The sequence below is a fragment of the Rhodococcus sp. IEGM 27 genome (assembly GCF_033142305.1).
Lineage (GTDB): Bacteria > Actinomycetota > Actinomycetes > Mycobacteriales > Mycobacteriaceae > Rhodococcus_F > Rhodococcus_F oxybenzonivorans.
The window spans coordinates 230,687-314,331 of sequence record NZ_JAWLSG010000007.1; the positions used below are offsets into that span (position 1 = coordinate 230,687).

Annotated in this window: 76 protein-coding genes, 2 tRNA genes and 1 riboswitch (1 of these 79 cut by a window edge); of the genes, 30 read left to right on the forward strand and 48 right to left on the reverse strand. The window is 66.4% G+C overall.

Going from position 1 to position 83,645, the window contains the following annotated elements; genetic code table 11:
- On the reverse strand, positions 1 to 1,021 hold the 5' portion of the coding sequence (gene arc / locus R4P95_RS24220; protein ID WP_159922025.1) for a proteasome ATPase. 755 nt of this gene lie to the left of the window's left edge; only the first 1,021 of its 1,776 coding nucleotides appear in the window; the start codon lies at positions 1,019 to 1,021; its stop codon lies beyond the left edge, outside the window.
- 182 nt (positions 1,022 to 1,203) lie between these two features.
- Here arc and R4P95_RS24225 point away from each other — a divergent pair, with 182 nt between their 5' ends.
- The gene (locus R4P95_RS24225) at positions 1,204 to 1,719 is read left to right on the forward strand and encodes a hypothetical protein (protein WP_317744684.1); all 516 of its coding nucleotides are present in this window, start codon (positions 1,204 to 1,206) and stop codon (positions 1,717 to 1,719) included.
- A 62-nt stretch (positions 1,720 to 1,781) separates the two neighbouring features.
- Here the strand turns inward: R4P95_RS24225 and R4P95_RS24230 are convergent, their stop codons facing one another.
- Entirely contained in the window at positions 1,782 to 2,636 is an 855-nt protein-coding gene (locus R4P95_RS24230; RefSeq protein ID WP_317744683.1) for a tRNA (adenine-N1)-methyltransferase, read from the reverse strand.
- 92 nt (positions 2,637 to 2,728) lie between these two features.
- Between R4P95_RS24230 and R4P95_RS24235 the strand changes: the two genes are divergently transcribed.
- A complete protein-coding gene (locus R4P95_RS24235) occupies positions 2,729 to 3,655 on the forward strand; it encodes a RecB family exonuclease (RefSeq protein WP_213572274.1) in 927 nt (308 codons plus the stop codon).
- Positions 3,652 to 4,494: a thioesterase family protein gene (locus R4P95_RS24240; protein WP_213572275.1), complete on the forward strand. Its 843-nt coding sequence runs from the start codon at positions 3,652 to 3,654 to the stop codon at positions 4,492 to 4,494. Before R4P95_RS24235 ends, R4P95_RS24240 begins: the two co-directional genes overlap by 4 nt.
- Before the next feature lie 36 nt (positions 4,495 to 4,530).
- On the opposite strand, the gene hisG is transcribed toward R4P95_RS24240, so the two are convergent.
- From hisG to metH, 6 genes are read right to left on the reverse strand one after another with little or no spacing between them, the layout of a single operon-like run.
- Entirely contained in the window at positions 4,531 to 5,382 is an 852-nt protein-coding gene (gene hisG, locus R4P95_RS24245; protein WP_213572276.1) for an ATP phosphoribosyltransferase, read from the reverse strand.
- A 53-nt stretch (positions 5,383 to 5,435) separates the two neighbouring features.
- Positions 5,436 to 5,717, reverse strand: coding sequence for a phosphoribosyl-ATP diphosphatase (locus R4P95_RS24250; RefSeq protein ID WP_201453570.1), 282 nt, complete (start codon positions 5,715 to 5,717; stop codon positions 5,436 to 5,438).
- A 25-nt stretch (positions 5,718 to 5,742) separates the two neighbouring features.
- On the reverse strand, positions 5,743 to 6,636 hold the full coding sequence (locus tag R4P95_RS24255; RefSeq protein WP_213578043.1) for a pseudouridine synthase: 894 nt from the start codon (positions 6,634 to 6,636) through the stop codon (positions 5,743 to 5,745).
- A 1-nt stretch (position 6,637) separates the two neighbouring features.
- Positions 6,638 to 7,498 carry a rhodanese-related sulfurtransferase gene (locus R4P95_RS24260; protein ID WP_317744682.1) on the reverse strand — a complete coding sequence of 287 codons (861 nt, stop codon included), beginning with the start codon at positions 7,496 to 7,498 and terminating at the stop codon, positions 6,638 to 6,640.
- Between the two features lie 15 nt (positions 7,499 to 7,513).
- Positions 7,514 to 8,218, reverse strand: coding sequence for an HAD family hydrolase (locus R4P95_RS24265; RefSeq protein ID WP_213572278.1), 705 nt, complete (start codon positions 8,216 to 8,218; stop codon positions 7,514 to 7,516).
- Positions 8,211 to 11,780, reverse strand: coding sequence for a methionine synthase (gene metH / locus R4P95_RS24270; RefSeq protein WP_317744681.1), 3,570 nt, complete (start codon positions 11,778 to 11,780; stop codon positions 8,211 to 8,213). The genes R4P95_RS24265 and metH overlap by 8 nt, the downstream gene beginning before the upstream one ends.
- A 51-nt stretch (positions 11,781 to 11,831) precedes the next feature.
- Here metH and R4P95_RS24275 point away from each other — a divergent pair, with 51 nt between their 5' ends.
- The 4 genes from R4P95_RS24275 (at position 11,832) to R4P95_RS24290 (ending at position 16,830) form a co-directional block, all read left to right on the forward strand.
- A complete protein-coding gene (locus R4P95_RS24275) occupies positions 11,832 to 12,773 on the forward strand; it encodes a PAC2 family protein (protein ID WP_159922007.1) in 942 nt (313 codons plus the stop codon).
- The gene (locus R4P95_RS24280) at positions 12,770 to 13,921 is read left to right on the forward strand and encodes an MFS transporter (RefSeq protein ID WP_317744679.1); all 1,152 of its coding nucleotides are present in this window, start codon (positions 12,770 to 12,772) and stop codon (positions 13,919 to 13,921) included. Before R4P95_RS24275 ends, R4P95_RS24280 begins: the two co-directional genes overlap by 4 nt.
- 90 nt (positions 13,922 to 14,011) lie before the next feature.
- On the forward strand, positions 14,012 to 16,507 hold the full coding sequence (gene nirB, locus R4P95_RS24285) for a nitrite reductase large subunit NirB (RefSeq protein WP_317744677.1): 2,496 nt from the start codon (positions 14,012 to 14,014) through the stop codon (positions 16,505 to 16,507).
- Positions 16,504 to 16,830 (forward strand): Rieske (2Fe-2S) protein, encoded by a 327-nt coding sequence (locus R4P95_RS24290; protein ID WP_159922001.1) that lies wholly within the window; start codon positions 16,504 to 16,506, stop codon positions 16,828 to 16,830. The genes nirB and R4P95_RS24290 overlap by 4 nt, the downstream gene beginning before the upstream one ends.
- Here R4P95_RS24290 and R4P95_RS24295 read toward each other — a convergent pair.
- The gene (locus R4P95_RS24295) at positions 16,827 to 17,444 is read right to left on the reverse strand and encodes a class I SAM-dependent methyltransferase (RefSeq protein ID WP_250768496.1); all 618 of its coding nucleotides are present in this window, start codon (positions 17,442 to 17,444) and stop codon (positions 16,827 to 16,829) included. The genes R4P95_RS24290 and R4P95_RS24295 overlap by 4 nt on opposite strands.
- A 607-nt stretch (positions 17,445 to 18,051) precedes the next feature.
- On the opposite strand from R4P95_RS24295, the gene R4P95_RS24300 reads away from it, so the two are divergent.
- From R4P95_RS24300 to R4P95_RS24320, 5 genes are all read left to right on the forward strand, one after another.
- Positions 18,052 to 19,173 carry a helix-turn-helix domain-containing protein gene (locus R4P95_RS24300; protein ID WP_317744676.1) on the forward strand — a complete coding sequence of 374 codons (1,122 nt, stop codon included), beginning with the start codon at positions 18,052 to 18,054 and terminating at the stop codon, positions 19,171 to 19,173.
- Between the two features lie 182 nt (positions 19,174 to 19,355).
- Entirely contained in the window at positions 19,356 to 20,513 is a 1,158-nt protein-coding gene (locus tag R4P95_RS24305) for a hypothetical protein (protein WP_213572285.1), read from the forward strand.
- A 294-nt stretch (positions 20,514 to 20,807) separates the two neighbouring features.
- Positions 20,808 to 22,259: a TIGR02677 family protein gene (locus R4P95_RS24310; protein WP_213578044.1), complete on the forward strand. Its 1,452-nt coding sequence runs from the start codon at positions 20,808 to 20,810 to the stop codon at positions 22,257 to 22,259.
- Positions 22,256 to 23,641, forward strand: coding sequence for a DUF2398 family protein (locus R4P95_RS24315; protein ID WP_317744675.1), 1,386 nt, complete (start codon positions 22,256 to 22,258; stop codon positions 23,639 to 23,641). The genes R4P95_RS24310 and R4P95_RS24315 overlap by 4 nt, the downstream gene beginning before the upstream one ends.
- Positions 23,638 to 27,810 carry a TIGR02680 family protein gene (locus tag R4P95_RS24320; RefSeq protein ID WP_317744674.1) on the forward strand — a complete coding sequence of 1,391 codons (4,173 nt, stop codon included), beginning with the start codon at positions 23,638 to 23,640 and terminating at the stop codon, positions 27,808 to 27,810. The genes R4P95_RS24315 and R4P95_RS24320 overlap by 4 nt, the downstream gene beginning before the upstream one ends.
- 64 nt (positions 27,811 to 27,874) lie before the next feature.
- On the opposite strand, the gene mshC is transcribed toward R4P95_RS24320, so the two are convergent.
- From mshC to R4P95_RS24345, 5 genes are all read right to left on the reverse strand, one after another.
- Positions 27,875 to 29,119, reverse strand: a complete 1,245-nt coding sequence (gene mshC, locus R4P95_RS24325; RefSeq protein ID WP_317744673.1) for a cysteine--1-D-myo-inosityl 2-amino-2-deoxy-alpha-D-glucopyranoside ligase — start codon at positions 29,117 to 29,119, stop codon at positions 27,875 to 27,877.
- Positions 29,120 to 29,211: 92 nt separating this feature from the next.
- On the reverse strand, positions 29,212 to 30,015 hold the full coding sequence (locus tag R4P95_RS24330) for an SCO1664 family protein (protein ID WP_109329529.1): 804 nt from the start codon (positions 30,013 to 30,015) through the stop codon (positions 29,212 to 29,214).
- Between the two features lie 3 nt (positions 30,016 to 30,018).
- On the reverse strand, positions 30,019 to 30,612 hold the full coding sequence (locus tag R4P95_RS24335; RefSeq protein WP_159921987.1) for a DUF3090 domain-containing protein: 594 nt from the start codon (positions 30,610 to 30,612) through the stop codon (positions 30,019 to 30,021).
- Positions 30,613 to 30,716: 104 nt separating this feature from the next.
- Entirely contained in the window at positions 30,717 to 31,415 is a 699-nt protein-coding gene (locus R4P95_RS24340; protein ID WP_159921985.1) for a histidine phosphatase family protein, read from the reverse strand.
- Positions 31,416 to 31,455: 40 nt separating this feature from the next.
- Positions 31,456 to 32,301, reverse strand: coding sequence for an undecaprenyl-diphosphate phosphatase (locus R4P95_RS24345; protein WP_213572290.1), 846 nt, complete (start codon positions 32,299 to 32,301; stop codon positions 31,456 to 31,458).
- Between the two features lie 241 nt (positions 32,302 to 32,542).
- On the opposite strand from R4P95_RS24345, the gene R4P95_RS24350 reads away from it, so the two are divergent.
- From R4P95_RS24350 to R4P95_RS24370, 5 genes are all read left to right on the forward strand, one after another.
- Positions 32,543 to 33,472 (forward strand): aldo/keto reductase, encoded by a 930-nt coding sequence (locus tag R4P95_RS24350; RefSeq protein WP_109329521.1) that lies wholly within the window; start codon positions 32,543 to 32,545, stop codon positions 33,470 to 33,472.
- A gap of 95 nt (positions 33,473 to 33,567) precedes the next feature.
- Positions 33,568 to 34,254 carry a biliverdin-producing heme oxygenase gene (locus tag R4P95_RS24355; RefSeq protein ID WP_317744672.1) on the forward strand — a complete coding sequence of 229 codons (687 nt, stop codon included), beginning with the start codon at positions 33,568 to 33,570 and terminating at the stop codon, positions 34,252 to 34,254.
- A complete protein-coding gene (locus R4P95_RS24360) occupies positions 34,251 to 35,291 on the forward strand; it encodes a hemin ABC transporter substrate-binding protein (protein ID WP_317744671.1) in 1,041 nt (346 codons plus the stop codon). The genes R4P95_RS24355 and R4P95_RS24360 overlap by 4 nt, the downstream gene beginning before the upstream one ends.
- On the forward strand, positions 35,288 to 36,358 hold the full coding sequence (locus R4P95_RS24365; protein ID WP_317744668.1) for an iron ABC transporter permease: 1,071 nt from the start codon (positions 35,288 to 35,290) through the stop codon (positions 36,356 to 36,358). The genes R4P95_RS24360 and R4P95_RS24365 overlap by 4 nt, the downstream gene beginning before the upstream one ends.
- Complete coding sequence (locus tag R4P95_RS24370; RefSeq protein ID WP_317744667.1) at positions 36,355 to 37,227, forward strand: heme ABC transporter ATP-binding protein; 873 nt, start codon at positions 36,355 to 36,357, stop codon at positions 37,225 to 37,227. Before R4P95_RS24365 ends, R4P95_RS24370 begins: the two co-directional genes overlap by 4 nt.
- Before the next feature lie 13 nt (positions 37,228 to 37,240).
- On the opposite strand, the gene R4P95_RS24375 is transcribed toward R4P95_RS24370, so the two are convergent.
- A complete protein-coding gene (locus R4P95_RS24375) occupies positions 37,241 to 37,594 on the reverse strand; it encodes a hypothetical protein (protein WP_317744665.1) in 354 nt (117 codons plus the stop codon).
- 182 nt (positions 37,595 to 37,776) lie between these two features.
- Here R4P95_RS24375 and R4P95_RS24380 point away from each other — a divergent pair, with 182 nt between their 5' ends.
- The 3 genes from R4P95_RS24380 to R4P95_RS24390 are packed head-to-tail and all read left to right on the forward strand — an operon-like array spanning position 37,777 to position 40,108.
- Positions 37,777 to 38,787 carry a hypothetical protein gene (locus R4P95_RS24380; RefSeq protein ID WP_317744663.1) on the forward strand — a complete coding sequence of 337 codons (1,011 nt, stop codon included), beginning with the start codon at positions 37,777 to 37,779 and terminating at the stop codon, positions 38,785 to 38,787.
- Complete coding sequence (locus R4P95_RS24385; protein WP_109329507.1) at positions 38,788 to 39,027, forward strand: DUF5703 family protein; 240 nt, start codon at positions 38,788 to 38,790, stop codon at positions 39,025 to 39,027.
- A gap of 10 nt (positions 39,028 to 39,037) precedes the next feature.
- A complete protein-coding gene (locus R4P95_RS24390) occupies positions 39,038 to 40,108 on the forward strand; it encodes a quinone-dependent dihydroorotate dehydrogenase (protein WP_213572296.1) in 1,071 nt (356 codons plus the stop codon).
- 82 nt (positions 40,109 to 40,190) lie between these two features.
- Here R4P95_RS24390 and R4P95_RS24395 read toward each other — a convergent pair whose 3' ends face one another.
- Positions 40,191 to 40,721: a YbhB/YbcL family Raf kinase inhibitor-like protein gene (locus R4P95_RS24395; protein WP_213572297.1), complete on the reverse strand. Its 531-nt coding sequence runs from the start codon at positions 40,719 to 40,721 to the stop codon at positions 40,191 to 40,193.
- Between the two features lie 33 nt (positions 40,722 to 40,754).
- The gene (locus R4P95_RS24400) at positions 40,755 to 42,107 is read right to left on the reverse strand and encodes a M20/M25/M40 family metallo-hydrolase (protein ID WP_213572298.1); all 1,353 of its coding nucleotides are present in this window, start codon (positions 42,105 to 42,107) and stop codon (positions 40,755 to 40,757) included.
- A gap of 107 nt (positions 42,108 to 42,214) precedes the next feature.
- Here R4P95_RS24400 and R4P95_RS24405 point away from each other — a divergent pair.
- The 9 genes from R4P95_RS24405 (at position 42,215) to R4P95_RS24445 (ending at position 52,873) form a co-directional block, all read left to right on the forward strand.
- Positions 42,215 to 42,300, forward strand: a tRNA-Leu gene (locus R4P95_RS24405).
- A gap of 72 nt (positions 42,301 to 42,372) precedes the next feature.
- Positions 42,373 to 43,827, forward strand: coding sequence for an SDR family NAD(P)-dependent oxidoreductase (locus R4P95_RS24410; RefSeq protein ID WP_213572299.1), 1,455 nt, complete (start codon positions 42,373 to 42,375; stop codon positions 43,825 to 43,827).
- Between the two features lie 105 nt (positions 43,828 to 43,932).
- A complete protein-coding gene (locus tag R4P95_RS24415; RefSeq protein ID WP_159921967.1) occupies positions 43,933 to 44,349 on the forward strand; it encodes a universal stress protein in 417 nt (138 codons plus the stop codon).
- A 72-nt stretch (positions 44,350 to 44,421) separates the two neighbouring features.
- Positions 44,422 to 44,832 (forward strand): DUF2784 domain-containing protein, encoded by a 411-nt coding sequence (locus R4P95_RS24420; protein WP_213572300.1) that lies wholly within the window; start codon positions 44,422 to 44,424, stop codon positions 44,830 to 44,832.
- Positions 44,833 to 44,869: 37 nt separating this feature from the next.
- A complete protein-coding gene (locus R4P95_RS24425; protein ID WP_317744661.1) occupies positions 44,870 to 46,114 on the forward strand; it encodes a saccharopine dehydrogenase family protein in 1,245 nt (414 codons plus the stop codon).
- A 262-nt stretch (positions 46,115 to 46,376) separates the two neighbouring features.
- Positions 46,377 to 47,342 carry a sulfite exporter TauE/SafE family protein gene (locus R4P95_RS24430; protein WP_213572302.1) on the forward strand — a complete coding sequence of 322 codons (966 nt, stop codon included), beginning with the start codon at positions 46,377 to 46,379 and terminating at the stop codon, positions 47,340 to 47,342.
- A 112-nt stretch (positions 47,343 to 47,454) separates the two neighbouring features.
- The gene (locus tag R4P95_RS24435; RefSeq protein WP_317744660.1) at positions 47,455 to 49,638 is read left to right on the forward strand and encodes a malate synthase G; all 2,184 of its coding nucleotides are present in this window, start codon (positions 47,455 to 47,457) and stop codon (positions 49,636 to 49,638) included.
- 130 nt (positions 49,639 to 49,768) lie between these two features.
- Positions 49,769 to 51,556 (forward strand): substrate-binding domain-containing protein, encoded by a 1,788-nt coding sequence (locus R4P95_RS24440; protein WP_317744658.1) that lies wholly within the window; start codon positions 49,769 to 49,771, stop codon positions 51,554 to 51,556.
- A gap of 159 nt (positions 51,557 to 51,715) precedes the next feature.
- A complete protein-coding gene (locus R4P95_RS24445; RefSeq protein WP_317744657.1) occupies positions 51,716 to 52,873 on the forward strand; it encodes a metallophosphoesterase in 1,158 nt (385 codons plus the stop codon).
- 43 nt (positions 52,874 to 52,916) lie between these two features.
- On the opposite strand, the gene gcvP is transcribed toward R4P95_RS24445, so the two are convergent.
- From gcvP to R4P95_RS24510, 13 genes are all read right to left on the reverse strand, one after another.
- Positions 52,917 to 55,769: an aminomethyl-transferring glycine dehydrogenase gene (gene gcvP, locus R4P95_RS24450; RefSeq protein ID WP_317744656.1), complete on the reverse strand. Its 2,853-nt coding sequence runs from the start codon at positions 55,767 to 55,769 to the stop codon at positions 52,917 to 52,919.
- A gap of 173 nt (positions 55,770 to 55,942) precedes the next feature.
- A riboswitch (glycine riboswitch) is annotated at positions 55,943 to 56,064 on the reverse strand.
- A gap of 112 nt (positions 56,065 to 56,176) precedes the next feature.
- Complete coding sequence (locus R4P95_RS24455; protein WP_109329483.1) at positions 56,177 to 56,797, reverse strand: MerR family transcriptional regulator; 621 nt, start codon at positions 56,795 to 56,797, stop codon at positions 56,177 to 56,179.
- A gap of 270 nt (positions 56,798 to 57,067) precedes the next feature.
- Positions 57,068 to 57,541, reverse strand: coding sequence for a bifunctional nuclease family protein (locus R4P95_RS24460; protein ID WP_109335061.1), 474 nt, complete (start codon positions 57,539 to 57,541; stop codon positions 57,068 to 57,070).
- 147 nt (positions 57,542 to 57,688) lie between these two features.
- Positions 57,689 to 58,429, reverse strand: coding sequence for a MerR family transcriptional regulator (locus tag R4P95_RS24465; RefSeq protein WP_159921951.1), 741 nt, complete (start codon positions 58,427 to 58,429; stop codon positions 57,689 to 57,691).
- Positions 58,426 to 58,926: a glycogen accumulation regulator GarA gene (garA, locus tag R4P95_RS24470; protein WP_109335060.1), complete on the reverse strand. Its 501-nt coding sequence runs from the start codon at positions 58,924 to 58,926 to the stop codon at positions 58,426 to 58,428. The genes R4P95_RS24465 and garA overlap by 4 nt, the downstream gene beginning before the upstream one ends.
- 313 nt (positions 58,927 to 59,239) lie before the next feature.
- Positions 59,240 to 59,644, reverse strand: coding sequence for a glycine cleavage system protein GcvH (gene gcvH, locus R4P95_RS24475; protein WP_159921949.1), 405 nt, complete (start codon positions 59,642 to 59,644; stop codon positions 59,240 to 59,242).
- A gap of 42 nt (positions 59,645 to 59,686) precedes the next feature.
- Positions 59,687 to 60,430 carry a DUF881 domain-containing protein gene (locus tag R4P95_RS24480; protein WP_213572307.1) on the reverse strand — a complete coding sequence of 248 codons (744 nt, stop codon included), beginning with the start codon at positions 60,428 to 60,430 and terminating at the stop codon, positions 59,687 to 59,689.
- 7 nt (positions 60,431 to 60,437) lie between these two features.
- A complete protein-coding gene (locus R4P95_RS24485) occupies positions 60,438 to 60,800 on the reverse strand; it encodes a small basic family protein (RefSeq protein WP_159921945.1) in 363 nt (120 codons plus the stop codon).
- 58 nt (positions 60,801 to 60,858) lie between these two features.
- Positions 60,859 to 61,722 (reverse strand): DUF881 domain-containing protein, encoded by an 864-nt coding sequence (locus R4P95_RS24490; protein WP_213572309.1) that lies wholly within the window; start codon positions 61,720 to 61,722, stop codon positions 60,859 to 60,861.
- Positions 61,722 to 62,345, reverse strand: coding sequence for a CDP-alcohol phosphatidyltransferase family protein (locus R4P95_RS24495; protein WP_213572310.1), 624 nt, complete (start codon positions 62,343 to 62,345; stop codon positions 61,722 to 61,724). The genes R4P95_RS24490 and R4P95_RS24495 overlap by 1 nt, the downstream gene beginning before the upstream one ends.
- 145 nt (positions 62,346 to 62,490) lie before the next feature.
- On the reverse strand, positions 62,491 to 63,525 hold the full coding sequence (locus tag R4P95_RS24500; protein WP_317744654.1) for an SMP-30/gluconolactonase/LRE family protein: 1,035 nt from the start codon (positions 63,523 to 63,525) through the stop codon (positions 62,491 to 62,493).
- Between the two features lie 40 nt (positions 63,526 to 63,565).
- Positions 63,566 to 64,183, reverse strand: a complete 618-nt coding sequence (locus tag R4P95_RS24505) for an NUDIX hydrolase (RefSeq protein ID WP_213572312.1) — start codon at positions 64,181 to 64,183, stop codon at positions 63,566 to 63,568.
- Positions 64,184 to 64,268: 85 nt separating this feature from the next.
- Positions 64,269 to 64,709 carry an SRPBCC family protein gene (locus R4P95_RS24510; protein ID WP_213578045.1) on the reverse strand — a complete coding sequence of 147 codons (441 nt, stop codon included), beginning with the start codon at positions 64,707 to 64,709 and terminating at the stop codon, positions 64,269 to 64,271.
- Positions 64,710 to 64,859: 150 nt separating this feature from the next.
- Between R4P95_RS24510 and R4P95_RS24515 the strand changes: the two genes are divergently transcribed.
- Positions 64,860 to 65,624, forward strand: a complete 765-nt coding sequence (locus R4P95_RS24515) for a L,D-transpeptidase family protein (RefSeq protein ID WP_213572313.1) — start codon at positions 64,860 to 64,862, stop codon at positions 65,622 to 65,624.
- Between the two features lie 122 nt (positions 65,625 to 65,746).
- Here R4P95_RS24515 and R4P95_RS24520 read toward each other — a convergent pair.
- The 18 genes from R4P95_RS24520 to R4P95_RS24605 all read right to left on the reverse strand — a co-directional run bounded on the left by R4P95_RS24520 (position 65,747) and on the right by R4P95_RS24605 (position 83,519).
- Positions 65,747 to 65,820: transfer RNA gene (locus R4P95_RS24520), tRNA-Pro, on the reverse strand.
- Positions 65,821 to 65,905: 85 nt separating this feature from the next.
- Positions 65,906 to 67,333, reverse strand: a complete 1,428-nt coding sequence (gene der / locus R4P95_RS24525; protein ID WP_109329462.1) for a ribosome biogenesis GTPase Der — start codon at positions 67,331 to 67,333, stop codon at positions 65,906 to 65,908.
- The gene (gene cmk, locus R4P95_RS24530; RefSeq protein ID WP_213572314.1) at positions 67,330 to 68,019 is read right to left on the reverse strand and encodes a (d)CMP kinase; all 690 of its coding nucleotides are present in this window, start codon (positions 68,017 to 68,019) and stop codon (positions 67,330 to 67,332) included. Before cmk ends, der begins: the two co-directional genes overlap by 4 nt.
- Positions 68,016 to 69,137: a pseudouridine synthase gene (locus R4P95_RS24535; protein WP_317744652.1), complete on the reverse strand. Its 1,122-nt coding sequence runs from the start codon at positions 69,135 to 69,137 to the stop codon at positions 68,016 to 68,018. Before R4P95_RS24535 ends, cmk begins: the two co-directional genes overlap by 4 nt.
- Positions 69,138 to 69,155: 18 nt before the next feature.
- Entirely contained in the window at positions 69,156 to 69,929 is a 774-nt protein-coding gene (scpB, locus tag R4P95_RS24540) for an SMC-Scp complex subunit ScpB (protein ID WP_317744651.1), read from the reverse strand.
- The gene (locus R4P95_RS24545) at positions 69,926 to 70,807 is read right to left on the reverse strand and encodes a segregation and condensation protein A (RefSeq protein ID WP_397517630.1); all 882 of its coding nucleotides are present in this window, start codon (positions 70,805 to 70,807) and stop codon (positions 69,926 to 69,928) included. Before R4P95_RS24545 ends, scpB begins: the two co-directional genes overlap by 4 nt.
- Complete coding sequence (locus R4P95_RS24550; RefSeq protein ID WP_397517629.1) at positions 70,808 to 71,707, reverse strand: ParA family protein; 900 nt, start codon at positions 71,705 to 71,707, stop codon at positions 70,808 to 70,810.
- A gap of 160 nt (positions 71,708 to 71,867) precedes the next feature.
- Positions 71,868 to 72,791, reverse strand: a complete 924-nt coding sequence (gene xerD, locus R4P95_RS24555) for a site-specific tyrosine recombinase XerD (protein ID WP_317744649.1) — start codon at positions 72,789 to 72,791, stop codon at positions 71,868 to 71,870.
- 4 nt (positions 72,792 to 72,795) lie between these two features.
- Positions 72,796 to 73,455, reverse strand: a complete 660-nt coding sequence (locus tag R4P95_RS24560; RefSeq protein ID WP_317744647.1) for an NUDIX hydrolase — start codon at positions 73,453 to 73,455, stop codon at positions 72,796 to 72,798.
- A 13-nt stretch (positions 73,456 to 73,468) separates the two neighbouring features.
- Positions 73,469 to 75,238: a CTP synthase gene (locus R4P95_RS24565; protein ID WP_208961752.1), complete on the reverse strand. Its 1,770-nt coding sequence runs from the start codon at positions 75,236 to 75,238 to the stop codon at positions 73,469 to 73,471.
- Between the two features lie 144 nt (positions 75,239 to 75,382).
- Positions 75,383 to 76,333: a copper transporter gene (locus R4P95_RS24570; protein ID WP_317744646.1), complete on the reverse strand. Its 951-nt coding sequence runs from the start codon at positions 76,331 to 76,333 to the stop codon at positions 75,383 to 75,385.
- Entirely contained in the window at positions 76,330 to 77,514 is a 1,185-nt protein-coding gene (steA, locus tag R4P95_RS24575) for a putative cytokinetic ring protein SteA (RefSeq protein ID WP_213572321.1), read from the reverse strand. Before steA ends, R4P95_RS24570 begins: the two co-directional genes overlap by 4 nt.
- Before the next feature lie 91 nt (positions 77,515 to 77,605).
- A complete protein-coding gene (gene recN / locus R4P95_RS24580) occupies positions 77,606 to 79,378 on the reverse strand; it encodes a DNA repair protein RecN (RefSeq protein WP_213572322.1) in 1,773 nt (590 codons plus the stop codon).
- Positions 79,379 to 79,380: 2 nt separating this feature from the next.
- The gene (locus tag R4P95_RS24585) at positions 79,381 to 80,334 is read right to left on the reverse strand and encodes an NAD kinase (RefSeq protein WP_213572323.1); all 954 of its coding nucleotides are present in this window, start codon (positions 80,332 to 80,334) and stop codon (positions 79,381 to 79,383) included.
- Positions 80,331 to 81,185, reverse strand: a complete 855-nt coding sequence (locus R4P95_RS24590; RefSeq protein WP_317744645.1) for a TlyA family RNA methyltransferase — start codon at positions 81,183 to 81,185, stop codon at positions 80,331 to 80,333. Before R4P95_RS24590 ends, R4P95_RS24585 begins: the two co-directional genes overlap by 4 nt.
- A 1-nt stretch (position 81,186) precedes the next feature.
- Positions 81,187 to 81,414 (reverse strand): hypothetical protein, encoded by a 228-nt coding sequence (locus R4P95_RS24595; protein WP_317744644.1) that lies wholly within the window; start codon positions 81,412 to 81,414, stop codon positions 81,187 to 81,189.
- A gap of 90 nt (positions 81,415 to 81,504) precedes the next feature.
- A complete protein-coding gene (locus R4P95_RS24600; protein ID WP_317744642.1) occupies positions 81,505 to 82,521 on the reverse strand; it encodes an HAD-IIA family hydrolase in 1,017 nt (338 codons plus the stop codon).
- The gene (locus R4P95_RS24605; protein ID WP_317744640.1) at positions 82,518 to 83,519 is read right to left on the reverse strand and encodes a hypothetical protein; all 1,002 of its coding nucleotides are present in this window, start codon (positions 83,517 to 83,519) and stop codon (positions 82,518 to 82,520) included. Before R4P95_RS24605 ends, R4P95_RS24600 begins: the two co-directional genes overlap by 4 nt.
- Positions 83,520 to 83,645: the final 126 nt, after the last annotated feature.

Consider the following 83,645-nt stretch of genomic DNA (forward strand, 5'->3'; position numbering starts at 1 on the left):
TCTCGCGAGCCCGCTGGAAGATGAGCCGGATGTGCCGTTCCGTCTCGCCGACGAACTTGTTGAGCAGCTCGGGACCCTTGATGTTGAGGAAGAACGACTTCGCTTCCTTGCTGTCCTCACCGCGGGCCTCGGCGATCTTCTTGGCCAGCGAGTTCGCGACAGCCTTCGCGATGAGTGTCTTACCGCAGCCGGGCGGGCCGTACAGGAGCACACCCTTGGGTGGGCGGAGCGCGTACTCGTGGAAGAGGTCCTTGTGCAGGAACGGCAACTCCACCGCGTCGCGGATCTGCTCGATCTGCCGTCCGAGCCCGCCGATGTCGTCGTAGTGCACGTCCGGGACCTCTTCGAGGACGAGATCCTCGACTTCGGCCTTCGGTATCCGCTCGAACGCGTATCCGGCCTTGGTGTCGACCAGCAGAGAATCGCCGGGCCGCAACTTGCGGGTGGGTGACTCCGCGTCGTACGCGACCGACTCTCGCTCACTGTCGGCGAAGACCGCGGCGAGGGGTTCGGCCAGCCAGACGATGCGTTCCTCGTCGGCGTGACCCACCACGAGGGCACGCTGGCCGTCGTCGAGGATCTCGCGCAGGGTGCTGATCTCGCCCACACGCTCGAAGGTGCCGGCCTCGACGATGGTGAGGGCCTCGTTGAGGCGCACGGTCTGACCGAGCTTGAGCGTCTCGGCCTCGACGTTCGGTGAGCACGTCAACCGCATCTTGCGACCGGAGGTGAACACGTCCACGGTCTGGTCGTCGTGCACTCCGAGGAGGACGCCGTATCCGCTCGGCGGCTGGCCGAGGCGATCGACTTCCTCTCGAAGAGCGATGAGCTGCTGGCGTGCTTCCTTGAGGGTGTCCATCAGCTTGGTGTTACGGATGGACAACGAGTCCACTCGCGATTCCATCTCACGGAGCTGTTCCGGCGACTCCGCGAGCTGCCTCCGCAATGCCGACGCCTCTGCGCGCAACGCCTCGAGCTCTCGTGCGGCCGCAACCGAATCGGGGTTCTCTGTCGAGCTCATGTGCGTCTCCTCCCAATGAAGATCTATCAACGCTACCGGCACCGCCCGAATTCTGCGCCGTGACACGGAATCTGCCGATTGCGAATCGGCCAACGAGAGACCCGAACCTCCAGTTCCATCATGTTAGCCTTGCCTACCTGCTGAGCAGTGTCTCTCTCTTCTGTGTAACGAAAGGGCTCGTCGTGATAATCCGCACATCGCTGATCGGCACTTCCCTCGTCGGCAGGACTGCAGTCGCCGCGGGTGCCGTCGTCCTCGCGCTCGGCCTGGCGTCGTGCTCGTCCGACGACACCGCGGACACCACAGCGGCCACCGCCACGACGGCCTCGGCGGCCGCGGCCGCGACGTCGACCGAGGACTCCGTGGCCGCGCCCAGCTCGGAGGAACTGCTCACCACACTGCAGGTTCTCGTCGATCCCGCACGACCGGTCGACGAGAAGACCGCCGTGGTGGTCAAGGGTGACGAGCGCCGCTCCAACATCGAGGCCATGACCGCCGCCACCGCCAACTACCCGGTGTCGTTCACTGTCACGGACGTGCAGGTAGACCGTGATATTGCCACCGCGAAGGTGGCGGTGACGAGCCCGCACGGCACCGCCGCTCCCACCCCGTGGACGTGGGAGAACGTCGACGGGACCTGGAAGGTGTCGGACGAGAGCACCTGCGCGTTGCTGGGCATGGCCCGCACCGGCTGCTAGAACAGACCCGCGAGACCGTTTCCGCGGCGGCGTCCCTTCGGGCGCCGCCGCTTTCGTCGGTGTCAGCCCTTGCCGGACCTGCGCTGCGGCTTGGGGGTGACGGTGCCCTCGGCGAGGCGCCGGGCACTGACGAGGAACGCGGTGTGGCCCTGCATCCGGTGCTCGGGGCGCACCGCCAGGCCGACCACGTGCCAACCCCGCACGATCGACTCCCACGACCGGGGCTCGGTCCAGCACTCCTGCTCCCGCATCGCCTCGACGACTTTCGAGAGCTGCGTCACAGTAGCGACGTAGACGACGAGAACGCCGCCCGGAACCAGCGCCTTCGACACGGCGGGCAGGGCGTCCCACGGCGCCAGCATGTCGAGAACGACCCGATCCACCTGTCCGCCGGCCGCCTCGGGGTCGAACTCGGCGACATCGGCGATGGTCAGATCCCAGTTGTCCGGTCGTTCCCCGAAGAAGGTTTCGACGTTGCGCACCGCGTGCTCGGCGTGGTCGTCCCGCACCTCGTAGGAGATGACCCGACCCTGCGGTCCCACCGCACGGAGAAGAGAGCAGGTCAGTGCCCCGGATCCGGCGCCCGCCTCGAGCACCCGCGCACCGGGGAACACGTCACCCTCGTGCACGATCTGCGCGGCGTCCTTCGGGTAGATCACCTGGGCGCCGCGCGGCATCGACAGGATGTAGTCGACCAGCAGCGGCCGCAACGCCAGGTAGGGGGTGCCGTTGGTGGACTTGACGACACTGCCCTCGTCGGTGCCGATCAGGTCGTCGTGCAGGATGCCGCCGCGGTGGGTGTGGAACTCCTTGCCCGCCTCCAGGTTGACCGTGTAATGCCGGCCCTTGGCGTCGGTCAGCTGGACGCGATCGCCCACCCGAAACGGTCCGCTCGGTCGCGTTTCGCGTCCTACCATGTGTCAACGACTCCTCAGCCTGTTCGTTCCGGCCGTCGTACTCGCCGGCGGCCGCGACGAGACTGTCGGACCAGGCGCCTACCCTGCCAGGTGTGAGCATCTCAGAGTCGGCAGCCCCTGTGACAGAGGGTCCCCCATCACAGACGAAGGGTTCCCCATTGCAGCTCGGAGCGGGAACGGCAACCCGCAGGCGCCCCGCGCTCTCCCCCTCCCGGGCCGGCGACTTCAAGCAGTGCCCGTTGCTCTACCGGTTCCGGGCCGTCGACCGACTCCCCGAGGCGCCCTCGCGGGCGCAGGTGAAGGGCACTGTGGTGCATGCGGCGCTGGAAACCCTGTTCGGGCTACCCGCCGCCGAGCGTGTGCCCGAGCGCGCCGTCGACCTCGTCCATCCCTCGTGGGAACGGATGCTCGCCGAGACACCCGAACTGATCGACTTGGTACCCGCCGAGGAGCGTCAAGGGTTCCTCGACGAGGCCCGCTCCCTGGTCACCGCCTACTACGGTCTGGAAGATCCGACGCGGTTCGAGGCCGAGTCGTGTGAGCTGCGGGTGGAGACCGAACTTGCCGACGGGGTGTTGCTGCGCGGCTTCGTCGACCGCATCGACGTCGCGCCCACCGGCGAGGTGCGGGTGGTCGACTACAAGACGGGTCGCGCCCCGCGGGAAATGAGCGAGTCCAAGGCCCTGTTCCAGATGAAGTTCTACGCCCTGGTGCTGCTCCGGACCCGGGGGATCGTGCCCGCCCAGTTGCGCCTGCTGTACCTGGCCTCCGGCATCGTGCTCACTTACGCGCCCGACGAGGACGAACTGCTGCGATTCGAACGCACGCTCTCGGCCATCTGGAAAGCGATTCTGACAGCGGGTGCGACCGGGGACTTCCGCCCCAAGCCCAGCCGACTGTGCGACTGGTGTGACCACAAGGCCCTGTGCCCGTCGTTCGGCGGAACACCGCCGCCCTATCCGGGATGGCCTGAGGGGCCGGCCGAGGAGACACCTGCGTTCGAGGAGATCGTCGAATGAGTGCGGAGTCCTACTACGTTCCGGTCGGTTCGAAGTCGCTGAGCGCTGCAGCGTCCGATCCGGATCGGAAGGTCACCATCGAGCGGTTCGCGAGTACCGACCTGACCGTCAGCGTGTGGGCCGACACCATGCAACACGGCGCGCCCCCGTCCGCCCTCCTCCTTCGCGCGCTCGAGCGCTGCGACGCCCGAAACGACGTGCGGGTCACCCGGGTCGCCGTCGACATCCTCGGCCCCATCCCGATCGCCGAACTCGAGGTCCGCTCCTGGGTACAGCGTCCCGGGCGGCGGGTGGAGTTGGTGGTCGCGGAACTGTGGAGCACCGATACCGCCGGCCGATCGCGCGCGGTGGCCAGGGCTACCGGGTGGCGAATGGAGACCGTTGATACCGCCGCCACGGTGCACACCGCCGACACGCCTCTCCCACCGCCGGAAGCAGGCCGCGACGGTGCCGTGTGGCGTTTCCCCGCATCGGGTTACCTCGACACCCTCGACTACCGGTGGATCACCGAGATCGGCGGCGAAGGTCCCGCCGCGATGTGGGCGAAGCCGAAGCCCGCCCTCGTCCGGGGCGAGCAGATGACTCCGCTCGAGCGGTTGTTCTCCGTGGCCGATATCGCCAACGGTGTCGGTTCCAAACTCGACCCGACGCAGTGGACGTTTCTGAACACGGACCTCACGGTTCACGTGTTCCGGGTGCCGTCGGGGAGCTGGGTTGGCGTCAGCGCGGAAACCTCGATCGGCCCCGACGGGGTGGGTATGTGCGCGGGCGTGCTCTACGACCACGCGGGTGCGGTCGGGCGCATCACCCAATCCGTACAGGTCCGCGCCCGCCCCTGAGTTCGGAACGAGCGCAGACCGAAGCGGAACGCGGACTCACAGAGCCCGGCACGACCGGATGTTCGAGGCCAGAATCGCCTTGGCACCGAGTTCGGCGAGCTCGTCCATCACACCGTTGTGCCCCTTGATCGGCACCATCGCCCGCACTGCCACCCAGTTCTCGTCGGCCAGCGGCGACAGTGTCGGGGATTCCAGACCCGGGGTGATCTTCAACGCGTCGTCGAGGATCGTCTTAGGGCAGTCGTAATCGAGCATGAGGTTCTGCTGCGCGAACACGATGCCCCGCACCCGCTCCACCAACTGGTTGCGGGCCGAATTGTCGGCGGGCGAACCCGCGCGTTCGATGAGCACACCCTCGGAGTCGCAGAGGGTGTCCCCGAAGGCCACCAGGTTGTGCTGGCGCAGTGTGCGTCCCGACCCCACCACGTCGGCGATCGCGTCCGCGACACCGAGCTGAATCGAGATTTCGACCGCGCCGTCGAGGCGGATCACCGAGGCATCGATGCCTCGGGCCGACAGGTCGTCGCGCACCAGGTTGGGGTAGGACGTGGCGATCCTCAGCCCCGCGAGGTCCTCCACGGACCAATCCTTCCCGGCAGGGGCGGCGTACCGGAAGGTGGACCGGCCGAAGCCGAGTGAGAGCCGTTCGGAGACAGGTGCGCCCGAATCGCGGGCGAGGTCGCGGCCGGTGATCCCGAGGTCGAGTTCACCCGAACCGACGTAGATGGCGATGTCCTTGGGCCGCAGGAAGAAGAATTCGACCTGGTTCGACGGGTCGAGAACGGTCAGATCGCGGGAGTCGGTGCGGCGCCGGTAACCGGCTTCGCTGAGGATTTCGGCGGCGGACTCGGACAGCGAGCCCTTGTTCGGGACTGCAACGCGCAGCATGGGAGGGGTCCTTTCGGAGAAGACGCGGGGTGAGGGAAGGCTCGATCGACCGATCACAGATGTCGGTAGACGTCCTCGAGTTTCAGCCCCTTACCCACCATCAGCACCTGAACCCAGTAGAGCAGCTGGGAGATTTCCTCGGAGAGCGCGTCGTCACTCTCGTGCTCGGCGGCAATCCACACCTCACCGGCCTCTTCGAGGATCTTCTTTCCCTGCGAATGGACGCCGGCGTCCAGGGCGGCAACGGTGCCGGAGCCCTCGGGACGGGTGGCGGCGCGTTCAGTCAGCTCGGCGAACAGGGATTCGAAGGTCTTCACGAGGACCCATTGTTTCACGCCACCGCGGTCCCCTCGGAACCGGTCACCACCCGAGAGTGCGGCGACTCTCGAACCGGCGGACCCCACCCGACACCGGGTCGATGAACTCGATGGCCCGCGCGAGCAACTGCAGGGGCGAAGAGAAGTCGCCGGGCACCGAGCGGCGGAAGGTCGGGTAGTAGTTGTCGCCCTCGATCGGCAATCCCAGCGACGACATGTGCAACCGCAGCTGGTGCGTGCGACCCGTCCTGGGCAGCAGGCGGTAACGTCCGCGACCATTCCTCGACTCGAGCAGGTCGATCACGGTTTCACTGTTCGGCTCCCCCGGTTCCTCCGTTGCCGTCATCACCCCGTGTTCCTTCACGATGCGGCTGCGAACGGTGCGCGGAAAGGTCAACGCCGAAGCGGTACCGGCAAGCGCCTCATACTCTTTCGTCACCTGCCGGGAGACGAACAACTCCTGATACGGTCGACGATCCTCACGCCGGACGAGGAACACGAGCACACCCGCCGTCATCCGGTCGAGCCGGTGCGCCGGCGTCAGTTCGGGGAGGTCGAGGGCCTTACGCAGTCGTACGACCGCAGTCTCGGTGATGTGGGCGCCACGCGGGATGGTCGCGAGAAAGTGCGGTTTGTCGACCACGACGAGCCGGTCGTCGTGGTGGAGGATGTCGATGTCGAAGGGCACCGGGATCTCGGGGGCAGGATCACGGTAGAAATACACGAACCGCGTGGGCGAGTACCGTGTTCGGCGATCGACCACCCGCCCGTGTTCGTCGACCACACCACCACTGTCGATCAGCGTGAGCCAGTGCGCACTGTCGTCCGGGTAGGTCCGCAGCAGAAAGTCGGCAACGGTCTTCGTGTCGAGGTCGGCGGGCATCCGGATGCGGTCCGGTCCGAGGCCGTTACGGACGGGCAGAGGGGCACCGGCCACGTCAGCCGACCCGACTGTCGGCGGTGCAGCCCTCACACACCAAGGCAAGCGCACGCCCCTGATTCTCGGGCAGATTTTCGTAACGGGACGTGGGATCCCCGCATACGGTGCAGGTTCCCAGAACGCTCGCCCGCTCGCTGAAGTTCACGGACATCCGCTTGTCGAAGACATACAGCGACCCTTCCCACAGGGCGCTGTCACCGAAGGCTTCGCCGTACCGGACGATGCCGCCGTCGAGTTGATACACCTCCCCGAAACCGCGCGAGCGCATCAGCGACGACAGCACCTCACAGCGCACCCCGCCTGTGCAGTACGTCACCACCGCCTTGTTCTTGAGGTGGTCGTACTTGCCGCTGTCGAGTTCGTGGACGAAGTCCCGGGTCGTCGACACTTCGGGGACGACGGCCCCGCGGAATCGGCCGATCTCCGCCTCGAAGGCGTTGCGGCCGTCGAAGAACACGACGTCCTCGCCCCTACCCTCGACCAGTTCGTGCACCTCGTGTGGCGCCAGGTGGGTGCCGCCGCCCACGACCCCGGTCGTGTCGACTTTCAGCTCGTCGGGCGCACCGAAGGACACGATCTCGGGCCGTACCCGGACGCTGAGCCGGGGAAAGTCGGCGCCGTGTCCATCGGACCATTTGATGTCGGCGTCGCGGAAGGGTGCGTAACTCCGGGTGCCCTTGACATACTTCTTGACGTCCCGGATGTCGCCGCCCACCGTGGCGTTGATGCCGTGCTCGGAGATCAGGATTCGGCCGGTGAGACCGTTGGCCTCGGCGAGGGTGTGCTGCCACAGCCGGATCGCTTCCGGGTCGGCGAGCGGTGTGAACACATAGAACAGCACAATCTTCTGCACAGCCACGGGAAACCAGGATACCTAAAGCTGCAGGCCGCTCAGCTGCGCTTGCGGCTGCGACCACAGCGCGCCGAGTTCTACGCCCGTGATCCCTTCGAGGCTGTCCCGGAACACTCTGCCCGGAGCCTGCGGTACGACGACCTCGCAGGGAATGACGAGCACGACGCATCCGGCGGCCTGCGCCGACGCGGCACCGGTGGGAGAGTCCTCGATGGCAAGGCACTGAGCAGGGTCCAGCCCCAGCAGTTCCGCACCTCGCAGATACGGGCCGGGGTGCGGCTTGCCGAACGGCACCTCGTCACCACACACCGAATGGTCGAAGTGCTGTCGCCCGAGGGTGTCGAGTGCGCGCTCGGTGAGACGACGCTCGGTGTTGGTCACCAGGGCTGTGCTCAGGCCGTGTTCACGCACCGCCTGCAATGCCCGAAGTGCGCCGGGACGCCACGGGATGCCGTCGGCGAACAACTCTTCGACGCGGGTGAACATCCACTCCTTGGCCTCGGCGAGCAAAACCGGGTCCTGCCCGAGGCCGAGAGCGTCGAAGATGACGCCGAGCGCATCGGCACTGGACGCACCGATCGTCTTCAGCCGTGTCTCCTCGGTCATGGGACCGCCGAGGTGCAGCGACAACTCCCGCACCGCGACGTCCCACATCTTCTCCGAGTCGAGCAGCGTTCCGTCCATGTCCCACAGAACACCTGCGAGTTTGTTGCCCGCCTCAGACATTGAAGTACTTCGCCTCGGGATGGTGCAGAACGAACGCATCCGTGGACTGTTCCGGATGCAACTGCAACTCCTCGGACAACTTCACACCGATCCGCTCGGGCTCGAGCAGAGCTACCATCTTGGCCCTGTCTTCCAGGTTGGGGCACGCGCCGTAGCCGAACGAGTAGCGGGCACCGCGATACGCCAGGTCGAAGAATCCGGACACCTCCGACGGGTCTTGTTCCGCCATATTGTGTCCGCCGGGCAGCACCAGTTCCTCCCGCACGCGGCGATGCCAGTACTCGGCCAACGATTCCGTCAACTGCACACCGATGCCGTGCACCTCGAGGTAGTCGCGATACGCGTTTGCAGCGAACAGCTCGTTCGCGAAGTCCGCAATGGGCTGCCCCATGGTGACCAACTGCATCGGGAACACGTCGACCTGGCCGGTTTCCTTCGCTTCGGTCCGCGAGCGGACGAAGTCGGCGACGCAGAGAAAGCGGTCACGGTGCTGACGCGGGAACGTGAACCGGAAACGCTCGTCCGCATCGGGCTTCGGTTCGGTGAGCACCACCACGTCGTCACCCTCGGACACGGCCGGGAAGTACCCGTACACCACCGCGGCGTGCGCAAGGATGCCTTCCGTGCTCAGGCGATCGAGCCAATACCGCAGCCGTGGGCGACCTTCGGTCTCCACCAGCTCCTCATAGGTAGGACCGTCGCCGGACCGCTGTCCGCGCAGGCCCCACTGTCCGAGGAACAGGGCACGCTCGTCGAGGAGTCCCGAATACTCGGACAGCGAGACGCCCTTGACGATCCGGTTACCCCAGAAGGGCGGATTCGGGACGTCGATGTCGGTGGCCACGTCGGACCGCTCGGGCACCTCGATCGGCGTTTCGGCGGCCTTGCGTTTCTCGGCGATCCTTTTCGATCGTTCGTGGCGGGCTTTGCGCTCCGCCGCCTTCTCGCGGGCCGCGATCGCCTCCGGGCTGTCCGGATCGGGTCCGCCGCCGCGCTTGACGGCCATGATCTCGTCCATCCGATGCAGGCCCTCGAAAGCGTCCCGCGCGTAACTGACCTCACCCTCGTACACCTCGGCGAGGTCGTTCTCCACATAAGACCGGGTAAGGGCCGCTCCCCCGAGCAGCACAGGGAACTTCTCCGCGACGCCCTTGGCGTTGAGCTCCTGCAGATTGTCCTTCATCACCACGGTCGACTTCACCAGCAGACCGGACATGCCGATCACATCGGCCCGCTGCTCGATCGCGGCATCGAGAATGGTGGCGATCGGCTGCTTGATGCCCAGGTTCACGACGTCGTATCCGTTGTTGCTCAGGATGATGTCGACCAGGTTCTTGCCGATGTCGTGGACGTCGCCTTTCACCGTGGCGATGACAATGCGACCCTTGCCGTCCTCGTCGGTGGCCTCCATGTGTGGTTCGAGGTACGCCACCGCCGCCTTCATCACCTCGGCGGATTGGAGGACGAACGGCAGCTGCATCTGACCGGAGCCGAAGAGTTCGCCGACGGTCTTCATGCCCGAGAGCAGCGTCTCGTTGATGATCTCGAGCGGCGGCTTCTGCGTCATGGCCTCGGTGAGGTCCTCGTCGAGGCCGTTGCGCTCCCCGTCCACGATGCGTCGCTCGAGTCGTTCGAACAGCGGCAGAGCAGCAAGTTCCTGGGCGCGCGATTCACGCGCCGACGCCGCCGAGACACCCTCGAAGAGTTGCATCAGCTTCTGCAGTGGGTCGTAACCCTCGCTGCGACGGTCGTAGACCAGGTCGAGGGCCGTTTCTCGCTGCTCGTCGGGGATGCGGGCCATCGGCAAGATCTTGGACGCGTGGACGATCGCCGTGTCGAGACCGGCCTCGGTGCACTCGTGCAGGAATACCGAGTTGAGCACCTGCCGCGCGGCCGGATTGAGACCGAACGAGATGTTCGACACACCGAGGGTGAAGTGCACCGCAGGATGTCGCTTCTTCAGCTCCCGGATCGCCTCGATGGTCTCGATGCCGTCCCGGCGCACCTCCTCCTGACCGGTGGAGATCGGGAAGGTGAGCGCGTCGATGATGATGTCGGACTCGTCGAGACCCCAGTTGGTGATGATGTCCTCGAGGAGTCGCTCGGCGATCCGGACCTTGTGCTCCGCGGTACGCGCCTGACCCTCCTCGTCGATGGTCAGGGCCACCACCGCGGCGCCATGTTCCTTCACCAGCCGCATGATCTTCTGGAACCGCGAATCCGGCCCGTCGCCGTCCTCGTAGTTCACGGAGTTGACGGCGCACCGACCACCGAGATGCTCGAGGCCCGCCTGCAGCACTGCTGGCTCGGTGGAGTCCAGCATGATCGGCAACGTCGACGCCGTCGCGAACCGGCTCGCCAGAGCGGCCATGTCTGCGGCACCGTCGCGGCCGACGTAGTCCACGTTGAGGTCCAGCATGTGAGCGCCGTCGCGGGTCTGGTCCTTGGCGATGTCGAGGCACTTCTGGTAGTCCTCGGCGATCATCGCCTCACGGAACGCCTTCGATCCGTTGGAGTTCGTGCGCTCGCCGATCATCAGGATGCTCGCATCCTGCTGGAACGGCACCGCGGTGTAGAGCGAGGACGTCCCCGACTCACGCACCGGGTTACGCTCGGCCTTCTCGACCAGGCGCACCGCCTCGGCCACCTGCCGGATGTGCTCCGGGGTGGTGCCGCAGCAACCACCCACCAGCGCGAGCCCGTACTCGCTGACGAACCCGCTGAGCGCCTCCGCCAGCTCCTCCGCCGTGAGCGGGTACTCGGCGCCATTGGCTCCCAGCGTCGGCAGACCGGCGTTGGGCATGACCGACACCGGCAGCGTCGAGTACTTCGACAGGTGCCGAAGGTGCTCGCTCATCTCGGCCGGACCGGTAGCGCAGTTGAGTCCGATCATGTCGATCCCGAGCGGCTCGAGGGCGGTCAGCGCGGCACCGATCTCACTGCCGAGAAGCATCGTTCCGGTGGTCTCCACGGTGACGTGCGTCATGATCGGCAGCCGGGAGCCGAGCTTGTCCATCGCCATGCGACTGCCGAGGATCGCGGCTTTCACCTGCAGAAGGTCCTGGCACGTCTCGACGAGGATCGCATCGGCGCCCCCGTCGATCATTCCCATCGCCGCCTCGGCGTACGCGTCCCGCAGGCTCGCGAACGATGCGTGACCGAGTGTCGGCAGCTTGGTTCCCGGGCCCATCGACCCCAGCACGAACCGGCCCATGCCGTCGCGTCCCGGCCCCATCTCGTCGGCGACCTCACGTGCCAGCCGAGTACCTTTCTCGGCCAGTTCACGGATTCGGTCCTGGATGTCGTAGTCCGCCAGGTTGGGCAGGTTGCAGCCGAACGTGTTGGTTTCGACGGCGTCGGCCCCGGCCTCGAAGTACGCGCGATGAATGTCTTTCAGCACGTCGGGGCGGGTGTGGTTGAGAATTTCGTTGCAGCCCTCGAGGCCCAGGAAGTCGTCCAAGGTGAGATCTGCGGCCTGCAACATGGTGCCCATGGCGCCGTCGCCGATGACAACGCGCTGGTTCAACGCATCGAGCAGGGCAGAGTGAAATGGCGCAGACATGCCGTCCAGACTAATGGGCGCGGGGGCGGATGCTGGCCGTAGGCTGGGTGGGTGAGTTCCAGTGAGTTCCCTGTCACGCCCGCGGGCCGCGACGATGACGCCTTCGACACCGCGGATGCCGGCGCCGAAGACAACGGCGTTCCCGTGCTGCGTGACCCTGTCATGGTCGCCGCCTTCGAAGGCTGGAACGACGCCGGCGACGCCGCGAGCGGGGCCGTCGAACACCTGGAGTTGACCTGGGACGCCCAGCCGCTGGCCGAGCTGGATTCCGAGGAATACTACGACTACCAGGTCAATCGCCCTACCGTCCGGCAGGTAGACGGCGTCACCCGGGAGATCGTGTGGCCGGCCACCCGCCTGTCCGTGTGCTCTCCACCCGGCAGTGAGCGTGACGTCGTTCTTCTTCGCGGTATCGAACCGAACATGCGCTGGCGTAGCTTCTGCGAGGACCTCCTCGAGCTGATCGACCAACTCGAGATCAGCACCGTCGTCATCCTGGGTGCGCTTCTCGCGGACACGCCGCACACCCGGCCGGTCCCCGTCACCGGCAGCGCGTACAGCAGTGAGGCCGCCGAGCGGTTCAAGCTCGAGCAGACGCGATACGAGGGGCCTACCGGCATCACCGGGGTGCTGCAGGACGCCTGCGTCCGCGCCGGTGTGCCCGCGGTGTCGTTCTGGGCGGCCGTGCCCCATTACGTGTCGCAGCCACCGAACCCGAAGGCCACCGTCGCTCTGCTCCAACGCGTCGAGGATGTTCTCGACATCGAGGTTCCGCTCGGTGAGCTGCCGAGCCAAGCCGACGACTGGCAGGAAGCCGTCACGGAGATGACCGCCGACGACGAAGAGATCGGCGACTACGTCCGCTCGCTCGAGGAACGCGGCGACGCCGAGACCGACATTTCCGAGGCGATCTCGAAGATCGACGGTGACGCATTGGCGGCCGAGTTCGAGCGGTACCTCCGCCGGCGTGGGCCCGGCAGCTTCGGGCTGTGACGGAGCGCTCCCCCGAGTCGCTTCGTTCTGCACTGCAACGCCTCGCCCTTTATGGTGGTGGCTTCCTCGGACCCTTCGGCGGCGGCATCGTCGTCTCGATCCTCCCCGAGATCGGCGACGACCTGGGTGTGGGCGCCGCAGCCGCCGCCAGTTCCCTGACGGCGTACCTGCTGCCCTTCGCACTGGTGATGCTCGTGTCGGGAACACTGGGGGCGCGCTGGGGTCGCACTCGGACGGTGCGGGCCGCCTACGCCGTCTACCTGGTGTCGTCGCTCGCGTGCTTCCTCGCGCCCACGCTGCCGTTGTTTCTCGGCGCGCGGGTGTTGCAGGGATGCTCCAACTCGTTCACCACGCCCCTGCTGCTGGCTGCGCTCGCCGCCTCCACGCCGAAGAAGCGTCTCGGACGTGCACTCGGGATCTTCGGCGCCTTCCAAGCTGCAGGTCAGTCGAGTGCGCCGCTCGTCGGCGGACTGGCCGCCGAGATCGACTGGCGGCTGTCGTTCCTCGTCATCGCCCTCGTCGCCGCGGCCTTCGGCCTCATCGGAATACCGGACGCTGCACGCGACGAGCCGGGGGCCGCGCGTCCACGCCTGCGCGACGCGCTGACACTGCCGGTGCTGCGAATGGGTGTTGTCGCACTCCTCGGCTGGGGCGCCCTGGGGGGACTCAGCTTTTTGGTGGCGTTCCGTGCCGAGGACGTCTTCGGCCTGAGCCCGACCCAGCGGGGCCTCCTGCTCACCGGCTTCGGAGTGGCCGGAATCCTCACTGCGCGCCTCGTCGGCGGAGTGATCGACAGGATCGGCGCACGGACGGCCGTCGTGATCGGTGCCGTTGCCGGTGCCGTGCTCATCACCGCCGCCGGCACCGTCTCACTCCTCGCCGTCGTGGCCGTGGCCTGGTTCGCGGCCGGAGCTGCGGGCCAGTTCATCCTGGTCGGCGTCAACGCTGCAGTTCTCGGGTCTTCCGGACCGAATCGGGGTGGGGCGGTATCGGTGGTCCAGGCATTGAGGTTCACGGGCAATGCGCTGGCACCCATTACTCTCACTCCCGTCTATGCGATCTCCCCGGCAGCGGGGTTTCTACTTCCTGCCGTGCTGCTCGCGGTGGCGGCTCCCCTGCTCATGCCGCGCGACAACTCCTCCGTCTGACGCAACTTCCGCGGACCCTGTGAGATGTTCCTGATTCCCATGTAACTTCCGCGCAGCCGTTACGACACGGCGGGGGCGGAGCCTCGTCCTATGGCCAACACACCGAGTTCGAGCAAGCTGCTGGTCGTCGGCAACGGTATGGCCGGCGCACGCACCGTCGAGGAGATCATCAACCGCGGCGGCCGCGAGCGATTCGAGATCACCATGATCGGCGACGAGCCTTACGGCAACTACAACCGCATCATGCTTTCGCACGTCTTGTCCGGCGAGGCGGCGGTCGACGACGAGGACCTGATCCTCAACCCGATGGGTTGGTACACCGCGAACGGCGTCACCCTCCACGCCGGCGATCGGGCGGTTGCCCTCGACCGCTTCGCGAAGACCGTCACGTGTGAGAGTGGCCGCGTCGTCGACTACGACGTGTTGATCATCGCCACCGGAAGCAACACGTTCTTCCCCAACATGGACGGTCTCAGGGAAGCCGACGGACGGCTCGCCCGCGGTGTGTTCGGGTTCCGGAACATCGCCGACACCAACGGCATGCTGCAGATGGCGCAGGCCCACGACGACGTGTCCGCCGTCGTCATCGGTGGCGGGCTCCTCGGACTCGAGGCTGCCTACGGGCTCCGCACCCAGGGCCTCGAGGTCAACGTAGTGCACTCCCCCGGCCACCTCATGAATCAGCAGCTCGACGAGCGCGGCGGCAGCATGCTCCGCTCCGAGATCGAGAAACTCGGTGTCGGGGTCCATACCTCGATGCGGACCACCGCGGTTCTGCGCGACGATGCGGGACGTGTCACGGGTGTCTCGTTCGTCGACGGCAGCACTTTGGACGCCGACATGGTCGTGGTCACCGCCGGTATTCGGCCCAACGTCGAAATGGCGCGGGCGGCCGGACTGGTGGTCGAGCGGGGCATCGTGGTCGATGACCAGATGCGGTGTGAAGACGAGGGTTCGGTGTACGCCGTCGGCGAGTGCGCACAGCACCGCGGCGAAACGTACGGTCTCGTCGCCCCGGTGTGGGAGCAGTCGGTCATTCTCGCGGAGGTTCTCACCGGCACGAATCCCGAAGCGGCATATGTCGGTTCGCGCACAACCACACAACTGAAGGTGGCGGGCGTCGACGTGGCGGCAATGGGTGTCAAAGGTCCGGAAACCGCCGACGACGAATTCGTCCAGTACTACGAACCCCGCAGCGGCACGTACAAGAGCCTCGTCGTCCGCGACGGAAAGTTGATCGGCGCCACCCTCATGGGCGACATCAGCAAGGCCGGCTACCTCACTCAGGCATTCGACGGGAAGGTCCCGCTGCCCGAAGAACGCATCAGTATGCTCTTCGACCTCGGCACACCCAGCGTCGCGGCCAGTGCCGCCGATCTGCCCGACGACCTGCAGGTATGTAATTGCAACGGAGTCAGCAAGGGCGATCTGGTCGCGTGTGTGCACTCCGGGGCCACAACACTGTCCGCAGTGTGCGCACAGACGCGGGCAGGTAAGGGCTGCGGGTCCTGCAAGGGACTCGTCGCCGACATCGTGGCGGCCGCAGCGGGTGGTGAACTGGAGGTCGACCCGGCCGCCGACTGGTATGTGCCCTGCATCCCGATGTCCAAGCCCGACTTGATCGCTACGATCCGCGAACGCGACCTGCGGGCCGTGTCGCAGGTGTTCGCGGAACTCGCGACCGACGGCAAGGAGGACGCGGCGGCGAAGATGCCGTTGGCTTCGCTGCTGCGGACCGTCTGGGGTCCGGACTGGGTGGACGAACGCGGCGCCTTGTTCATCAACGACCGGGTGCACGCGAACATTCAGCGTGACGGCACCTTCTCGGTGGTGCCACAGATGAAAGGCGGCGTCACCACCCCGGATCAGCTCCGCAAGATCGCTGATGTAGCCGACAAATACGGCGTGCCACTCGTGAAAGTGACGGGCGGACAGCGTATCGACCTGCTGGGCATCAAGAAGGAAGACCTCCCCAAGGTGTGGGGTGATCTGGACATGCCCTCCGGGTTCGCCTACGGGAAGAGCATGCGCACGGTGAAAACCTGTGTCGGTACCGACTTCTGCCGGTACGGCCTGGGCGATTCGACGAGTCTCGGCATTGCGATCGAAGAACGCTTCCAGGGCCTCGAAACGCCGGCAAAACTGAAACTGGCTGTGGCCGGCTGCCCGCGCAACTGCTCCGAGGCGTTGTGCAAAGACTTCGGCGTCGTCGCCGTGGGCGACGGCCGCTGGGAAATATATGTCGGCGGCGCAGCGGGCGCCCACGTGCGCAAGGGTGATCTCTTGGCGACCGTCGACTCACCCGAAGCCGTACTGGAACTGGGTGGACGGTTCATCCAGTACTACCGCGAGAACGCGAAATGGCTCGAGCGCACCTACGACTTCGTGCCGAGAGTCGGACTCGAGCACCTTCAGGCGGTATTGGTCCGAGACGAGGAGGGCATCGTGGCAGGGTTGGATCAGCGCATGCAGACGGCAGTCGACGGCTACCGTGATCCATGGAAGGAACGCAGCGCACCGAAATCACCGGCACAGTTCGCGCCGTCGCTTCCTCTCCTCCCACTCCCCCAGGTGCCGGTTCGATGACCGCGACCATCGAGGGTGCATCGGAGATTGCACTCGGCCCAGTCCACGACCTCACGCCCGGCGAGGGCCGCACGTACGTCGTGCAGGGCCGACAGGTCGCCGTATTCCTGCTGTCGGACGGCACCGTTCGCGCCATGGACGCCGTGTGCCCACACAAGGGCGGCCCCCTCGCCGACGGGCAGATCGACGACGCGGTCGTGATGTGCCCGCTGCATCAGTACGCGTTCTCCTTCGACACCGGAGCCTGCACGTCCGAGGGCGTCGAGTCGGTACGCACCTACCCCGCATCGGTGCGGGACGGGATACTCACCCTGTGTGTCTAGGCACCTGCTCGCGAGAACACCGCCACCAGAAACTGCGACTCGTCGGTGAACGGGCGCAGATCCCACGTCGAGAGTCGCAGATCCACGGCGAGACCAGCAGTCGCGGCGTCGGTCAGGAATTGTGAGAAGTCGTACCCGCGGTCGGCACCGAATCCCACCACCACCCGGCCTGCGGGGCCGAGATGGCGAGCGAACCCCGCCAACACCGCTTCCCGCGTGGACGGCGCGAGGAACGTCATGACGTTCCCGGCGCAGACGATGACATCGAAGTCTGCTTTCACCCCGCGGCCCGGCAGATCCAACTCGGCGAGATCACCGACCAGCCAGGTCGGGCCGGGATAGTCCTCCTCGGCAGCCGCAATCAGCACCGGATCGACATCGACACCGACCACGACGTGCCCGGCCTCGTGCAGATAGCCACCCAGGCGACCCGGCCCGCACCCGGCATCGAGAACCCGGCCGCCACGGCCGAGCATCGCGTCGACCAGCCGCGCCTCCCCGAAGATGTCTTTTCCCTCGGCCGCCATCGTCCGGAACCGCTCCACGTACCACGTGGAATGCGCTGGGTCGGCGGCTGCGAGTTCCTCCCATTGGCTGGGAGTGCGTTCACTCATCGTCGATCTCTCCTCGCTTCGGCCCGCATCCCGTACACCGTGCCACCCGAACTCGTCGTGTGAAGCCGAGGCTATCCCAGGTGACCGAATGCCGAATTGCACGCACCTTTTCCGGCCCGACACGTACGGCTCGGGCGGGCCGATGCCTCGGCGGTTGAGAGTGGTTCGAGTGGGAGGTGAGGTGCTGGGGTGAGCTGGCCAGTCGGTTGGGGGCTGACAGCACTACCGGATTTTTCGGTTAATTATGGAGTTCCGTCCTGGACAGATATAACACACTTTCACCTGTACGCCCTTTCCGGTAGCTGGGACGACCAGAATGGCGCACAAACGCTCCCCACCAGCGGTACCGGCGCCGGCCGGTAAAGCGCGCTCCCCCGCGGACTGACTCACCGTGCCAAGCCCCTCCCCGATGGAGCTCGACGCTCCCCTTGGGAAGCCCGGTCATCGAGATCCCGCACATATCGGCGACTCCCCCGCGGCTGTCGGATAGTCGTCGCCGTGGCGCGGTGAGATTCTTGCGAAAACCGACCCCTCAGCGGCACCGGAAACGCGGGCCCCATTCGGACTTTCCAGGCATTCCGTCTGTGACAGATGTTACTGTTGTGGCGTGCCGGGTCAGGAGAACACTGAATTCGCGGGTCGCGAGCAAAAGGTGCCATTCCCCAAGCCGGAGCGCGACATCGACCTCTACCGCCGGTCGATCGCGACGCTCCAGGCAGCGCTCCCCCACGGCTGGACGTTGACGTCCGGTAAGTCCCGCTCGCTCCCCGACGCTCCGGAACGCCTCCTCGTGGGTGCGCCGAACGGCGAGGTAGCCTCCTTCTCGGTCATCCCCGCTCGCGGTGTGCTTGCGGGGGACGCGGCCAGATTCGCAGACAGCCTTTCCGATTCTGATCGCGGATTCGTTTGTGCGCGTTATCTTTCCGAACCGGTTCGGCGTCAACTCGATGCGCGTGGCCTCTCCTACGCCGACGCCACGGGCAATACCTCGCTGTCTGCCGACCGGCCGGCAATCTGGGTACGTGATCGCGGTGCCGACGCCGACCCCTGGCGCGGTCCCGGCCGGCCTGCGGCCCAGTTGACCGGCGACCCGGCCGCCCGGGTGGTGCGGGCGCTCGCCGACCACTCCGGTCAACTCACCGTCCCTCAACTCGTCCGGCTCTCCGGGGCCTCGACTGGAGCCACCTATCGAGTCGTCGAAACGCTCGAAGAACGCGATCTACTGGAGCGACTCCCCCGGGGACCCGTGACGAGGGTGCGGTGGCAGCACATGTTGCGTGCCTGGAGCAGCGACGCCAGTTTCAAGGACTCCCCCACTGTCGGATATTTCGCCCCCGAAGGCGTCGCCGCCGTCCTCGCCGGTCTCGCGAAGCACGCAGATCAGCTGTATGCAGTCACGGGCTCGGTCGCTGCGGCAGCATTCGTCGACTACGCACCGGCGCACCAGGTGCAGATCTATGCCGACCACGGCGAGGCCCTCGCCAAGGCCCTCCACTTGCGCCCCGTCGACGAAGGCGCCAACGTCCTTATCGCCACTCCCCGGTCAGCGGCCGTGTTCGAGCGCACGCTGTTTCGCGAGAACGTTCGCTTGGTGGCCCCGACGCAGGCCTTCGCCGACTTGCTTGCCGGAACCGGGCGTCATCCCCAAGAGGCTGAGCATCTCCTCAGCTGGCTCTCCGACCACGAGAGCGAATGGCGAACCCCACTCGCCCCACACACTCCTCCGTGACTGCGATCGCTCAAATATCGAGGAAAGTGGTCGATACGAGCGACACGCCGCCGCCACGCCGCGCGTGATGGCGGGCACAGGCCCCTCCGAGTAGCAGGATGTACATCTTGTGGCCGCGACGAGCGCGTCGGAACGGCCAGGCGGAATTCACAATCCGTTCGCACACGAATAGGGGTACTTGCATGTCCATGGGAGTCGGGCTCAGGATCGGCAGTGTCGTGTCCACAGCGGTGGTCGCGTCGAACGACCCGGGGTCGCCGGATCCCGTCGTCATCGTCAGGGACACCGTCCTGCACATGTGCCCGGACGGCACCGCGATCCTCGGTGGTTCGGCACCACAGACCCTCGGTCGGACGCACACCGTGTCGGGATTTCTTCCTCGGGTCGGTGACCCTGCCGGCGTCGCGCTGGCTGACGGCACCCGTTACCGGGCCGAAGACCTGGTCGCGGGCGCCATGCGCTGCCTGCTCCGGGAGTGTGAACCACTGCCCGACCACGGTGGGCGGACCGGCGGCGCTCCCGACATCATGGCGTCGTACCCCACAAGGTGGGACTCGACTGCAGTTGCCGCCCTCCGCGACGCCTTGGACTACGCCGACATGTCGTACCTGTCCCTGGTATCGGACGCCGAAGCCGCGGCCGCCTGGTTCGAATCCGAAATTGCCGAACGTCCCGGACAATTGGTCGGTATTTATCATGTCGACGACACGGGCGCGACGGTTGCGTTGATCCGTTCAGGAGTCGAGGCGGGAAAGGCCTTCCGCTTCGCGTCGGGGGGAACGCCCTCCGCCCAGATCGCCACCGCACTGGGGGCGTTCGGATGGCTTCCGAGCAACCTCGACGCGGTCGTGGTCACCGGTGACGGGCTGATTGCGCGGGATGCGGCAGCGATTCGAGGCTTCGCGACCTCGGTGAGCGAGAAGTTCGACGTGCGGTGTGTGGTCGGCCCCGGCCCCGAACAGACAGCTGCCCTCGGCGCCGCCATTCGCGCGGCGGGCTTCAATCCGACGACTCACCGGGTGACCCCGATCGGGCTCCCACCCTCCTACGACGTCACCGAGGTGATCGACGCCGTTGTCGGCGAGCCTTTGCCCGCAGCGGCCGAGACGCCGAGAGGATCCGCGGCGCGCACGACAGAACCCACATCTGCCGCGGCAGTGGGTGCCGCCCCTGCGCGTGCCACGGGTGCAACGGCGGTCGCGACACCGCCGGAACCGCGCGCCGTCGCGCAGGACGCGCCCATTACCGGCGCCGACACCCGCAGTTCCTGGCTGGTCGCAGCGGTAGTCGGCTTGGCGCTCGTACTGGTCGCCATCGTCTTCGTCCTGTTCGTCCTGTGACATCCGACCTGCTCTCTGCGTAGAGGCCCTACGGACTGGGGTCTTCGGTCAGGACCTGCGCTGGGTGGCGGCGACGGCTGTTGTCGCCTACCCGCGCGGGATCGCTAGTTCGCGAAATTTCGGGATTCCGTCCCGGCCCGATTCATCGGCGACGGATAAAGGCGCAGGTCGGCACGGCGTTCGGCCACTGGGTACACGACCGCATAACCTGTTCCGGTGAGCGAATCAGGCAACTCCCGTGAGTGGTCGCGTCCCGAGGGGCCACTCCCCGATCTCCTAGTCCGCGACGATCGGTTGAAGCTGTTCTCCTTCGCCACCGCCGAGAAACGCGTCGAGTATCTGTGGGTGCTCCGGGCATTCGACCATGCCCGCGCCAATTACGTCGTGCTCCTGCATGCCGCAGAGGTGGCCACCATCCTCGGACGCATCGCCGCCGACGACGCGTCCGGGCAGCTCTCCCCTGCCGAGGTCACTCCCCTGCTCGAGCAACTCCACGTATGGGAGGTTCTCGAACGCAGCTACGACGGAACGCGGGCCGCCAGCCTCGCCGAGTACCGAAATCGGCACTTCGTCTACCAGTTCAGCCAGGCCGGTTACCAAGTGTTCCGGGCCGTCGAGGAGGTCCTCGCCGCCCGCCTCGACGACGCCTCACTTTCCCGGCTCGCTCTGCCCGAACTGCTGGCGGACATGAAGGAACTCGCTGCCGCCAACAGGGTCGCCGACAACGACGTGATCTTCCGAAAACTCAGTCGCCTCGACGCCACGCTGTCCGACATGGCCACCCGTGCCGCTCACTTCTATCTCACACTCGGCGATCTGGTGCGCACTACCGAAATCACGCCCGAAACATTCCTGTCCCACAAAGATGCGCTCCTCACCCACATGCGCGAGTTCAGTTCCGACTTGTCCCGCTACGCACCGAAACTGGCCGAAGCGATCAGAGAGGTCGAGGACACCGGGATCGACGACCTCCTCCGGAGGGCCGCGATGAGCGACGAGCGGGTATTCCTGCCGCCCGCCGAGCGGGAAGCCGACTGGCGGGCACGATGGAACGGCCTCACGCACTGGTTTCTGCCACCGGAGTCCGGGCCGAGTGAGTCGGAACGGCTCCGGGAAGGGACCATGAGCGCTATCGCCGCCGTGTTGTCGCTTCTACGCCGGGTCACCGAGACGCGGCGGGGAGGCGTCAGCCGGGAAAGCCAGCTGCGGCACCTCGCCGGTTGGTTCGCTGCCACACCTTCCGAGGAGGCGGCGCACGCGCTGTTCCGCGCCGTGTTCGACCTCGGCCGTCCCCGCCATCTGTCCATGGTGCACCCGGACGCCGACATCATTCCCGACTCACGGTCGTGGTGGGAGGCACCGCCCGTCGAGATCTCCCGCACGCTCGCCGAGACGGGACGTGCGCCCTCCCCCGGCGCCCCCGCCCGTGTCCAGCGGAACGACGCCGGCATCAGACGGTTACGAGAAGAGCAGCTGGCTGGTCAGCGGGCCCGAGCCTCGGCGGCGAAATCGCTCGCGTCGGGAGGAGTGCACGAACGGGTGCTCGACAACGCGGAAACCGATGTTCTTCTCAGCCTGCTCGACGCTGCGTTGACGGCTCGTGTCCCCGTGAGCGGGAAAGTCGGCGGCGCGTCCGGATCCGGTAACGGGGTGAAACTCACCCTGACTCCCCATTCGGAATCGACGGTGGTACACACGGCCCGCGGCCGGCTCCACCTCGACGGACTGCGGGTGACGGTCCAGTGAGGGCACGGGAGATACCGCCGCTCGCGCTCGACTCCTACCAGCGGGCGGCCCGCATCATTCTGTCCAATCATATGGTGACACCGACCTACCCGGATCGGATCGCGCTTCCGCTGCTCCGCCGGTGGGCCACCGAGTTACGCGATGACCTGCTCGATCTGTTCGGATATCGACTCGAGGTCACCGAAACCACCGCGCGGTTGTTCACCATTGCCGATCGACTCGACGCCGGGGCCCCGGCCAAGACCGCGACGGATCGAACGTTCGACCGTTACCGCTATGCATACCTTGCACTGGCACTGGCCGCCCTCGGGCGGGCGGGCAATCAGATCACCCTTTCCGAACTTGCAGACCACGTGGCCGCCTCCGCGGCGCAGGTCGAGGGCATCGAACTCGCCACCGAGCGGGCCGCCGACCGGGACGCCTTCGTCGACGCGGTCGGCTGGCTCGCGACCCGGGGCGCGATAGCGCTGGCCGACGGTGACGCGGGTAGCTGGGCAGCCAATCCTGATGCGGGTGAGGCGCTGTACGACATCGACCGCTCGGTGGTCATCGCCTTGTTCCGGCCGTCCCGCGCTCTCCAGCATCTCCGGTCGGTCCGTGAACTTCTTTCCGGGCGCGGAGGCGACTCCGATCCCGCCGCGTTCGACCGCGCTGTCGAAACCAAGGAAGTAGCTCGGCGCGTCCGACGCGCCCTCATCGAGCGTCCCGTCGTCTACGCGGCCGAACTCGAAGAGGACGAACAATTGCAGCTCGCCCTCCCTCGAACGGCAGCCGACGTCGAACTTCTCACCGGACTGGTCGCCGAAAGGCGGCGTGAGGGCGTCGCCCTGATCGACTCGTCGGGACGCCTGTCCGACATCCGGTTTCCGGGCACCGGCACCGTCGCGCAGGTCGCGTTGTTGTTGGCGGGCGAGCTCGCGGATCACCTGCTCGATCCCGACGGGGCCGAACCGGTGCAGCTGCCGGTGCCCGACCGACAGGCGACAGCTCTGATCGAGCAGCTGGACGGTGCCGTTCCACTGTCCGGAATCTTCGACAGCCTGGCCACAGATGCCCCCGCCAACGCGGCGACGCTGCCGGCCGCCGAACCGGTTGCGTATCCATTCGTCGAGGACAGCTGGATTCGACTGACCATGGCGTCACTGGTGGATCAATTCGGCAAGACGTTCGCTGCCGGGTGGCAGGCAGATCCCGAGGGTTTGGGACGTGCCGCAGTCGCACTGCTCGACCGCCTCAGCCTGGTCGCCGCCGTTCCCGGCGGGATTCTCGTACTACCGGCGCTGGCGCGATATCGCGGAGTCGTGGTCAACATTCGCGACCGCACCCCCGAAATCGATCTGTTCCCCCATTCCTCGAACGACAGCAAGGACACCTTCGCATGACCAGCGCGCGCTTCCGGCCCACCCGTGCCGGAATCATCAACCTCTGGGACTACCGCGACCAGGAGTTCTCCTTCGCCGACGGACGACTGGTGTTGCGGGGACCCAACGGGTCGGGCAAGACCAAGGCGCTCGAAGTCCTGTTCCCGTTCGTCCTCGACGGCCGCATCGAACCGCGGCGCCTCAATCCATTTGCGGGTGAGGAGCGGACAATGAAGTCGAACCTTCTCTACCGGGGCCAGGACAGCGCGTATTCGTATGTGTGGATGGAGTTCTGTCGAGGGCCGAAGGATGATCCCGAAGCCGTGACGGTCGGTATCGGCATGCGCGCGACGAGGTCCAACGACAAGGTCACCCGGTGGTATTTCGTCGCCGACGGTCGCGTCGGCGTCGACTTCTCCCTGCTCGGCGCAGACGATCGCCCGCTGACGAAGAAGCAGTTGGGCGAGCAGATCGGAACCGATTGTCTGACCGATCGGCCGGTGGACTATCGCGCTGCGATCGATGCACGCATGTTCGGCCTCGGCGCCGAGCGATACGACCAGTTGATCAATCTGATCCTCACCCTCCGACGTCCACAGCTTGCCAAGAACCTCGATCCCAAGGGGTTGTCCCAGGCCTTGACCGACGGTCTGCGCCCCCTCGACGAGCAACTGGTCCTCGAGGCTGCCCGTTCGTTCAGCGACATGGAAGAAGTCGGACGTGCCCTCGAAGGCCTCGCCGCGGCGGACGGGGCAACCCAACGATTCATCAGTGTGTACACCAAGTACCTGCGCCAACAGGCGCGTTCGGACGTCGACCAGCTGGCCGGGCGACTCGACGCCGTCGAGAACGGGATTGCCGCATTACGGGAGACTGCGGCCGAACAGACCCGCAGCCGGGAAGCACGCGAAGCGGCCGAGCAGGGCTTCATCGACGCCGAGCGGGCACTGGATCAGGCGACCGAAAATCTCGACGCCCTCAAGCGTTCCACCGCCTACGAGGGACGCACACAACTCGACGATCTCGCCCAAGCCGTGGCCACTCTCGAGAAGGCCACCGAGCAACAGGTCGACAAGGCGGCCAAAGCGCGGGCCACGCTGTCGCAGCGCACCGAGGAAGCCGAACGGGCCGACGCCGCTGTCGCGAAACTGGTGGAGGCGCTCGCGCGCGCCGAGGACGAATTGCACGTCGCTGCCGAGGACGCCGGCATCACGTGGACCCCACTGCCCGCCGGTGCCCGCTCCGCCCAGCTGACTGCGGCGCTGCACGGGCACGCCGAGGAGCGGGACGGCGACGTGCGGGCCGTGCGGGCTGCGTTGAGCACGGTCGAGAAAGCCGCCACCGAACGAACCCGCGCCGACGCCGCAGCACGTCGCAGTCGCGAGCAACTCGAGCAGGCCAGGGCCGCGGTCCTCGAAGCCGAAGCGGCTGTCGAGCTCGCACGCAGCGAAACCGCCGTCTCCCTGCGGTCCTGGTGGGTCGAACATGCGCCGCTCTACACCTCCCTCGGAGTGCCCGCATCGCTGTTCGACGCACTCGACGCCGCGCTGCACCGAGTCGGTGACGACGACGCACCCACCTTGGCCGAAGTGCTCACCGCACATACCGCCGACGCCGTCGAGTCGCTCCAATTCCGTCGTCGGCGCGCCGAATCGGACATTACGACCCTGACCGAGCGGATCAGCGACCTGCGGGCCACCCGTGCGGAGGTTGCCGCCGAGCACGACGACGCCCCGGCGCCCTTCGCGGCCCGAACGGGGTCGCGGAAGGACTTGCCCGGCGCACCACTGTGGCGTCTCGTCCGCTTCCGCGACAACGTGGAGGCCGCAGCGGCGACCGGCGTCGAGTCCGCGCTACAGGCCGCCAACCTCCTCGACGGGTGGATCTTCGGCGGCGACGGACCGCTGCCGGACACCGAGTCCGAGCAATTTCTGCTGCCACTGCCGACGGGCGATCGCCCGGACGGTCCCACCCTGGCCGACGTCCTCGAGGTCGAGCCCGACACCGGCGTCCCCGCTGATCGCGTGCAGGCCGTCCTCGAGTCCATCGCCGTCGTGCCCGACAGCGCCTCGGTGTCCGGCACGACGGTCGCCGTCGATGGTGCGGGCGGGTATAGGCAAGGCGTACAACAGGGTTCGCATGCCAAGGGCGACGCGGAGTATATCGGCGCGACGGCACGTGCGCGCAGACGTGCGGCCCGCATCGCCGAACTCGATCGGACCATCGACGAGTCCGAGGCAGCGCTGACCGACGCCCGCACCGCAGAGGCGGAGGCCGTGGCGCTGTTCGCTCAGGTCGCCACGACCAGCCGGTCACTGCCCCGCACCGCATCGGTTCTCCGCGCACTCAAATCGGTGACCGAGAATGCGGGGATGCTCCGCTCACGCACCGAGGCGTCCGCGGCGGCGGATCGCGATCTCGATCAGGCCATCGCCGACTTGTCGGCCAAAGAGAAGCAGCTGCGCACGGCGGCCGTCACCCACCGAACTCCACACGTGGCACGCGAGATCGACTCACTGGCCGCAGCCATCCGGCACTTCGAGAAGCAGGGCGAGCTGGTGTTGCGCTGTCGGCGTGAGCATCTCAAGGAACTCGAGCACACGCGGGAAACGCACGAGCGGCTCGCGGAGGCACGTGGCAACGCGGAGGAGTTCGCCGAGGAGGCGGCCATCGCCGAAGAGAGTCTCGCAACACAGGTCCAACGGCTGGACACCCTCCGTGAGAGCCTCGGCGCCAGCGCGGAGCACATCGATGCTCAGCTCGAGGAAGCGCATGCCCGGATCGAGGCGTGCAAGCAGCGGCAGCGGGAGGCCCGCAAAGCGGACAAGGATGCGGGAGAGGCGATCGGCAAAGCCGAGGGCGCCTACGCGGCGGCAGTTGCCACCCTGCGCATCGCGCTCACCGAAACCCACAACGATGCGGCGCGCCTGGCCCCGTACGCACGACGCGACCTCCTCGAACTACTCGGCGTCGACACCGAGCACGTGTGGCCGGCGAGTCCTGCGGCCTGGATGAACGCGGATCAGCTCGTCTACCGAATTCAGAACGCGGACAACACAGCACAGGTCTTGCCCGCCGAGGTGCTCGCCCTGTACAGCGCGCTGGACTCGGCCACCGACGCGGTGCGAGTCAGCGAGGCGGCACGCAAGTCCACCCGCACCGCGCTCACCACAGCCCTGCAGGACTTCGACGCCGGCCTCGCATCCGCGGGTCAGGACTACCGCGTGCACTGGGATGCACCCGACGGGCTCACCGTGGTACAGGTCCAAGACGATCAGGGTTACTCGTCGGTGGGTGCGTTCGCGTCCCGCATCGCCGCTGCCCGGGCCGATCAGGAACTCCTCCTCACCGACTCGGAACGACGCATACTCGAGGACGCCCTCCTCACCGGACTCGCGCAGCAGATCCACGAACGTACCGTCGACGCCCGCGACCTGATCGCGCGAATGGGTTCGGAGATGCGCGAGCGGCGGATGTCTTCCGGTAACACGATCGGCGTGCACTGGGTTCTCGCCGACAACCTCGACGACAACGCCCGCGCCATCTCGAAGCTGCTCGATCGCGACGCGTCCGCGCTGAGTCCGGACGATCTCGCCGCCATGCGTGCACATTTCGCGGCCCAGATTCGCACCGCCCGGGCCGCGCACCCCGAACGCTCGTACCCCGAGATCCTCGCCTCCGCACTCGACTACCGCAGGTGGCGGGTGTTCTCCTTCACCCTCGTCGGCGGAGACGGCAGCGAAGACCGCCTCACCGTCGCCCGGCACAGTGCACTCTCCGGCGGTGAACAATCGGTGTCGCTCCACCTGCCGCTGTTCGCGGCCGCCCACGTGATGCTCGACTCCGCTGATCCACACGCACCGCGACTTCTCGCCCTGGACGAGGCCTTCGCCGGCGTCGACGACAACGGTCGGGGTGAACTCCTCGGTTTGAGCGTCCAGTTCGACCTCGACCTGTTCATGACCGGGTACGACCTCTGGATCACGTATGCCGGGGTCCCGGGGTGTGCGCACTACGACCTCGCGCACTCGACGGCGGAACACAGCGTCAGCGCCGCACTGCTGGTATGGGCAGACGGCGAACTGCTCGCCGAACACGACGGAACCGATCTGGCGCGGGCACTCGGATCACCCCTGCGTCGACGAGTGCCCTCCCCCGTCGAGGGCGGGCTCGAATTCGCCGAGGTGTGAGGTGTGACTACCTGGGGCACTCCCCACCGTGAGTACTTCTCAACCTCGGTTTGTTAAGAAGTACTCACGGGTGGAGTCGGACGCCGAGCAGTGCGTCGACCGCTGCAGCGAACTGGCGCGGGGCATCGGTGTCGGAACCGGCGTGATCGAGCGCGCGGCGGGCCCATCCGTCGAGTGCGTCGAGGGCCTTCGGGGTGTCGAGGTCGTCGGCGAGATGCTGACGCAGCCGGGCGATCGTGTCCGTGGCCGACTGCGCCGACTCGAGGGCGGCCGCGTCCTTCCACAGCTTCAGCCGGGTGTGCGCGTCGGCGAGTACCTGCTCGGTCCACGGACGGTCCTGCCGGTAGTGCCCCGACAGCAGTCCGAGCCGGATGGCGGCGGGGTCGACGCCTTCGCCCCGCAGCTTCGACACGAACACGAGGTTGCCACGGCTCTTCGACATCTTCTCACCGTCGAGACCGATCATCCCGGTGTGCACGTAGTGGCGTGCGAAGCGACGGTCGCCGGTCACGGATTCGGCATGTGCAGCCGAGTACTCGTGGTGCGGGAAGATCAGGTCACTGCCTCCGCCCTGCACGTCGAAGCCCGAGCCGATGCGATTGAGGGCGATAGCCGAACACTCGATGTGCCAGCCGGGACGACCCTGCCCGAACGTTGCCGGCCACGACGGTTCGCCGGGGCGGGCGGCACGCCACACCAGGGCGTCGAGGGGGTCTTCCTTTCCAGGGCGGTCGGGGTCTCCCCCGCGCTCGGCGAAGAACTTCTCCATCGTCTCGCGGTCGTATCCGGACTCGTAGCCGAACTGCTCGGTGGCACCGGTGCGGAAGTACACATCGGGAAATTCGGCGTCGTCGACGATGTACGCGGCACCGGAGGCGAGGAATTTCTCGACGAGTTCGACCACTTCGTTGACGGATTCGACCGCGCCGATGTAGTCGCGGGGCGGGATGACCCGTAGGGCCTCCATGTCCTCGCGGAAGAGCGCCGTCTCCCGCATGCCGAGGACGACCCAGTCTTCGCCGTCACGGGCGGCGCGCTCGAACAGCGGGTCGTCGACATCGGTGACGTTCTGGACGTAATGCACCTCGTGGCCTGCGTCACGCCACAGCCGGTTGACCAGATCGAATGTCAGGTAGGTGGCGGCGTGGCCGAGGTGGGTGGCGTCGTAGGGGGTGATACCGCACACATACATGGTCGCCGTGCGCCCCGGGGTGACCGGTCGAACCTGCCGGTCAGCGGTATCGAACAACCGCAGAGGGGGACCCTGGCCAGGGACGGACGGGACAGCGGTATCGGACCAAGACTGCATGCATGCGAGCCTAGTGGACCGGCGTCACCGCCCTCGAGGGAGCCGCCGCCCGTCGCCGGGCAACCCGGATTCCTGGGTCGTGCACGCACGTCTCAGAATGCGGGCCACGGGATCGGCCGGTGCCCGTTGGGACGGGGCATCACGGGGGCGTCGAGCAGGTCGACCGCCCGTTCGTAGAGGGCCGCGACCTCGGCGGAGGTGATGTGCTCCGCGAGCCGCGCACCGAAGTCGCCCTCGAGCGCGGGAATCAGTTCGGCGATGTCGACCACCAGGGCACCCGGCACCTGCGTCCCCGCCCACCCCCACAGCACGGTCCGTAATTTGTTCTCCCTGTGCAGGCAGATGCCGTGGTCGACTCCGTACACGGAACCGTCGAGTCCTTCGAGCGCATGCCCACCCTTGCGGTCGGCGTTGTTGATGAGTACGTCGAGGACCGCCATACGCTGCAGCCTGGGGTCGTCGGCGTGGATGAGGGCCACCGGCTCGCCATCCATGTCGCTGGCGCGAAGAATTTCGAACCAACCGTCCGGCACTGCGCCGGGCGCGCAGATGTCGACCAGATCAAGTCCGGGCCGGTCGTCTCCGTGGCGGTCGGCCGTGTCCACCCATTGCTGCACCATCCCCCGTCCGAATGGACCGTCCCGAAGAAGAGTGCGCGGAATCACACCCCATCCGAGCTGTTCGGACACCAGATACGACGCGTACTCCCTGCCGGCGAGGGTTCCGTCGGGGAAGTCCCACAGCGGCCGCTCCCCGCGAATCGGTTTGTACACACACCGGACCGCGGTCTCACCGATTACCGCATCACAGACCAATGTCGCGTTACTGGCGTGGGTGATCTGGCCGATGAGGGTCAGTTCGCCGAACTCCAGAGGATCCGACTCCTCGGCGGGCAACTGTCAGTCCTCCTCGTCCGTTTCCGGGGTGAGGCCGAAGCTGTGGCCGCGGCGGTATCCGTTGGTGCGGATACAGATGTGACCCTCCGGCGCCAGCGGCTCCCCGCACAGCGGGCACGGCGCCCGGCCGGCGGCGATGACTCGTTCGGAACGCAGCGAGAAGTCCCTGGCCTGCAACGGGGTGAGAAAGACCCGTACGGCATCCGGGCCGTCCTCGGAGTCGTCGAGAACGACGGACTCGTCGAACTCGGTCTCGGTGACGGCCAGCAGCTCCACGACGACGGCTCCGGCGTCCGCGTCCCACCCCAGCCCCATGGTTCCGACCCGGAATTCGGCGTCGATGGGGGTGACGAGCGGGCTCGCGTCGTCGAGTTCGGCGCCCTGCGGTGGTACTTCCGTACCAAACCGGCGGTGTACTTCCTCGAGCAGGAGTCCCATCCGATCCGCGAGTACCTGAACCTGCTGCTTCTCCAACAACACGCTGACGACACGTGTCTCGTGAACCGCCTGGAGATAGAACGTCCTGTCGCCGGGCTCACCCACCGTTCCCGCAATGAACCGGTCAGGAGTGCGGAATACGTGAATTGCGCGTGACATTGCACCTCCTTCAGCTGGAGCCGGGCCCTTCTGCGGCGCTGCCCACTCGTTGATCCGTCTGGGACTCTTCCTAGCAGCGTGCCCCGTTCATTATCCGTCAATCGTTACAGGCGAACCTCCCCGCCGGGGACCGACCCCGAAACTTCGGCGGCGGCACCGTCCCCCGACGCCGGTGGAGTGTTGACCGCCGACAGGTCGTGGCCGGTGTCGTTCATCTTGAGCACGTACGGCCGGGTGGAGGTGTAGCGGACGACGCTGATCGACGCGGGTTCGGCGACGATCCGCTGGAAGCCGTCGAGATGGGAGCCGAGCGCATCCGCGAGCACCGCCTTGATCACGTCACCGTGCGAGCATGCCACCCACACCACGTCCCGGCCGTGCCGTTCCGCGAGCCGGGCATCGTGCTCACGGATGGCTGCGACTGCCCGTGCCTGCACCTGGGCGAGGCCCTCGCCGCCCGGGAACACCGCGGCGGACGCATGTTGCTGGACGACCTTCCACAGCGGCTCCTCCAGGAGGGCCTTCAGTTCACGGCCGGTCCAGTCGCCGTAGTCGACCTCGACGAGCCGGTGTTCGACCACCGGGGTGAGTCCCCGCGCCCGCGCGAGTGGCTGCACCGTCTGCTCACACCGCAACAACGGTGAGTGCACGATTTCCTCGATCACGACGTCCGCGAGCCTGGCGACAACCGCCTCTGCCTGTTCCCGGCCGTGGTCGTCGAGTTCGACTCCCGGCGACCGGCCGGCGAGCGTGCGTGCGGTGTTGGAGGTCGACCGCCCATGGCGCAGCAGGACAACAGTCATTGGCCCAGCCTAGTGTCGTGCACCCGCCGTCCGCCCGATCTCAGGTTGCCGACACGACACCGGTTGCCAGGAGTGACAGCATCACGACGCCGAGGATGATCCGGTAGCCGACGAACCAGTACATCGAGTGGTCGACGACGAAGCGGAGCAACCACGCGATCGAGGCGTACCCGATGGCGAAGGCGATCAGCGTCGCGACGAGCAACTGGGCACCGCTCGCGTTGAGGCCCTCCCCCGCGGGCTCGAAGGCGTCGGGGAGGCTGAACAGACCCGACGCGACCACGGCCGGAATGGCGAGCAGGAACGAATAGCGCGCCGCGGCTTCTCGGGTCAGTCCGAGGAACAGGCCCGCGCTGATCGTGCCGCCGGACCGCGAGACGCCGGGGATCAACGCGAGTGCCTGGGCCGAACCCATGATGATGCCGTCCTTGGCGCGAAGGTCCTCGACCGGACGGACCTTGCGTCCGTAGTACTCCGCCGCTGCGATGACGAGCGCGAAGACGATCAACATGGTGGCGATCAGCCAGAGATTACGTGCGCCGGTGCGGATCTGATCCTTGAAGAGGAAGCCGAGAATTCCGACCGGAAGGGTGCCGAGGATCACGTACCAGCCCATCCGGTAATCGAGGTCACCTCGATGCTCGGGATGCAGCAATCCGCGAAACCACGCGACGACGATCCGGCCGATGTCTCGTGCGAAGTAGATGAGAACGGCCGCCTCGGTGCCGAGCTGGGTGACGGCGGTGAAGGAGGCGCCTGCGTCGTCACCGAAGAAGACCTCGGACACGATCCGCAGATGGCCGGACGAGGAGATGGGCAGAAACTCCGTCAACCCCTGGACGACTCCGAGGACGATCGCCTGGAGCCACGACATCGCCTCCCCCATCACTCACCCGTCCCGAGGTGGAGCACACCGGCCCGCGAGGCCTCGAATCTGCTGTCAGGACGCCAATTTCCCATGTCGCGTTCGTCATTCACCGGCGCCACGGTACCGGGAGGCCCCGGTCGCAGCAGAATCCGGCGTGGCAGGACGGCCGGTTCCACGCGACACCACTACTCTGCTCCTGTGGTGGCCCGTCCCGGGTGGCAGTCGCCGTCCGGGGAAACAGCACGAGACGCAGGCGGTTATGGAACAGAGATCGGTCGGAGCAAGTGGTCTGCGGGTGTCACGCCTCGGCCTGGGCACACTCACCTGGGGACGCGACACCGACGGCGACGAAGCCGCCGCGCAGATCGCGGCCTTCGTCGATGCCGGCGGCACCCTCGTAGACACCTCGCCCGCCTACGGTGACGGTGCAGCGCAGCGCATTCTGGCGGAACTGCTCGACGACGTGGTACCCCGAACCGAACTCGTCCTGAGTTCGAGTGCCGGCATCAACCCGCACGGCCCCTTGCGGGTCGACTGCTCGCGCCGAGGGCTGCTCGCTCAACTCGATGCCACCCTCCGCGAACTCGGAACCGACTACCTCGACATGTGGCAGGTCGCCACCTGGGATCCGTTCACCCCGGTCGACGAGGTGGCCGCGACACTGGATTTCGCGGTTTCGAGTGGCCGCGTCCGTTATGTCGGCGCCCGCGGCTACCTCGGGTGGCAGCTGGCCACCGCTGCGGGAGCCTCTCGCGGTACCACCCTCGTCGCCACGCAGGTGGAGTACTCCCTGCTCGCGCGCGGGGTCGAAGAGGAACTCCTCCCTGCCGCCGCACATCACGGGATCGGGGTGTTCGCGGCGGTGCCCCTTGCGGGCGGCGTCCTGACCGGTAAATACCGGAACGGGATTCCCGTCGACTCCCGCGGGGCCGACGACGCGCACTCCCAGGACGTGCAGAACTACCTCACCGACTCCTCGGTCGGTGTCGTCGATGCCGTTGTCACCGCCGCGGACGGGCTCGGGACCTCACCGCTGGCGGTCGCGCTCGCGTGGGCACGGGACCGTCCCGGTGTCGCGAGCGCGGTGGTCGGCGCCCGGGACATCGCCCAGCTGACCGGTGTCCTCGTCGCCGAGGAACTCGAATTGCCGCCCGCCATCTCGGCGGCCCTCGACGACGTCAGCGCCTGAGGGGCCCGTGGGACGCCCTCCGTGCGAATGCCGCGACAAAGCAGGCCAGGCTAACCTGGTGCTCAACGGTCGACGTCGTAGATGCAGGAGAGCTCATGACCACGCTGAACGAGGCCGACGCGGCCGATCGCCGAGCGGTCGGTTTCGCCGAGCGCATCAAGGACGGCACGGACGCCGCTCACCGCGAGACCGAACAGTCCCGGTTCGTCGGAGCGTTACTCGCCGGAGAGTTGAGTTCGGACGGCTACGCCGAACTGCTTGCCCAGACCTATCTCGTCTACCGCGAATTGGAAGAGGCCGGACGCACCCACACGGATGATCCGGTGGCCTCACCGTTTCTGTCCGAGAAGCTGATACGCGTGCCGGCCCTGGAAGCGGATTTGGCCTACCTGCGCGGTTCGTCGTGGCGCGACACCGTGTCCCCGCTCGCCGCCACCACCCGGTACCTCGAGCGGCTGCGTGAGGTGGCGTACGACTGGCCCGCCGGTTTCGTTGCGCACCATTACATTCGGTACATGGGCGATCTGTCCGGTGGCCAGATCATTCGCCGGATGCTCGAACGAGCATATGGATACACCGAGAACGGCCTGCGGTTCTACATCTTCGACGAGATCCCGAAACCGAAACTGTTCAAGGATGCGTACCGCGCGAAACTCGACGCCGCCCCGTTGTCCGCGGCCGATCAGCAACGGGTGATCGACGAGGTGAACCTCGCGTATCGACTCAACGGTGACCTGTTCGCCGATCTCGAAGCCGACATCGACAACTACCTCGCGCGGTGAGGCCCGTGGTCCGCACGCGCACTCCCCGATCAGTTCTCGCAGTACTGGCAGTGGTGCTCGTCGCCACCGTCGGCGCTTCCGCGTGCACATCCGCAACCGGTGACGGTGGGACGGTCCCACACGGCGCGCACACCGCGGTGCTGGACGATCTCGATCCGCAACCTGTCGCGTCGACGGCCGCACCGGTGCTGCCCACTACGGTCCGCAGCTTCGACGGCGTGGACGTCACGATCGACGACGTGAGCCGTATCGTGACCGCCGACCGCTACGGCACCCTGACAGAAACGGTCTTCGCTCTCGGACTCGGGGACAACGTGGTCGGCCGCGACATCGCAGCCGAGTTCCCCGCCGCCGCCGATGTGCCGGTGGTGACGCCGGGCGGCCAGTCACTCAGCGCCGAGGCAGTACTCGACCTTGCGCCGACGGTCATTCTCACCGACACCAGCATCGGACCTAAAGGCGTTCAGGATCAATTGCGCGCGGCGGGCGTTCCGGTGGTCTACTTCGACCCGACGCGCACCCTCGCCGGCGTGTCCCCGCAGATCATCGCGGTGGCGAACGCGCTCGGTGTGCCCGAGCGCGGAGCCGAACTCGCTGCCCGCACCGACGACGAGATCGCAGCGGCCCGCAGCCGGGCGCCCGACGGTGAGAATCCGGTGAAGATCGCCTTCCTCTATCTGCGCGGCACCGCGATCACCATGATCGGCGGGCGGGGATCCGGGGCCGACTCGTTGATCGAGGCCCTCGGAGCCGTCGACGCAGGCACGGCCTCCGGAATCACCCAGCAGTTCGCGCCCATCACCAGCGAGGCCCTCATCGCCGCGGCACCCGATGTGATCCTGATGATGACGGGTGGCCTCGAATCGATCGGGGGGATCGACGGACTCGCGAAGATTCCCGGTGTCGCGCAGACCCCGGCAGGAAAGAACCAGCGTGTCGTCGACATGCAGGACGGGGTGCTTCTCAGCTTCGGACCCAACACCGGTCGTGTGCTGGACGCCTTGGCGGACGCCGTCTATCAGCCGGCCGATCGATGAGCCTCGGCACCGTCACACCAGCTCAGGCTTCTTCTCGAACACGCACCGGCATCGTGCTGGCCGGGTTGCTGATCGCGCTCGCGGTCGCCGCAGTGTTCTCCGCGTGCATCGGCCAGGTGCCCACCGGACCGAGCGAGGTGCTCGGCAGCATCGCGCACCGCGTAGGACTCGACCTGGGCCCCCTCCCCGCACATCCCAGCGGTGAGGTCACGCTGTGGGAGGTCCGCTTCCCCCGGGTCGTCCTCGCGATCCTCGTCGGCGCGGCCCTCGGCTGCGCCGGTGCTCTCCTGCAGGGCGTCTTCGCCAACCCTCTGGCCGAGCCGGGCGTCATCGGGGTCTCCGCCGGGGCAGCCGTCGGTGCCAGTGCCGCCATCGTCGTCGGCGGGGCGTTCGCGGCCGGGTGGACCGTGGCCGCGTCCGCGTTCATCGCCGGACTCATCACGACCGTCGCCGTGTACGTCCTCGCCCGCCACGACGGCCGCACCGAGGTGGTCACCCTCGTACTCACCGGCGTCGCGGTCAATGCCTTCGCGGGCGGACTGATCGCCTTCTTCACCTTCATTGCCTCGCCGGCCGCCCGTGACCAGATCGTGTTCTGGCAACTGGGAAGCCTCAACGGCGCCACGTGGAGCGCTGTCGCGGTAGTGGCGCCGATGACCGTCGCCGGTATCGCCGCGACCATGGCGATCGCGGCAAAACTCGACCTTCTCTCGCTCGGTGAGAGCGCAGCGCGACATCTGGGACTCGACGTCGAGCGTTTGCGCCTGATCGCCGTCCTCATCGTCGCGCTGCTGGTGTCGTCGAGCGTGGCCTTCACCGGGATCATTCTGTTCGTCGGCCTGGTGGTACCCCATCTCATGCGTATCGCCGTCGGTCCGGGGCACCGAGTGCTCATTCCGGCCAGCGCGTTGTGCGGGTCGCTGGTGCTCCTCCTCGCCGACCTGGGCGCGCGGTCCCTGGTGGCCAACGCGGACCTTCCCCTCGGCATGCTGACGGCGCTGGTCGGTGGACCGTTCTTCTTCTGGCTGCTCCGCCGTACCCGTGCCCGCCAGGGCGGTTGGGCATGAGCCCCAGCCATCTGCGGACGAGAATCCGGGAAGCTCTCGCGCAGAACTTCCTCCGCCGGACCGATCCGGTTCCACCGTTACCGCGCCCGGGCGCGGTAACGCTGCGCGCGGTCGACATCGACGTCCACCGCGGGGGACGACCCGTGCTGGACAAGGTCTCGGTGGACGTGCGCGTCGGGGAGGTTCTCGTCCTCGTCGGACCCAACGGCGCCGGCAAATCCACCCTCCTCGCGGCGCTGTCGGGCGATCAGAACGTGCAGTCGGGCACCGTCCACCTCGACGACCGGGACGTCGACACGTGGACGCCCCTCGAGATGGCCCAGCGCCGCGCCGTACTCCCCCAGCAGAACACGGTGGGATTCTCGTTCACCGCACGCCAGGTCATCACAATGGGCCGGTCCCCGTGGGCCAGAACGTCCCGGTCGGACGAGGACGTCACCGCAGTCGCCGAGGCGATGAGAATTTGCGATGTGGAGCCCTTCGCCGATCGACCTTTCACAGCTCTCTCCGGCGGTGAGCGTGCTCGCGTCGCGCTTGCACGAGTGCTCGCTCAGCGCACGGAGACGATTCTGCTCGACGAACCGACCGCAGCGCTCGACCTCGGTCACCAGGAGACAGTGATGCGGCTTGCACGCGACCGTGCCCGCTCCGGCACCGCTGTGGTGGTGGTGCTGCACGACCTTGCGCTCGCCGCCGCCTATGCAGACCGGATCGTCGTGCTCGAGAACGGCCGCGTCGCCGCCGACGGCCCACCCCGGGAAGTGCTGGCCCCGGAACTTCTGACCCGCGTCTACGGCCATCCCGTGGAGGTCATCGCGCACCCGGAAACCGGGACGCCCCTTGTGCTACCTCGACGTGACCGACGCTGAGGCCGTACGGGTGTCAGAGTCCGTCGATGACGGCGCCGAGGCGGCCCAGTACAGCGCGGACCGTTCTGCCGTCGTCCTGTCCGACGACAACCGAATCGGGGGCGGCTACCGCATCTCGCACCACCGCGACGATGGAGCGTTCGTCGGTCAGATCGATCTCGCGAATCGAGCGACGAGCCGTCGCGATGATGTCGTCCGGTGCCGGCACATCCGTCTCGACGTCCGCCCGGTACACCTCGACGAACAGGGTGCTCTTCCGTACCCGGAAGGCATAGGAGTTCCCCTCTGCCGTGCGACCGAAGCCGTGCGCGTGCGGGCCGACCGAGACGTCTTCGACGGTGAACGTCGGTGTTTCGGGTAGTTCCACGGTGTTCTCCTCGATGACCTCGTCCGGTTGTCGGGAACAACCGCACGTGGGGTCGATAGCCCCTACGGTATCGCCTCGCGACGCGCTGGGCACCGACCGCTTTGCCCGGTGTTTCGCGAATCAGGGATGCTTGGTGGACAGTTGTGCAGGTACGGACAGAAGAGAAACCCGAGGAGCAGCGCATGGGCAGACCTGGAGCGCGCGTCGTCGCGTCGTGCGTCGGAGCGGCATTTTTGCTGGTCACGGGCTGTTCTTCGAGCAACGACGAGGATCAAGCAGTCACGATCGCGCCGGCCAGTGCAGCTCAGTCACCCGCTCAGGCCACGACGCCTGCCGGTGTCGTCCATCCGATCGGGCAACCTATCGAGTCGGTCACAATCGACCCCGACACGCGTACCGCCGTCGTCCTGGTCGGCGACCGGAGGGAAGTTCTTCTGTTCGCCGGCGGCGACCTCCGCGCCGCACCGCGTTCGATTCGGTTGAACGAGCCCGTGACCCAGGTGTCCCTCGCCCCCGGCGGAACTGCACTGCTCGCCATGAATGGCCAGGTGGGACGGCTGAACCTCCGATCCGCCGAGCTCGACTCCGTCCCTGCGGACGGGGACGTCCGGTCGGTGGCGCAGCTGCCCGACGGACGGCTGGCCGTAGGACTCGGCAATGGCGAAATTCACATCACGGGCAGCGAGGGCGCCGAGACACAAGTGATCGACGGACTGACTTCGGTAGATGCGCTGGCCGTTGTCGGCGAGTCGCTCACCGCACTCGACCGCGGTCAAACTTCCGTCACGGAAGTCGACATTCCGAAATCCTCCCTCGGTGCCGCTCTTCGCGCCGGTGAAGGTGCGACTCAACTCACCACCGATCACTTCGGCCGCATTCTGGTGACCGATACGGCCGGTGACGAGTTGTTGGCGTACACGACGGACACTCTGATGCTGCGCCAGCGGTTTCCGGCGGGAGATGCGCCCTACGGCGTCGCTTACGACGACGAGACCAACCGGGCATGGGTCACGTCGACCGGTACGAACGAGGTGGTCGCGTACGACCTCGCCAGCGGTGTCGGGGTGGAAACCGCACGCTATCCCACGGTCCGCCAGCCCAACTCGATCGCGGTGGACACCGTCAGCGGTGATCTACTCATCGGTTCCGGCACGGGTGACGGGTTGCAGCAGATACCGACGAGGAGCTCATAGATGTCGTCGCATTCACGCCGTCTCCCCTCCGGCTGGGAAATCGAGTCCGAAGACTTCGAGTACGTGCCACTGCGGTTGCCACCGGACGTCACCCGCGTCAGTGCGTCGATGAGACTCGCCATACAGGCGGAGTTCGGTGGCTGGGAGCTCTCGCGCGTGCGGCTGTACTCCGACGGCAGCCGGCGCGTGCTGCTCAAACGACGAAAGACCACCCACCATGTTCCCGACCCGGCTATCTAGGGAGATCCCGTTGTATCACCTGCTCCTGCGGCTGATGTTCCTCGTTCCCCCGGAGCGCATTCATCATCTGGCCTTCACGGCGATGCGCCTGGCTACAGGCGTCACCCCGCTGCGCCAGCTGGTCGGCAAGGTCCTCGTGGTCAATGATCCGGTGCTGAAGAACACCGTGTTCGGACTGGACTTCCCCGCCCCGCTGGGACTGGCCGCCGGCTTCGACAAAGACGCCACCGGTGTGGACGCGTGGGGTCCCCTCGGATTCGGTTTCGCCGAGGTGGGAACCGTGACGGCGCAGGCTCAGCCCGGCAACCCAGCTCCCCGCTTGTTCCGGCTGCCCGCCGACCGCGCCCTGATCAACCGAATGGGGTTCAACAACCACGGCGCAGGCAATGCCGCGAACCATCTCCGGCAGCGACGCGCGAGTGTTCCGATCGGGGCGAACATCGGCAAGACCAAGATCGTCGACGCGGCTGAAGCGCCCGCCGACTACACAGCAAGTGCGCGGCTTCTCGGGCCCCTTGCCGATTTCTTGGTAGTCAACGTCAGTTCACCCAACACACCGGGATTACGCGACCTGCAAGCTGTCGAGTCGCTGCGGCCGTTGCTTCGCGCAGTTCAGGAGACCGTCAACGTTCCTGTCCTGGTGAAGATCGCCCCCGACCTGTCGGACGATGACGTCGACGCCGTCGCTGATCTCGCGGTCGAGTTGGGCCTCGCCGGGATCGTCGCCACCAACACCACCATCCGGCGCGACGGCCTGCGGACGCCGAAAGCCGAGGTCACCGCGATCGGGGCGGGTGGGCTGTCGGGCGCACCGGTCGCGGAACGGTCCCTCGAAGTTCTGCGCCGCTTGCACGCGCGGGTCGGCGATCGGCTGGTGCTGATCTCAGTGGGCGGGATCGAGACCACGGAGCAGGCCTGGGAACGCATCCTGGCCGGGGCCTCGCTGGTCCAGGGATATACGGGTTTCATCTACGGCGGACCGTTCTGGGCGCGCCGTATCCACAAGGGGTTGGCGCGCAAGGTCCGCGACGCCGGCTTCGACAGCATCGCGGACGCGGTGGGCGCGGGAGTCGTCCGCTGATACGGGTGCCTCAACGACCGGTGGCCGGCGACTTCCGCGAGAAGTCGCCGGCCACCGGTTTCCGACCTGCTGCTTGTCTGACCTACTGCTCGTAGGTGCCGGTGATTTTCGCCCGGGCGATGGCGTGCGAGAACAGGTTGAATCCGAGAAATGCCGGAGTGGAATCCTCGCTCACGCCGTCGAGGGTGTCGACGTCCAGAGCGTGGACGGCGACGATGTAGCGGTGCGGGCCATGCCCCTCGGGCGGGGCGGCCCCGATGAAGCGGCGCTGTCCGGCGTCGTTCCGCAGCTGGATCGCGCCATTCGGGAGCCCGGTACCGTCGTCGTCACCGGCACCGTTCACCAACGACGTGCAGTCCGCCGGGATGTTCGCCACCACCCAGTGCCAGAAACCTGACGCGGTCGGCGCATCCGGGTCGAACACCGTGACCGCGAAACTCTTCGTCTCGGGCGGAAATCCCGACCACGACAGCTGTGGCGAGTTGTCGAAGCCGCCGGCTCCCATGATTCCACTGACCTGATCCTTCTTCAGCGGCTGCCCGTCGGTGACGTCGGCGGAGGTCAGCTCGAAACTCGGCAGGTCGGGAAGTGCTTCGTACGGGTCGTAGGACATGCGGTTCCTCTCTTGTCGCGAATGGGCGATGGATCAGCTGTGGAGCAGAAAGTGCTCCAGCACACGCGTTCCGAACAGTAGTGCGTCGACCGGTACCCGTTCGTCGACGCCGTGGAACAGGGCACTGAAGTCGAGGTCGGGGGGCAGCTGCAGCGGCGCGAAGCCGAAGCATCGGATGCCCAGCTTGGCGAATGCCTTGGCGTCCGTGCCGCCGGACAGCATGTACGGCACGGTCCGCGCACCGGGATCGTGCGCGAGGATCGCCTCGTTCATGGCGTCCACCAGGTGACCGTCGAACGTCGTCTCGTAGGAGTCGAGGTTGGTGATCCACTCCCGCTGCACGTCGGGCCCGATCAGCTCGTCGACGGTGGCCTCGAACTCGGCCTGCCGACCGGGCAGGATGCGGCAGTCGACCACGGCCTCCGCGGTCTGCGGGATGACGTTGGCCTTGTAGCCGGCGGACAGCATGGTGGGGTTCGCGGTGTCCCGCAGCGTGGCGCCGATGATATTGGCGATACTGCCCAGTTTCGCCAGGGTGCCGTCGAGGTCGGGCGACGTCGCATCGAAATCGAGGCCCGTTTCCTCGCCTGCAGCGGCGAGGAATTCGGCGACCGAATCGGAAATGACCAGCGGAAAGGTGTGCGCACCCAGGCGGGCGACTGCCTGCGCGAGAATGGTGACGGCATTGTCGGTGTGCAGGAACGAGCCGTGCCCGGCCCTGCCCTTAGCCGTCAGACGCATCCAGCCGAGACCCTTTTCCGCGGTCTCCACCAGATACAGCCGCCGCTCGGTGCCGTCCGGGCGCGGAACGGTGAGTGAGAACCCACCGACCTCGCCGACGGCTTCGGTGACACCTTCGAACAGGTCGGGACGATTCTGTACGAGCCACTGGCACCCGTATCTGCCCCCGGCCTCCTCGTCGGCGACGAACGCGAACACGAGATCCCTCGGCGGAACGATTCCCTCGGCCTTGAACTGGCGGGCCACCGCCAGGATCATGCCGACCATATCTTTCATGTCGACGGCGCCGCGGCCCCACACGTAGCCGTCCTCGACGGCGCCGGCGAACGGGTGGACGCGCCAATCGGCGGGCTCGGCGGGCACGACGTCGAGGTGACCGTGCAACATCAGCGCACCGCGGGTGGGGTCCGACCCCTTCAGCCTTGCGAAGACGTTCCCGCGTCCCGGCGCCCCCGATTCGACGTATTCCGTCTCGTATCCCACTTCCTCGAGCTGAGCGGCGACCCACTCAGCACACTCACGCTCACCCTTGGTCGTGGCGAGTTCCCCGGTGTTGGACGTGTCGAAGCGGATCAGTGAGCTGACGAGCTCGACGACCTCGGCTTCGGCGCGACCCCGGCCTGGCGTTTCCTGTGTAGTCGGCACTTCACTTTCCTACCACCGCGCCACCGGAAACGCTCAGGTGAAAGGGGCGATTTGGGCCGTGGCGCTTCATCAGATAGTCTTTCCCAGCGCCCAGGAAATGGGTGCGAGTCCGAGTGGCGGAATGGCAGACGCGCTAGCTTGAGGTGCTAGTGTCCTATTAACGGACGTGGGGGTTCAAGTCCCCCCTCGGACACTCTGAGTTGAGACAGACGAAAAGGCCCCGGTTCATCGAACCGGGGCCTTCTTCGTGAGAGGGCGAAGTTCGATGGGTGAAACAGCGACGGCAATCGATCCGGCAGATCTGGAGATCTGTTTGCGGGTTCTCGATCAGGCCGCAAGTCTGGACGAATCCGACCCTGATTCGGTCACCGTGCAGCGCGCCGTGGGCCATCTCTTCAAGAAGTTGAAGAAGCGGCGCCGACTCGCCGCCCGGGATGCCGTCGCCGAGGCGGACCGCCGGGTGGTCGCTTCCACGGCGACCGGGTCGCCTGATCGGATAGACGACGAGACCGCCGGCATTCCGCTCACGTCGAACGCCGACGGCGCCACCGCGGGCACGCTGATCCGTCCCCGCCCCTGTTACATCTGCAAACAGCGGTACACGCGGGTCGACGCGTTCTATCACCAACTGTGCCCCGACTGCGCCGGGAAGAGCCGCGCGAAGAGGGACGCACGCACCGACCTCACGGGACGCCGGGCGCTCCTCACCGGTGGTCGCGCCAAGATCGGGATGTACATTGCGCTGCGCTTGCTCCGCGACGGCGCGCACACCACGATCACCACACGGTTCCCCAACGACGCGATCCGACGGTTCAAGGCGATGGAGGACAGCGCCGACTGGATCCACCGTCTGCGGGTGGTGGGTATCGACCTCCGCGATCCCGCGCAGGTGGTCGCTCTCGCCGATTCCGTTGCCGCCCAGGGCCCCCTCGACATTCTCATCAATAATGCCGCCCAGACGGTGCGGCGCTCCCCCGGCGCCTACAGCGCACTGGCGGACGCGGAATCGGGCGCCTTGCCCGCCGGTGTTCTTCCCGACGTCCTGACCTTCGGAAAGACCAGCGACGCGCACCCGGCGGCTTTGGCCGGCTCCCTGTCCGACGTGTCGGCCATGGCCGGTGCAGCGATGGCACCGGAATCCGTCAGCTCCCTCGCACTCGTCGCCAAATCCGCCTCCCCCGATCGCATCGCGCAGGGTCTCGCCATCGACGCCGGGGGTCTCCTGCCCGATCTCGCGCACACGAACAGCTGGGTCCAGACCGTCGAGGAGGTCGACCCGATCGAGCTGCTCGAAGTGCAATTGTGCAATTCGGTAGCGCCGTTCATCCTGGTATCCCGGCTGCGACCCGCGATGGCGGCGGCCGCCGCCCGGCGCAAGTACGTGGTGAACGTCTCGGCGATGGAAGGTCAATTCAGCCGGGCATACAAGGGACCGGGGCATCCGCACACCAATATGGCGAAGGCAGCGCTGAACATGCTGACGCGGACCAGTTCCAAGGAAATGCTCGACGACGGCATCCTCATGACGGCGGTCGACACCGGCTGGATCACCGACGAGCGACCGCACTACACGAAGATGCGGCTGGCCGACGAGGGTTTCCACGCCCCCCTGGACCTCGTCGACGGCGCGGCGCGGGTGTACGACCCGATCGTGCAGGGTGAGCAGGGCGTCGACCTGCACGGCTGCTTCCTGAAGGATTACGAACCCTCCCCCTGGTGACCGAGCACCCCATCCGGCGCGCCAGAGAGCATCAACACAGCCGAAGGACACTGGTACACGGGGATAATGGGGTTCGAAACGAATCCTGAACTGGAGGCACCACACATGGCGATCGCCGTTGTCCACCGAGACAGCCCCGAGGGCCGGGCGGCGATCGTCCACGCCGCCCGTGAGGCCGTGCATCGACACGAACAGCTCGTGGTTCTCTCCGTCGTCGACGAGGTTGCGGATGCGGACGCCGAATCGGATCGTTCCGCTCTGTGCGCCGAAGTCCAGGCCACGCTCGAGGGCAACGGTGTCGGCGAGGCCTCGTGGGAGTTGCGCACCGAGGCGGGCGATGGCGACCAGGTCAGTGCGCTGCACACCTTGGTGGACCGTAGTGGTGCCGACCTCCTCGTCGTAGGTACCCGACGCATGTCACCGATCGGCAAGTTCCTTCTCGAACGCTGGCTGCAACGGCTCCTCCTCGAGGTCGACATCCCGGTTCTCGTCGTCAAGGAAGAACTGCACGGTTCCGCCTGAACGTTCTTCCGGCGGCCGGGCCGGCGCCGCGCCTAGGATGACAGAGCGGGTCCCGGAACCAGGAGTACACCGATGGGGAGTGCAGCTTTCTACAGGGTGGTTGCCGACGCGACGGTCGTCGTGCACCTGGCCTTCATCCTGTATGTCGCCGCCGGAGGCTTCCTCGCCTGGCGGCTGCCGCGCACGATCGGCCTCCACGTCGCGGCCGTTGCCTGGGGTTTCACCGGACTGCTCGTAGGTATCGACTGCCCACTCACGCATCTCGAGAGCTGGGCCCGAGTGCAGGCCGGACAGGCTCCACTGCCGTCCTCCGGTTTCATCGACCACTACTTGACCGGAGTTCTGTACCCCGAGTCGGCTGCCGGCGTGATCCAGGTGTCGGTAGCCCTCGGCGTCGTCCTCTCCTGGGCCGGGTACGGCATTCTCCGTCTCCGGGCCCGCAGCACATTCGCGCACACCGCTTCCGGTCACGCTGGTTCGTAGCCCACGGAGCGGCTGGACGAGCTTGTAGTGTCGAGCCATGACAGACAGCGCACGTGAACTGGATCTGGTCGTCTACGGGGCTTCCGGCTTCGTCGGCAAACTTCTCGCCGACTATCTCGCCCGCACAGCGCCCGAAGACGTGCGAATCGGCCTTGCCGGACGCTCACAGGCCAAGCTCGAATCGGTGCGATCGTCGCTCGGCCCCCGCGCGGCACAGTGGCCGATCATCGTCGCGAACTCGGACGATCAGGCGTCGCTCGCCGCCTTGGCCGCCGGCACCAGAGTGGTCGCGACGACGGTGGGTCCCTACGCCAAGTACGGGCACGGCCTCGTCGCGGCATGCGCCGAGGCCGGCACCGACTACGTCGACCTCACGGGTGAGGTGCTGTTCGCCCGTGACAGCATCGACGCCAACCACGACAAAGCCCGGGAGACCGGCGCACGAATCGTGCACTCCTGTGGTTTCGACTCCATTCCGTCCGACATCGGAGTGCATGTACTCCACGAAGCCGTGCAGGCCGACGGGGCCGGCGAACTCACCGACACCACCTTGGTCGTCACCTCGCTCCGAGGCGGCGTGAGTGGAGGGACCATCGACTCCCTTCGGACCCAGGTCGACGTGTCGAAGAAGGATTCGGCGCTGCGCCGGCTCGCGGCGTCGCCCTATTCGCTCAGCCCGGACCGGTCTCAGGAACCCGATCTCGGGAAACAGTCCGATGTCAGCGTGGTCAACGGTAAGGACATCGCCCCCGAACTCGAGGGCTGGAAGGCGCCGTTCGTGATGGCGTCCTACAACACCCGCGTGGTGCGGCGCGGCAACGCCCTCCGGAAATGGGCGTACGGGCGCGATTTCAAGTATCGCGAGGTCATGAGCGTCGGCCAGTCTCCGGTCTCGCCTCTGATCGCCGGTGCCGTCGCCGTCGGTCTGGGCGGCTTGGTACTCGGCCTCAGCGTCCCGCCCACCCGCTACCTCCTCGACCGGGTTCTTCCCGCACCCGGCGAAGGTCCGAGCGAAGATGCGCAACGCAAAGGCCACTTCACGATCGACATCTATACGACCACCACGACGGGTGCCCGGTACACCGCTCGGGTGAAGGCCCAAGGCGATCCGGGGTACCGCGCCACCGCGGTCATGCTGGGTGAAGCCGCGCTCGGCCTCGTTCTCGGCGGCGATGCGCTCCCCGCCGCGGCCGGTGTCCTCACTCCGGCGACGGCGCTCGGTGACGTCCTGGTCAACCGCCTCCGCGACGCGGGTCTGGAAATCTCGGCACGCAAGTTGTGACGGTCCGGGCGGGTCGACGTGACAGGCGTCGAACCGCCCCGCTAATCTCGAACGACGTGCGCGGGTAGTCCGCGCCTCCTCTCACGGCATACGGAGTGTCCATGAACGGCTCGAGCGCGATGGCAGGCCCCGCGGCCGTGCTCGCTCTCATGCCGTTCTGGCCGTCGCGCCGGGGTCATGCTTTCGATCAGGGATGTTGCTGACCGGCCTTCGGGCCGGTCTTTCGCTGCCCTGACGTTCGCTTCCCCCGCTCGGAGTCCCGATGTTCAAGCTCTTGATCTTCACGCTGGTCGGCGTGGGTGCCCAACTGGTAGACGGAGCGCTCGGGATGGCTTTCGGTGTGACGGCCACGACCCTGCTCGTCGTCAGTGGGGTCGGGCCGGCGCAGGCGAGCGCTGCCGTCCATTTCGCGGAAGTCGGCACGACCCTCGCTTCGGGTGCAGCGCATTGGCGATTCCGCAACATCGACTGGTCGCTCGTCCTGCGACTCGGCGTGCCCGGCGCTATCGGGTCCTTTTTCGGCGCCGTCGTCCTGTCCCGCTTGTCGACCGCAGCGGCGCTTCCGGTGACAGCCACCATTCTGCTGGCCATCGGAATCTATGTGCTGCTCCGGTTCTCGATCCGGCCGCCGGCAGTCGACGGCGCCCGAACGTCCCCTCATACGGCCGCTTTTCTTTCGCCGCTGGGTTTGTTCGGTGGATTCATCGACGCGAGTGGTGGCGGTGGCTGGGGTCCGATCACGTCGAGCACCCTGCTCTCCCGCGGCAAAACTGCACCGCGGACCGTCATCGGGTCTGTCAGTGCCTCGGAGTTCCTGGTGTCCGGTGCGGCCAGTGTCGGCTTCATCTTCGGCCTCGGTAGCGCCTTCTTCGACAACCTGCTGATCATCGCCGGATTGGCACTGGGCGGAGTCCTCGCTGCACCCCTGGCGGCGTGGCTGGTGAGTCGAGTCCCGGCGACTCTGCTCGGGACCGGTGTCGGGGGGATCATCGTGATCACCAACGCACAGAAGCTCTTTTCGACGTTCGACGTGAGCGGAGCGCTGTCGGCATTCGGCTATGTCGTGCTCGTCGGGTTGTGGGCGGGACTGCTGGTGGTCGCATGGCGCCGCTCGCGCCTCAGCGCAGCGGAGGCCGCGGGCGACTTGCAGCGTTTCGGCACCGGCCACGAGCTGTCCGCACTGCCGGAAACCCCGGTGTTCGAGCCTTCCACCGGCGGGAAGGTCTGAACGCATCCGGAAGGCCGGACGTCGTCGGCCCCACGCCTTTACTCCCAGGTAACATTGGTCGCGATTCATGGCACCCGTCCGGTGCTCCGATAGCGGAAGAGTGAGGCTATTCATGACTGAGCGTGTTCAGGTCGGCGGTCTTCAGGTCGCCAAGGTTCTCTACGACTTCGTCGGGAATGAAGCTCTTCCCGGAACCGGAGTCGATGTCGACGCCTTCTGGGCCGGCGCCGACAAGGTTGTTCACGACCTCGCCCCGAAGAACCGGGACCTCCTCGCGAAGCGTGACGAACTGCAGTCCCGCGTCGACGGGTGGCACCGTGACCGCGCCGGCAAGCCCATCGACGCGGCGGAGTACAAGGAATTCCTCGAGGAGATCGGCTACCTGGTTCCCGCTCCGGAACCGTTCGAGGTCTCGACCGCGAACGTCGACACCGAGATCACGTCGACGGCCGGCCCACAGCTGGTCGTGCCCATTCTGAACGCACGGTTCGCCCTCAACGCCTCGAACGCGCGGTGGGGATCGCTGTACGACGCCCTCTACGGCACCAACGCCATCTCCGAGGAAGGCGGCGCGGAGAAGGGCAGCGGGTACAACAAGGTCCGTGGCGACAAGGTGATTGCGTGGGCTCGCCAGTTCCTCGACACCGCGGCACCCCTGTCGTCCGGGTCGCACGCCGACTCCACCCGGTACTTCGTCGACGGCGCGGAGTTGAAGGTCGAACTCGACGGCGGGAACGTCGCGACTCTCGCGCAGCCGGAGAAGTTCGTCGGCTACCTCGGTGAGAAGGACTCCCCCACGAGCGTTCTGCTCCGCAACAACGGATTGCACGCCGAGATCCAGATCGACGCCGAGTCCCCGATCGGCAAGACCGACGCCGCCGGTGTCAAGGACGTCGTCCTCGAGTCCGCGGTCACCACGATCATGGACTTCGAAGACTCGGTTGCCGCGGTCGACGCGGACGACAAGGTGATCGGTTACCGGAACTGGCTCGGCCTCAACCGCGGCGACCTGGTCGAGGAGATCGCCAAGGGCGGAAAGTCCTTCACGCGCAAGCTCAATGCCGACCGCACCTACACCGCACCCGACGGCAGCGAGCTCTCGCTGCACGGACGGTCGCTGCTGTTCGTGCGCAACGTCGGTCACTTGATGACCAACCCGGCAGTGCTCGACTCGGACGGCAACGAAGTGCCCGAGGGCATCCTCGACGCCCTCGTCACCAGCCTCTGCGCGGTCCACGGACTGTCCATCAGCGAGGCCAACGGCCCCCTCGACAACAGCCGGACCGGTTCCATCTACATCGTCAAGCCCAAGCAGCACGGTCCCGAGGAAGTCGCTTTCACCACCGAACTCTTCAGCCGTGTCGAGGAAGTCCTCGGGCTGCCCGCCAACACCCTCAAGGTGGGGATCATGGACGAGGAGCGCCGCACCACGGTCAACCTGGCCGCCTGCATCAAGGAGGCGTCGGAGCGGGTGGTGTTCATCAACACCGGATTCCTCGACCGCACCGGCGACGAAATTCACACCTCGATGGAGGCCGGACCGATGGTCCGCAAGGCCGAGATGAAGAAGCAGAAGTGGATCGCTGCCTACGAGGACTGGAACGTCGACACCGGTCTGGCCGCCGGACTGCAGGGTAAGGCCCAGATCGGCAAGGGCATGTGGGCGATGACCGAGTTGATGGCCGAGATGCTCGAGCAGAAGATCGGTCACCCACAGGCCGGCGCGAACACCGCATGGGTTCCGTCCCCCACCGGCGCCACCCTGCACGCCACCCATTACCACCAGGTCGACGTCTTCGCTGTTCAGGACGAACTGAAGGGCAAGCCCCGGGCCACCCTCGACGACATCCTGACCATTCCTCTCGCCCCGAGCACCGACTGGTCCGAGGCAGAGAAGAAGGAGGAACTGGACAACAACTGCCAGTCCATCCTCGGTTACGTCGTCCGCTGGATCACCGCCGGCGTCGGCTGCTCGAAAGTGCCCGACATCCACGACGTCGCCTTGATGGAGGACCGTGCCACGCTGCGGATCTCCAGCCAGCTCCTCGCGAACTGGCTGCGCCACGACATCGTCACCGAGGACGACGTGGTCGCCAGCCTCGAGCGGATGGCACCGGTTGTCGACCGCCAGAACGAGGCCGATGTGACGTACCGCCCGATGGCGCCGAACTTCGATGACAGCATCGCATTCCAGGCGGCGAAGGAACTGATCCTCGAAGGCGGCAAGCAGCCCAGCGGTTACACGGAACCGATCCTGCATCGCCGTCGTCGCGAGTACAAGGCCGCCAACGCCTGAGTACTGCGCACGGTCAGCGGCCCTCGTCATCATCTGGTGACGGGGGCCGCTTTTCCGGCTTCCGCTCCACGCTTCACTACACTGCGGGAGTCGACTTCGATCGACTCGACCGACAGGAGCAGGTAACCACGTGGGAAATCATCGCGGCGGAAAGGGCGCCAGGGGTATCAGTAAGGGACCCCTGATCGCGCTCGGCCTCGTCGTGGTGATCATCGTTGGGGTGTTCGGCTGGTTCCAGCTGGCTGACCGAATCGAAGATCAGGGTGCCGCAGCGGCCGGTGCGTGTGTCGAGGGTGGCAGTGTGCTCACTGTCGCAGCCGACCCGGACATCGCGGCAGATATCCGGACTCTCGCGGACCGCTTCACCGCCACCTCCCCCGTCATCCGTGATCACTGCATCTCCGTCACCGTCACGTCGGTCGACTCCAGCGAGGTGCGCGATGCCCTGATCACAGGCCCGGACGGCGCGTGGGACGACAAGCTTCTCGGCCCGCGTCCTGCATTGTGGATTCCGTCCAGTTCACAATGGGTCCGTCAGGTGCCGCCCGCCATCGTCAACGGCGAGGCTCGCCCCCTTGCCGCGAGCCCCGTGGTGCTCGCCGTCCGAGCCGAGTTCGAGAACGCCCTGACCACCGCTGCCGTCGAGTGGAAAGATCTGCCGTCGCTGCAGACAGGGCGAGGGTCATTGGCGACCCTCGGGCTCTCCGAGTGGGGAAGCCTGGGATTGGCGCTACCCGTCGGATCCGGCTCCGGCAGTACAGAATTGGCGGTCGAAGCCGTCGCCGCCTCCGTTGCCGGCGATTCTGCAGGCCCGATCACCGCCGAGCAGGCCGGATCAGCCCAGGTCACCTCCGCGCTCACCGGGCTGGCGCTCGGGTATCAAGCACTGCCCGGCGCGAAGCCGGCAACGACGCGCGAGGCCCTCACCCTCCTCGCCGACGCGGACGACCCGTCCATGGAGGGCATTCACGCGGTACCGGTCACCGAACAGCAGGTCTACCGGGCGCTGCGCGAGGCCCCTGGCTCCGGGGTCACCACTTTCATGCCGAAGGGCGCGACCCCGGTAGCGGATCATCCGGCGGCCATCTTGTCGGGGCCCGCTGTCGACGAGACGCAGAGCCGGGCCGCTGCCCAGTTCACGGAGTTTCTTCGCGAGCCGGAGCAGGGTCAGGTGCTCGCTGATGCGGGCTTCAGGGTGGAGGGACTTGGCAGGCCGGATGACACAGCCTTGACGTTCCCCGGCTTCCCCACCACGCTGTTGCCCGCGGATTCCGCGGCCGCCGAAGCGATGATGGGGGTCATCCGCAATCCCGTGACCGAACGGACGTCGACAATTCTGCTCGACGTGTCGAGTTCGATGGGTGCCGGCGAGGGAGCCACCTCACGCTTGACGAATACGACTGCTGCTCTGGCGGCCCACGTCAGCCGCTCGCCGGACGCCTCGAGCCTGGGGTTGTGGGAATACAGCACCAACCTCGACGGAACCCGCCCCTACACGACGGTGGTTGCCACCGGCCCGCTCTCGGCCGGTGGTTTCATCGAGGGAAGCCGCAGGCAAGCCCTGGGTGCCCGGCTGGCGAAGGCCGTCCCGGCCGCCGGCACGGCCACCTACGCCTCGCTCGAGGCGGCGTACAAGAGCGCGGTTGCCGGATACACCCCGGGACGCACGAACTCGGTGCTACTCCTGACCGACGGTGCCAACGACGACGGTTCGCTCACCCGCGCCGATCTCCTGGCGTCCCTCGCAGCCGCGGGCGATCCATCGAAGCCTGTTCGCATCGACGTCGTGACCATCGGGCAGAACCCTGATCTCAATACCCTTCAGGCCGTCGCCGATCGCACCGGCGGATCGCTCGAAAAGGTCCCCTCCTCGGACGGACCCGCTTTGGCCACTGCCATCGGCAAGTTGTTGTCTTGACCCTTCCCGCACCGGAACATCACCTCGCAAGGACACCGCTGACGTCGTCGACGGGTGCGGCGACACCGTGACAGAAAGCACCGCCATGTATCCGGAGATTCGACTCCCTCACCCGCTCGTACCCGTGTCAGAGCGGGCCGCTTCCCCCGCGGACGTCCGATGACGAGGGTCGTTGTTTTCGGCGTCGTCCTCGCGCTGCTCACCTGGTGGCTTCACCGGCGGCTCGTGCGGGCCACGGGCCTGACCCGGCCATGGTCCGTCGTCGTCGATGTCGTCCTCGTCGTCCTGTGGGTTCTTGCCGTGATCGGCGCCGGCAGCGGTGAGGTATTCGACACCGGATGGGCGCGACCTCCCGGCTTCGTGGGATGGGTGTGGCTCGGAGCACTGCTGTATCTGGTGCTGGGCCTGCTCCTGGTTGCGATCGGTTCGCTGGTCGTTCGCGTTGTCGCACGGTTTCGCCACAGGAGCGAGAGTGCCGAGCAGGTCGACCTGTCCCGGCGCCGCACCCTGCGCCTCGCGACGTCGGTTGTCGCGGTCGGCGCCGTCGTGGCCGCCGGATACGGGGTCGCCGAGGCCGCCCGCCCGAGGGTGGTACGCGTCCGTGTCCCGCTACGGCGCCTTCCTCCCGAATTCGAGGGTGTGCGCGTCGCCCTCGTGTCCGATCTCCACGTAGGTCCGGCACGAGGGGTGGGCTTCACTCGGGAGGTCGTGGATGTGATCAACGCTCAGGAACCCGACCTGGTGGCGATTGTGGGAGACCTGGTGGACGGAACGGTGTCCAAGGTCGCGCCCGACCTCGAACCCCTCGCGGATCTTCGCGCACCGATGGGGATTTTCGGTGTCAGCGGAAACCACGAGTTCTACGCCGACGACGGCGGCCGCTGGCTGGATGTCTGGGACCGTCTGGGCATCGCCACCCTCCGGAACCAACGTGTGGCTCTCCGCCGCGGCGACGCAACGATCGACATCGCGGGCATTCACGATTACTCGTCGCCGACGCCCTACGAGCCCGACCTGTCTGCAGCCCTCGCGGGACGTGACCCGTCGACGTTCGTGATGTTGCTCGCCCACGAACCACGGCAGGCGCTGGAGGCCTCGGATCTGGGCGTGGACCTGCAGCTGTCGGGGCATACTCACGGCGGGCAGATGTGGCCGCTCCGCTATCTCGTGCCGCTGCAGCAACCTTCGGTGACGGGTCTGGATCGGATCGGGAAGACGGTTCTCTACACCACGCGCGGAGTCGGCGCCTGGGGCCCGCCCGTACGCGTCGCCGCACCGCCGGAGATCACTATCCTCGAACTGGTGCGCGCCGACTGACCCGATCCGGGCCCGCCCCGGGTGAGCAGGGCGGGCCCAGCCGTCAGGCCCCTTCGAATGCCGAGATCGGCGGGCAGGAGCATACGAGATTGCGGTCACCGTGCGCTCCGTCGATGCGACGCACGGCAGGCCACACCTTCGGCCGAGCCTTGCCGCGGGGGAAGACAGCGACCTCTCGCGAGTACGGGTGGTTCCACTCGGCAACGAGGCAGCCCGCCGTGTGCGGGGCTCCGCGCAGCGGATTGTCGTCGACCGGCCACTCGCCTGCCCCTACCCGGTCGATTTCGGCACGGATCGCGATCATCGCCTCACAGAAGGCGTCGATCTCCTCGAGGTTCTCACTCTCGGTGGGCTCGACCATCAGCGTCCCGGCTACCGGGAAGCTCATCGTCGGGGCGTGGAAACCGTAGTCAGCGAGACGCTTTGCCACATCGTCCACAGTGACACCGGTGTCCTTGGTGATCGGACGCAGGTCGAGAATGCATTCGTGGGCCACCATTCCACCCTCGCCCGTGTAGAGGACGGGAAAGTACTCGTCGAGGCGGCGTGCGATGTAGTTGGCCGAGGCGATGGCCGTCAGGCTGGCCCGGCGCAGTCCGACCGCGCCCATCATCCGAATGTAGGCCCAGGTGATCGGCAGGATGGAGGCGCTTCCATAGGGTGCCGCAGAAATCGGTCCGGCAGTGCCGAGCTCCGGCGCCAGCGGGTGCCCGGGCAGGAACGGCGTCAGGTGGGAGCGCACGCCGATGGGTCCGACACCCGGGCCACCGCCGCCGTGCGGGATGCAGAACGTCTTGTGCAGGTTCAGGTGACTGACGTCGCCGCCGAACCGACCGGGTCGGGCCAGCCCGACGAGGGCGTTCAGGTTGGCGCCGTCCACGTAGACCTGGCCTCCGGCGTCGTGGACGGCAGCGCAGATGTCGGCGATCTCGTGCTCGTACACGCCGTGGGTGGATGGGTAGGTGATCATGATCGCGGCGAGGCGCTCGGCATGGTCCGCGATTTTCGCCCGCAGATCGTCGAGGTCGACGTCACCGTTGGGTCGGCAGGCCACCACTTCCACGCGCATACCGGCCATGACAGCGGACGCCGCGTTGGTGCCGTGGGCGCTCGAGGGAATCAGGCAGGTGTCGCGGTGGTCGTCGCCGCGGCTCAGGTGATAGTTGCGGATCGCCAGGAGTCCCGCGTACTCGCCCTGACTGCCGGCATTCGGCTGCAGGCTGACCGCGTCGTAACCGGTCACGTCCACGAGCCAGTTCTCGAGGTCCTCGATGATGCGGAGAATCCCCGGCGCGTCGCCGGAGGGTGCGAACGGGTGCAGTCGGGCGAACGCCGGCCAGGTGATTGCTTCCATCTCGGCGGTCGCGTTGAGCTTCATGGTGCACGAACCCAACGGGATCATGCTGCGGTCGAGTGCGATGTCCTTGTCCGATAACGCTCGCAGATACCGCAGCATCCCGGTTTCGGTGCGATACCGCGTGAAGGCCTCATGCTGGAGATAGTCGGAGCCGCGGCGCTGAGGGTGGGGCACCGCGGTACCCGGTTCGACGCCGACCGCACCGGTACCGCCGAATGCCGCGAGAACGCTCTCGAGGTGTGCTGGGGTCGTCGCTTCGTCACAGGCGATGCCGACGTGATCGGCATCGACGAAGCGGAGGTTGATTCCCGACTCCTTGGCTTTCGCCACGACTGCCGACGCCTGCCCCTCGACGCGAACGAGGACGGTGTCGAAGAAGTGCTCGTGCACCACGGTCACCCCGGCCTTGCGGAGGGCGGCGGCGAGCGAGTGCGCAGCATTCGCGACGCGCTCCGCGATCGCCTTCAGGCCTTCCGCACCGTGATAGCTCGCGTACATGGCCGCGAGAACGGCAAGCAGCACCTGGGCGGTGCAGATGTTCGACGTGGCCTTCTCCCGGCGAATGTGCTGCTCACGGGTCTGCAAAGCCAGTCGATACGCCTTGTCTCCATCGGCGTCCACGGACACGCCGACGAGGCGGCCGGGTAGCTGGCGAGCATGCTTGGTGTGCACGGCAAGGTACCCGGCGTGCGGGCCGCCGAACCCCATGGGGACACCGAACCGCTGAGTGGTGCCGAAGCAGGCGTCCGCGCCGATGTCGCCGGGCGGCGTGATCAGGGTGAGGGCCAGGAGGTCGGCGCCGAGCGCGACGAGGGCGCCGCGCTCGTGAGCCTCGGCGATGACGTCGGTGTAGTCGACGACGCGGCCGGACGCGCCCGGCAGTTGAGCGAGGACACCGAAGAAGTCACCGTCGGGCAGCCCGGCAGACAAATCAGCGACGACGATGTCGATACCGAGAGGCTCGGCCCGGGTCTCGACCACGGCGAGGGTCTGCGGGTACAGATCGGCATCCACCACGAACCGCGGCGACTTGGACTTGTTCGCGCGCCGCAGGAGTGTCATGGCCTCAGCGGCTGCGGTCGCCTCGTCGAGCATTGACGAATTCGCGACCTCCATACCGGTGAGATCGGCCACCATCGTCTGAAAGTTCAGAAGAGCCTCGAGACGCCCTTGGCTGATCTCCGGCTGGTACGGGGTGTAGGCGGTGTACCACGCAGGATTCTCGATGATGTTCCGGAGCAGGACCGGAGGCGTCAGGGTGTCGTAGTACCCGAGTCCGATCATCGTGGTCGCCACGGTGTTCTGGGCGGCGAGTGCAGAAAGCTCGGCGAGAGCCTCGTGCTCGGACACCGGGGCAGGCAGAGCGTCGAGCCCGTCGGCCACACCATTCGTGACGCCGTCGAGAATGGCGGCTGGGACCGCCTTCGACGCCAGGTCGTCCAGCGATCCGGCACCCACGACGTCGAGGATGTGCGCGAGTTCCGCCGCGTTCGGGCCGACATGGCGGTCGGCGAATGTACGGCTTCCAGCGTCGATCACGACAACTCCCAAGCAGTTCGGAGGACCAGGACCCGCCCCGCGCAGCGGTGCGTCCCTCCCCCTCTGTCGCCTGCTCTTTTCGAGCGCCTGAGAGATTCGGTACCGGCGTCCAGGTGTGGACGGGCCCTTTCCCCGTGGGCGGGTGGGTGCTCCCACCGCTTTCCAGAGACGTCGGAGCCCGCACGGTCCTGTGTGCCTGAGAGATTGACGGGGAGGTGCTGCTCCTTCGGCGCCCGAGTCCTCCACACACGATTTTCTGTGCATGCAGTGCCCGGAACTCTCCCGCACGGCGTCGACGCACCGTCAGTCTATGTCACACCCGCGACCAGTTCACGCACGCCCATGTCATGCATTTCTGCGGCGGAACACGACCGGGCGCCACCGGCGCTTGTCTGCCCGACGGGAACTTAGCCCGTCTTACGGCTTGCGCGAGTCTTCCGCCGGGACGCGAGTTCGTCTTCGGGACTCTGCTCGAGTGCGCCACCATCGGCACGCTCCGCCGGGAAGTCCGCGATGGTGCCGGTCAGCTCACGCATGGCACCGCTCACAGCGATACCGAACACGCCCTGGCCACCCTGCAGTAAATCGACAACCTCTTCGGCGGACGTGCACTCGTAGACGGTGGTGCCGTCGGAGAAGAGTGTGATCTTGGCCAAGTCGCGCACCCCACGCTTACGCAGATGGTCGACGGCCACACGAATGTTCTGCAAGGATATTCCGGTATCGAGCAGGCGCTTGACGATCTTGAGAACGAGGATGTCTTTGAACGAGTACAGGCGCTGGCTCCCCGAGCCGGCCGCCCCACGGATGGACGGCACCACCAGTGACGTCCGCGCCCAGTAGTCGAGCTGCCGGTAGGTGATTCCGGCGATCTGGCAGGCGATGGGGACGCGGTATCCGACGAGGTCGTCAGGCACGGAATCGTCGGGGAAGAGGCCCGGCTGGATCTCTTCGGAGCTGAACTCTGGCTCGGCAACGTTGTCGCCGGGCGCAAGATTCAGCGGATTCTCCTGCGGCCGATCTCCCACTGACTACTCCCTCTCGCATGTTGCACTGAACCCGACGATCAGTGCGCCTGTGACACGCGTCGCCAGTAGCCGCGGCGCATGCACCACAGCACTCGGGCGGCGTAGTCGCCACCAGTGACACCGAGCACATCCATACCCTGAACCTACTCAGCGTACGCCCGATCGAATCTGCAAGGCAGAAAATCACTGCACCGAACGCTATGACTCCGAGCAGTCAGGGTCAACGCAACGCGCCGGAAGAACCTCAACCGTTACTGGGCAACAGGAGCCCTAGCCGTCGGTGGCCTTGAAGTCGTCCGGCGAGACGGATTCGAGGAACTCTTTGAACTTCTCGACCTCGTCTTCACGCTCGTCCGGCATGACGAGTCCCGCCTCCGACAGAACCGACTCTTCGGCGAAAATGGGGACTCCGATACGCAACGCGATGGCGATCGAGTCGGAAGGCCGAGCTGAGACACGCGTGTTCTGATCGAACACGAGATCGGCGTAGAACGTGCCTTCGCGGAGTTCGACGATGCGCACTTCTTTGAGGGTGCGGCCAAGGGCCTCGATCAAATTCTTGATCAGATCATGTGTGAGAGGCCGCGCAGGCTCGACACCCTGTTGTTCGAGTGCAATTGCGGTGGCCTCCGTCTGCCCGATCCAAATAGGGAGGTAACGGTCGCCGTCAGTTTCGCGCAGCAGCAGAACAGGCTGGCTCTGAGGCTGCTCGACACGAACTCCGATCACGTGCATTTCGCTCATCGCGTCTGCCTCCACCCTGCAATGGTCCGTACGCGGCACACCGTGCCTACCAGGATTCTATTCGATTCGTGTCCGCTGTCGACCGTACAGCCGTTCGAGCGCAGCGTCGTTGAGAAGTTCCCCGTCAGAGGCGTGCCTGGCAACAACTCACCGGTCCAGGGCACCGCGCACAGCAGACTTCACCAGACACGTATGCAGAGTCAGCGACAACGCCGCCAGTTCCCGCACCATTTCCTCGGCGCGGTCGCGGGCACCCGCGTCACGTCCCTTGGCCACCGGCCCGGCTATCTGGGCCACCAGCCCCGCCTCACGGTCGGCGGCGAGCTTGAATGCCCGCAGGTGCCGCACCTCGAGGCCGAACTCGGACATCGCCCGCGCTGTGCGTGCAAGCGTCACGGCATCCTCGTCGAAGAAGCCGGCCGGGCCGGGCACGACGAGACCTCCTCGGGTGAGCTCCACGAGGAATTTCTCGTCGATGCCTGCCCGGGAAATCAGGTCGTCGCGGCTGATCCGGACTTCCCGATCGGTGAGAAACTCCTCGGGTGACACCTCACCCGGAGCGACGGTGAGCGCCCGCGGCCGGCGCGGCGACGAGTCGCCTGCACCGACCGTGGCCACACCTCTGTCGATGGCCTCGAGCTGCTCTTTGATGACCTTCAGCGGCAGATACTGGTCTCGCTGCGCAGTGAGGACGTAGCGCAGACGTTCGCAGTCGGCGATCGAGAAGCGCCGATAACCCGACGGAGTCCGCTGGGGGCTGATGAGACCCTCGGCTTCGAGGAATCGGATCTTCGAGATCGTCACATCAGGGAAATCGGGCCGCAGTCGATCCAGCACCGAGCCGATCGACATTCCCGATTGCGCCTGCTGCTGCCGCACCGCGGTCATTGGCTACCCGCACCAGCTGACGTCTCACCGATCTGCGAACCACCCGCGGTGGTACGCGGACCCGTCAGGAACACCAGTCGGAACTTCCCGATCTGGACCTCGTCACCGTTGGCCAGCACTGCCGAGTCGACCGGTTCCCGGTTGACGTACGTGCCGTTGAGGCTTCCCACGTCGACGACCTGAAATTCGTCGTCCTCCTGGCGGAACTCCGCATGACGACGGCTGACCGTCACGTCGTCGAGGAAGATGTCGCTGTCGGGATGGCGCCCCGCAGAGGTCGTCGGCTGGTCGAGCAGGAAACGTGAACCCGCGTTGGGTCCACGCTTGACGACGAGCAGAGCGGAACCTGCTGGCAGTCCCTCCACACCCGACACCGGAGCCTCCGGCGCCTGGGTTGCCGAGGAGGTGTCGAGCTCGTTGAGGAAGTCCGCGCGGAAGACCGACGTCGTTTCCGCCGGGGACTCCCCATAAACCGCGTCATTGCCGTTCTCGCTCACCGTTTCTCCTCCTAGTTCGATCATCCAGCAAGATTCGCTGGACTACGCAATGCCACTCGGTTCTACATAATTCGATATTTGTGCACATTATCTTCCGTGCACTGCCACAACCACAGTCAAACTACGGACCTGCGCCCCGACACGGCACATGCGTTCACCTCGACCGTACCCTGCGCGCGCCGGTGCGTGTAGTAAGACAGGCCGCCAGCACATTACGAACCGGTAATACGCCGCCGGAACGACCCGTCGTGACCGAGACGCGGGCCGCCGGGTTCCCGAGGCGGCGGAACACCGCTTCCTCAGCCCGCCGAGATCAGCCTGCGGTGATGTCCGCATAGGCTGCCGCATCCAACATCTCCGCGAGGGCGGCGTCGAGCGTCGCCTCGTCGTCGACCCCGAGATCGACGAGCCAGCCCTGCGCGTACGGCGCCGAGTTCACGAGTTCCGGGTTACCGTCCAGATCAGCATTTGCGGCAACGACTTTCGCCGTGAGGGGCGCGAAGATGTCGGACACACTCTTGGTGGATTCCACTTCGCCGAGCGATTCGCCCGCAGTCACCTCCTCGTCGACAGCGGGCAGCTGGACGAACACCACGTCACCGAGCTGGGACTGCGCGAAATCGGTAATGCCGATCCGTACCGTCGTGGCTCCGGTCCGCTCGACCCACTCGTGTTCGGCTGTGTACCGACGATCGGCGGGAATTTCGAGCTCACTCACAGTGGCGTCCTTTCGATGGCAATCCGCGGGCGGATGCGAAGATCAATTTCCGGGCTGAGCGTATTGGCGAGGTTTCGACTCCCGCAAGGCGGAGATCGTGACCTGCTGTGATTGTTCGATCTCGAGCTGTCCACCGCTGCGCGCGACGGTGTCGACCACCCCGCCGGGAATGTTGAGAGCGGCCGCGAGGGTGGGCGGATCCCCGATCGCGACAACGCTGTACGGCGCGGTCACGCGCTGACCGTCCACCGACAGATCGCCCGCAGACCCCGACACCCAGGAGTCGACGCCGATCCGGATGGGAGCACCCTGCGCGCCTTGCAGTGAGATGGCCTCGGCACCCGCCGCCCGCAACTCCTGCACGAGGTCGAGGAGCACTTCGGAGCCCACCCCTCTCCCCGGGTCGGTGATGCTCATCGTCACCCCGGGCCCCGTGGCCGGTGCGCTCCCCACTTGGATCGACAACGCGGTCAGGCGTGCACGTGCCTCATCGAGGGCGGCACCCGAGCTACCACTTCGCCGTAAAGTGTCCAACGTCTGCTCGAGGGAAGCGATCTCCTGCCGCAGGGCAGCCTCCCGCTGGTTCAGCGTATCGAGCACGACCAGGAGGTCCGCCGGGCTCGCGGAGTCGAGCGTGTCACCGGAGCCGGTGTTCTTCACCTGAGTCACAATCGCGATTCCCAGGCCACCGAGAAGAAGTGCTGCCAGCACGGCGAAGACGACATGAGATCGGCGCGAAGCCGATTCGTCCTGGTGGAGTTCGTGTCTGCCCTCGTGACCGCTCATTGCCCGATCACGCCCCGAAGAGGCGACGGCGGAGAGCCGCCGCGTTGCCGAAGATCCGGATACCGAGGACCACGACGATCGCGGTCGACAACTGGGTGCCCACTCCCAGTTGATCCCCCAGCCACACGATCAGCGCGGCCACCAGAACGTTGAACACGAACGAGACGACGAACACCTTCGAATCGAAGATCTCGTCCAGGTAGGCACGCAGTCCGCCGAACACGGCGTCCAGCGCCGCCACCACGGCGATCGGCAGGTAGGGCTGCACGGCATCGGGCACCTGAGGGCTGAACACCACTCCGAGCACGATGCCCACCACCAGCGCGAGGACGCCGTACACCGCCGATCCACCCTTGAGCACTGCCTTCATCCGAGCGCCGCCTCCATGTCACTAGCCCTCTCATCGAGTTCCTGGTCACTCCACCGTCTCATCGAGTTCCTGCCACCTGCGCCGAGCGCACCTCGCGGGCCGGGGCCGCAGGAAGGTCGAGCTCGTCTGCTTCGGCCACCGAGAAGCCGATGCCGTACAGCTGAGCGATACTCGACATCCGCAGATACGCATCGCTCACCACGAAACCCGTCTGCATCGGCCTCTGCGGTCCGATCGCAGACACCACGTATGGCGAGAACACGGGCTGATTGTCGACGAGCATCGCGCCGCCCGCCTGCCGGATCGTCACGGTAGGGCCGATCCGTACGTCACCGACCGCCACGGCCTCGGCTCCGCTGGCCCACAACGAGTTGACGACTGATTGGAGGTCGCGGTCGAGCACGACAGCCTTTCCGCCCACCGAGCGCTGCGACGAGTCGGACAGGTTGGGCCGAGCCGCGGGATCGGTCAGTGTCACGGTGAGTCCTGGACCGCGGACGGCCTCGACCGCGGCGTCACCCTCGAGGGCGCGCAACTCCGCGAGGACGGCGGATCCGCGGGCATCACCCGCCAAGGCTGCGGCGCGGGCGTCGTCCGTGCGCACGGACAAGCCGTCGCGGGTGTCCTCGAGACTCCCGACACGGGCTTCGGCGTCGTGTACCTTGCCGAGCAGTTCTGCCCGGACCTGTTCGGTACCCGGCAGGCGTTCGGTGGCCTGGCGGTACGCCACCGCGAGCACCAGGCCGATCAGCAGCGCACCGAGTGAAATCCATACCCGGTTTCCCCACCGGGTCTGCCGCGCATGGCCGTGTTCGCGATCCTCGGCGGCGCCCTCGTAGCCGGGGTCCAGGTGATCGTTCATCAGGGACCGGAGAAGGGACGGCACCGGATTTCGGCGGACGCCTGCGTCGATCCGTTTCATCAGCGGACCTCGCGGTCGTCGCCACCCGGCGCTCGCACGGGAACGGTACGTGCCACGACGAGCGCGTTGGTGATGTACAGCAGACCGGTCCAGAGGTACAACGCTGTGCCCCAGATGAGGAGAGCGGCACCCGCAGGCTGCGCTAGCGGGGCGAGGTCCCAGTCGACCTGCGCGGCGAGGATCATCGGCAGCGCGAACATGAGCAGGAAGGTTGCACCCTTACCCAGATACATCACTTCGGGTGGGGGCAGTCCGCGGCGCCGGTAGATGAGCAGGGTCAGCGCCAGAACGGCGTCACGCCCGATGAGGATGGCGGCCACCCACCAGGGAATGAACCCGCGCACCACGAAAGTCACCAAGGTGGTCACGACGTAGAGGCGGTCGACGAAGGGGTCGAGGAGCGCACCCAGCTTCGAGGACTGGTTCAGTACCCGCGCCAGCTTGCCATCGAGCCAGTCGGTGAATCCACTGATCATGAGGATGGCCAGCGCCCACCCGTCGGCGTGGGTGACGAGCAAGAGATAGACGAACAGCGGCACGCCGATCAAGCGGATGACACTGAGGACGTTGGGCACGGTCACGATGCGGTCCGACCGCACGATGTCCCGGTCCACCGAATCCACCACAGTCTCCCCAGCCCTCGATTGCGCAGTGTCGCGCGCTGCTACTCGCAACGCTCTCGCCACTCTTCCACAACGGGTCCGGGCTTCAGGCGACCGTGGGCCACCTCAGCCACGTGTCACTCGTCGATGTGCGAACCGAGTCCGATCATCGCGGCGCTGGGACGCGGGCAACACAGTCCGCGGTCAGACTTCCCAGATACAGCCACCCCTCATGCTCCCGGACACCGGTGACGTGTGAGTAGCTTCCTTTACCACCGCGCAGACTGTGCACGATCGTGCCGTTCGAGTCGAGGGCGATCACCCAGCCGGCACGCTGCGGCGCGGGCTGCACCGCTTCGGGCAGATTTGCTGCCAGAATCCGTAACGTCGGATACGGCGCGAGCATGTCGAGCACCCTCATGCGCGGACTGTAGAGCGCCACCCAGAACAAACCGGCCGACGTGTGCGACGTCATGTTGTCGGGAATGCCGGGGAGGTTCTCCGCCCATACCGACACGCTCCCCCGAGACGGGCCCGTGAGGTCGACGCGAGAAATTCGATAGGCCCCGGTCTCGGCGACCAGGACGAAGGATTCATCTGCCGCCAATCCGACGCCGTTGGCGAACTGCAACCCCTCTGCGAGGAGATCGGTCTCCCCTGTCTTCGGGTCCAACCGGAGCAGTCGGCCGGTCCCCCGGTGCTCGAGAAGATCGTACCGATGATCATCGATGGTGAAGCGGGCCGACGAGTCGGTGAAATACACGATCCCGTCACGGCCGACGGCAGAGTTGTTGCACGCCAGGATCGGTCGCCCCACAGCGGATTCGGCCAGCACCTCGACGCGCCCCCTGTCATCTACCCGCAGGACCCCCCGCGCGGCATCACACACGAGAAATCGGCCGTCGTCCAGCACCTCGATCCCGAGTGGGCGCCCGCCGGTGTCGGCGATCGGGATAGCCTTCCCGTGGATATCGAACCGCCAGATCCGACCGTCGTTGCCCCCGGTGATCACCCGTCCCTCGGCATCGACGGCAACGTCTTCCGGACCTTCACCGGACGGCAGCTGCCATCGCTCGGCATTCTCGAGCAATCGGTTGGGCGCGAGAAGACCTGTGGGAGTGGGCGGTGCGGGAGCATGCCAGACGACAGGGTCGACGCCTGTGCGGTCGAACTTGCGAGCCACGGACTCGAAGATGGTCACAGGGTGTGACCCTAGTCGCGGCGACCCCGCCGTGATCCGGCTAACGCCAAGCGAAGACCGGTTGGTCGAACCCGTCGATGCGGGTGTGGCGGCCGTGGAGCGCGACTTCCCGAAATTGGTACACCACGGCGCCGGTCGGCGCGTGTACCAGGTGTCGCCGGAACGGCCATTGGATCACCGGCTTCGACGATTCGGGGATGTCGACGAACCGCGGCTCGGTGTCGATTTCGGGAAGTCCCACCGCGAAGACTTCCGCCACCTCCTCGAGATGGGGAACGAGAGTAGTGATCGATCGATCCGACCACACAACGAAGGGGGTGATGACGTAACCTGAGCGGGTGACGTAGTCATCGAGGCGGCCGAGAACCGCGGACGGCTCCACATCGAGACCGAGCTCTTCGTGCAATTCACGGCGCGCCGCGTCCGCCCCGGTCTCCCCTGCATCCACGCCGCCCCCGGGCAACGCGAACTGGCCCGGGTGCGCTCGCATCTTGGTCGGGCGCATGGTGAGTGGAATGGCCTGCCCGCCCGATCCGTCGCTCATCACGGCGATCACGACTGCCGCCGATCGACGATGGGTCGGATCGACTATCCGCGGTTCGAAGTGTGCGAGCGCGTCGGCGAGGTGGTTTCTATCGAGGACGGGCGCATCAACCATCACCCGACACTATCCGCCCCTGCGCGTGATTTCCTGCCGTGTGAATCTCTCGGTACGTCCCGCTGTCGGCCGGCACACAGGAGAATCACTTCTCCGCGGCCGCCTTGATTCGCCGAGCGAAGTTCGGCGCGTCCTTGCGTGCAGCGCGGAGCGCGAGAGGAGCGATCAACTTGCCGATTCCGTGGCCTTCCAGCTCGTTGTAGATGGTGACTCTCGTGCCGGCTCCGGCCGGCTCGAGGTCGTAGCCGCCTTCCTTCGCCGTCACGATGTTCTTGGACCGTTCGGTCCACCGTATCTTTTTCGGTGCCTCGAATTCGGTCAGCTCGAATTCCCGCGTGGTGGTCATTCCGGCATCCTTCACGGTGCTGACGAACACGGTCCCGACTCCGGGCGGTCCGTCGGTGGACTTCGTGATCTTCTGCACACGGGGACTGAAATCCGGGTCGTTGACGCCTGCCGCGAGATAGGCGAACACGTACTCGATGGGGCGGTCGATCACCACGGTGCCTTCGAATCTTCCCGACATGTGCGCCTCCGTTTCGCTGACATCCCGGAACTGACGGTACTCGCGGGACCGTCGAGCAGTCATGAAGTCGTGACATCTCCTCGGTTCCGTTCCCGGACGACGCTGTGTTTGACTGAAATGAGCTCACAGTGATGCGAAGGGCTGACGGCCATGCGGAAAGCGCAGCAGCACGGTGTACGCCTGTTTCTCGTGGCGGTTCTCGCCGTCCTGGCCTTGTGCGGGGTGAGTGCCGCCGGCGCCGCTGTACCGCCGGCCGTCGTTGCAAAAGTCGTCGCTCCGGAGATCGCACCCTCGAGCGGTGCGGTCGTCGGCGTCGCGCAACCGATCATCATCCGGTTCCGATCGCCTGTTGCAGACCGCGCGAGCGCCGAACGCGCCGTCGCGATCTCACCGTCGACGCCTGTGACCGGACAGTATTCGTGGATCGATGACAGCGAACTGCGGTGGAGCCCGGTCGCTTTCTGGCCGGCGCACACCGCGGTCGCCGTCGAATTCGCGGGATCGAAGACCCAGTTCCAGGTCGGCGACGCGCTGGTCGCCGTAGCGAACACTACGACACACCAGTTCACCGTGAGCATCAACGACCGCGTAGTGCACACCATGCCGGCGTCGTTTGGTAAACCCGGCTACGAAACGCCGCTCGGCACGTTCCCCGTCCTCGAGAAGTTCCGCGACATGGTGATGGACTCGTCGACGTACGGCGTCCCGATCGACTCCCCGGAGGGATACCGGCTCTACGTGGAGTACGCCACCCGCATCACCTGGGGCGGGATCTTCATCCACGGCGCGCCGTGGTCGGTCGCCTCGCAGGGGCGCGAGAACGTCAGTCACGGCTGTATCAATCTCAGCATCGAGAATGCGCGATGGTTCTACGACCACGCCAAGATCGGTGACCCCGTCATCGTCACGAACTGACGCCAGAGCGCTTCCTCGGCCATTGCCTTCCCGCCATCGGTGTCCGCGAGTCTCGCGTGAGGGAGCAAGGCCAGAAACGACAATGACCTGGCGGACATGTTCGTCCACCAGGTCATGTGCGGTCGGGCTGACAGGATTTGAACCTGCGACCACTTGACCCCCAGTCAAGTGCGCTACCAAGCTGCGCCACAGCCCGTCCACACCCTCGTTCAGGTGCTCGATGAGATTACATCAGTGGCAGTCCTGAACGCTAATCGCCTGGTCAGGGCAATTCTCTCGAGCTACCGTCCGCGTCGGTCCCGCTTCTCGCGGACACGAACCGAGATCCGGACGGGGCTGCCGTCGAAGTTGAACTCCTCACGCAGGCGCCGCTCGAGGAATCGCCGGTACCCGGCCTCGAGGAAGCCGGTAGTGAACAGTACGAAGGTCGGCGGCCGCGTTCCGGCCTGGGTGGCGAACATCACCCGTGGGAGACGTCCACCACGCATCGGCGGCGGGGTGGCAGCCACGACTTCCTTCAGCCAGTTGTTGAGCCGGCCGGTCGGAATGCGCTTGTCCCAGGACTCGAGCGCCGTGTCCAGCGCGGGTACCAACTTCTGTACCGCCCGACCCGTGTGCGCCGAGATGTTGACCCGCTGGGCCCACGGCACCCGGACCAGGTCCCGGTCGACTTCCCGATCGAGCTGAAGGCGGCGATCCTCGTCGACGAGATCCCACTTGTTGAAGGCGATCACGAGCGCGCGACCCGCATCGGCCACCATGCTGAGCACGCGCAGGTCCTGCTCCGAGATCGGCTCGGACGCATCGATGAGCAGAATCGCCACCTCGGCGGCCTCGATGGCGCTCTTCGTGCGTAGGGACGCGTAGAACTCGGCGCCGCTGGCGTGACTGACGCGCTTGCGCAAGCCTGCCGTGTCGACGAAACGCCACGGCCGGCCACCGAGCTCGACGATCGAGTCGACCGGGTCGACGGTAGTGCCCGCGACGTTGTGGACGACGGAACGCTCGTCACCCGACAGCTTGTTCAGCAGACTCGACTTACCGACGTTCGGTTTCCCGACCAGAGCGACACGCCTCGGACCGCCACCCGGGATGCCTTCGCGAGGGGTTTCGGGCAGCGCGGCGAGAACCTCGTCCAGGAGGTCGCCGGTACCGCGGCCGTGTGTCGCACTCACCGAGTGCGGTTGCCCGAGGCCCAGCGACCACAGGGCCGCAACCTCGGATTCAGTGCGCCCGTCGTCAACCTTGTTCGCTACCAGCAAGACTGGAGTTTTGGAGCGGCGCAGGACCTTGGCGACGGCCTCATCGGTGGCGGTAGCGCCGACAACGGCGTCGACCACGAGGAGAATCGCATCCGCGGTCTGCATCGCCAGTTCCGCCTGCCGCGCCACGGACTGCTGGAGACCCTTCGCGTCGGGCTCCCAACCACCGGTGTCCTGTACCAGGAATCGGCGACCGCTCCAGTTGGCCTCATAGGACACGCGGTCGCGGGTCACACCGGGAATGTCCTCGACGACCGCCTCGCGACGACCGATGATGCGGTTGACCAGCGTGGATTTACCCACGTTCGGACGGCCTACCACCGCAACGGTAGGTACGGGAATATGGGCTTCGCCGTCGGTTCCGTCCTCCAGATCGACGACTTCCCAGTCGGACTCTTCGCTCCACGTTCCGTCGCCCGCGAATTCAGTTGTGAATTGTTCGGTCACTGCACTGCTCCAGTTCTCTCGCTTACCACCAGCAGCAACCTGCCGATCACGTCGTCGATTCCGAGTTCGCTGGTGTCGACCAGCACAGAATCGTCGGCCGGCCGCAGCGGCGACACGGCGCGTGTGGAGTCGAGGTGGTCGCGGCGCTCGACGTCGGCGAGGACCGCGGCGTAATCGTCACCTCGCCCCTCCGCGAGATTCTGCGCGTTCCTGCGCTGAGCGCGGGCGGCCGACGAAGCGGTGAGAAAAATCTTTACGTCGGCGTCAGGCAGGACGACCGTCCCGATGTCCCGCCCTTCCACGACGATCCGGTCCGCCTCCGCTGTCAGACGACGCTGCGCCTCGACGAGGCGAGCGCGAACGGCAGGGACGGCAGAGACCGCAGAGACCGCTTTGGTGACCGCGTCACCTCGAATCTCCTGGGCGACGTCCTCACCGTCGAGCAGAACCTGCTCACGGGTGGGGTCGGTGCCGATCGACCAGGGCAGACCGGCGGTGGCGTCGGCAATCGCGTCGGGATCACCGAGGTCCACTCCCTTGCGAAGTACGTGCAAGGTAGCGATCCGGTACATGGCACCGGTGTCGAGGTAGCGGGCTCCGAGCTCCTGCGCCAGCTGCCGAGACACACTCGACTTGCCGGTTCCGGACGGCCCGTCCATGGCGACGACAAGCGAGGCGGCGCTCACAGACCCACCGCCCCGTACAGGCCGCCGACCTCGCCGCGGCCGAGGACTCGCAGCGTTCCCGGGCGCTGTTCACCCAGGGCCACGGGACCGATGTCCGTCCGAACGAGCCGGATCACCGGATGCCCGACTGCGTCGAACAGTCGGCGCACGATGTGCTTGCGGCCTTCATGGAGCGTGACCCGAACCAGAGACTTGCCCTCATTGATGTCGAGGAGGGTGAAGGTGTCGACTTTCGCCGGCCCGTCATCGAGTTCGACGCCCTCTTTGAGCTTCTTCCCGACACCGCGCTCGAGTGCACCGGACACGGTCGCCAGATACGTCTTCGACACCTCGAACGACGGGTGCATGAGCCGATGGGCCAGATCCCCGTCGTTGGTCAGCAGCAGCAGACCCTCGGTGTCGGCGTCGAGGCGGCCCACGTGGAACAGCCGCTGACCGGCCGCGACCCTTTCGGAGACGATGTCACCCACGCACGGACGACCGAGGTCGTCGGACATGGTCGACTGCCACCCGCGAGGCTTGTTCAGCGCGAGATGGACCAGATCCTTCTGGACGACGACGCGTACACCGTCCACGCGAACGACAGCGTTTTCGGGGTCGATCCGCAATCCCTGCTCGATCACGATGCGACCGTCGACCTCGACCCGGCCCCGGGAGATCAGTTCTTCGGCGGCGCGACGTGACGCGACTCCGGCCTGGGCGAGCACCTTCTGCAACCGCACACCGTCGCCCTGTGGGGGCCCGACGGGCCTTTCGGCGTCTGCATGCTGGTGCCGGGCGGGCTTGGCATTGCTGACCTTGGGCGCCTGAGTTTGTGCGCGCTGGGGTTTGGCCGACTTCGGCTTGCCCCGCTTGTTCGTGGCGACCGGGGCTTCCGGCCTGCCGGTTCGAGTCTTCGCGGCGTCCGGCCTACCTGAGCGGCCCTTCGCGGCCTCCGGCCGACCTGTTCGGGTCTTTGCGGCCTCCGGCCGACCTGTTCGGGTCTTTGCGGCCTCCGGCCGACCTGGACGCTGGCCGGTGTCCGACCGGCCCGACCTGTGGCCGGTCTCCGTCTTGTCGGTGCGATGCTTGTTGTTGTTGCGATCCGGTGTGCCATCTCGGCGAGCGGGTTTCTTCACTTTTTTCTACGATCCCTGTCAGTCTTCGGTGTCGAGCCCGGTGTCCAACTTGTCCGTGGACGCCGTAGCTTTATTCATTCTCGCAAATCGTGGGTCAGATTCCAGACTGTCGCTGATGTCGTCTATCAGGTCCACGTCCGGCAGCAACGGGGCCAGGGCGGGCAGATCGGCCAGAGAGGCCAAGCCGAGCCGTTCCAGGAAGAGCTCCGTCGTCGAGTACTGCGTGGCGTTGGTATCGGGATCGACCCCGGCTTCGGCGATCAATCCACGAGCGAGAAGCGTGCGCACCACACCATCCACGTTGACGCCGCGCACCGCACTGATCCGTGCGCGGGTCAACGGTTGACGGTATGCCACGACAGCAAGAGTCTCCAAAGCAGCCCTCGTCAGCTTGGAGCGTGCCCCGTCCAGCAGCAGGCGCTCCACGTAGGGCGCGTAGACGGTGCGGGTATAGAGACGCCAACCGTCACCGGCATATCGGAGGTCCATGCCACTACTGCGGGCGGTGAGCTCGGCGGACATCCGGTTGAGGGTCTCGGTGATGCGTTTCACAGAAGCCCCGGTCACGGAGGACAGCAGGTCGACCCCGGCAGGCGAATCGACGATCAACAGCAGCGACTCCAGAACGGCCTCGAGCTCGGCGTCCGACAGTTCGTCGTCACCGCCGAGCGAAGCCGGCTCAACGTCACCGCCGAGCGAAGCCGGCTCAACGTCACCGCCGAGCGAAGCCGGCTCGTCGTCACCGCCGGAGGCATGGGGCTCGTGGGGCTCGTCGTGCGGGGCCGAGCTCATCCGTAATCCTCCTCGGTCACCGGGAGACGGATGTCGCCCCCGGTCCAGCTCACCAACAATTCACCGAGAGGCTCGGGTTGCTCGAACAGCACCGATTGCTCGCGGTACAGCTCGAGCAGCGCGAGAAATCGTGCCACGATCTCGACTGCTACCTCGCATTCCGACACCAGTTCACCGAAGCTCGCCCATTGATTCGCGCCACGTCCGCGAAGCAGTTCCAGTATCCGGGCGGCCTGCTCCGGTACCGACACCGCATGCATGTCGTGCAGGTGGTCGAGTCCCACGGTCGGCGTCGGGCGGGGGGTGAACACGGTTGCGGCGATCTCGGCGAACCGCTGCGGGTCGACACCGAGCAACACCTCGGGAAGTAGGCTTGTGAACTGGTCTTCGAGCGCCACCGATCGCGGATATCGCCGAAGGGCCGCGGCTTCGAGTTCGCCGAACAGCTGGGCCGCCTGCTTGTACGCGCGATATTGGAGCAGTCGGGCAAACAGCAGGTCGCGGGCCTCGAGCAGGGCCAGATCCTCGGCGTCCTCCACCTGTCCGGCCGGCAGAAGTCGCGCCGCCTTGAGGTCGAGAAGTGTTGCGGCGACCACCAGGAACTCGGTGGTCTGGTCGAGGCCCATCTCCGCACCGAGTTCGCGGGTGTAAACGATGAAGTCGTCGGTCACCTGATGGAGCGCGACTTCCGTTACGTCGAGCTCACGCTGGTTGATGAGCGTGAGCAGCAGGTCGAACGGTCCCTCGAAGTTCCGCAGCGTCACCCGGAAGCCGGCCTTGACGGCGGAGGCCTGCTGATCGTTCGACTCGGCCGGCACCGATACTGCGCCGGGATTCTCGGTGTGCGATGGAGCCACGACGTCCTGGGTGTTCACCACTTACCGGCCGGAACGGTGGATGACCTCACGGGCCAACGCGCGGTACGCCTCGGCACCGGGCGACTTCGGCGCCCAGGTGGTGATCGGCTCACCGGCCACAGAGGTCTCCGGGAATCGCACAGTCCGGTTGATCACCGTGTCATACACCACCTCGCCGAACACCTCGACCACCCTGGCCATCACCTCGCGGGCGTGGAGCGTGCGGGCGTCGAACATGGTCACCACGATCCCGGCGAGTTCGAGCTTCGGGTTCAGTCGGTCGTGCACCTTTTCGACGGTGTCGTTGAGCAGTGCCAGTCCACGCAGGCTGAAGTATTCGCATTCCATCGGAATGATCACCGAGTCCGCGCAGGCGAGAGCGTTGACGGTGAGCAGCCCGAGTGACGGCTGGCAATCGATCAGGACGTAGTCGTACCGGTCCAGCACGGGATGCAGCACCCGGCCCAGGGTCTGTTCCCGTCCGACCTCGGTGACGAGCTGAATCTCCGCGGCGGAGAGGTCGATGTTGCTCGGCAACAGGTCGAGATTTTCGACGCGTGTCCGCATCAGCACGTCGTCGATCGACACGCGGGGTTCGACGAGCAGGTTGTGCACGGTGAGGTCGAGGTCGTGGTGCGCGACCCCCAGGCCGGCAGACAGCGCGCCCTGCGGGTCGAGATCGACGAGCAGGACCCGACGGCCGTACTCGGCGAGCGAGGCCCCCAGGTTGATCGTGGACGTCGTCTTCCCGACCCCACCTTTCTGGTTGCACATCGCGACGATCCTCGCGGGACCGTGGGATGGCAGCGGCGTGGGTTCCGGCACCGCACGGGTCGGTCTCCCCGTGGGGCCGAGCTCACCCTGATCGACGACAGTGTCGTCGAACAGGGCTGCGGGGTCGGTCTGTCGCATGTCGAACATGTCGCCCTCCGATTGCGAGTGCCCTGACTCCGCTGCTGGCGGCTGCGGTGTCACCACGGTCCGATGATCCCCTGTTCTCTCGATGCTCGCTGTCGATCACACATCGTTATACGAACGCTACCGCTTCGTACCGTGAATATTCCCCTCGACACGCGTTCGCCTACCGCGCCCGAGGGTGCGCGTGGGCCCACACTTCACGCAGCGCACCAACCGTGACCAGGGTATATATCTGCGTGGTCGTGACGGAGGCGTGTCCGAGCAACTCTTGGACGACGCGCACGTCGGCGCCCCCGTCCAACAGGTGAGTGGCGAACGAGTGCCGCAGCGTGTGTGGCGAGACCGCTACCGTGATCCCGGCAGCCTCCGCCGCAGTCTGCAACACCTTCCAAGCGCTCTGCCGTGACAGTCGACCACCGCGGACATTGAGGAAGAGTGCGGGCGTGCCCCGCGACATCAGCGCCGGCCGGCCGCGGACGAGGTAGGCGTCAAGGGCTTCGACCGCGGGCCTGCCCACGGGGACCACCCGATGCTTTCCGCCCTTGCCCCGGAGCAGGACGGAGCGGTTCTCGGTGTCGATGTCGTCTACATCGAGGCCGACCGCTTCGGAGATGCGGGCCCCCGTGGAATACAGCAACTCGAGAAGAGCGCGGTCGCGTACCGGCCGGGGACCGTCAGCGGGCCCTCCGCCGCCGACGGCCTCGAGTAGCGACAGCACCTCGCGGACGGGCAACGATTTGGGAAGCCGGGTGGCCGGCGAGGGTGGTCGGACTACCCGAGCCACGTCCACCGCCGCCATCCCCTCAGCGGTGGCAAAACGGTGAAACCCGCGCACGGCGATCAACGCGCGGGCGGCCGAACTCGCGGCCAGCGCCGGCAGGCCGCGCTCGGGGTCACCGCTGCGCAGCGCGACGACGAATTCACTGACATCCTGCTCGCGGACCCGTCCGATGTCCGTGATCCCTCGATCGGCGAGGAATTGTGTGTACCGCGACAGGTCACGCCGATACGACGAGATGGTGTTGCGGGCAGCACCGCGTTCGACTGCCAGGTGATCGAGGTACGTCTCGACCTGCCGCGCGATCACCGGATCATTCTCCCGCGGCTTCGACCCCGGCACGTGAGCGTTTTCTCTCACTGAAACTCGCCGGACGATCGACCCACGGTGCATCCCGGTCGCGTAGTGGCGTGTCAGGTCGCGACTTGATTGCGGCCAACGACATGATCCCGGAAACCGCGGTGGCGTTGACGATCTCACCGCGCAGGACCATCGCCACCGCCTCGTCGAGCGGGAACCGCTCTATCTCGAGGTCGGCCTCTTCGTGCTCCGGTTCGGGCCGGTGGACGGTGTAGAGGTCCTCCGCGAGAAACACCCGCACCGACTCGTCGGTGAAGCCGGGCGAGACAGCCACATCCACGAGGACCTCCCACTGTTTCGCCGCGAGTCCTGTTTCCTCGGCCAGCTCCCGCTTCGCAGCCTCGAGCGGGTCCTCGTCCGGTTCGTCGAGGAGGCCCGCCGGAATCTCCCACAGCCGGCGGCCCACCGGGTGCCGGTACTGGTGGATGAGGACGAGCCGGTTCTCGTCGTCGAGCACCACGACGGCAACTGCGCCGTGATGCTCGACGACCTCTCGTTCGGCTGTCCGCCCATTCGGCATCGCCACCTCGTCCAGACGCAATGCCAGGATGGCTCCGCTGTAGACGACGCGCGAGTCGAGAATGTCGAATTCGTGCCGATCGGTGTCGGTCATGCGCCGGCTCTACTTATCCGGCACTGTCGATCGACGCCCGGTCGGTGGCGGCAGCCACCTCGTCCGCCACGGCGACCTCGACCGTCCGCTCCTCACCGTGGACGTCGACGGGAAGGCGTTCTTCGAGCTTGTACGTCAACGCCGCTGCGACAAATGCTGCGAACAAGGGATGCGGACGAGTCGGACGGCTCTTGAGCTCCGGGTGGGCCTGCGTGGCGACGAAGAACGGATGCTGCTTCGCCGGGTACTCGACGAACTCGACGAGGTGCCCGTCCGGCGAGGTCCCGCTGAAGAGAAGACCGCTCTTGGCGATCCGGTCGCGGTAGGCATTGTTGACCTCGTAGCGGTGCCGATGACGTTCGGAAACCTGCTCGCTGCCGTACGCGCGCGCAACGACCGAACCCTTGGCCAGCACGGCGGGATAGGCGCCGAGGCGCATCGTCCCACCGAGGTCGGCTTCGCCGGCCACGACGTCTTCCTGATCGGCCATCGTGGAGATGACCGGGTGCGTCGTCTCGGGCTCGAACTCCGCAGAGTTGGCATCCTCGAGCCCCACGCTGCGGGCGGCCTCGATCACGACGCACTGCAAGCCGAGGCACAGGCCGAGCAGTGGGATCTTGCGGTGACGCGCATACCGGATGGCGCCGAGCTTGCCCTCGATGCCGCGGATCCCGAAACCGCCGGGAATCAGCACCCCGTCCACATCCCCCAGCGCTGCCTGCGCTCCGGCTTCGGTCTCACAGGCGTCCGAGGGAACCCAGGAGATCTCCACCTTGGATCGGTGAGCGAAGCCTCCGGCTCGCAGTGCCTCGGTGACCGACAGGTACGCGTCGGGAAGGTCGACATACTTGCCGACGAGCGCGATCCGCACCGTCTCGCGCGGCTGGTGGACGCGCTCGAGAAGATTTCCCCAGACCGTCCAGTCCACGTCCCGGAACGGTAGCCCCAGCTGACGCACGACGTATGCGTCGAGACCCTCGCTGTGAAGAACCTTCGGAATGTCGTAGATCGACGGCGCGTCGGGTGTCGAGATACATCCGTCGACGTCGACGTCGCACATCAGCGCGATCTTGTTCTTCAGCGCCGGCGGGACCTCGCGGTCGCAGCGCAGGATCAGCGCGTCGGGCTGGATACCGATGTTCCGCAGCGCGGCAACCGAGTGCTGGGTGGGCTTCGTCTTCAGCTCACCCGACGGCGCCAGGTACGGAACCAGAGAGACGTGGAGGAAGAAGACATTGTCGCGGCCGACGTCGTGTCGCACCTGACGGGCCGCCTCGAGGAACGGCTGCGACTCGATGTCGCCGACGGTGCCGCCGATCTCGGTGATCACCACATCGGGACGCTGACCCTGCAGGTCCGGCCCACTCATCGCGAGGATGCGGCTCTTGATTTCGTCCGTGATGTGCGGAATGACCTGGACGGTGTCCCCGAGATACTCACCCCGCCGTTCCTTGGCGATGACCGTCGAATACACCTGGCCCGTGGTCACATTCGCCTGACCGGAAAGGTCGCGATCGAGGAAGCGCTCGTAGTGGCCGACATCGAGGTCGGTTTCGGCGCCGTCTTCCGTCACGAAGACTTCACCGTGCTGGAAGGGATTCATCGTTCCTGGATCGACGTTGAGGTACGGATCCAGTTTCTGCATGGTCACGCGCATCCCTCGCGCGGTCAGCAATTGTCCCAGACTCGAGGCTGTGAGGCCCTTGCCGAGCGAGGAGGCGACGCCGCCGCTGACGAAGATGTGCTTGGTGGCGGTACGCGAAGAAGTGCGTGACTGTGGCAAAGGGGCTCCCGTGACGACTGTGCAGGGCTTGGTCTGTTCGAGCAATGCTGGGGCCTGCCGACCCACGGGACTTCACGGTAACACCTCGGCAGACCTGCGGGAAACAACGCGCCGAGATTGCACTCCCCCAGGGTGTGACGTGCACTACGCGGGCGTCACCCCAACCGTGACTCCGGTGGTTCCGGGTCCGGTCCCATACCGGCCGGCGCCGCCGCCGAGCTGTTCCTGCAACGACAGCGGAACGGTAATCTTCCCTGCTTCGCGGTCGATGTTGTCGATCGTCGTGAGCGCCGCCGACAGTGCGGCATCGGCACGGGCAACGGCGACCGCACCGTTTCCCTGCGCCGAAGCCGGACGCCCGGCGAGGACGGTTCCGCCGCCGCGCGAGTCCAACGCTCCCGCGAACCGGGCAACCACCGCGCCCCGGTTACCGCTGGCGCCGTCCTCCACGTCACGGTCCCCCGTGAGCACCACCGCCAGCTGGGCGGGCTCGACCCCGCCGTCGTCATAGGTGATGAAACCCGCCCCCCGCAGCGTTTCCAGAGCGAGCGCCCTCTCCTGCGGTGAACTCTGCGGCTGACCGGTCTCCTTGCCGAGCAGAACCACCGAGCCCAGGAGGTCACCCGCCAGGCTGCCCTGATCCACAGCACCCGTCTTCAAGGTGACACCGGCGGGGATGACATTGTTGACGACCGTGCGCAGCCGGTCACCACCAGTGGCGTCGACGAACGAGTCCGTCAGGGACACCCGTCCCGTGACGCTGCCACCGGCCGCCCCGATCATCCGATTCACCCCGTCGAGGTCGGCAGGGTCGGCGTCGGGCGTGGTCACTACGACGACAGTTCGCCCCGCAAGGGCGTCGGCCACCACCCGGCCGGCCACCGCCGAGTCGAAACCATCGGCCGAATTCAGCTGCTCGGTCAGCTGGTTGTTGCGTTCGTTCGCTTTTTCGATGTCGTTCTGCAAATCGACCTTGTCGTCGCGGAGACCGGACACGAGACCGCTCGACAGCAGGCCGGATCCCAGCACCACCCCGATTGCCAACGCCAGGAAGATCGCTGCGATCGAAATGGCATGTTGACGCAGAGAAATCACTTGAAGAACCCCTGCACCCACAGCGCAAAGCTGTTCCAGGTCGCGATGGCCCAGTCCAGAGCTTCCCCACCGACATTCGACACCACGAGGGCCACGATCACCGCGACCAGAGCGGCCAGTACGAGCAGAGCGATGGCACCTCCCGACACCCTGCTGCGGTAGAGGGTCGCCACGGCCTTGGCGTCCACCAACTTGGGTCCGACTTTCAACCGGGTCATGAACGCCGACGGATTGCTGTCGCGGCGGCCGCGGTCGAAGAACTCGTCGAGAGAGACCGTGTTGCCCACGGTCACGATCAACGAGGCACCGTGGTGATCGGCAAGGAGCAGCGCCAGGTCCGACGGAGACCCGGAAGCCGGGAACGTCATCGCCCCGATGCCCAGGTCCTGAATACGCGACAAGCCCGAGGCATGCCCGTCCTGGTCTGCCGGCAGCACCACCTCGGCGCCCGACTTCAGCGTCGCGCTGGTGATGTCCTCCGGGTCACCGACGATGAGGTCGGGCCGGTAGCCGGCAGATCTGAGAACATCGGCGCCTGCCCCCACCCCGATGAGGATCGGCGAGTATTCCTTGATGAACGGTTTGAGATTTTTCAGATCCGAGGCGTGATCCGGTCCGTCGGACACGATCACCACGTGCCGATCCTTCATGTCGACGTCGACATCCGGCACTCCCACCCCGTCGATGAGAAGCGGACTTTCGGTGCGGATGAACTCGATCGTGTTGCCGGAGAACGCTTCCAGGTGATCGACCAGTCCCGTCTTCGCCTCGATCATCCGATCGGAGATTTCGGCCTCGGTCTGCTCGTCGCCCTTGGCGATGCGCCGCTCCCCCGAATAGACGCAGCCGCCGTCGATCCGGACCTTGCTTCCGTCCTTGATGCTCTTGAAGACCTCGGTTCCCGCGGAATCGATCAGGAGGATCCCGTTGGCGACAATCACCTCCGGTCCCAGATTCGGATAGCGCCCCGAAATCGACGGAGACGCGTTGATCACTGCGAGAACGCCGGCCTTGACCAAGGCGTCCGCGGTACCGCGATCGAGGTCGAGCTCGTCGAGAACGACGACGTCACCTGGCCCGACACGCCTCAGCAGCTTGGCTGTGTTGCGGTCCACCCTGGCGATGCCGCTGACCCCAGGCAAAGTTTCGGTGTTACGTGACAGCAGTGCCGGCATCTTCATGGCTTCGATGATGACGCGGATGCACAGCCCACCTGTGGAGGCGCGCCGAACCAGCTACCACATCGGTCCCACCATCACCAACAGTTTTCGTTCAGACAGCACGTTCGGCTTTTGCCGTGGCCAGCAGTTCCTCAGCGTGCGCACGACCGGTTTCGGTGTCGTCGAGACCGGCGAGCATCCTGGCCAGTTCCACGACCCGCTCGTCATCGGTGAGAGTGCGCACCCCGCTACTGACGACTCCGTCGGCGTCGTCGACCTTGTCGACCACTAGATGGGTATCGGCGAATGCCGCCACCTGCGGCAGGTGAGTCACGACGATCACCTGGTGGGTTCTCGCCAGCCGGGCCAGTCGCTTGCCGATCTCGACTGCAGCGCGGCCGCCAACCCCTGCGTCGACCTCGTCGAACACCATGGTCGCACCCGAATCGGATCCGGCAAGCACCACCTCGAGTGCAAGCATCACCCGGGAAAGTTCACCGCCCGAGGCGCTTTTGCTGATCGGCAGCGACTGTGCGCCACTATGGGCCGACAACCTGAATTCGACTTCGTCGACACCCGACGACCCGGCATGCACCTGCGTGCCCTCGACGGTGAGCGGAGCGGTGTCCTGAGGGCCCGCCGCACGTGCGCGTACCGACACGTCGAGAGCTGCGCGGCCCATCGCGAGACCAGACAGCTCCGAACTCACTGCCTTGGCGAGCTTGGCCGCAGCCTTGATACGGGCGGCGGTGAGTTTCGATGCCGCCTCGGCGGTCGCCGCCGCCGACTCTTCCACCTGCTTCGTCAGCGCGGCCAGCGCATCGGACGACACATCTATCTTCTCGAGCCGCGCCCGCGCATTCTCGGCCCACTCGAGCACGCCGTCGACGTCAGCAGCGTACTTGCGCGTGAGGTTCTTGAGCTCCGCCTGCCTCGACAACAGCGAATCCAGCGCGCCGGGGTCCGCGGGCAGTCCGGCCAGGTAGGTGGTGAGGTCGGCCGACACGTCCGTGACCACGGCGATGGCATCCGCAAGACGCGAACCCAGACCGTCGAGCTCCGGATCGGTGGCGGACTCGATACGGGCGCGGGCTTCGGACAACAAGTCGAGGGCGGGCGGCGACACGCCGTCACCGTCCATCTCGTCACCGCCGGCAAGCGCGGTCTGCGCCTCCTGCGCTGCCGACCGCAAAGAGTCGAGTTCGCTGAGCCTGCGCACTTCGGCGACGATCGACTCATCCTCCCCTGGGGTGGGTGCGATGCCGTCGATTTCGTTGAGAGCAAACGTCAGCTGATCGGCCTCCTGCGCGAGTTCGCGCGTGCGGCCGGTTCGCTCGATCAACTCCGATCGCGCGGTCAGCCACTCGTCGCGGTGCTTGCGGTACCGCGCCAGGAGAGGGCCGACGGTCTTCTCCGCGAATCGGTCGAGCGCAGCACGCTGCTGGTCAGGTCGTAACAGCCGCAGTTGGTCGTTCTGCCCGTGCACGGTGAGTAGCGGGTCGGTGAACTCGGACAGCACTCCTGCCGGGACACTGCGGCCGCCGAGGTGCGCGCGCGAGCGGCCGTCGCTGCTGACAGTCCGCACGGCGATAATGGTGCCGTCTTCGTCCCGCTCGGCGCCGGTCGACTCGAGCAACTCGGCAACGGCCCGCTCGACGCGTTCTGAATTCTCGTCCGTCACGAAACGACCTTCGACGACGGCTCGCGGCGCCCCGAGACGCACCCGGCCCGCGTCTGCCCGGGCACCGCTGAGGAGATGGAGGCTGGTCACCACCATCGTCTTTCCGGCGCCTGTCTCACCGGTGAGCACTGTCAAGCCTTCGTGGAACTGCGCGGACGCCTCGGAGATCACACCGAGGTTGTCGATCCTGATCTCTGCCAGCACGTCTAGGGTTTCCTTCCTCGCCACCCGGTGACGGGCAGCTCGAACTTTCGCACCATGCGATCGGCGAAGGGAGCCGAATCGAGTCGCACCCAGCGAACGGGTTCCTTACCGCGCACCACCTCCACCCGCGCACCCGCAGGAAGTTCGAGAGTTCTCCTGCCGTCACAGAAAACCAGTCCATCATGACTACCGGCCACCGTCTCGACAGCGATGATCGACTCCGGGCTGGTGACGAGCGGCCGCGCGAAGAGTGCGTGGGCATTGCTCGGAACAACCAGCAAGGCTTCGAGTTCGGGCCACACGACGGGACCGCCGGCGGAGAAGGCGTAGGCCGTCGACCCGGTCGGTGTCGAGATGAGCACTCCGTCGCATCCGAAGGCCGACACGGGGCGGCCGTCGACTTCGAGCACTACTTCGAGAACACCGAGCCGGGACCGGTTCTCGATGCTCGCTTCGTTGAGCGCCCAGCCCCGCTCGATGATCTCGTCGTCCACCCGGACGACGACGTCCAGCGTCATTCGCTGTTCCACCCGGTATTCGCGGCGCACCACCTGACCGAGTGCCTCGTCCAGATGTTCGGCCTCCGTTTCGGCGAGGAAGCCGATGCGCCCGAGGTTGATGCCCAGCACCGGAATGGACGCGGCCTGAGCAAGTTCCGCGGCGCGAAGGAAAGTCCCATCTCCTCCGAGGACCAGCACCATTTCGCAGCCGAGGGCCGCGTGCGGACCGGCCTGGACGATCGTCACCTCGAATCCCGGCACGAGGAACTCGTCGGGCGCCATGCCATCCATTGGTTCGATGCGTGTGTTGTCGACCTCGTCGACGAGGACGCGCAGTCCGATTCCAGCGCTCTTGAAGATCTCACCGACGCGCCGTGCCGTCTCAGTGATTTCGGCCCGGCCCGGGTGCGCCACCAGCAGAATCTCGCGTGCCGTGCCGCTGCTCCCCGCGCTCACTGTGGTCCTTCCTGCACCGCGGTGCGGATCAACTCTTCGATCGAGTCGACCGGTTCATCATCAACTCCGGATACGACACCCGGTTCCGGCACCGCAGTGGCACCCGAGCGGAGCCACAGGAAATACTCGACATTTCCGGAGGGACCTGGCAACGGGCTCGCGACGGCTCCCAGCGTACGCAGCCCCAGGGACTCCGCGGCCCTTGCGACCCTGAGGACGGCAGCCACCCGCAGTTCCGGGTCACGGACCACCCCGCCCGACCCGACATGATCCTTACCGACTTCGAACTGCGGCTTCACCATCGGAACGAGATCTGCGCCGGCAGTCACACACGCGACGAAGGCCGGCAGCACGAGTTCGAGGGAAATGAACGACAGGTCGGCGACCACCAGATCGACAGGTCCGCCGATGCGCTCGGCGTCGATAGCACGCACGTTGGTGCGGTCGACCACACGAACCCGATCGTCCGACTGCAACCGCCACACCAACTGGCCGTATCCAACATCCACCGCCACCACCTCCCGGGCGCCGTGGTGGAGAAGTACATCCGTGAAGCCTCCCGTCGAGGCGCCGGCGTCGAGACACCGCTTCCCGTCGACCGAGAGCCCGCCAGGTCCGAACGCTTCGAGAGCTCCGAGCAACTTGTGAGCGCCACGCGAAGCCCAGGACACCTCGTTGTCCACCTCGACCACCCGTAGCGGTGTTCCCGCTTCGACGGCGGTAGCGGGTTTGGTCGCAGCTACTCCGGAGATCAGTACTCTGCCGGAAGTTATGAGTTCCTGGGCGTGTTCACGGGACCGGGCCAGTCCACGCCGAACGAGTTCGGCATCCACCCGCGCGCGTCGGGCCACCTCAGATCTTGTCCACGGCGGCCAGCGCTTCCACCAGAACGTCGTGGGCCTTCTCGAGCAGATGCGCTTTCTTCGGAATGACACCGACTCCGTGTCGGTCCTCGGGATCTGGTTCGACGGCGTGCAGCCGCGTCAGCAATCCGTCCACCTCCGCGGAAATCTTCTCGGGGTCGACACTCGGCGTTGGCCCAGGTAGATGGGCTCCCGGGCGCGGTATTGGCGTGCTCATCGGGCACAACGCTAGTCGATCCCCTTCGGATACGCATACAGCGAACCGCGCCGCGGACACAAAGGCTCTACGGGCACTCGAGATGCGCGGTCAAGCAATCCAATCGGACACGAGCGCGCTGACTGCCGGGTGAGTGGAGGTGACGCGGCCGAACTCGGGGTACTTCCATGCTGACACGGCCACGTGCCGGAGCAGCGTCACCGAATCGGCAGTGCCGATCGATCCACCTTTCGGTTCGATCACCAGATCAGTGCCATCAAACTCGACGGAGAAGCGACCGTCCTCGCCGACCCTCGATTCGTCAGCAGGCCGGTTGAGGGCATCCAGTTCGGAAGCGATAAAGGTCGGGCGTTGTTCCTCGGTGGCCCGTAGGACGTCGATGGCAGTGCTGACCCCGGTGAGCACCAACAGGGATTCGAGACCCACGGCGTTGGCGCCCTCGATGTCGGTATCGAGTCTGTCGCCCACAACCAGAGGGCGCGAACTCCCACTACGGCGTATCGCGTCTTCCATCAAAGGCGCTGCCGGTTTACCGGCGACCAGAGGTTCGGAGGACGTTGCGGTGCGCAGAGCGGCCACCATGGATCCGTTGCCCAGCACCAGCCCACGCTCGGTAGGGAGCGTGGAATCGACATTGGCCGCTACCCAGACAGCTCCCGACCGGATGGCGAGAGTCGCCTCCGCAAGAATCGCCCAGTCGGTTGTCGGAGAATGGCCCTGCACCACCGCGACGGGCGAATCCGCGAACAACCGCACCGGGCGCAAGCGGACCCGCGCCACTTCATCCGCCAAGGCATCCGTCCCGACCACCAGCACTGCAGCACCGGGTTCGATCTTCTCAGCGAGGAGTCGAGCTGCGGATTGCGAACTCGTGACCACCCTCGACTCCGAGGCGTCGAAACCGAGCTCGGTCAAGTGTGCGGCGACCTCACTTGGGCTACGGCTCGCATTGTTGGTCACGTAATAGAGGGCTTGCGTTCCCGACGCCAGCGCGGCCCGGGCACCGGGAATTGCCAGCGGCCCCCGGTACAGGGTGCCGTCCAGGTCGAGTAGCAGAGCGTCGTATCCCTCACGCAGCGACGACGCCACACCGTGCTCCACCGTCACTGATCGTCTCCGGTCAGCTCGGCCACACGCTCCTCTGCGTCGGTATCACCTTCGAGGTCCGCCGCAGCCGAATTGAGGAACCACTTCAGTCCGTCCTCGATACGGCCGGCGGCCACCAGGGCGTCGGCGTACGCATAGAAGAGACGCGCAGCTCCCGGACCGGTACGGGAAGCGTCGAGGTCCGGCGTCTGCAACGTGACCACGGCCTGATCGAACTGCCCGAGGTCCATGCGCGCACCTGCAACTACGATGCGCAGCTCGGCGGCATCGTCACCAGAGAGAGCCGCTGCTTCCTCGCTCCGACCCAGTTCGATCGCCCGTTCGGGTCGGCCCAATCCACGTTCGCAGTCCGCCATCACGGCGAGGAGTCCGGGACCGCCAGCCATCCGGCGTGCGGCCCGCAGCTCGGACAGCGCTTCTGCCCATTCACCAGCGTGGTACGCGGTGATGCCCGCGGCCTCACGAACGACGGCGATACGTCCGGCCCGCTGCCGCGCCGCACGCGCATGCGCCAGGGCCAGTCGGGGATCGTCGTCAACCAACTTGCCCGCCATCACCAGATGCCGCGCAACGGTATTCGCGTTCGTCTTGTCCAAGCTCAGCAGGTCACGCCGGACAGTCGGATCAAGTTCACCGGCCTCGACATTTTCGGGCAGGTCGGGTTCGTCAGGACGGGCATCCTGCCGTTGCGGCCGGTCACCATCACGCCCCCGCGGAGTAAATCCGCCCTCGCCCCCACGGCGCTGCCCACCCCGCCGGTCATTGCCGGCACCGCCACGAGAATCACCTCGCGGTCCGCCGAACGATCCACCACGACCACCCGACGGGCCACCTCTGCTCGACCCCGAGGCACCGCCTCGGTCCGAACCGGAAGCACCGCCTCGTCCAGAATTAGAGGCACCGCCTCGTCCAGAATTAGAGGCACCGCCTCGTCCAGAATTAGAGGCACCGCCTCCGCGGAAGGATCGACGTCCGTCGTCGCTCTCCGACACAGTCATTCCTTTCACACAAACCACGAAAGGGGACCCAGTATATTGGGTCCCCTTTCGGTAACGGATGTTCGGCGGTGTCCTACTCTCCCACACCCTGTCGAGTGCAGTACCATCGGCGCTGGAGGGCTTAGC

Bases quoted from the DNA above. Each gene is read 5' to 3' on its own strand.
- R4P95_RS24460 (WP_109335061.1), bottom strand. From the start codon at position 57,541: ATGAGCGAAATGCACGTGATCGGAGTTCGTGTCGAGCAGCCTCAGAGC.
- steA (WP_213572321.1), bottom strand. From the start codon at position 77,514: ATGAAGATGCCGGCACTGCTGTCACGTAACACCGAAACTTTGCCTGGG.
- R4P95_RS24350 (WP_109329521.1), top strand. From the start codon at position 32,543: ATGGAACAGAGATCGGTCGGAGCAAGTGGTCTGCGGGTGTCACGCCTC.
- mshC (WP_317744673.1), bottom strand. From the start codon at position 29,119: ATGCAGTCTTGGTCCGATACCGCTGTCCCGTCCGTCCCTGGCCAGGGT.
- R4P95_RS24550 (WP_397517629.1), bottom strand. From the start codon at position 71,707: ATGTTCGACATGCGACAGACCGACCCCGCAGCCCTGTTCGACGACACT.
- R4P95_RS24480 (WP_213572307.1), bottom strand. From the start codon at position 60,430: ATGAGCGGTCACGAGGGCAGACACGAACTCCACCAGGACGAATCGGCT.
- R4P95_RS24370 (WP_317744667.1), top strand. From the start codon at position 36,355: ATGAGCCCCAGCCATCTGCGGACGAGAATCCGGGAAGCTCTCGCGCAG.
- R4P95_RS24425 (WP_317744661.1), top strand. From the start codon at position 44,870: ATGACAGACAGCGCACGTGAACTGGATCTGGTCGTCTACGGGGCTTCC.
- R4P95_RS24410 (WP_213572299.1), top strand. From the start codon at position 42,373: ATGGGTGAAACAGCGACGGCAATCGATCCGGCAGATCTGGAGATCTGT.
- R4P95_RS24395 (WP_213572297.1), bottom strand. From the start codon at position 40,721: ATGTCCTACGACCCGTACGAAGCACTTCCCGACCTGCCGAGTTTCGAG.
- R4P95_RS24380 (WP_317744663.1), top strand. From the start codon at position 37,777: ATGGGCAGACCTGGAGCGCGCGTCGTCGCGTCGTGCGTCGGAGCGGCA.
- R4P95_RS24335 (WP_159921987.1), bottom strand. From the start codon at position 30,612: ATGTCACGCGCAATTCACGTATTCCGCACTCCTGACCGGTTCATTGCG.
- R4P95_RS24320 (WP_317744674.1), top strand. From the start codon at position 23,638: ATGACCAGCGCGCGCTTCCGGCCCACCCGTGCCGGAATCATCAACCTC.
- R4P95_RS24560 (WP_317744647.1), bottom strand. From the start codon at position 73,455: ATGACCGACACCGATCGGCACGAATTCGACATTCTCGACTCGCGCGTC.
- metH (WP_317744681.1), bottom strand. From the start codon at position 11,780: ATGTCTGCGCCATTTCACTCTGCCCTGCTCGATGCGTTGAACCAGCGC.
- nirB (WP_317744677.1), top strand. From the start codon at position 14,012: ATGGCCAACACACCGAGTTCGAGCAAGCTGCTGGTCGTCGGCAACGGT.
- R4P95_RS24385 (WP_109329507.1), top strand. From the start codon at position 38,788: ATGTCGTCGCATTCACGCCGTCTCCCCTCCGGCTGGGAAATCGAGTCC.
- scpB (WP_317744651.1), bottom strand. From the start codon at position 69,929: ATGAGCTCGGCCCCGCACGACGAGCCCCACGAGCCCCATGCCTCCGGC.
- R4P95_RS24230 (WP_317744683.1), bottom strand. From the start codon at position 2,636: ATGGTAGGACGCGAAACGCGACCGAGCGGACCGTTTCGGGTGGGCGAT.
- R4P95_RS24295 (WP_250768496.1), bottom strand. From the start codon at position 17,444: ATGAGTGAACGCACTCCCAGCCAATGGGAGGAACTCGCAGCCGCCGAC.
- R4P95_RS24505 (WP_213572312.1), bottom strand. From the start codon at position 64,183: ATGGTTGATGCGCCCGTCCTCGATAGAAACCACCTCGCCGACGCGCTC.
- R4P95_RS24340 (WP_159921985.1), bottom strand. From the start codon at position 31,415: ATGACTGTTGTCCTGCTGCGCCATGGGCGGTCGACCTCCAACACCGCA.
- R4P95_RS24515 (WP_213572313.1), top strand. From the start codon at position 64,860: ATGCGGAAAGCGCAGCAGCACGGTGTACGCCTGTTTCTCGTGGCGGTT.
- R4P95_RS24490 (WP_213572309.1), bottom strand. From the start codon at position 61,722: ATGAAACGGATCGACGCAGGCGTCCGCCGAAATCCGGTGCCGTCCCTT.
- R4P95_RS24415 (WP_159921967.1), top strand. From the start codon at position 43,933: ATGGCGATCGCCGTTGTCCACCGAGACAGCCCCGAGGGCCGGGCGGCG.
- R4P95_RS24435 (WP_317744660.1), top strand. From the start codon at position 47,455: ATGACTGAGCGTGTTCAGGTCGGCGGTCTTCAGGTCGCCAAGGTTCTC.
- R4P95_RS24430 (WP_213572302.1), top strand. From the start codon at position 46,377: ATGTTCAAGCTCTTGATCTTCACGCTGGTCGGCGTGGGTGCCCAACTG.
- R4P95_RS24305 (WP_213572285.1), top strand. From the start codon at position 19,356: ATGTCCATGGGAGTCGGGCTCAGGATCGGCAGTGTCGTGTCCACAGCG.
- R4P95_RS24445 (WP_317744657.1), top strand. From the start codon at position 51,716: ATGACGAGGGTCGTTGTTTTCGGCGTCGTCCTCGCGCTGCTCACCTGG.
- R4P95_RS24345 (WP_213572290.1), bottom strand. From the start codon at position 32,301: ATGGGGGAGGCGATGTCGTGGCTCCAGGCGATCGTCCTCGGAGTCGTC.
- R4P95_RS24595 (WP_317744644.1), bottom strand. From the start codon at position 81,414: ATGAGCACGCCAATACCGCGCCCGGGAGCCCATCTACCTGGGCCAACG.
- R4P95_RS24510 (WP_213578045.1), bottom strand. From the start codon at position 64,709: ATGTCGGGAAGATTCGAAGGCACCGTGGTGATCGACCGCCCCATCGAG.
- R4P95_RS24290 (WP_159922001.1), top strand. From the start codon at position 16,504: ATGACCGCGACCATCGAGGGTGCATCGGAGATTGCACTCGGCCCAGTC.
- R4P95_RS24355 (WP_317744672.1), top strand. From the start codon at position 33,568: ATGACCACGCTGAACGAGGCCGACGCGGCCGATCGCCGAGCGGTCGGT.
- hisG (WP_213572276.1), bottom strand. From the start codon at position 5,382: ATGCTGCGCGTTGCAGTCCCGAACAAGGGCTCGCTGTCCGAGTCCGCC.
- R4P95_RS24240 (WP_213572275.1), top strand. From the start codon at position 3,652: ATGAGTGCGGAGTCCTACTACGTTCCGGTCGGTTCGAAGTCGCTGAGC.
- R4P95_RS24420 (WP_213572300.1), top strand. From the start codon at position 44,422: ATGGGGAGTGCAGCTTTCTACAGGGTGGTTGCCGACGCGACGGTCGTC.
- R4P95_RS24485 (WP_159921945.1), bottom strand. From the start codon at position 60,800: ATGAAGGCAGTGCTCAAGGGTGGATCGGCGGTGTACGGCGTCCTCGCG.
- R4P95_RS24465 (WP_159921951.1), bottom strand. From the start codon at position 58,429: ATGACCGCGGTGCGGCAGCAGCAGGCGCAATCGGGAATGTCGATCGGC.
- R4P95_RS24265 (WP_213572278.1), bottom strand. From the start codon at position 8,218: ATGTCTGAGGCGGGCAACAAACTCGCAGGTGTTCTGTGGGACATGGAC.
- R4P95_RS24365 (WP_317744668.1), top strand. From the start codon at position 35,288: ATGAGCCTCGGCACCGTCACACCAGCTCAGGCTTCTTCTCGAACACGC.
- R4P95_RS24605 (WP_317744640.1), bottom strand. From the start codon at position 83,519: ATGACTGTGTCGGAGAGCGACGACGGACGTCGATCCTTCCGCGGAGGC.